General features: G+C 63.2%; 101 protein-coding genes, 2 tRNA genes and 1 pseudogene (2 of these 104 running past the window's edge). 62 read left to right on the top strand and 42 right to left on the bottom strand.

Annotated elements, in window-relative coordinates; all coding sequences use genetic code 11:
- The 8 genes from L0U81_RS01035 to L0U81_RS01000 all read left to right on the top strand — a co-directional run.
- Positions 1–268, top strand: the 3' portion of a protein-coding gene (locus L0U81_RS01035) for a YchJ family protein (protein ID WP_233799749.1). The gene continues 188 nt to the left of window position 1, outside the view; only the last 268 of its 456 coding nucleotides appear in the window; its start codon lies beyond the left edge, outside the window; the stop codon is at positions 266–268.
- A 623-nt stretch (positions 269–891) separates the two neighbouring features.
- Positions 892–2205, top strand: coding sequence for a dienelactone hydrolase family protein (locus L0U81_RS01030; protein WP_233799748.1), 1314 nt, complete (start codon positions 892–894; stop codon positions 2203–2205).
- 540 nt (positions 2206–2745) lie between these two features.
- Complete coding sequence (gene bioA / locus L0U81_RS01025; protein WP_233799747.1) at positions 2746–4107, top strand: adenosylmethionine--8-amino-7-oxononanoate transaminase; 1362 nt, start codon at positions 2746–2748, stop codon at positions 4105–4107.
- Positions 4107–5291 (top strand): 8-amino-7-oxononanoate synthase, encoded by a 1185-nt coding sequence (gene bioF, locus L0U81_RS01020; protein WP_233799746.1) that lies wholly within the window; start codon positions 4107–4109, stop codon positions 5289–5291. Before bioA ends, bioF begins: the two co-directional genes overlap by 1 nt.
- The gene (bioD, locus tag L0U81_RS01015) at positions 5288–6028 is read left to right on the top strand and encodes a dethiobiotin synthase (RefSeq protein WP_233799745.1); all 741 of its coding nucleotides are present in this window, start codon (positions 5288–5290) and stop codon (positions 6026–6028) included. Before bioF ends, bioD begins: the two co-directional genes overlap by 4 nt.
- A gap of 51 nt (positions 6029–6079) precedes the next feature.
- Entirely contained in the window at positions 6080–7174 is a 1095-nt protein-coding gene (bioB, locus tag L0U81_RS01010; protein WP_233799744.1) for a biotin synthase BioB, read from the top strand.
- Positions 7175–7435: 261 nt separating this feature from the next.
- The gene (locus L0U81_RS01005) at positions 7436–8005 is read left to right on the top strand and encodes a PAAR domain-containing protein (RefSeq protein ID WP_233799743.1); all 570 of its coding nucleotides are present in this window, start codon (positions 7436–7438) and stop codon (positions 8003–8005) included.
- The gene (locus tag L0U81_RS01000) at positions 8005–8592 is read left to right on the top strand and encodes a type VI secretion system amidase effector protein Tae4 (protein WP_233799742.1); all 588 of its coding nucleotides are present in this window, start codon (positions 8005–8007) and stop codon (positions 8590–8592) included. The genes L0U81_RS01005 and L0U81_RS01000 overlap by 1 nt, the downstream gene beginning before the upstream one ends.
- A gap of 322 nt (positions 8593–8914) precedes the next feature.
- Here the strand turns inward: L0U81_RS01000 and L0U81_RS00995 are convergent, their stop codons facing one another.
- Positions 8915–9940, bottom strand: coding sequence for a sulfate ABC transporter substrate-binding protein (locus L0U81_RS00995; protein ID WP_233799741.1), 1026 nt, complete (start codon positions 9938–9940; stop codon positions 8915–8917).
- A gap of 102 nt (positions 9941–10042) precedes the next feature.
- Complete coding sequence (locus L0U81_RS00990; RefSeq protein ID WP_233799740.1) at positions 10043–10645, bottom strand: RBBP9/YdeN family alpha/beta hydrolase; 603 nt, start codon at positions 10643–10645, stop codon at positions 10043–10045.
- 258 nt (positions 10646–10903) lie between these two features.
- On the opposite strand from L0U81_RS00990, the gene L0U81_RS00985 reads away from it, so the two are divergent.
- From L0U81_RS00985 to L0U81_RS00960, 6 genes are all read left to right on the top strand, one after another.
- The gene (locus L0U81_RS00985; protein WP_233799739.1) at positions 10904–11845 is read left to right on the top strand and encodes a 2-hydroxyacid dehydrogenase; all 942 of its coding nucleotides are present in this window, start codon (positions 10904–10906) and stop codon (positions 11843–11845) included.
- 115 nt (positions 11846–11960) lie between these two features.
- On the top strand, positions 11961–12887 hold the full coding sequence (locus tag L0U81_RS00980; protein WP_233799738.1) for a hydroxymethylglutaryl-CoA lyase: 927 nt from the start codon (positions 11961–11963) through the stop codon (positions 12885–12887).
- A gap of 34 nt (positions 12888–12921) precedes the next feature.
- A complete protein-coding gene (locus L0U81_RS00975) occupies positions 12922–13443 on the top strand; it encodes a YbaK/EbsC family protein (protein WP_233799737.1) in 522 nt (173 codons plus the stop codon).
- 5 nt (positions 13444–13448) lie between these two features.
- Positions 13449–13694, top strand: a complete 246-nt coding sequence (locus tag L0U81_RS00970) for a DUF1289 domain-containing protein (RefSeq protein WP_233799736.1) — start codon at positions 13449–13451, stop codon at positions 13692–13694.
- Entirely contained in the window at positions 13691–14164 is a 474-nt protein-coding gene (locus L0U81_RS00965) for a MaoC family dehydratase (protein ID WP_233799735.1), read from the top strand. The genes L0U81_RS00970 and L0U81_RS00965 overlap by 4 nt, the downstream gene beginning before the upstream one ends.
- A complete protein-coding gene (locus L0U81_RS00960) occupies positions 14161–15078 on the top strand; it encodes an MBL fold metallo-hydrolase (RefSeq protein WP_233799734.1) in 918 nt (305 codons plus the stop codon). The genes L0U81_RS00965 and L0U81_RS00960 overlap by 4 nt, the downstream gene beginning before the upstream one ends.
- Before the next feature lie 219 nt (positions 15079–15297).
- Here L0U81_RS00960 and L0U81_RS00955 read toward each other — a convergent pair whose 3' ends face one another.
- Positions 15298–16236: a DMT family transporter gene (locus L0U81_RS00955; RefSeq protein WP_233799733.1), complete on the bottom strand. Its 939-nt coding sequence runs from the start codon at positions 16234–16236 to the stop codon at positions 15298–15300.
- A gap of 113 nt (positions 16237–16349) precedes the next feature.
- Between L0U81_RS00955 and L0U81_RS00950 the strand changes: the two genes are divergently transcribed.
- A complete protein-coding gene (locus L0U81_RS00950; RefSeq protein WP_008920335.1) occupies positions 16350–16820 on the top strand; it encodes an Lrp/AsnC family transcriptional regulator in 471 nt (156 codons plus the stop codon).
- Between the two features lie 38 nt (positions 16821–16858).
- Here L0U81_RS00950 and L0U81_RS00945 read toward each other — a convergent pair whose 3' ends face one another.
- A complete protein-coding gene (locus L0U81_RS00945) occupies positions 16859–17749 on the bottom strand; it encodes an alpha/beta fold hydrolase (protein ID WP_233799732.1) in 891 nt (296 codons plus the stop codon).
- Between the two features lie 269 nt (positions 17750–18018).
- Here L0U81_RS00945 and L0U81_RS00940 point away from each other — a divergent pair, with 269 nt between their 5' ends.
- The gene (locus L0U81_RS00940; RefSeq protein ID WP_233799731.1) at positions 18019–18978 is read left to right on the top strand and encodes an NAD(P)H-dependent flavin oxidoreductase; all 960 of its coding nucleotides are present in this window, start codon (positions 18019–18021) and stop codon (positions 18976–18978) included.
- 36 nt (positions 18979–19014) lie between these two features.
- On the opposite strand, the gene icmF is transcribed toward L0U81_RS00940, so the two are convergent.
- The 4 genes from icmF to L0U81_RS00920 all read right to left on the bottom strand — a co-directional run bounded on the left by icmF (position 19015) and on the right by L0U81_RS00920 (position 25563).
- A complete protein-coding gene (icmF, locus tag L0U81_RS00935) occupies positions 19015–22395 on the bottom strand; it encodes a fused isobutyryl-CoA mutase/GTPase IcmF (protein ID WP_233799730.1) in 3381 nt (1126 codons plus the stop codon).
- A 110-nt stretch (positions 22396–22505) separates the two neighbouring features.
- Positions 22506–23438 carry a LysR family transcriptional regulator gene (locus L0U81_RS00930; protein WP_233799729.1) on the bottom strand — a complete coding sequence of 311 codons (933 nt, stop codon included), beginning with the start codon at positions 23436–23438 and terminating at the stop codon, positions 22506–22508.
- A 149-nt stretch (positions 23439–23587) separates the two neighbouring features.
- On the bottom strand, positions 23588–24673 hold the full coding sequence (locus L0U81_RS00925) for a porin (protein ID WP_233799728.1): 1086 nt from the start codon (positions 24671–24673) through the stop codon (positions 23588–23590).
- Between the two features lie 581 nt (positions 24674–25254).
- Positions 25255–25563, bottom strand: coding sequence for a hypothetical protein (locus tag L0U81_RS00920; RefSeq protein WP_442793376.1), 309 nt, complete (start codon positions 25561–25563; stop codon positions 25255–25257).
- A gap of 714 nt (positions 25564–26277) precedes the next feature.
- On the opposite strand from L0U81_RS00920, the gene L0U81_RS00915 reads away from it, so the two are divergent.
- The 8 genes from L0U81_RS00915 (at position 26278) to L0U81_RS00880 (ending at position 36540) form a co-directional block, all read left to right on the top strand.
- A complete protein-coding gene (locus tag L0U81_RS00915; protein ID WP_233799727.1) occupies positions 26278–27300 on the top strand; it encodes a bile acid:sodium symporter family protein in 1023 nt (340 codons plus the stop codon).
- Between the two features lie 372 nt (positions 27301–27672).
- Positions 27673–28659 (top strand): LacI family DNA-binding transcriptional regulator, encoded by a 987-nt coding sequence (locus L0U81_RS00910; protein ID WP_233799726.1) that lies wholly within the window; start codon positions 27673–27675, stop codon positions 28657–28659.
- The gene (locus L0U81_RS00905; RefSeq protein ID WP_233799725.1) at positions 28656–29957 is read left to right on the top strand and encodes an AGE family epimerase/isomerase; all 1302 of its coding nucleotides are present in this window, start codon (positions 28656–28658) and stop codon (positions 29955–29957) included. The genes L0U81_RS00910 and L0U81_RS00905 overlap by 4 nt, the downstream gene beginning before the upstream one ends.
- A complete protein-coding gene (locus L0U81_RS00900; protein ID WP_233799724.1) occupies positions 29954–30862 on the top strand; it encodes a carbohydrate kinase family protein in 909 nt (302 codons plus the stop codon). Before L0U81_RS00905 ends, L0U81_RS00900 begins: the two co-directional genes overlap by 4 nt.
- 153 nt (positions 30863–31015) lie before the next feature.
- A complete protein-coding gene (locus L0U81_RS00895) occupies positions 31016–31246 on the top strand; it encodes a hypothetical protein (RefSeq protein ID WP_233799723.1) in 231 nt (76 codons plus the stop codon).
- 76 nt (positions 31247–31322) lie between these two features.
- A complete protein-coding gene (locus L0U81_RS00890; RefSeq protein WP_233799722.1) occupies positions 31323–31568 on the top strand; it encodes a hypothetical protein in 246 nt (81 codons plus the stop codon).
- Between the two features lie 158 nt (positions 31569–31726).
- On the top strand, positions 31727–32716 hold the full coding sequence (locus L0U81_RS00885; protein ID WP_233799721.1) for an ion channel: 990 nt from the start codon (positions 31727–31729) through the stop codon (positions 32714–32716).
- A gap of 236 nt (positions 32717–32952) precedes the next feature.
- Positions 32953–36540 (top strand): indolepyruvate ferredoxin oxidoreductase family protein, encoded by a 3588-nt coding sequence (locus L0U81_RS00880; RefSeq protein WP_233799720.1) that lies wholly within the window; start codon positions 32953–32955, stop codon positions 36538–36540.
- Between the two features lie 13 nt (positions 36541–36553).
- Here the strand turns inward: L0U81_RS00880 and L0U81_RS00875 are convergent, their stop codons facing one another.
- Complete coding sequence (locus L0U81_RS00875) at positions 36554–37255, bottom strand: copper homeostasis protein CutC (protein WP_233799719.1); 702 nt, start codon at positions 37253–37255, stop codon at positions 36554–36556.
- A 35-nt stretch (positions 37256–37290) separates the two neighbouring features.
- Positions 37291–38577 carry an EAL domain-containing protein gene (locus L0U81_RS00870; RefSeq protein ID WP_233799718.1) on the bottom strand — a complete coding sequence of 429 codons (1287 nt, stop codon included), beginning with the start codon at positions 38575–38577 and terminating at the stop codon, positions 37291–37293.
- Between the two features lie 321 nt (positions 38578–38898).
- Here L0U81_RS00870 and L0U81_RS00865 point away from each other — a divergent pair, with 321 nt between their 5' ends.
- The gene (locus tag L0U81_RS00865; protein ID WP_233799717.1) at positions 38899–40554 is read left to right on the top strand and encodes a Na+/H+ antiporter; all 1656 of its coding nucleotides are present in this window, start codon (positions 38899–38901) and stop codon (positions 40552–40554) included.
- A 59-nt stretch (positions 40555–40613) separates the two neighbouring features.
- Here L0U81_RS00865 and L0U81_RS00860 read toward each other — a convergent pair whose 3' ends face one another.
- Positions 40614–41921 (bottom strand): solute carrier family 23 protein, encoded by a 1308-nt coding sequence (locus L0U81_RS00860; protein WP_233799716.1) that lies wholly within the window; start codon positions 41919–41921, stop codon positions 40614–40616.
- Between the two features lie 147 nt (positions 41922–42068).
- A complete protein-coding gene (locus L0U81_RS00855; RefSeq protein WP_233799715.1) occupies positions 42069–43571 on the bottom strand; it encodes a sensor domain-containing diguanylate cyclase in 1503 nt (500 codons plus the stop codon).
- Positions 43572–43882: 311 nt separating this feature from the next.
- On the opposite strand from L0U81_RS00855, the gene antA reads away from it, so the two are divergent.
- The 3 genes from antA to antC are packed head-to-tail and all read left to right on the top strand — an operon-like array spanning position 43883 to position 46812.
- Positions 43883–45283, top strand: coding sequence for an anthranilate 1,2-dioxygenase large subunit (gene antA, locus L0U81_RS00850; RefSeq protein WP_233799714.1), 1401 nt, complete (start codon positions 43883–43885; stop codon positions 45281–45283).
- On the top strand, positions 45280–45768 hold the full coding sequence (antB, locus tag L0U81_RS00845; protein ID WP_233799713.1) for an anthranilate 1,2-dioxygenase small subunit: 489 nt from the start codon (positions 45280–45282) through the stop codon (positions 45766–45768). Before antA ends, antB begins: the two co-directional genes overlap by 4 nt.
- 15 nt (positions 45769–45783) lie before the next feature.
- Positions 45784–46812, top strand: a complete 1029-nt coding sequence (gene antC, locus L0U81_RS00840) for an anthranilate 1,2-dioxygenase electron transfer component AntC (RefSeq protein ID WP_233799712.1) — start codon at positions 45784–45786, stop codon at positions 46810–46812.
- A gap of 16 nt (positions 46813–46828) precedes the next feature.
- On the opposite strand, the gene L0U81_RS00835 is transcribed toward antC, so the two are convergent.
- The gene (locus tag L0U81_RS00835; protein ID WP_233804164.1) at positions 46829–47752 is read right to left on the bottom strand and encodes an AraC family transcriptional regulator; all 924 of its coding nucleotides are present in this window, start codon (positions 47750–47752) and stop codon (positions 46829–46831) included.
- Between the two features lie 475 nt (positions 47753–48227).
- Here L0U81_RS00835 and L0U81_RS00830 point away from each other — a divergent pair.
- The 3 genes and pseudogenes from L0U81_RS00830 to L0U81_RS00820 all read left to right on the top strand — a co-directional run.
- A pseudogene (locus L0U81_RS00830) lies at positions 48228–48610 on the top strand (methyl-accepting chemotaxis protein); the annotation flags it as partial.
- 322 nt (positions 48611–48932) lie between these two features.
- Complete coding sequence (locus tag L0U81_RS00825; RefSeq protein ID WP_233799711.1) at positions 48933–49838, top strand: GIY-YIG nuclease family protein; 906 nt, start codon at positions 48933–48935, stop codon at positions 49836–49838.
- Positions 49839–50276: 438 nt separating this feature from the next.
- Positions 50277–51407, top strand: coding sequence for a site-specific integrase (locus L0U81_RS00820; RefSeq protein WP_233799710.1), 1131 nt, complete (start codon positions 50277–50279; stop codon positions 51405–51407).
- 74 nt (positions 51408–51481) lie between these two features.
- Here L0U81_RS00820 and L0U81_RS00815 read toward each other — a convergent pair whose 3' ends face one another.
- From L0U81_RS00815 to L0U81_RS00805, 3 genes are all read right to left on the bottom strand, one after another.
- Positions 51482–54460, bottom strand: a complete 2979-nt coding sequence (locus tag L0U81_RS00815) for an Eco57I restriction-modification methylase domain-containing protein (RefSeq protein WP_233799709.1) — start codon at positions 54458–54460, stop codon at positions 51482–51484.
- Entirely contained in the window at positions 54457–56118 is a 1662-nt protein-coding gene (locus L0U81_RS00810; RefSeq protein WP_233799708.1) for an Eco57I restriction-modification methylase domain-containing protein, read from the bottom strand. Before L0U81_RS00810 ends, L0U81_RS00815 begins: the two co-directional genes overlap by 4 nt.
- Positions 56119–56367: 249 nt before the next feature.
- Positions 56368–56940 carry a recombinase family protein gene (locus L0U81_RS00805; protein ID WP_233799707.1) on the bottom strand — a complete coding sequence of 191 codons (573 nt, stop codon included), beginning with the start codon at positions 56938–56940 and terminating at the stop codon, positions 56368–56370.
- Between the two features lie 253 nt (positions 56941–57193).
- Here L0U81_RS00805 and L0U81_RS00800 point away from each other — a divergent pair, with 253 nt between their 5' ends.
- Positions 57194–57334: a hypothetical protein gene (locus L0U81_RS00800; protein WP_181321985.1), complete on the top strand. Its 141-nt coding sequence runs from the start codon at positions 57194–57196 to the stop codon at positions 57332–57334.
- Positions 57335–57508: 174 nt separating this feature from the next.
- Here the strand turns inward: L0U81_RS00800 and L0U81_RS00795 are convergent, their stop codons facing one another.
- From L0U81_RS00795 to L0U81_RS00780, 4 genes are all read right to left on the bottom strand, one after another.
- Positions 57509–57880, bottom strand: coding sequence for a hypothetical protein (locus L0U81_RS00795; protein WP_233799706.1), 372 nt, complete (start codon positions 57878–57880; stop codon positions 57509–57511).
- 14 nt (positions 57881–57894) lie between these two features.
- Positions 57895–57967: transfer RNA gene (locus L0U81_RS00790), tRNA-Ala, on the bottom strand.
- A 144-nt stretch (positions 57968–58111) separates the two neighbouring features.
- Positions 58112–59068, bottom strand: coding sequence for a tyrosine-type recombinase/integrase (locus L0U81_RS00785; protein WP_233799705.1), 957 nt, complete (start codon positions 59066–59068; stop codon positions 58112–58114).
- Complete coding sequence (locus L0U81_RS00780) at positions 59065–59811, bottom strand: TIGR02391 family protein (protein ID WP_233799704.1); 747 nt, start codon at positions 59809–59811, stop codon at positions 59065–59067. The genes L0U81_RS00785 and L0U81_RS00780 overlap by 4 nt, the downstream gene beginning before the upstream one ends.
- A gap of 166 nt (positions 59812–59977) precedes the next feature.
- Here L0U81_RS00780 and L0U81_RS00775 point away from each other — a divergent pair, with 166 nt between their 5' ends.
- The 5 genes from L0U81_RS00775 to L0U81_RS00755 all read left to right on the top strand — a co-directional run bounded on the left by L0U81_RS00775 (position 59978) and on the right by L0U81_RS00755 (position 63946).
- Positions 59978–60856, top strand: a complete 879-nt coding sequence (locus L0U81_RS00775) for a tyrosine-type recombinase/integrase (RefSeq protein ID WP_233799703.1) — start codon at positions 59978–59980, stop codon at positions 60854–60856.
- A gap of 6 nt (positions 60857–60862) precedes the next feature.
- The gene (locus L0U81_RS00770; protein ID WP_233799702.1) at positions 60863–62056 is read left to right on the top strand and encodes an IS91 family transposase; all 1194 of its coding nucleotides are present in this window, start codon (positions 60863–60865) and stop codon (positions 62054–62056) included.
- Positions 62057–62541: 485 nt separating this feature from the next.
- On the top strand, positions 62542–62775 hold the full coding sequence (locus L0U81_RS00765) for a hypothetical protein (RefSeq protein ID WP_233799701.1): 234 nt from the start codon (positions 62542–62544) through the stop codon (positions 62773–62775).
- A gap of 38 nt (positions 62776–62813) precedes the next feature.
- Positions 62814–62990 (top strand): hypothetical protein, encoded by a 177-nt coding sequence (locus L0U81_RS00760; RefSeq protein WP_233799700.1) that lies wholly within the window; start codon positions 62814–62816, stop codon positions 62988–62990.
- 89 nt (positions 62991–63079) lie between these two features.
- Positions 63080–63946, top strand: coding sequence for a hypothetical protein (locus L0U81_RS00755; protein ID WP_233799699.1), 867 nt, complete (start codon positions 63080–63082; stop codon positions 63944–63946).
- Between the two features lie 315 nt (positions 63947–64261).
- Here the strand turns inward: L0U81_RS00755 and tnpC are convergent, their stop codons facing one another.
- From tnpC to tnpA, 3 genes are all read right to left on the bottom strand, one after another.
- Positions 64262–65836, bottom strand: coding sequence for an IS66 family transposase (tnpC, locus tag L0U81_RS00750; protein ID WP_233799698.1), 1575 nt, complete (start codon positions 65834–65836; stop codon positions 64262–64264).
- 64 nt (positions 65837–65900) lie between these two features.
- Complete coding sequence (tnpB, locus tag L0U81_RS00745; RefSeq protein WP_233799697.1) at positions 65901–66239, bottom strand: IS66 family insertion sequence element accessory protein TnpB; 339 nt, start codon at positions 66237–66239, stop codon at positions 65901–65903.
- The gene (gene tnpA, locus L0U81_RS00740) at positions 66236–66622 is read right to left on the bottom strand and encodes an IS66-like element accessory protein TnpA (RefSeq protein WP_233799696.1); all 387 of its coding nucleotides are present in this window, start codon (positions 66620–66622) and stop codon (positions 66236–66238) included. The genes tnpB and tnpA overlap by 4 nt, the downstream gene beginning before the upstream one ends.
- 57 nt (positions 66623–66679) lie before the next feature.
- Between tnpA and L0U81_RS00735 the strand changes: the two genes are divergently transcribed.
- Positions 66680–68049, top strand: a protein-coding gene (locus L0U81_RS00735) for an IS3 family transposase (protein WP_233799695.1) whose coding sequence is annotated in 2 segments (ribosomal slippage) — positions 66680–67148 and positions 67148–68049 — 1371 coding nt in all. Because the reading frame shifts where the segments join, the coding sequence is not laid out codon by codon here.
- Between the two features lie 466 nt (positions 68050–68515).
- On the opposite strand, the gene trfA is transcribed toward L0U81_RS00735, so the two are convergent.
- The 6 genes from trfA to L0U81_RS00705 form a co-directional block, all read right to left on the bottom strand.
- On the bottom strand, positions 68516–69514 hold the full coding sequence (trfA, locus tag L0U81_RS00730; RefSeq protein ID WP_233799694.1) for a plasmid replication initiator TrfA: 999 nt from the start codon (positions 69512–69514) through the stop codon (positions 68516–68518).
- Between the two features lie 553 nt (positions 69515–70067).
- A tRNA-Ala gene (locus L0U81_RS00725) sits at positions 70068–70143 on the bottom strand.
- A 62-nt stretch (positions 70144–70205) separates the two neighbouring features.
- A complete protein-coding gene (locus tag L0U81_RS00720) occupies positions 70206–70559 on the bottom strand; it encodes a c-type cytochrome (RefSeq protein ID WP_233799693.1) in 354 nt (117 codons plus the stop codon).
- Positions 70559–71350: a BON domain-containing protein gene (locus tag L0U81_RS00715; protein WP_233799692.1), complete on the bottom strand. Its 792-nt coding sequence runs from the start codon at positions 71348–71350 to the stop codon at positions 70559–70561. Before L0U81_RS00715 ends, L0U81_RS00720 begins: the two co-directional genes overlap by 1 nt.
- A 26-nt stretch (positions 71351–71376) precedes the next feature.
- Entirely contained in the window at positions 71377–71964 is a 588-nt protein-coding gene (locus tag L0U81_RS00710; RefSeq protein WP_062125567.1) for a phosphoheptose isomerase, read from the bottom strand.
- A gap of 228 nt (positions 71965–72192) precedes the next feature.
- Positions 72193–72717, bottom strand: coding sequence for a YraN family protein (locus L0U81_RS00705; RefSeq protein WP_233799691.1), 525 nt, complete (start codon positions 72715–72717; stop codon positions 72193–72195).
- On the opposite strand from L0U81_RS00705, the gene rsmI reads away from it, so the two are divergent.
- Positions 72716–73600, top strand: a complete 885-nt coding sequence (gene rsmI, locus L0U81_RS00700) for a 16S rRNA (cytidine(1402)-2'-O)-methyltransferase (protein WP_233799690.1) — start codon at positions 72716–72718, stop codon at positions 73598–73600. The two genes, L0U81_RS00705 and rsmI, sit on opposite strands and share 2 nt — an antisense overlap.
- A gap of 112 nt (positions 73601–73712) precedes the next feature.
- On the opposite strand, the gene L0U81_RS00695 is transcribed toward rsmI, so the two are convergent.
- Positions 73713–74309, bottom strand: a complete 597-nt coding sequence (locus L0U81_RS00695) for a septal ring lytic transglycosylase RlpA family protein (protein WP_233799689.1) — start codon at positions 74307–74309, stop codon at positions 73713–73715.
- A gap of 646 nt (positions 74310–74955) precedes the next feature.
- Between L0U81_RS00695 and L0U81_RS00690 the strand changes: the two genes are divergently transcribed.
- From L0U81_RS00690 to L0U81_RS00680, 3 genes are all read left to right on the top strand, one after another.
- Positions 74956–75600 (top strand): MBL fold metallo-hydrolase, encoded by a 645-nt coding sequence (locus L0U81_RS00690; protein WP_233799688.1) that lies wholly within the window; start codon positions 74956–74958, stop codon positions 75598–75600.
- A complete protein-coding gene (locus L0U81_RS00685) occupies positions 75597–76229 on the top strand; it encodes an exonuclease (protein ID WP_233799687.1) in 633 nt (210 codons plus the stop codon). The genes L0U81_RS00690 and L0U81_RS00685 overlap by 4 nt, the downstream gene beginning before the upstream one ends.
- Positions 76230–76307: 78 nt before the next feature.
- The gene (locus tag L0U81_RS00680; RefSeq protein ID WP_211193365.1) at positions 76308–76778 is read left to right on the top strand and encodes an Lrp/AsnC family transcriptional regulator; all 471 of its coding nucleotides are present in this window, start codon (positions 76308–76310) and stop codon (positions 76776–76778) included.
- Here L0U81_RS00680 and L0U81_RS00675 read toward each other — a convergent pair.
- The 3 genes from L0U81_RS00675 to L0U81_RS00665 all read right to left on the bottom strand — a co-directional run bounded on the left by L0U81_RS00675 (position 76750) and on the right by L0U81_RS00665 (position 79650).
- On the bottom strand, positions 76750–78003 hold the full coding sequence (locus tag L0U81_RS00675; protein ID WP_233799686.1) for a cation diffusion facilitator family transporter: 1254 nt from the start codon (positions 78001–78003) through the stop codon (positions 76750–76752). The genes L0U81_RS00680 and L0U81_RS00675 overlap by 29 nt on opposite strands.
- Before the next feature lie 284 nt (positions 78004–78287).
- A complete protein-coding gene (locus L0U81_RS00670; protein WP_008921239.1) occupies positions 78288–78590 on the bottom strand; it encodes an H-NS histone family protein in 303 nt (100 codons plus the stop codon).
- 397 nt (positions 78591–78987) lie between these two features.
- Positions 78988–79650, bottom strand: coding sequence for a HugZ family pyridoxamine 5'-phosphate oxidase (locus tag L0U81_RS00665; protein WP_233799685.1), 663 nt, complete (start codon positions 79648–79650; stop codon positions 78988–78990).
- Between the two features lie 233 nt (positions 79651–79883).
- Here L0U81_RS00665 and L0U81_RS00660 point away from each other — a divergent pair, with 233 nt between their 5' ends.
- Positions 79884–81098, top strand: a complete 1215-nt coding sequence (locus L0U81_RS00660; RefSeq protein ID WP_233799684.1) for an MFS transporter — start codon at positions 79884–79886, stop codon at positions 81096–81098.
- A gap of 88 nt (positions 81099–81186) precedes the next feature.
- Here the strand turns inward: L0U81_RS00660 and L0U81_RS00655 are convergent, their stop codons facing one another.
- Complete coding sequence (locus L0U81_RS00655) at positions 81187–82332, bottom strand: branched-chain amino acid ABC transporter substrate-binding protein (protein WP_233799683.1); 1146 nt, start codon at positions 82330–82332, stop codon at positions 81187–81189.
- Between the two features lie 678 nt (positions 82333–83010).
- On the opposite strand from L0U81_RS00655, the gene L0U81_RS00650 reads away from it, so the two are divergent.
- A complete protein-coding gene (locus tag L0U81_RS00650) occupies positions 83011–83709 on the top strand; it encodes a dienelactone hydrolase family protein (RefSeq protein ID WP_233799682.1) in 699 nt (232 codons plus the stop codon).
- A gap of 234 nt (positions 83710–83943) precedes the next feature.
- Positions 83944–85470, top strand: coding sequence for an amidase (locus L0U81_RS00645; RefSeq protein ID WP_233799681.1), 1527 nt, complete (start codon positions 83944–83946; stop codon positions 85468–85470).
- 36 nt (positions 85471–85506) lie between these two features.
- On the opposite strand, the gene L0U81_RS00640 is transcribed toward L0U81_RS00645, so the two are convergent.
- The 4 genes from L0U81_RS00640 to L0U81_RS00625 all read right to left on the bottom strand — a co-directional run bounded on the left by L0U81_RS00640 (position 85507) and on the right by L0U81_RS00625 (position 89977).
- Positions 85507–86799, bottom strand: coding sequence for an MFS transporter (locus L0U81_RS00640; protein ID WP_233799680.1), 1293 nt, complete (start codon positions 86797–86799; stop codon positions 85507–85509).
- A 293-nt stretch (positions 86800–87092) separates the two neighbouring features.
- Positions 87093–87404, bottom strand: coding sequence for a high-potential iron-sulfur protein (locus L0U81_RS00635; RefSeq protein ID WP_233799679.1), 312 nt, complete (start codon positions 87402–87404; stop codon positions 87093–87095).
- 134 nt (positions 87405–87538) lie between these two features.
- Complete coding sequence (locus L0U81_RS00630) at positions 87539–88645, bottom strand: NAD(P)/FAD-dependent oxidoreductase (protein WP_233799678.1); 1107 nt, start codon at positions 88643–88645, stop codon at positions 87539–87541.
- 354 nt (positions 88646–88999) lie between these two features.
- Positions 89000–89977, bottom strand: a complete 978-nt coding sequence (locus L0U81_RS00625) for an AAA family ATPase (RefSeq protein WP_233799677.1) — start codon at positions 89975–89977, stop codon at positions 89000–89002.
- Positions 89978–90283: 306 nt separating this feature from the next.
- Between L0U81_RS00625 and L0U81_RS00620 the strand changes: the two genes are divergently transcribed.
- Positions 90284–90817 carry a hypothetical protein gene (locus tag L0U81_RS00620; protein WP_233799676.1) on the top strand — a complete coding sequence of 178 codons (534 nt, stop codon included), beginning with the start codon at positions 90284–90286 and terminating at the stop codon, positions 90815–90817.
- A gap of 54 nt (positions 90818–90871) precedes the next feature.
- Complete coding sequence (locus tag L0U81_RS00615) at positions 90872–91669, top strand: endonuclease/exonuclease/phosphatase family protein (protein ID WP_233799675.1); 798 nt, start codon at positions 90872–90874, stop codon at positions 91667–91669.
- A gap of 69 nt (positions 91670–91738) precedes the next feature.
- Here L0U81_RS00615 and L0U81_RS00610 read toward each other — a convergent pair whose 3' ends face one another.
- Positions 91739–92743 carry an aldose 1-epimerase gene (locus L0U81_RS00610; RefSeq protein WP_233799674.1) on the bottom strand — a complete coding sequence of 335 codons (1005 nt, stop codon included), beginning with the start codon at positions 92741–92743 and terminating at the stop codon, positions 91739–91741.
- Positions 92744–93040: 297 nt separating this feature from the next.
- Here L0U81_RS00610 and L0U81_RS00605 point away from each other — a divergent pair, with 297 nt between their 5' ends.
- Positions 93041–94066 carry a LacI family DNA-binding transcriptional regulator gene (locus L0U81_RS00605; protein WP_233804162.1) on the top strand — a complete coding sequence of 342 codons (1026 nt, stop codon included), beginning with the start codon at positions 93041–93043 and terminating at the stop codon, positions 94064–94066.
- A 250-nt stretch (positions 94067–94316) separates the two neighbouring features.
- Here the strand turns inward: L0U81_RS00605 and L0U81_RS00600 are convergent, their stop codons facing one another.
- A complete protein-coding gene (locus tag L0U81_RS00600) occupies positions 94317–95471 on the bottom strand; it encodes a YncE family protein (RefSeq protein ID WP_442793375.1) in 1155 nt (384 codons plus the stop codon).
- A 586-nt stretch (positions 95472–96057) separates the two neighbouring features.
- On the opposite strand from L0U81_RS00600, the gene L0U81_RS00595 reads away from it, so the two are divergent.
- The 12 genes from L0U81_RS00595 to L0U81_RS00540 all read left to right on the top strand — a co-directional run bounded on the left by L0U81_RS00595 (position 96058) and on the right by L0U81_RS00540 (position 110628).
- Positions 96058–96828: a ferredoxin--NADP reductase gene (locus L0U81_RS00595; RefSeq protein WP_233799673.1), complete on the top strand. Its 771-nt coding sequence runs from the start codon at positions 96058–96060 to the stop codon at positions 96826–96828.
- A 426-nt stretch (positions 96829–97254) separates the two neighbouring features.
- The gene (locus L0U81_RS00590; protein ID WP_233799672.1) at positions 97255–98142 is read left to right on the top strand and encodes a sensor histidine kinase; all 888 of its coding nucleotides are present in this window, start codon (positions 97255–97257) and stop codon (positions 98140–98142) included.
- 10 nt (positions 98143–98152) lie between these two features.
- Entirely contained in the window at positions 98153–98809 is a 657-nt protein-coding gene (gene rqpR / locus L0U81_RS00585) for a response regulator transcription factor RqpR (protein ID WP_233799671.1), read from the top strand.
- 279 nt (positions 98810–99088) lie between these two features.
- Positions 99089–100480, top strand: coding sequence for an amino acid permease (locus L0U81_RS00580; RefSeq protein WP_233799670.1), 1392 nt, complete (start codon positions 99089–99091; stop codon positions 100478–100480).
- A 416-nt stretch (positions 100481–100896) separates the two neighbouring features.
- Positions 100897–101406 (top strand): (2Fe-2S)-binding protein, encoded by a 510-nt coding sequence (locus tag L0U81_RS00575; protein ID WP_233799669.1) that lies wholly within the window; start codon positions 100897–100899, stop codon positions 101404–101406.
- A 10-nt stretch (positions 101407–101416) separates the two neighbouring features.
- Positions 101417–103810 carry a xanthine dehydrogenase family protein molybdopterin-binding subunit gene (locus L0U81_RS00570; protein WP_233799668.1) on the top strand — a complete coding sequence of 798 codons (2394 nt, stop codon included), beginning with the start codon at positions 101417–101419 and terminating at the stop codon, positions 103808–103810.
- A 28-nt stretch (positions 103811–103838) separates the two neighbouring features.
- Positions 103839–104636, top strand: coding sequence for an FAD binding domain-containing protein (locus L0U81_RS00565; RefSeq protein ID WP_233799667.1), 798 nt, complete (start codon positions 103839–103841; stop codon positions 104634–104636).
- A 171-nt stretch (positions 104637–104807) separates the two neighbouring features.
- Positions 104808–105689, top strand: coding sequence for an AAA family ATPase (locus tag L0U81_RS00560; protein ID WP_233799666.1), 882 nt, complete (start codon positions 104808–104810; stop codon positions 105687–105689).
- Positions 105690–105700: 11 nt separating this feature from the next.
- On the top strand, positions 105701–106933 hold the full coding sequence (locus L0U81_RS00555; RefSeq protein WP_233799665.1) for a vWA domain-containing protein: 1233 nt from the start codon (positions 105701–105703) through the stop codon (positions 106931–106933).
- Positions 106924–107532, top strand: coding sequence for a CoxG family protein (locus L0U81_RS00550; RefSeq protein ID WP_233799664.1), 609 nt, complete (start codon positions 106924–106926; stop codon positions 107530–107532). Before L0U81_RS00555 ends, L0U81_RS00550 begins: the two co-directional genes overlap by 10 nt.
- Positions 107505–108527: an XdhC family protein gene (locus tag L0U81_RS00545; RefSeq protein WP_233799663.1), complete on the top strand. Its 1023-nt coding sequence runs from the start codon at positions 107505–107507 to the stop codon at positions 108525–108527. The genes L0U81_RS00550 and L0U81_RS00545 overlap by 28 nt, the downstream gene beginning before the upstream one ends.
- A gap of 202 nt (positions 108528–108729) precedes the next feature.
- Entirely contained in the window at positions 108730–110628 is a 1899-nt protein-coding gene (locus L0U81_RS00540) for a DUF3857 domain-containing transglutaminase family protein (protein WP_233799662.1), read from the top strand.
- 11 nt (positions 110629–110639) lie between these two features.
- On the opposite strand, the gene L0U81_RS00535 is transcribed toward L0U81_RS00540, so the two are convergent.
- Both L0U81_RS00535 and L0U81_RS00530 read right to left on the bottom strand, forming a co-directional pair.
- Positions 110640–111677, bottom strand: coding sequence for a serine/threonine protein kinase (locus L0U81_RS00535; protein WP_233799661.1), 1038 nt, complete (start codon positions 111675–111677; stop codon positions 110640–110642).
- A 144-nt stretch (positions 111678–111821) separates the two neighbouring features.
- Positions 111822–112034 carry a hypothetical protein gene (locus L0U81_RS00530; RefSeq protein WP_233799660.1) on the bottom strand — a complete coding sequence of 71 codons (213 nt, stop codon included), beginning with the start codon at positions 112032–112034 and terminating at the stop codon, positions 111822–111824.
- Positions 112035–112280: 246 nt separating this feature from the next.
- Between L0U81_RS00530 and L0U81_RS00525 the strand changes: the two genes are divergently transcribed.
- Together L0U81_RS00525 and L0U81_RS00520 are read left to right on the top strand one after the other, a co-directional pair.
- A complete protein-coding gene (locus L0U81_RS00525) occupies positions 112281–112439 on the top strand; it encodes a hypothetical protein (RefSeq protein WP_233799659.1) in 159 nt (52 codons plus the stop codon).
- A gap of 2 nt (positions 112440–112441) precedes the next feature.
- Positions 112442–115343: the 5' portion of an efflux RND transporter permease subunit gene (locus L0U81_RS00520; protein ID WP_233799658.1), read on the top strand. It continues 281 nt past the right edge of the window; only the first 2902 of its 3183 coding nucleotides appear in the window; the start codon lies at positions 112442–112444; its stop codon lies off the right edge, out of view.

The raw sequence follows: 115343 nt of genomic DNA, 5'->3' as shown, positions 1-115343 counted from the left end.
GCTCGGTGCAACCGACTACCTGCGCGCGACGTGGGACGCCCGCACCTGCCCCACCGATCTCGACGCCGACCCCGCCGCGCCCGGCGCACCGCGTTGGCTCGGACTACAGATCAAAGCGTTCGCCGAAAGCGATACTGATCACGCGACCGTCGAATTCATCGCCCGCTACAAAGTGGGGGGACGTGCGCATCGGATGCATGAATTGAGCCGTTTCTTGCGCGGCGAGGATGGCCACTGGCGTTATGTCGATGGCGACGTCAACGAGTGATTGACGAGTAGATAGCGATTAAATAATCGCTGCGTTACACATCGAAACTTTCTCGCGTCTTTCGCCACCTCACAGCGAAATTCATCAAAGGCCCTCGTACAGGGCCCTTTTTTTGCGTCTTCTCACGAGGGCTTTTTCTGTTGGCCTCGCGCCACAGCACTTACACGACCTTTACTCGCCGCTGCCCGCCACACGTCTGCAGCCTTTGCACCGCAAGGCTTTGAAGCCTTGTCAGCGCAGGCGGCAATTTTTTCGACGCGGGTTCTCCTTGATTGCACAAAACAAAATTGTCGTGCGACGATCAGTCCGTAGTTCATGACGTCACATTGCGAGGGCAGGTCGTACCGGCTCCGCAAATGCGCAGGAAGCTTGACCGGCCGCTGATCGAATGCGGGCCGCGCGGGCTCAGGCAGCATCGAGTGACGCTCATCCTCGGCGCGTGGGGTCGCGTCGGCCGTTGGGTTTATCCCGTGCGATCTCGATTGGCGTGCGTGCGCTTCCCGCACAACGTACGCGAGTGAGTCTTTTTGTGTCGAAAACGCGATTGAAAGCTGAATGTCAGCAGTGTTTTTCACAACCGGACAGCGCGGAGTTCAGGACAGGTCTTTCAGGCAGGTGCGTCAATGGTGTTGAGTAAGGTTCTAACGAAGTGTGCGGCGATCTGCGCCGCGGCCACGTGTGCTGTCACGATCGCGCACGCCGATCCGCTCGCCTATTCGTCTCTTACGGCACAGAACGCGACGCCGCTCAGCGACACCCAGGGACCTCTGTCGCGCGCCCGCGTGCCGCGTATTGCGCTTGACGATGACGCCTATCTGCCCACGGCGCACCTGAACGAAAAGATCATCCGCGTGCCGGCCGACGCCGCCGGCACGGTCACGCTCGAAACCACGATCTACAAGCCGGACGGTCCCGGCCCGTTCCCGATGATCGTGTTCAACCACGGCAAAATCCCGGGCGACCCGCGCACGCAGGAACGCAGCGACCCGTTGCCGTTCGCGCGCGAATTCGTGCGCCGCGGCTACGTGGTCGTCGCGCCGAACCGCCAGGGCTTCGGCCACTCCGGCGGCGTGTACGAGCAGGACGGCTGCGACGTCGAGCGCAATGGCCTCGGCCAGGCCGGCGACGTTGCCGCGACGATCGATTACATGTCGAAGCAACCTTATGTCGACGCCACGCACATCGCGGTGGCCGGCACCTCGCATGGCGGTCTCGCGACGATTGCATACGGCACCGAAGCGGCACCCGGCGTGCGCGCGCTGATCAATTTCTCGGGCGGCCTGCGTCAGGACGCCTGCGAGGACTGGCAAGGCAATCTGACGCGCGCATTCGGCGCGTATGGCGAGAAGACCAACGTGCCGTCACTGTGGCTATACGGCGATAACGATTCGGTGTGGAACGCGCCGCTCGTCGCGGGCATGTACACCGCGTATGGCGCGCACGGCGCGAGCGTGAAGATGGTCGACTTCGGCAACTACAAGAACGACGCGCATCGGCTAGTCGGCGACCGCGACGGCGTGCACGTGTGGTGGCCGGCCGTCGAAGCGTTCCTCGCGCGCGCCGGTATGCCGACGGCCGTGCAGTATCACGTCGCCGATCCGGCCGCGCCGAAGGCGACCGACTTCGCCGCGCTCGACGCGGTCGACGCGGTACCGTACCTCGACAACGAAGGCCGCAATGGCTATCGCAACTTCCTGCATCAGTATCCGAGCCGCGCGTTCGCGGTGTCGAATTCGGGCGCGTGGTCGTGGGCCGAGGGCGGCGACGATCCGATGTCGGTGGCGGTGGCGAATTGCCAGAAGCAGAGTTCCGATCCGTGCCGGCTGTATGCGGTCGATAACGCGGTCGTGTGGGGCAGCCAGAATTCGCAGACCGCGGATGCGGGTGGTGCCGATGCCGATGCCGATGGCCGGCGCGCGATTGCGAGCCGGGAGTGAAGTACGAATAGAGGCGTGAATCGCGCCTGGTTCTGATGTGCCGCAAGCCCGCCGAATCGGCGGGCTTTTTCTTGCGCGTTAAGTCTTCCATTTTTGATGTGCAAAAACTCGGCGAGGATTGATCGCCGGACCGTTCACCTACCCGCTGAGCCCAAAAGCCAGCGGTTTTTTTGTTCGCGTCGAATGAGCGCGTGAACCTGCGTTCGCGCCCCACGCCCGCAAAAACACTTCGTCACCGCAAATTCTCGCCAGTAATAGCCCATTACTTTGACGTCGCTATCTCCGTCGATTAGCGATCTTCCATCCCGAAGTCGAACGAGCTGCACCGAACAGCGCCAAACCTCGACGCCGCCGCGAAAAACGCCCGTCTCGTCGCTGATGCGCACGACGAAATAAACCGCTAATCTCGACCCCGCGCGCTCGCCGAGACTCGTCTTTCGCGACTGGAAAAAGTCTGCGGAACAGCGAAAAAGCCCTCCCAAAGAGGGTTCAAAACCGCCCTCGCGCGTGCGCGGCAAAAAAGCACCTTGGAGTACCTCTTTGGAAAAATCAGCAGCTCACCCGGTCGCCCATGAGGATTGGGTCGCCCGCAGTCTGCGCGCGGTGTGGCATCCGTGCACGCAGATGAAGCACCACGAACGTCTGCCGCTGATCCCCGTCGCGCGTGGTCAAGGCGCGTGGCTGTACGATCGCGCGGGTCATCGTTATCTCGACGCAATCAGCTCGTGGTGGGTCAATCTGTTCGGTCACGCGAACCCGCGCATCAACGCGGCGCTAAAGGATCAGCTCGATACCCTCGAACACGCGATGCTCGCCGGCTGCACCCACGAGCCCGCCGTCGAACTCGCGGAACGTCTGCACGCACTGACCGGCAACACGCTCGGCCATGCGTTCTTCGCCTCGGATGGCGCGTCCGCCGTCGAGATCGCGCTGAAGATGAGCTTTCACAGCTGGCGCAACCGGGGCTACGCCGACAAACAGGAATTCGTCTGCATTGCCAACAGCTACCACGGCGAGACGATCGGCGCGCTCGGCGTGACCGACGTCGCGCTGTTCAAGGACGCGTACGATCCGCTGATTCGTCACGCGCACGTCGTCGCCTCGCCCGATGCACGGCTCGCGCAAGCGGGCGAAACCGCCGCCGACGTGGCCCGCCGCGCGCTCGACAATGTGCGCGCGCTGTTCGATGCGCGCGCAAACCGCATCGCCGCACTGATCGTCGAGCCGCTCGTACAATGCGCGGCCGGCATGGCAATGCACGATGCGTCGTACGTCGCGGGATTGCGCGCGCTGTGCGACCAGTACGGCGTGCATCTGATCGCCGACGAAATCGCGGTCGGCTGCGGCCGCACCGGTACGTTCTTCGCGTGTGAACAGGCAGGCGTGTGGCCGGACTTCCTGTGTCTGTCGAAAGGCATCAGCGGCGGCTATCTGCCGCTGTCGATCGTGCTGTCGCGCGACGAAATCTTCGCGGCCTTCTATCACGACGACACCGCGCGCGGCTTCCTGCATTCGCACTCATACACCGGCAATCCGCTCGCATGCCGCGCGGCGCTCGCGACGCTCGATCTGTTCGCGAGCGACGACGTGCTCGCCGCCAACGCACGCAAATCGGCGACGCTCAAGGCCGCGCTCGCGCCGCTCGCCAAGCACGCGCAGGTGCGCAATCTGCGTCAGCGCGGCACGATCTTCGCCTTCGATGCAGCGATCGACGATCCTCAGCAGGCCAGAACATTCTCGCGCCGCTTCTTCGAAAACGCCCTGCAACGCGAACTCCTGCTGCGCCCGATCGGCACCACCGTGTACCTGATGCCCCCGTACATTCTCAATGACGAAGAACTCGCGCTGCTCGCCGGGCGCACACGCGACACCTTCGACGCCACGCTCGCGGAGGCCCGCTGATGCATCTGCTCGACACCCTGGCCGAAGGGCTCAAGGAACTCGACGCGCGCGGCCTGCGCCGCCGCCGCCGCACCGCGGACACGCCGTGCGCCGCGCACATGACGGTCGACGGCCGTGACATCATCGGCTTCGCGAGCAACGACTATCTGGGCCTCGCCGCGCATCCGCAACTGATCGACGCGATCGCCGAGGGCGCGCGCCTGTATGGCGCGGGCAGCGGCGGCTCGCATCTGCTCGGCGGCCATTCACGCGCACATGCGCAACTCGAAGACGATCTCGCTGAATTTGCCGGCGGCTTCGTCGGCGATGCACGCGCGTTGTATTTCAGCACCGGCTATATGGCGAATCTCGCGACGCTGACCGCACTCGCGGGCCGCGGCACGACGCTGTTCTCCGACGCGCTCAATCACGCCTCGCTGATCGACGGCGCGCGGCTGTCGCGCGCCGACGTGCAGATCTATCCGCACTGCAACATGGACGCATTGAGCGCGATGCTCGATGCGTCGGAGGCGGACGTCAAGGTGATCGTCTCCGATACGGTGTTCAGCATGGACGGCGACATCGCGCCGCTGCCGCGTCTTCTCGAACTCGCGGAGCGGCACGGCGCGTGGCTGATCGTCGACGATGCGCACGGCTTCGGCGTCCTCGGCCCGCAAGGCCGCGGCGCGATCGCGCAAGCCGCGCTGCGCTCGCCGCATCTGATCTCGATCGGCACGCTCGGCAAGGCGGCCGGCGTGTCGGGCGCGTTCGTCGTCGCGCACGCGACCGTGATCGAATGGCTCGTGCAGCGCGCGCGTCCGTATATCTTCACGACCGCGTCGGTGCCGGCGGCCGCACATGCGGTGTCGACGAGCCTGAGGATCATCGGTGGCAAGGAAGGCGATGCGCGCCGCGCGCATCTTCGGCAACTGATCGAGCGCACGCGCGCGATGCTGAAGGCGACACCGTGGCTGCCCGTCGATTCGCACACGGCCGTGCAGCCGCTCATCATCGGCGCGAACGATGCGACGCTCGACATCGCCGCATCGCTCGATCGCGCGGGGCTGTGGGTGCCCGCGATCCGTCCGCCGACCGTGCCGACCGGCACGTCGCGCCTGCGCATTTCGCTGTCGGCCGCGCACTCGGATGCGGATCTCGACCGGCTCGAAGCCGGCCTGCAAAAGGTCGGAGCGCGCGCCGCATGAGCAACATGATTAACCATGATGGCGCGCTGTCGCTGTTCGTCACCGGCACCGATACGGAAATCGGCAAGACGTTCGTGTCGTCGGCGCTATTGCGCGGCTTCGTGCGCGAAGGCCTGCAAGCGGCTGCGATGAAGCCGATCGCGGCGGGCGCTTTCGAAGTGAACGGCGTGCTGCACAACGAGGACGCGGATCAGCTCGATGCTGCGTCCAGCGTCCCGCTGCCGCCCGCCATGCGCACGCCGTATCTGCTGAAGGAACCGGCCGCGCCGCACATCGCGGCCGCGCTGGAAAACGTCTCGTTCGATCTCGGGCACATCGTTGCGTGCCACGGCCAGGCGCTGAAGCTCGCCGATGTCGTCGTCGTCGAAGGCGTCGGCGGCTTTCGCGTGCCGTTGACCGCGACACAGGACACCGCCGATCTCGCCGTCGCGCTGAAGCTGCCGGTCGTGCTGGTGGTCGGCATGCGGCTCGGCTGCATCAGCCACGCGCTGCTGACTGCCGAAGCGATCGCCGCGCGCGGTCTCACGCTCGCGGGCTGGGTCGCGAACCGCATCGATCCGGACATGACGTTCCCCGACGAAAACATCGCGTCGATTCGCGCGCATCTCGCGCACGCATACGACGCGCCGCTGCTCGGTATCGTGCCGCATATGAGTCCGCTTTCACCAGAGCTTGCGGCCGAACAGCTAGACATTCGACGGCTTCTGCAAACGCTGCGCCAATTGCGCGCGACCTAGCGCTGCCCCGCAGCGCCGAACCCATTTCATCCGTACACGAGGATCGATCACATGACACAACTGAACATCGCAGCGAGCACCGCCGAGGCGAGCGCCACCAACAGCAACCCGGCTGCTGCCGCCACTGAAGCCAAGCCGCTCGCGCGCTGGCGCGTCGCCGATATCGTCGCGTTGTACGATCTGCCGTTCAACGACCTGCTGTTTCGCGCGCAGCAAACGCATCGCGAGCATTTCGACGCGAACGCGGTGCAATTGTCGACGCTGCTGTCGATCAAGACTGGCGGCTGCGAAGAGGATTGCGCGTACTGTCCGCAGTCGGTTCATCACGACACGGGCCTCGCCGCCGACAAGCTGATGGCCGTCGACGACGTGCTCGCCGCCGCGCAGGTCGCAAAGCAGAACGGCGCGACGCGCTTCTGCATGGGCGCCGCGTGGCGCAATCCGAAGGATCGCCACCTCGAGCCGATCAAGGACATGATCCGCGGCGTGAAGGCAATGGGCCTCGAAACCTGCGTGACGCTCGGCATGCTCGAAGATCATCAGGCGAAGGCGCTCGCCGACGCGGGGCTCGATTACTACAACCATAACCTCGATACGTCGCCGGAGTTCTACGGTCAGATCATTTCGACGCGCACGTATCAGGACCGTCTCGATACGCTCGAGCGCGTGCGCGATGCCGGCATCAACGTGTGCTGCGGCGGCATCGTCGGCATGGGCGAGTCGCGCCGCGAACGCGCAGGGCTGATCGCGCAGCTCGCGAACATGGAGCCGTATCCGGAATCGGTGCCGATCAACAATCTGGTACAGGTGCAAGGCACGCCGCTGACCGGCACCGAAGCGATCGATCCATTCGAATTCGTGCGCACGATCGCGATCGCGCGCATCACGATGCCGCGCGCGATGGTGCGTCTATCGGCCGGCCGCGAGCAGATGGACGAAGCATTGCAGGCGATGTGCTTCCTCGCCGGCGCGAATTCGATCTTCTATGGCGATCAGTTGCTGACCACGAGCAACCCGCAGGCGGAAGCGGACCGCAAGCTGCTCGCGCGTCTGGGCATTCGCGCTGAAGCCGCGCAGCAGATGCCGGTTGAGCAGAGTGGGTGCGAGCATGGGTGTGGGCATGGGGATCATGCAGTGACGAACTGAGCCGACGAACCGCTCAGTCGCATGCGCTGCGCCAGCGCGAATAAAAATGGCTGCGTCGCTGCGCAGCGACTAAATTGCACCCCGAAAGTTGGACATTGATCCAATCTTCGGGGTGCTTTTATGGCGAAGCGTTGCTCACCAGTTCAAGGAACAGATTCAATTGCAAATCTCGTCAAATTCAGAATTGTCGCAATCAGTCTGATTTTAGAAATGCCCTGGCACCTGTAGGATGACTCGCCTGAGCCCGTCGGGAGAGCGTAAATGCGTAAGGCAGCGGTACGGCATGGTGACCCAACCACGACTCACGGATTCGTCATAGCCTACTCGTCGAAGATCTCCGACAAAGGCAAAAAGGTAGCCCTTAGCGGAGACGAAGCGACATGCGGCACCTGCGAGGGCGCGTTCAAGCTATTCGGCACCGGCAAGAGCATGTCCGAAAAAGGCCGGGCTGTCGTTCTCGACGGCGATCGAGTGCTATGTCCGTGTGGCAAAAACCGGGTGATCGTGGGCAGTCATCCAGGTGTCTTCATCGAAACTGATCATGGCCCGTCGGATAGCCGACGTATCGCCGCATCTACGGCGGCTACATCTACGGCGGCTACATCATCTCCGACTACGCTCGTATTTGACGAACAGGTCTGCGCAAGCGTGATGGGTGTCCAGCTTCCTGGCTACCCGTATTACATGGAAACCGCAGACGGACGCATAGAGTTCGGTCGCCTCGACGCTAGCGGTAGATTGCCACGCATCGCAAGTGGCGCAAGCGCCGCCGAGTACACCGTATATTGGGGCGACGAAGCGCTAGCAAAACAGGTGGGAGGCTCTGGCTAATGCCGAACAGAAGCACCGTAGTCAGAACCAATCCGACGCCAGGCTCCAGCAAGTCGATCCAGTTGAATGCCGTCACATTCCAGCAACTGTGGGACAACTATCCGTCACACGATCCGTACGATAATCTCGACTATCCCGACCAGTGCGCAATTCGCATGAGTGTGACTTTCCATCGTGCCGGCGTCCCGATGAAGTCGTTTTCATCAAGGCTGATCAGACCGCTTGGTGGACAGCCCAGCATTGGGCGTATCATGCTCGACGGAAAAGTAACAGCAACACGAGCCAATGAACTTGGCGAGTGGCTAAAGCTTCAGCCAATTGCCGGAATCGGAAAACCGGAGGACATTACCGGAGCCGATTGGGTTACTAAAGTCAAAGGCCGCACCGGCATCGTCATGTTTGACGGGTACTGGAGTCGGGACACCGATTCGACTGGTAGTACAAGCGGCGGTCACATCGATCTATGGAACGGCAACAAGCTGACGGGTTTCGGCACCGGACTCAGAATCAGCTGGAACATTGTCATTCCAGGTATCTGGTCGGACTTTCGAAATTCAAAAACGGTTCTGTTCTTTCCTGTGAAATGAGCCTTCCAAGGATACTCGTCGGCGTCACGCTGGGAGCAGTTAGCGGCACCCTATTGTCGTGGCTCGGGCTCTACCTGTACGGTGCTTTTCTGCTGCACGGTAAAGGAAGTCTCTTCGACACTTCTCGTACAGCAGAAAACACCTTTCTGCTTCTCTGGTCCGCGCTGGCATCCGTGAGCTCGATAGTCGGCGGCTATATCGGCTACTCGAGCAAACGCCTCTAAAAGATCTGAGGCCAGGTCCGCGGCAGGACCAGGCGGGGCATGAACAAAGTCATGCCCCCGCAACGTCACGAAGCTCCTTCCGAAGCAAAACTTCGACTCTACTTCCGGTCCACAATAATCTGATCGAACGTCCCCCCATCGGAGAAGTGCGTGTCTTGCGCCTTTTGCCAGCTACCGAACATCTCCTCGACCGTAAACGTCTTGATCGGCTTGAACTCGGCCGCGTGCTTCGCGAGCACGTTCTTGTCGCGCGGACGCAGATGATGCTGCGCGATGATCTCCTGCGCGGCCGGCGACCACAGATAGTCGAGATACGCCTGCGCTTGCTTGCGCGTGCCACGCTTGTCGACGACCTTATCGACGATCGACACCGGCGGTGCCGCGAGCAAACTCACCGATGGATAGACCGCTTCATAGCTGCCCGCGCCGACACCCGTGTTGATCAGCGACACTTCGTTCTCGAACGTGACGAGCACATCGCCGATGTCGCGCTGCGTAAACGTCGTCGTCGCGCCGCGGCCGCCGGTATCGAGCACCGGCACGTTGCGGAAGATCGCCTTCACGAAGTCGAGCGCCTGTGCATCGGTGCCGCCGTGCTGCTTCCGATAACCCCACGCGGCGAGATACGTATAGCGTCCGTTGCCCGAAGTCTTCGGATTCGCAATCACCGCCTGGATGCCGGGCTTCGCGAGATCGTCCCAGTCCTTGATGTGCTTCGGGTTGCCCTTGTGCACGAGGAACACCATCGTCGTCGTATACGGCGCGCTGTCGTCAGGCAGCCGCGCACGCCAGTTCGCGGGGACCAGGTGGCCCTTTTCGGCGAGCAGGTCGATGTCGTTCGGCTGGTTCATCGTTACCACGTCGGCCTGCAAACCCTGCAGCACCGACAGCGCCTGCGCGCTCGACGCGCCATGCGACTGCCGCACCGACACCGTCTCACCGCTCTTCTGCTGGTATGCCGCGATGAAGCTCGCGTTGATGTCCTTGTACAGTTCGCGCGTCACGTCATACGACACGTTCAGAAGCGACGTGTCCGCGTGCGCCGTCGAGACGACGCCGAACCCGAGCGAAATAACCGTGATGCAAGCCGCAAGCCAGCGCGATGTCCCCGTGTTGCCCTTCATTGTGTCCCCGCCTGTCGATGATAAAAACCTGTAGCCGCGCTTGCGCGGCGTGAAGCGGGATTCTAACGGATTGCTTACCTTGCGCGCGGCGCCGCCGGGCGCTCACACGAGCGCATGCTGCGCGGCTTCGATCGCCTCATCGCGAAAGCGCAACGGCGCCGCGCAATGCACGAGCGTATCGATGAAATATTTTGCGCGCGGCCACGGCCCGAAGCCCGCCGCCGTATTGATATGTCCCGCGTCGCCAAGATTGACGAACGCGCTGCCGAAGCGCTGCGCGAGATCGCGCGCGTCGCCGAGCGTCATCCACGGATCGGTTTCGCTGCCGATCAGGATCGACGGCACGCCCAGACGTCGCGCGTCGAACGGCCCCGCGAACGCGAACTTGCGCGGACTCGCGGGCGCGACGAACAGCACGCCGGCCACGTCGCTCGTGAGCGTGCCCTGCTGCAACGCATGCGCGGTCGCGAGGCAGCCGAAGCTATGCGCGGCCAGCACGAACGGGCCGCGTTCGCGCGCGAGCAGATCGCGCAACGACTTCGCCCATAGCGTGAGATCGGGCGCATCCCAGTTGGCCTGCTCGACTCGCAGCGAGCGCGCGAACTGCCGCTCCAGCCATGTCTGCCAATGCGCGCCTTCGCTGCCGTGCAGGCCGGGAACGGTGACGAGCCGTGGCGGCCAATTCGATCGGGTGCATGAAAGCATGTGCGTGCCTCGCTGCGAACGGAATTCGGGCAATCATTGTCCCGCTGTGTTGCGCGTCGACGAACCAAGTTTTTGTGCTTTCGTTATGGGTCAAACGAGGAAATGCGATGGTATGCGCGCGATTGGCGTCGAAAACGTAGAATGAAGCCTATCCATAACGGGAGGAGACCCGATGCCGCACGCGTCGTCCCATTGCCGTGGCGCGGTCCGGGTCCACTGCCCGCATGCTCACATCAACGCCGACGCATTCCGGATCGCATGAAAATCCTTTTCTACGCACCGCATACCGAAGCCGCCGCGTGGCTGGACGACTTCGCGCGCGCACTGCCCGCGGCCGAGCTGCGCGAATGGCAGCCCGGCGACACTGCCCCAGCCGATTTCGCGGTGGTCTGGCGTCCGCCGCCCGAGATGCTGGCCGGCCGCCATACGCTGCGCGCGATCTTCAATCTCGGCGCGGGCGTCGATGCGATTCTCGCTCTCGAACGCGCGCACCCGGGCACGTTGCCGCCCGAGGTGCCGTTGATTCGCCTCGAAGATACCGGCATGGGCGCGCAGATGACCGAGTACGTGACGCACGCGGTGCTGCGCTATCTGCGTCGCTTCGACGAATATCAGATGCTGCAAGGCGAGCGCCGCTGGAAAGTGCTCGAACCGCATCCGCGCGCGACGTTCACGGTGGGCGTGCTCGGACTCGGCGTGCTCGGCACGCAGGTCGCGCAAACGCTCGCTTCGTTCGGCTTGCCGGTGCGCGGTTACAGCCGCAGCGCGAAGCAGATCGACGGCATCGCGACGTTCGCCGGCGACGCGCAGTTCGACACGTTTCTCGACGGCGTGAAGGTGCTCGTCAATCTGCTGCCGCATACGCCCGACACCGAAAGTGTGCTGAATGCACGAGTTTTCGCGAAGCTCGCGCGCGGCGCGTATCTGATCAACGTCGCGCGCGGCGCGCATCTGGTCGAAGCGGATCTGCTCGCTGCGCTCGCGAGCGGCCAGCTCGCAGCCGCGACGCTCGACGTGTTTCGCAACGAGCCGCTGCCCGCCGATCATCCGTTCTGGCGCGAGCCGCGCATCACGATCACGCCGCATACGTCGGCGCTGACGTTGCGCGCGGATAGCGTCGCGCAGGTCGCGCGCAAGATCGAAGCGCTGATGCGCGGTGAGCAGGTGAGCGGCGCCGTGCAGCTGGAGCGCGGCTACTGAGTGAAACCCGCGCTCGCGCGCGTCGTTGGCGCGCGGGCTGAATTGAATTGCAGCAACGCGGCAGCACCCATCCTCGATGGGACAGCGATCAACCGCATGGGATCGGAGACACATCATGGCCTTACCGAAACAAGTGAAAATCGTCGAAGTCGGTCCGCGCGACGGGCTGCAGAACGAGAAGGAATTCGTGCCGACCGCGACCAAGATCGAGCTGATCAACCGTCTGGCGTCGGCCGGCTTTCAGAACGTCGAAGCGGCCTCGTTCGTCTCGCCGAAATGGGTGCCGCAGATGGCCGACGGCGCCGACGTGATGGCCGCCATCGAGCGCCGCGCGGGCACCATCTACTCAGTGCTGACGCCGAACCTGCGCGGCTTCGAAGGCGCGCTCGCCGCGCGCGCCGACGAGATCGTGATCTTCGGCGCGGCGAGCGAGGCGTTCTCGCAGAAGAACATCAACTGCAGCATCGCGGAGAGCATCGAGCGCTTTGCGCCGGTTACCGCAGCGGCGAAAGAACATGGCCTGCGGATTCGCGGCAGCGTCTCGTGCGCGCTCGGCTGCCCGTACCAGGGCGAGGTGCCGGTCGAGTCAGTCGTCGACGTCGTGAAGCGCTTCGCGGCGCTCGGCTGCGACGAGATCGACATCGCCGACACGATAGGCGTCGGCACGCCGAAGCGCACCCGCGAAGTGTTCGAGGCGGTGACCGAAGTGTTTCCGCGCGAGCATCTGTCGGGACACTTCCACGATACATACGGCCAGGCGCTCGCGAACATCTACGCGGCGCTGCTCGAAGGCGTCGAAATTTTTCATGCGTCGGTCGCGGGGCTCGGCGGCTGCCCATATGCGAAAGGCGCAACCGGCAACGTCGCGACTGAAGACGTGCTGTATCTGATGAACGGCCTCGGCATCGAGACAGGCATCGATCTCGCGCAAGTGGTCGAAATCGGCGACTTCATTTCGAGCGCGATCGGCCGGCCCAACGTGTCGCGCGCCGGCAAGGCGTTGCTCGCGAAGGCGCGCAGCGAAGCGAATACCTGCGTATAAACGCTCCATCCATTTTCATTCAGGATCCCCAACGATGAACAACCTCGCATCCTTCGACTCCGACGATCTCGCCGCGTTGCCCGACTCGGCACGCCGCGTCGCGCTGCTGCTGCGCGAACGCGGTCACGCGGGGCGAATCGTGATGCTGCCGGAAACCGGCAAGACTTCCGCCGAAGCGGCCGCCGGACTCGGCTGCTCGGTCGCGCAGATCGCGAAGTCGATCCTGTTCCGGCGCCGCGAAGACGACGCGCCAGTGCTGGTGATCGCGAGCGGAGCGAATCGCGTCGATGAAAAGAAAGTGGCCGCACAGGTCGGCGAGATCGGCCGCGCGGACGCGAAATTCGTGCGCGAAAAAACCGGCTATGCGATCGGTGGCGTGTGCCCGGTCGGACACGCCACCGAGCCGGTCACGCTGATCGATGCCGATCTGCTCGAGCTACAGAGTCTGTGGGCCGCCGCCGGTCATCCGCACGCGGTGTTCAATCTGACCGCGCAGGAACTGATCGCCCTGACGGGCGCACCGGTCGTCGATGTCGCGTTGCGCGAGCCGGCCTGAACACGATGACGAGCAGCAACGACTACGCCGACAGGAACCACGACGGTTCCGTGCCGTCACCGTGCATTAGCGTGTGCAGGATGGATGCGTCGACGGGCTGGTGCGAAGGATGCCTGCGCACGATCGACGAAATCGCCGGCTGGTCGACGTTCGACGACGACGCGAAACGCGCGGTGTGGGATGCGATCGAAGCGCGTCACGCGCAGCACATGGCGAGGCACCTAACATCGAACACGAAGGAGAACCAATGAACGCCGCGCCGCGCATCGTGACGCCCGGTGAGACGTTCCACTCGACGCTCGAGTTGTCGGTGGATTCGATCAAATCATTCGCGACGCTCGTCCACGATCAGAACCCGCTACATCACGACGAAGCGTATGCCGCGCAAAGCCGCTTTGGCGGTTTGATCGCGTCGGGCACGCAGCCCACCGCGTATTTCATGGCGCTGCTCGCGACGCATTTCTCGACCTATGCGCAGCCACTCGGCCTCGAATTCGACATCAAGCTCAAGCAGGCGGTGCAGGCGCACGACACGCTTACGATCACGTGGCGCGTGCGCGACGCTCACTGGAAGCCGAGTCTGAATGGCGATCTGACCTATCTCGAAGGCTCGGTGGTCAATCAGCGCGGCGAGCTGATGTTGACCGGCACGTCGACGATCCTCGTCATGCCGAAACCCGACGCAGTCGTGCACGCGCAAGCGAAAACGGCCACGCCATGATCGCGCTGCCCGCGTCGATCCAGGTTTTCGAGCGCGGCTGGCTGTCGTCGAACAATGTGCTGCTCGTCGACGACACGTGCGCCGCGCTCGTCGATACCGGTTATGCGACGCACGCATCGCAAACGGTCGCACTGGTACGCAATGCATTGCACACGCGGCCGCTCGATCTGATCGTCAACACGCATCTGCATTCGGATCATTGTGGCGGCAACGCGCTGTTGCAGGCCGCATGGCCGTGCCGCACCCTGATCCCCGACGCCGAAGGCGATGCCGTGCGCACCTGGGATGAAACGCGCCTCACGTTTCGCGCGACGGGTCAAACCTGCGAGCGCTTCTGCTTCACCGGCACGCTTGCGCCCGGCGCGCACTTGCGGCTAGGCGCGCTCGACTGGCAGGTACTCGGCGCGCCCGGCCACGATCCGCATTCACTGATGCTCTATTGCGCGGACGAACGCTTGCTGATCAGCGCGGACGCGCTGTGGGAAAACGGCTTTGGCGTGATCTTTCCCGAACTCGAAGGCGAAAGCGGCTTCGCCGAGCAGCAGGCCGTGCTCGACATGATCGCGACACTCGACGTGCGGGTCGTCATCCCCGGCCACGGCGCGCCGTTCACGCAGGTCGATTCGGCGCTCGAACGCGCGATGTCGCGCGTCGCCTGGTTGCGCGCCGATCCCGCGCGCAACGCAAGGAACGCGCTCAAGGTGCTAATCGTATTCAAGCTGCTCGAAGTCCGCGAGATGAATGTCGACACGCTGCAACGCATGCTCGACGACGCGGCCGTGATGCGCGCTGCCGCGTCGATGCTCAAGCCGCGCGGCGAATGGCCCGCGTTGCTGAAGGGAATGATCGGGGAGTTGGCTGCGAACGGTGGACCGCTCGAAGTGGACGGCGCGCGCATTTTCGCGCGGCGTTGAACATACAAAAAAGAAAGCCGCTCGACGAAGCGAGCGGCGCAACATCTGTGTGGACGTGATCAGCGTCGCGATCAATGATACGCGTGCGGATTTTCGCAACGCATCGGTGATTTCCCTACAGAAAATTACGTGATGTTTCGTCAAGCGGCGTTAGGCGCTTGAATGCCCACACTTTACTCTGGAATCCGTAGCAATTTCCGATCGAACGTCCCTTCGACATCACGTGGACGATAAGCACTTCTTCTGCGGCACGATCCGCCATCCGAGGTTGACGCCCGCCGCCGCCAGCAGAATCAGCGCGGCACCGAGCACCTGGATCCACGCGAGCGTCTGTCCGAACGCAATGCGATCGACGATGATCGCGACGACCGGATAGATGAACGACAGCGCGCCCGTCATCGACGTCGGCAGCTTCTGGATCGCGCCATACAGCAGCACGTACATGAGACCGGTATGGACGACGCCGAGCACGACCAGTTCGAGCCACTGCGCGCCGCTTGCCGGCAACGCGTCGAAGCGCACGAACGGCGCGAGCAACAGCACGCCGAGCGCCACCTGGATCAGCGCAAGCAGATGCGGTGGCGTGCCCTTCAATCGCTTCGTGATGATCGACGACACCGCATACATCGCCGCCGCGCCGACCGCATAGGCGACGCCGATCAGATACTGCCCCGGCACCGCAAGCACCGCCGGCTCGACCTTCACGACGAGCACGAGGCCGACGAACGCGACGACGAGCCACGCGAGCGTCGATGCGCTGATGCGCTCGCGAAACACCAGCGCGCCGAGCGCGACCAGCATGAACGGCTGCGTGTTGTAGACGGCTGTCGCCATCGAGATCGACGCACGCGAATACGCGGCGAACAGCAATACCCAGTTCGCGACGAGCGTCGCGCCGCCGAGCAGAGCGAGACCGAGCATCTTCCACGAGAACAACTTGCGGCGAAACAGGCCAAGCACGGCGCACACGAGTGCGAGCGTCGCGCCGCCGAAGATGCAGCGGAAAAACACCACGTTAAAAGGACTTTGCTGCGACGAGACGACGGGCCAGCCGATCGTGCCCGACATCAGCATTGCGATGCTCATCTCCGCCGCGCCGCGGCGGATGTCGCTCGACGTAGCGCTTGCGGTCGTTGCTGAAGCCTTGTTCGAAGCCATGATTCGATTCCGGATTGATGACTGCATGCTTGGCAGTGTAATTAATCCGCCCGCGCGAATACATGGCTAAACTTAAGCGTTACCGCGTTTTCACCTCGTAAACGAAGGCCATCATGAGCAAACGCCTTGCATCGATTGCGCCGGTCGCACTCGACGACACCGACCGCGCGCTGCTTGCCGCGCTCGCGCAGGACGCGCGCCAGCCGGTCAGCGAACTCGCGCGCGTCGTCGGTTTATCGGCGCCGAGCACGGCCGAGCGGGTGCGACGACTCGAAGCGCAGGGCGTGATCGAGCGCTTCACGGTGCAGATCGATCCTCGCGCGCTCGGCTTCACGCTGCAGGCGATCGTGCGCGTGAAGCCGCTGCCGGGCCAGCTGCATCTGGTGGAGGATGTGATCCGCCGTATTCCGGAGTTCGTCGAATGCGACAAGGTGACCGGCGACGATTGCTTCATTTGCCGCCTATACCTGCATTCGATCGAGCAGCTCGACGAGATCCTGTCGAAAGTGACCGAGCGCGCGGAGACCAGCACCGCGATCGTCAAGTCGACGCCGGTTGCGCGGCGGCTGCCGCCGCTCGGCTAGGGAAGGTCAAACGAAGGCCGCGCAAGGCGGCCCATCGTTTATTGTTCGACCGCTTCGAAAAACGACAGCATCTCGGCGACCAGCTCGTCCGGCGCTTCCTCGGGCAGATAGTGTCCGCACGACAGCGCGCGGCCGCTCACGTCGCGCGCGACGTGACGCCATTCGGCGGGCGCATCGAAGCATTTTTCGATCACGCCCTTGTCGCCCCACAGCACACGCAGCGGACAGCCGATCTTGTTGCCGCGCTCGATATCCGCGCGGTCGTACTCGAGGTCGATGCTGGCCGACGCGCGGTAGTCCTCGCACATCGCATGCACGGCGCCGGGTTGCGCGAGCGCCGCACGATAGGCGTCGAGCGCGGCGGGGTCGAACGGTGCAAGGCCCGCGTGACGCCCGCCCATCACCGCGTCGACATAGGCGGCCGGATTCGCGCCGATCAGCGTTTCGGGCAGCGGTTCGGGCTGGATCAGGAAGAACCAGTGGAAGTAATGCGTCGCGAACGTGCGGTCGGTGGCTTCGTACATCGCGAGCGTCGGCGCGATATCGAGCAGCATCAGACGCTCGACCGCGTCGGCGTGATCGAGCGCCATCCGGTGCGCGACGCGCGCGCCGCGATCGTGCGCGCAGACGAGGAAGCGCTCGAAGCCGAAGTGGCGCATCACCGCGACCTGGTCGGCGGCCATTACGCGTTTCGAATAAGGCGTGTGCGCGGCATCGCTGGGCGGTTTGCCTGATGCGCCGTAGCCGCGCAGATCGGTCGCGATCACCGTGAAGTGCTTCGCGAGCGGCGCGGCGCAGCGCTCCCAGATCAGATGCGATTGCGGATGGCCGTGCAGCAGCAGCAGAGGCGGCCCGGCGCCGCCCTTCACTCCGAAAATATCGACATCGCCCACGGCGACGCGAAAGGGCGTGAAATTCTCGAAGGCCATGACGTCTCGTTGGTCGTTTGGGGTCTGTGCATTGTAGAAGGCCGGGAGGTCCGTGCGCGGTGGGATAGCCCACGCAAGCATGGAACCTGAATACTCCTTCGAACCGTTCCAAACGGGCCTGCCAAGCGCGGGTCGCGCGCTTCGCCTATAATCGAACGATCGTTCTTAAATTTTGGAGCGGCTGCGGCGTGCCGCAAGCCGTGTGCCGCTAAACTCATTAAAGGCCGGGCGTAAGTCGCTCCGGTTGGCCCAATTTGGAGACTCGCACCATGGCACTGCCTGCCGTTCTGCAAAACCTCGCGCTGCCCGTCGTCGCTTCGCCGATGTTCATCGTCAGCTATCCCGAACTCGTGCTGGCGCAGTGCAAGGCCGGCATCGTCGGCTCGTTCCCGGCCCTCAACGCGCGCCCGGCCGAGCTGCTCGACGAGTGGCTCACGCAGATCCAGGCGCAGCTCGCCGAGCACAAGGCCGCGAACCCGGATGCAGTCATCGGGCCGATTGCGGTCAATCAGATCGTCCATCAGTCGAATGCGCGCCTCGAACACGACGTGCGCGTGTGCGTCGAGCACAAGGTGCCGATTTTCATCACGAGCCTGCGCGCGCCGGCGCGCGAGATCGTCGATGCAGTGCATAGCTATGGCGGCATCGTGCTGCACGATGTGATCAATCTGCGTCACGCGCAGAAAGCGCTGGAGGCCGGGGTCGACGGGCTGATCCTCGTCGCGTCGGGTGCAGGCGGCCATGCCGGCACCACCTCGCCGTTCGCGCTGGTCGGCGAGGTGCGGCGCATTTTCGACGGCCCGATCGTGCTGTCGGGCTCGATCGCCAACGGCGGATCGATCCTCGCGGCGCAGGCGATGGGCGCGGACCTCGCGTACATGGGCACACGCTTCATCGCGACAAAAGAAGCGCACGCGGTCGACGCCTACAAGCAGGCGATCATCAACTCGAAGTCCGCGGACATCATCTACACGAACCTCTTCACGGGCGTGCACGGCAACTACATCCGCGAGAGCATTCTGAACGCGGGGCTCGACCCGGACGCGCTGCCCGAATCGGACAAGACCAAGATGAACTTCGGCAGCGACAAAGCGAAGGCGTGGAGGGACATCTGGGGCGCGGGCCAGGGCGTCGGCCTGATGGACGACGTGCCGGACGTCGCCGAACTCGTCCAGCGTCTGAAGAAGGAGTACGACGACGCGAAGGCGCGCCTCGGCATCGGGCGTTGAGGCATCGAACGCGGCGGGCTGGCCCGCCGCCGCGTCCTACATATTGCGCCGGTACTGCCCGCCCACTTCAAAGAGCGCGTGGGTGATCTGTCCGAGCGAACACACGCGCACCACGCCCATCAGCACCGCGAAGACGTTGCCGTCGTCGATCACCGCGCGCTTCAGGCGTTCGAGCGCTTCAGGCGCCGCGTCGCGGTGGCGCGTCTGGAAGTCGCGCAGCCGCCGTAGCTGGCTCCGCTTTTCCGCATCGGTGGAGCGCGCCAGCACGATCGGCCGTGGCGCTTCATGCGGATGCGCGCTCAGGAACGTGTTCACGCCGACGATCGGATACGAGCCATCATGCTTGCGATGCTCGTACAGCATCGACTCGTCCTGGATCCGACCGCGCTGATAGCCGGTTTCCATCGCGCCGAGCACGCCGCCTCGCTCGGTCAGCCGCTCGAACTCGGCGAGCACCGCTTCCTCGACCAGATCGGTCAACTCGTCGATGACGAAGCTGCCCTGATTCGGATTCTGGTTCTTCGCGAGCCCCCATTCGCGATTGATGATCAGCTGGATTGCGACCGCGCGACGGACCGATTCCTCGGTCGGCGTCGTGATCGCTTCATCGAACGCATTGGTGTGCAGCGAGTTGCAGTTGTCGTAGATCGCGATCAGCGCCTGCAGCGTCGTGCGGATATCGTTGAAATCGATCTCCTGCGCGTGCAGGCTGCGGCCCGACGTCTGCACGTGATACTTGAGCTTCTGGCTGCGCTCGTTCGCGCCATAGCGCTCGCGCATCGCGATCGCCCAGATGCGTCGCGCGACGCGGCCAAGCACCGTGTACTCCGGGTCCATGCCGTTCGAGAAGAAGAACGACAGATTCGGCGCGAAGTCATCGATCGACATGCCGCGCGCAAGATACGCCTCCACGTACGTGAAGCCGTTCGCGAGCGTGTACGCGAGTTGCGAGATCGGGTTCGCGCCGGCCTCGGCGATGTGATAGCCGGAGATCGACACCGAATAGAAATTGCGCACGTTGTGTTCGACGAAATACGCCTGGATGTCGCCCATCACCTTCAGGCTGAATTCGGTCGAGAAGATGCAGGTGTTCTGCCCCTGGTCTTCCTTCAGGATGTCCGCCTGCACGGTACCGCGCACGTTTTCGAGCGCGGCGCGGCGCGTCGCGGCGAGTTCGGCTTCGGTCAGCGGACGGCCTTGCTCCGTTTCCTTGCGCGCTATCTGCTGGTCGATCGCGACGTTGAAGAACATCGCGAGGATCGTCGGCGCGGGGCCGTTGATCGTCATCGACACCGACGTTTCCGGCGAACACAGGTCGAAGCCGTCGTAGAGCGTCTTCATGTCGTCGAGCGTCGCGACCGACACGCCCGAATTGCCGACCTTGCCGTAGATATCCGGGCGCTCGTGCGGCTCCTCGCCGTACAGCGTCACCGAGTCGAACGCAGTGGATAGCCGCCTGGCCGGCATGCCTTCCGACAGCAGCTTGAAGCGGCGATTGGTGCGCTGCGGATCGCCCTCGCCCGCGAACATGCGCGTCGGGTCCTCGTTCTCGCGGCGAAACGGAAACACCCCGGCCGTGAATGGGAAATAGCCGGGCAAATTGTCGAGCATCAGCCAGCGCAGGATCTCGCCTTGATCGACGAATTTGGGCAGCGATACTTTGCGCACTTCGGAGCCGGACAGCGTCGTTACCGTCAGCGCGGTGCGGATTTCGCGCTCGCGGATGCGCACTACGTGTTCATCGCCGGAATAAGCTGTCACCGTTTGCGGCCACGCGTCGAGCAGCTTGCGTTCGCGCTCGCCGAGCGCGGCGCTGCGTTGGTCGATCAGCGCGTCGAGCGCCGCTGCGTCGCCGCCCGCCTCGCCGAGCATGCGGCGCGTCTCGACGAGTTGCCAGCGCTCGCGCGCGATGTGCGCCTGCGCATCGGCCCGCTCGCGATAGCCGCGCACCGTCAGCGCGATGTCGGCCAGATAGCGCACGCGCGCGGGCGGCACGATCGCATGCAGGTTGCTCGAAAAGCGCAGACCGGCGGGCGCGCTGAGCCGTGCGCTGCCCTCGCGCAGGCCGTGTGTGCGCAACGCATCGGCGATGTGCCGGTACAGCGCGGTCACGCCGTCGTCGTTGAAGCGCGACGCGATCGTGCCGAACACCGGCATCGCGCCGGGCGGTGTCGCGAAGTCCGCGCGGTTGCGCTGCACCTGCTTCGCGACATCGCGCAGCGCATCCTGCGCACCCTTGCGATCGAACTTGTTGATGGCGACGAAGCTCGCGAAGTCGAGCATGTCGATCTTCTCGAGCTGGCTCGCGGCGCCGAACTCCGGCGTCATCACGTACAGCGATTCGTCGACGAACGGCACGATCGCCGCGTCGCCTTGCCCGATCCCCGACGTCTCGACGATGATCAGATCGAAGCCCGCAACCTTGCACAGCATCAGCGCAGCGGGCAGCGCGTCGGAGATTTCGCTCGATGCCTCGCGCGTCGCCATCGAGCGCATGTAGACGCGAGCGCCGCCGCCCCAATCGCCGATCGCGTTCATGCGGATGCGGTCACCGAGCAGCGCGCCGCCGGATTTGCGGCGCGATGGATCGATCGCGAGCACGGCGATGCTCAGCGTGTCGCCGTGCTCGAGCCGGAAGCGGCGGATCAGCTCGTCGGTCAACGACGACTTGCCCGCGCCGCCGGTGCCGGTGATGCCGAGCACGGGGATCCGCGTCGCCTGCGCGAGCGTCGCTAGCTGGTCGCGGGCGGCGGCGTCGACGGTGTTCGTTTCGAACGCGCTGATCAACTGCGCGAGGCGGCGGAAGATCGGCGCGTCGGGATCGGCCGGCTGTGAACCAGGCGCCGTGCCGGCGTGCGACGCGACGGCATCACCGCGACGCGATGACGACTGCGCGGCCAGCTCGGCGAGCCATTCGCGCACCGGCGCCGGCCGCGCCGCCTCGGCCGCGCGCGCGCCTTCGACGCAGCGGGCGATCATGTCGTCGATCATGCCTTGCAGGCCGAGCCGCTGGCCGTCGTGCGGCGAGTAGATTTTTTCGACGCCATCGCGTTCGAGCGCGGCAATTTCCTCGGAGACGATCACCCCGCCGCCGCCGCCGAACACCTTGATGCGCTCGCCGCCGCGCGCACGCAGCATCTCGACGAGGTAGCGGAAGTATTCGTTGTGACCGCCCTGGTAGCTCGACACGGCGACGCCGTCAGCGTCCTCGTTGAGCGCTGCGGTCGCGACTTCGGCGACGGAGCGGTTGTGGCCGAGGTGGATCACCTCGACGCCGCTCGCCTGCAGGATGCGCCGCATGATGTTGATCGACGCATCGTGGCCGTCGAACAGCGCGGCGGCGGTGACGAAGCGCAAGCGCCGGCGCGTGGGCAGCTCGTGGCTGTCGGCACGCTGCGGCGTGGACAGATCGGTCATGTCTCCCCCAGATCATTTAACTGATGGGTGTTGACAGTCAGTATATAGAAACGGGGTAAGACGGCGGCGGCACGCGGGGCGCGCAGTTCGGGGCGGTTGCCGATGGCCCGCTACCGCACCGCCAACGCCCTGATCTCGTCCAGCGACGGCCAAAGCGATTGGTTCGCGAACCGCGCCACCAGAAAATCGACGAACGACCGCACCTTGGCCGACAGATGTCGACGGCTCGTGTAGATCACGTGGATCGGCAGCTCGCGCGGCGGCACTTCGTCGACGAGCAGCGGCACGAGCCGCCCCTCGGCGAGATCGTCGCCGATCACCTCGGTGCCCAGCATCGCGATGCCCGCGCCGTGCAGCACGACCACGCGCTGCGCCTCCAGCTGATTGACGACCAGGTTGCCCGACAGACGCACGCGCGAGGCCGCGTCGCCGGTCGCGACTTCGAGCGCCGACACGCCCGCGTACTGCAGATAGTTGTGGCGCGCGAGATCGGCGACGCTCTTCGGCGTGCCGTGCTTGCGCAGATAGGCGGGCGACGCACACAGCACCAGATGCGCGGTCGCGATCTGCCGCGCGATCAGGGAGGACGACTTGAGCCCGCCAGGCGACGCGCGAATCGCAACGTCGAAGCCCTCGTCGATCAGCTCGACGACGCGGTCGGACAGCGTCATATCGACGGTGACCTGCGGATACTGCGCGGCGTAGTCCGCGACCGCGGCCATCACGTGATTCAGGCCGAACGCCGACAGCGATGAAACCCGCAGCCGCCCGTGCGGCACGACGCTCGCCGCGCCGACCGCCTGGCCGGCTTCGTCGAGTTCCGTTAGCGCCTGACTCAGCCGCTCGTAGTATTCGCGGCCCGCCTCGGTCGGTGCGACGCGGCGCGTGGTGCGGTTCAGGAGCCGCGCGCCGAGCTGCTGCTCCAGATGCATCACGTGCTTGCTCGCCATCGCCGCCGACATCTCCATCTTCTCCGCCGCGCCGACGAAGCTGCCGGCTTCGACCACGTGGCGAAACACTTTCATGCTGACGAGGGTGTCCATCTCAGTCACTCGCTTCAGGAATCAATCGACGCCATTCTGCCGGGTTTATCAAAGGATCGGCAGCAAAGTTTGTATTCGACGGCGCCCGGAAGCGACAAAGCCCGCGTTCCGGGCAGAACGCGGGCTTTGCGGTGAGACTCGGGCGTCGCTTAGAACTTCGCGCGCAAACCCGCGCCGTACGTATTGCCGCTCGACTGTCCCGTGATGTGGTCATACAGGTAGGCGGCATAGACGTCCGTGCGTTTGGACAGCGGATAGTCGTAGCCGACCGCCGCCGTCTGGCGGGTCTGGTTCGAGCCGCCGCCGTTACGCGAATACGCATACGACGCCATCACCGAGCCCGGCCCGAACGGCACCGTGACACCGCCCTGTCCGGTGTTCACGTGCCAGCTCGTGACCTGCTGGTCGTTGTACGTGTACATGTACTGGCCGTACAGCTTCACGAACTTCAGGTCGTACGACACGCCCGCCTGCGCGACGCTCTGGCTGCGCAGACCCGGCACGCCGGAGGTCTCGAAGCTGCCAAGATCGCCCGGCACGTTGTTGAAGTTCACGTACTGATACACGGCGGTCGCCGCGAACGGGCCGTGGAAGTACAGCACCTGGCCGCTCCACTTCTTCGCGCCGTTCTGAGTCGTGTTGCCGAGCGCGTACATCGCCGTCGCCGACAAACCGTTGAAGTTCGGCGTCGCATACGACACCGCGTTGTTCCAGCCAGAGTCGCCGGTCACGCCCTGGTCGGTCGTGTAGGTCGGGAACGTGCCGAGGCCGAGGTACGTGTGATAGACCATCGGCGAGAACACGTACGAATCGATGAACGGGTTGAACAGGATCGTCGACACGAACAGCGGCGTGGTCAGACGGCCGGCGGTCACCGTGCCGTACGGCGACTCGATGCCGACGTACGCGTTGCGTGAGAACGTCGTGTCGCCGGTGAAGCGGCCGAACTCGCCGGTCTGCGCACGGAAGAAGCCTTCGACCGTGAAGATCGCCTTGTAGCCGTTGCCCAGATCCTCGGTGCCCTTGAAGCCCCAGTACGACGTCGACATGCCGCCGCCCGACACCACCACCGCGGTCTTGCCGCCCGGAAACTTCTGCGAGCCGACCCATTCGTCGACCTGTCCGTAGAGCTGCACGCTCGATTGCGCGAATGCGGACGATGCGCTCGCCAGTACAGCGGCGCATGCAGTGGCTTTGAGTGTGGTCTTCAGCGCGCTGCTGAGGCTTGTGTTCATGGATTCTCCAATCTTTGTCAAAAGGGTGCGGCTGTGCGAAAGGGGGGCGCTCGCGCGAATCGTTCTTGTTATCCGTTCGACCGTCGAGTCAATCTGGGCTCGACAATCTTTGCGGATCATTTCTATAAACAAAAATATCGCGGCTTATCGCAGGTATATCGGTCTGATTAGTTTGGTCAGATATCGGCTTGATAGGGCGCTTTGACGGGACCGCCATGGGCGGTTCCGACGCAATGCGGAATGCGGCGAACGGCGCGCCACAGCGCGCCGGACCCCGTTAAATGACAGGCCGATGACGCGACGCAGCAGAATGCCAAGATTTGACGCCGACCGGAACTTCGATGCCGAATGTTTTCAAAAAAGTGTGGCGTCGAAACGTCAGATTAGCGGTTCAGGCGCAGAGGAAGGCGCACGAAGCTGCGCGAAGGCTCGTGGGAGGGGATCTGGAGAATGGATTCCGCGAGCGCGGTTCTGGCGATGCGGTGGCTCGCGTCGAAGTGAAGCCGGCGGCGCGCTCACCCGGTCCGGTCGTGGCCAAACTGCTCCACGTGACGCGAAACGATGGGGTGAATCGCGCTCAGCTAATTTCGATACGGCGAACCTTCCGGAGGCCGCGGATCGTCGGATGGGCGTTGGATCGGGCGCGCCGCGCCGCGCTCTTCGTTGTAGCGGGCGACGTCGGCGCGGATCGAGCCGTTGCGCACCGGCATGTTGGGCGGCGGATGCGGCACCGGACGCGACTCCGTGCCGACCTGCATGATCACGCCGGGATAGCCGGACAGATCGCCGACAGGGCGCATGCCGGACTTATAGCCGCCGAAGCCATAGCCAAAATTGGCGACCGCGATATTCGGGTTTCCGCGTTGCGCGTGCGAGTCGCGACGAGCCATCGCATTACGCGAAGCGTGAGGAGCATGCACGGCGCCTGCAGCGGCACCGCCGCCATGCGGCATAGCCGGCCCTTTTGCATAGGCGAACGAACACAGCACGGCGATGACCGCGCCCCACGCCAAGCGCCTCGTTCTCGACAACCCGTCCACCTTTGTGACTCTCACGCCCGAAGACTTGCCTGAAATCCACCGTTCGAGCTTGCGATGGACCTGTTGCGGGAAGGAAGAAAAGCACCGCGTTCCGCTCGCGGCGCAGGGCATCCCTGCGGCCTTTGATCGGGTAATTTATGGTCGGCGGCAGAGGGTGTCGAGCCAAAAAGTGTTAGGTCTCGTCGGTGGATGTAACACCTTGTTACTGCGACGTTTTTCCTTGGCGCAGCCCCTGCGCGAGCGCGCCGCGAGGGCTTGCTGGCGGGCGTTTTTAACCGCGCCGTGCAAGCCCCGTCTATTGCAAGATAAACGGCGCTGGCAACGTCAATGGTTAAACGGTTTGTCGCGAACAAGCGCGCCGCCAATACTGAAACGTGCCGCGTCGCACGCAAGAGGCGATGTATGACCGGGCGAGCCAATGCGCGAACCTCATTAATCGATTCGGCAAATGAATTTGCGTTTTCAATCGACTTTCGACAACAATAGCCGCTTTCCATTACCACAGACCGCGCCCTGACTGGCGCGTCGCGTGTTCACACCGCGTTATTGAATCGAGATTCCCACATGTCCCGCCCGAAATACCTGCCCGATAACTTCACCCTGTGCCTCGTGGGCACCGTGATCCTCGCCAGCATCCTGCCCGTTCACGGGCAAGCCGCCGTGGGGTTCAACTGGGTGACGAATATCGCGGTCGGCCTGCTGTTCTTTCTGCACGGCGCCAAGCTGTCACGCGAGGCGATCATTGCGGGCGCGACGCACTGGCGCCTTCATCTCGTGGTGCTGCTGAGCACGTTCGCGCTGTTTCCGCTGCTCGGCCTCGCGCTTAAACCGGTCCTTTCGCCGCTGGTCACTCCGTCGCTCTACGCCGGCGTCCTCTTCCTCTGCACGCTGCCGTCGACGGTCCAGTCGTCGATTGCGTTCACGTCCATTGCCAAGGGCAACGTGCCGGCCGCGGTGTGCAGCGCGTCCGCGTCGAGCCTGCTCGGCATCTTCGTCACCCCAGCACTCGTCAGCGTCATCGTCACGAATCAGGCCGCGAGCGGCGGCACCTCGCCGTGGCATACGATCGGCAACATCGTGCTGCAATTGCTGGTGCCGTTCGTCGCCGGCCAGTTGCTGCGCCCGTTGATCGGCAAGTGGATCGAGAAGCACCGCGGCGTGCTGAAGTTCGTGGACCAGGGCTCGATCCTGCTCGTCGTGTACGGCGCGTTCAGCGAGGCCGTCACCGAAGGCCTGTGGCACACGATTCCGTTGTCCGCGCTCGGCGGCCTCATCGTGGTGAGCGCCGTGCTGCTCGCGCTGGCGCTGGCCGTGACGATCTTCGCCAGCAAGCGGCTCGGCTTCAATCGCGCGGACCAGATCACGATCATTTTCTGCGGCTCGAAGAAGAGCCTGGCCGCCGGCGTGCCGATGGCCAAGGTGATCTTCGCGTCGCACGCGGTCGGCGCCGTGGTGCTGCCGCTGATGCTGTTCCACCAGATCCAGCTGATGGTCTGCGCCGCGCTCGCGCAGCACTGGGGCGCCCGTGACATCAGCGGCGAGAGCGAGGCTGCGACGCGGCAACCCGCCGCCGTCGCGCGCCGTTGAAAATACGCGCAATGCAAACAGGACATTCATAACCGCCCTCCCTGAGCGTCGTTTTGATCGTGTGAAGAAAGCCGCCTGCGGGCGGCTTTTCCTTTTGGCTTTTGATTGGCCTTTATTTGTTATTTCACGCGCAAACGCTCGCGCTGTCGCCTCGGCCGGATGGCATAGGAAGATTCCTGCCATGTCTTGAGAACAGCTGCCCAGCTATTGTTTAGTTGTTTTTACTAAACAATTCAACTGCTAATAACTCCATAAAATACGGGTATTTACGGGTACGACGCGCGCGTTTTCCGGGCTGTTCTTGCGGCGTTTTACTATACAATCGCCCGACCTGAACCCGTGATGCCGCGCCTCGCGCGGCAGCTTCATTCGATGGCCACAACCATCCGCGACGTCGCCCGCGCGGCCAGCGTTTCGATCGGCACCGTATCGCGCGCGCTCAAAAATCAGCCGGGCCTTTCCGAGGCCACGCGCGAACGCGTCGTCGAGGCGGCACGCCAGCTCGGCTACGATCCGGCGCAGTTGCGTCCGCGCATCCGCCGCCTGACCTTCCTGTTGCATCGTCAGCACAATAACTTCGCCGCAAGTCCGTTCTTCTCGCACGTGTTGCACGGCGTCGAAGACGCGTGCCGCGAGCGCGGCATCGTGCCTTCGGTGCTGACCGCCGGCCCGACCGAGGACGTCATTCACCAGATGCGCCTGCACGCGCCCGACGCCGTTGCGATCGCCGGCTTCGTCGAGCCCGAAACGCTCGCCACGCTGGTCGCGATGCAGCGCCCGCTGGTGCTGATCGATCTATGGTCGCCGGGCCTGCGCTCAGTGAATCTCGACAACGCCGCCGGCGCCACGCTCGCGATGCGCCATCTGTTCGAGCAGCAGCGCAAGCGCGTCGCGTTCATCGGCGGCTCGCTCGCGCATTTCAGCATCGCCGAGCGCGCGCTCGGCTACCGGCGCGCGTTCTTCGAAGCGGGGCTGCTGTTCGACCCGTCGCTCGAAGTGAACATCGACGCCGGGCTTGATCCCGACACCGGCGCCGCGCGCGCGATGCAGCGCCTGCTCGACGCGCCGGGCCCACGCCCCGACGCCGTGTTCGCGTTCAACGACGCTGCCGCGCTCGCCGCGCTGCGCGTGTGCCTCGCGCGCGGCCTGAGCGTGCCCGACGACATCGCGATCATCGGATTCGACGACATTCCCGCCGCCGCGCACGCCACCCCGCCGCTCTCGACGATCGCGGTCGACAAGGAAGCGCTCGGCCGGCGCGGCGTCGAACTACTGCTCGAAGACTCGCCCGCCGAACTCGAAGTCCGCTTGCCCGTTCAACTCGTTGTCCGTGCCAGTACTTTGGTGAAAACGCCATGACGCTAACCGATCCGATTCACCCTTCTGCCGGCGCCGCACAGGTGCCAGTCATCGCCAGTTTCCGCAGCCGCGAGTTCCTGCTCGCGCACATCGAGGACACGCTGCGCTTCTACGCGCCGAACGTGCTCGACCCGAGCGGCGGCTTCTACCATTTCTTCCGCGACGACGGTTCGATCTACAACCGCACCACGCGCCACCTGGTCAGCAGTTGCCGCTACGTGTTCAACTACGCGATGGCGTATCGACAGTTCGGTGACCCGAAGCACCTCGAATACGCGCGCCACGGTCTGCGCTTTCTGCGCGACGCGCACTGGGACTCGCAGCACGAGGGCTATGACTGGGAAATCGAATGGCACGACGGCAAAAAGAAAATGCTCGACGCGACGCGCCACTGCTACGGCCTCGCGTTCGTGCTGCTCGCGTACTCGCATGCGGCGATGGCCGGTATCGAGGAAGCGAAGCCGATGATCGGCGCGACCTTCGAGCTGATGGAACACCGCTTCTGGGACCCCGCCGCCGGCCTCTATGCCGACGACGCCTCGCCCGACTGGCGCGTCAGCTCGTATCGCGGGCAGAACGCGAACATGCACACCACCGAGGCGCTGCTCGCCGCGCACGAGGCGACCGGCCATCTGGTCTATCTCGATCGCGCCGAGCGCGTCGCGTCGAACATCACGCTGCGCCAGGCGAAGCTGTCGCAAGGGCTCGTGTGGGAGCACTTTCACGCGGACTGGTCGGTCGACTGGCACTACAACGAGGAAGACAGCTCGAACATCTTCCGTCCGTGGGGCTTCCAGCCCGGCCATCAGACCGAGTGGGCGAAGCTGCTGCTGATTCTCGAACGCTTCCGTCCTTTGCCGTGGCTGCTGCCGCGCGCGATCGAACTGTTCGACGCCGCGATGACGCACGCGTGGGACGAAGACCACGGCGGCCTCTACTACGGCTTCGGCCCCGACGGCACCGTGTGCGATCACGACAAGTACTTCTGGGTGCAGGCCGAGACCTTCGCGACCGCGGCACTGCTCGGCAAGCGCACCGGCAACGAGCGCTTCTGGGACTGGTACGACGAGATCTGGCGCTATAGCTGGACGCATTTCGTCGACCACAAGTACGGCGCGTGGTATCGCATCCTCACCTGCGACAACCGCAAGTACAGCGACGAAAAGAGCCCGGCCGGCAAGACCGACTATCACACGATGGGCGCGTGCTACGAAGTGCTCGCCCATGCGCTCGGCGACGACGCGTCGGCTGGATCGACCGCGCCCGCCGCAGCGGTTTCAGCGGAGAAAGCACAATGAGCGCGACGACCGACCTCCCCGTTTTCGTTTCCGCCGGTGACATCCTCACCGATCTCGTGCGCACCGGCGCATCGCACTGGCTGTCGCGTCCGGGCGGCGCGGGCTGGAACGTCGCGCGCTGCGTCGCGCGGCTCGGCCTGCCGACCGCGAGCGCGGGTTCGCTCGGCATCGATAACTTCTCCGACGAGCTGTGGGACGCGAGCGTCGCCGCCGGTCTCGACATGCGTTTTCTGCAGCGCGTCGAGCGCCCGCCGCTGCTCGCGATCGTGCATCAGACGCATCCGCCCGCGTACTTCTTCATGGGTGAGAACGGCGCCGATCTCGCGTTCGATCCGGCGAAGCTGCCGGCCGGCTGGATGAACGCCGTGAAGTGGGCGCACTTCGGTTGCATCAGCCTCGTGCGTCAGCCGCTCGGCGATACGCTCGCAGCACTCGCCGCCGAATTGCGTTCGCACGGCGTGAAGATCAGCTTCGATCCGAACTATCGCAATCTGATGGAGCACGGCTACGAGCCGACGCTGCGCAAGATGGCCGCGCTCGCGGATCTGATCAAGGTATCGGACGAAGACCTGCGCATGATCTTCAAGACCCGCGACGAAGCCGCCGCGCTCGCGCAATTGCGCGCGATGAATCCGGCCGCCACCGTGCTCGTCACACGCGGCCCCGAATCGGCGACGCTGCTCGACGGCGACGCGGTGATCGAGGCGAAGCCGCCGCGCGTCGCAGTGGTGGACACCGTCGGCGCGGGCGATGCGTCGATCGGCGGCCTGCTGTTCAGCCTGATGAGCGCGCCGCAACGCGCGTGGCCCGAGCATCTCGCGTTCGCGCTCGCGGCCGGCGCGGCGGCTTGCGGCCACGCCGGCGCGCACGCGCCGACTCTCGATGAGGTGGTCGCGTTGCTGTAAAGCGCGTCGCTGTAATTCTGTTGCCCTGGAGCGCTCGTAGCGTGACGGATGTCGAGCACGTCACGCTGTGCGAAGCCGCTGCGGCGGGGAACCGATCCCGCCACGCCGTGCTACGATGAAAACATCGAAACCTTTGGGAAAAGGAGCGAGGCCATGGAGGACGTCACCTACACCAAAGGGATCTACACGGCCACTGCGTCGATAAGAGAAGTCGCCCAGGATGCCTGGCAAGGTGTCGTCACCCTCGCGCGAGACGAAGGCGAACCCAGCGAGGATCAGGAAACCACGGTCTATGAAGTCGACGCGACGTCGTCGACTCCGGGAGAAGCGCTCGAAGAAGCGAAAGCGCTCGCACATCGTATTCTCGGGGAAATCGAACTGTAGGCCGAACCAGGGGCAGCGCGCCGCGCGCCCTCGTGCATCGGCGCGCCGCTGCCGGGTCGACCGGCTGGAGGCGATCATGGCTGAGCAGCTGTTCCAATACGGCGTGTATTCGATTCACGTTCGTCCGCTCGAACTGAGCGGCGCGCGCTGGGACGCGGAGTACGAAATCCGTCATCGCGAGAAGGCCGTCAAGGCGTGGACCACGGTCGGCGGCGACGCGGGCTATGCCGATCAGAGCGAAGCGGTGGCTAGCGCGCATCGGCAGGCAGTCGACGATATCGAGCACGGCGCGGGTATTCCGAAGCCGCGCGCGTTTCCGTGACCGGTGCTGCTTGAAGCAACCCGACCCAGCCTGAAATCCGGCGCGCCTCCAAGCACTTCGACGACGAACCGCGCCGACTTCGCAGTGCGCGGAAAATCCCCCAGCGCGCGCAACGCGCCATGCTACGCTGTGGCCGTTTTCATCCTCACGAGCGCGTGATGGCAAGCGAACCGTCAGACCGTTTTTCCACGCTCGGCGATACCGACACCGATACCGATACCGACGCGAGCCCATCGAAGCGCCGCGCGCGCGGCAGCCGCGAATTGCGTCTGGACGATCGCGTGGTGATCGCGCACGGTATGCCGACGCCGCTTTGGCAGGACCTGTATCACCGGGCGCTCGGGGTGCGGTGGCCGGTGTTCTTCGTGTCGCTCGCGCTGCTGTTCCTGCTGCTCAACACCGTATTCGCCACGCTCTACATGCTCGGCGACGCGTCGATCGCGAATCAGTTTCCCAAGGGCTTCGGCGGCGCGTTCTTCTTCAGCGTCGAAACGCTCGCGACCGTCGGCTACGGCGACATGCATCCGCAAACCGTCTACGCGCACTGGATCGCCACGCTCGAAATCTTCGTCGGCATGTCGAGCATCGCGTTGGCGACCGGGCTGATCTTCGCGCGCTTTTCGCGGCCGCACGCGAAGATCATGTTTGCGCGCTACGCGGTGATCCGGCCAATCGACGGCCGCATGACGTTGATGGTGCGCGCAGCCAACGCACGTCAGAACGTAATCGCCGAGGCGCGCGCGCGGCTGCGCATCATGCGTCTGGAGACCTCGGTCGAAGGCTATACGCTGCGCAAGCTCTACGACCTCACGCTGGTGCGCGACCAGCATCCGGTGTTCAAGCTCGGCTGGACGCTGATGCACATCATCGACGAAGCGAGTCCGCTGTTCGGCGAAAACGCCGAATCGTTGAAGGGCAGCGACATGTCGCTGCTGCTCACGCTCGAAGGCATCGACGAATCAACGTCGCAAACCATGCAGGCACGCCACATGTGGAGCTGCGACCAGATCGTCTGGCAGCACCGGTTCGTAGACATCATGAGCGAGCGCGGCGGCGTGAGCCATATCGACTACGCGCACTTCGACGAGATCGTGCCGCTCGATGCCGCGCCGCTCAAACCGGACATCGCGGCAAACACGGCGCAATAGGCAAAGGCGTATTCGGCGCCCCCTCACTCCCCAGGGCATACCCGAAGCGCGCCGCCGCGTGGCAAATCCGGCTCAAAAGCCGGTCAAAACGCGCGACTCTTCGCGCCCGTTCACGCACGCCCGATTAAAGAAGAAATAATTCACTCCCACAAGCGCTAAAAAATAGAGTCTCTTTCGCTGCGCCGCATCCGTGCCCCCACCACCGCGCGCGAAACCAGAACAATGGAGACTCGCCCATGACCGCCCGCCAGCCCATCGACGACACGCCCGCCCTCGCCGACTACAAGCTGTCCGACAATCTCACCGCGACGCACGGCCGGATCTTTCTGACCGGCACCCAGGCGCTCGTGCGCCTCGCGTTGATGCAGCGCGAACTCGACAAAACCCGCGGCATGAACACGGCCGGGTTTATCAGCGGCTATCGCGGCTCGCCGCTCGGGATGGTCGATCTGCAATTGTGGAAGGCGAACAAACTGCTCGCCGCGAGCGACATCCGCTTTCTGCCCGCGATCAACGAAGAACTCGGCGGCACCGCCGTGCTCGGCACACAGCGAGTCGAAGCCGATCCGGAGCGCACCGTCGATGGCGTATTCGCGATGTGGTACGGCAAAGGCCCGGGCGTCGACCGCGCGGGCGATGCGCTGAAGCACGGCAACGCATATGGCTCATCGCCGCACGGCGGCGTGCTGGTGGTCGCGGGCGATGATCACGGCTGCGTGTCGTCGTCCATGCCGCATCAAAGCGACTTCACGATGATCGCGTGGCATATGCCGGTGGTGAATCCGTCGAACATCGCGGACATGCTCGAATTCGGCCTGTACGGCTGGGCGTTGTCGCGCTTCTCGGGCGCGTGGGTCGGCTACAAGGCCATTTCGGAGACCGTCGAATCGGGCTCGAGCGTCGATCTCGACGCGCTGCAAACCGAATGGACGCTCCCTCAGGAGTTCGAAGCACCGGCGGGTGGTCTGCACAACCGCTGGCCCGATCTGCCGAGCCTGACGATCGAAGCGCGTCTGCACGCGAAGCTCGACGCGGTGCGTCACTTCGCGCGCACGAACAGCATCGATAAATGGATCGCGCCGAGTCCGCACGCGAACGTCGGCATCGTCACGTGCGGCAAGGCGCATCTCGATCTGATGGAAGCGCTGCGCCGGCTCGACCTGACGCTCGCCGATCTCGACGCGGCCGGCGTGCGCATCTACAAGGTCGGACTGTCGTTTCCGTTGGAGATGACCCGCATTGACGCGTTCGTGTCGGGTCTGTCCGAAGTACTCGTGATCGAAGAGAAAGGTCCCGTCATCGAGCAACAGATCAAGGACTATCTGTACAACCGCACCCAGGGCACGCGGCCGGTCGTGATCGGCAAGCACGCCCAAGATGGCACGTTGCTGCTGTCGTCGCTCGGCGAATTGCGGCCGTCGCGCATCCTGCCGGTGTTCGCGAACTGGCTCGCCAGGCACAAGCCCGCGCTCGATCGGCGCGAACGCGTCGTCGATCTGGTCGCGCCGCAGATCCTGTCGAACGCGGCGGACAGCGTGAAGCGCACGCCGTACTTCTGCTCCGGCTGTCCGCACAACACGTCGACGAAAGTACCGGACGGCTCGATCGCGCAGGCGGGTATCGGCTGTCATTTCATGGCTTCCTGGATGGAGCGCGACACGACCGGGCTCATTCAGATGGGCGGCGAAGGCGTCGACTGGGCCGCGCATTCGATGTTCACGAAAACGCGCCACGTGTTCCAGAATCTCGGCGACGGCACCTACTTTCACTCCGGCATTCTCGCGATTCGCCAGGCGGTCGCCGCGAACGCGACGATCACGTACAAGATCCTCTATAACGACGCGGTCGCGATGACCGGCGGCCAGCCGGTCGACGGCAGCATCTCGGTGCCGCAGATCGCGCGCCAGGTCGAAGCCGAGGGCGTGTCGCGCTTCGTCGTGGTCAGCGACGAGCCCGAGAAATACGCTGGCCATCACAGTCAGTTTCCGCGCGGCACGACGTTTCACCACCGCAGCGAAATGGACACCGTGCAGCGCGAATTGCGCGATACCGACGGCGTGACCGTGCTGATCTACGACCAGACCTGCGCGGCCGAAAAACGCCGGCGTCGCAAGAAGGGCGAATATCCCGATCCGAACAAACGGCTCTTCATCAACGAGGAAGTCTGCGAAGGCTGCGGCGATTGTGGCGTGCAGTCGAACTGCCTGTCGGTGGAACCGGTCGAAACCGCGCTCGGTCGCAAGCGCCGCATCGATCAGTCGTCGTGCAACAAGGACTACTCGTGCGTGAATGGCTTCTGCCCGAGCTTCGTCACCGTCGAAGGCGGCACGCTGAAGAAAGCCGCGGGCGCCGCGTTCGATCCGCAGGCGCTCGCCACGCACGTCAACGCACTGCCGCTTCCCGCGACGCAACTCGATGCCGCGCCGTACGACATCCTCGTCACTGGAGTGGGCGGTACCGGCGTCGTGACGGTCGGCGCGTTGATCAGCATGGCCGCGCATCTCGAAGGCAAGAGCGCGTCGGTGCTCGACTTCATGGGCTTCGCACAGAAGGGCGGCTCGGTGCTGTCGTTCGTCCGCTTTGCCGCCCGCGACGAATGGTTGAACCAGGTGCGCATCGACACGCAGCAGGCCGACGTGCTGCTCGCCTGCGACATGGTGGTCGGCGCGAGCGCCGACGCGTTACAGACAGTGCGGCATGGCCGCACGCGCATCGTCGTCAACACGCATGCAATTCCGAACGCGAGCTTCGTGCAGAATCCGGACGCGACGCTGCATGCCGACGCGCTGATCGACAAGATGCGTCATGCGGCTGGCGTTGAGCGCATGTCGACGTGCGACGCGCAAGCCCTGGCGACGCGCTTTCTCGGTGACACGATCGGCGCGAACATTCTGATGCTCGGTTTCGCGTGGCAACTCGGTCTCGTGCCGGTGTCGTTCGCCGCGATGATGCGCGCGATCGAACTGAACAACGTCGCAGTGCAGATGAACCAGCTCGCTTTCTCGATCGGCCGCATGGCCGCCAACAATCCCGCCGCGCTCGAATCGCTATGGCAGGCACGTCACACGCAGAAGCCGGGCGTGCGCGTCGATACGCTCGACGAGCTGATCGCGCATCGCGAAGAACGTCTGCTCGCGTATGGCGGCGCGGCTTATGTGAAGCGCTATCGCGCGCTCGTCGATACGGCGCGCCGCGCGGAAACCGCCGTCGACGCGACGAGCGAGCGCGTCGCGCGCGCGGTCGCGACGACGTTCTATCGGCTGCTCGCGGTGAAGGACGAGTACGAAGTCGCGCGTCTGCATACGGATGCCGGGTTCCGCGAAGCGCTCGAAGCGCAGTTCGAGGGCGTCGCCGGCAAGGACTTCACGATCCGCTTCAACCTCGCGCCGCCGACGCTCACGCGCGCGAAGCCCGGCGCCGTGCCTGCCAAGAAAACCTATGGTCAGTGGATGTGGCCCGTACTTGGCCTGCTCGCGAAATGGCGCGGCCTGCGCGGCACGGCGCTCGATCCGTTCGGCCGCACGCTGGAGCGCAAGATGGAGCGCGAACTCGCGAGCGATTACGAAATCACGCTGCAACGTGCGCTCGCGAAACTCGACGCGAGCCATCTCGACGACGTCGCGAAACTCGCCGAACTGCCCGCGCGGGTGCGCGGTTATGGGCACGTGAAGCTTGCGAATCTGGCGGGAGTGAAGCGCGGGGAGCGTGAACTTGCTGCGCGTCTCGGCATCGACGCGGCGACGGGTGCGGCGGTGAAGAAGTCGCTGGAGGAAATGAAGGGCGCCGGGCAGTTGCGCGGCATTCCGGTGGTGGTCGCGAAGTAGTTCGTTGCGCTGCTCACCGTTGGGTCGCGTCGAGCAGCGCCCTCACCTGCGTGACTTTCGCCGGATCGATCGGCGCGAGTCCGTTGCCGTTCACGCGCACGCCGGAGCCGAAATGCACGGCCTCGACGTGCGTTCTGCTTACGAAGTCCGCAACCGCATCGACTGTCAATCCGGCACCCGCGAGCACCGTGCAATGCGAGCCTGACGCTTGCCGCACCAGTTCGCTAATCATTGCTTGCGCGTGCAGCACCGACGGCTTTCCCCCCGACGTCAGCAGATTCGTCACCGCCTCGAAACCGAGCAGCACGTCGAGCGCTTCGCGCAGATCGCGCGCTTCGTCGAACGCGCGGTGGAATGTGATCGCGAGGCCATCGGCGGCCTCGCACGCACGCGCGAGGCCTTCGCGATCGATCCGGCCCTGAGTATCGAGCATGCCGATCACGATGCCGTTCGCGCCAGCCGCCTTCACGACACGGATGTCGCGCAGCATCACCGCAAGGTCGTCGGCGTCGTAGACGAACGAGCGGCTATGCGGCCGCACGATCACTCGCACAGGGACGCCAACCGCAGAAACCACCGCCTCGATCAACCCCACACTCGGCGTCAGACCGCCCTCACCCATCGCGGTCACGAGTTCGAGACGGTCAGCGCCGGCCTGCGCGGCAACGCGCGCATCGGCGACGGTCGTGGCAATCACTTCGAGCAGCACGGACATGAGGGCAACCCGGTGTCGTTGAAAACGACATCATGTCAGATGCGCGCGTCGCGCTCCTGCTCGACCCAGTCGATATCGCCGCACAGCACGCAGATCTCGCTGCCGACCCGCGTCGCCACCGACAGCGTCACGCACGGCAACGCCTCGTTGATCGACAGATACGGCCGCGTCACGTGCACGCGCTCCGGCGCATTGATCGCGACGCTGAAGTACGGACGACGCAGCCAGTTCGCGCCCTGCGCATCGGCGAGTGGCAGAAAGCGCGTTTCGCGCGCCGCGCGATCGGCGCGCAGCACGACGTTGCGGCCCGCCTGGCGCCCTTTCGCGTCGAGCAGAAAACAGCGCGCCGCGTGATCGAGCGCGAGGAAATTCCAGCACACCTCGTCGAGCGGCTCGCCTGCGGCGAGGCGCTCCGCGGCGCGCTCGAAGGCGCGCACATAGGGCGCGAGCCGAGTCGCGCTGCGCCGCTCGCGCGCCTCGGCCTGCTCGCGATAGCGCTCGGTGACTTCGCCGATGCAGGCGGCCGCGTGGATCGCATCGGCGACACCCGGACTCGGCCGGCCGAAGAAAAAGCCCTGCACGAAGTCGGCATTGCAGGCGAGCGCCATCTGCGCTTCGTGCTCGGTTTCGACGCCTTCGATCAGCACGAGCTTGCCCGCCTCATGCAGCAGCGACACGAGCCCCGGCAGGATCGTCGCCATGTCGGCACGATGCGCGGCGTGCGACAGCATGATGCGGTCGAGCTTCACGATGTCGGGATTCAGTTGCCAGATCCGCTCGATGTTCGAATGTCCCGCGCCGAAATCGTCGAGCGCGATGAGGAAACCGCGCTCGCGAAACTCGCGCACCGCGTCGGCGAGCCGATCGAGATCTTCGGCGCGCTGCTCGAGCACTTCGAGCACGACGCGTCGCGGCGACAGATCGAGCCGCCGCAGATTCGCGAGCAGCGCCGCCGAGAGATACGGGTCGGTCAGCACGCCCGGGTGCACGTTCAGAAACAGCCACTCGCGCTCGGCACCGAGCACCTTGAAGTTCTCCAGATGCAGCGTCTGTGCGAGCCGGTCGATGTGCAGCGCGTCGCCGATCCGCGCGGCCTCACCGAATACGTCGAGCGCCGACACCGCGCAATCGAGCGCGTCGTGCGCGCGCAGCAAGCCCTCGTAGCCGACCGCGCGCATGTGCGAAAGGCTGAAAATCGGCTGAAACACGCTCGTCAGCGTCAGCTCGCCATGCTGCACCGAATAGCGTTGAAGGCCCGAGGTCACCTCGACCTCGAAGCCGTGCGGCACGCTCGCCGCCCTGTCCTGTTGCGCAATCGTCATGCAATCCTCTCACGCAAGAATCGGCCGGTCCGAACGCGGGAGCAACGCGACCGATGCCGATTCTAAAAATGTGCGTCATCGTTGCAGGTTAAGCAAGGTCTATGCGCACGGTGGCGCACATTGCGCTGTGACTCCACCGGAAGATTGCACCGGCGACAAGGTTCATGCGCCGACCGTGGGCGCGCCGCGCACCGTTGCGGTGCGCGGCTCGTTGTGAGCTTCGCCGCGAAGCTTGCGGCAAGCGCGCGGGGCCGGGCTACACTCGACGTTTGACATCTGGCCCCTCCCCAGCACACCCCCTTCATCCGCCCGGAACACACGATGGAAATTGTCTTCACCGTCCTGATCCTGCTGCTCGCCGTCGCGGCGTCCGGCGTGCTGACCCGCACGTTGCCGTTCAAGTTGCCGCTGCCGCTCGTGCAGATTGCGATCGGCGCGATGCTCGCGTGGCCGCGCCTCGAATTGCACGTCGCGTTCGATCCGGAAATCTTCATGCTGCTGTTCATTCCACCGCTGCTGTTCGCGGATGGCTGGCGCATTCCGAAGCGCGAGTTCTTCATGGCGCGCCGCGCGATCCTGATGCTCGCACTCGGTCTCGTGTTCATGACGGTGCTGGTGGTCGGCTACTTCGTCCACGCGCTGGTGCCGCAGATCTCGCTGCCGGTCGCGTTCGCACTCGCCGCGGTGCTGTCGCCGACCGACGCGGTCGCGCTATCGGGCATCGCCGGCAAGGGCAAGATTCCTGGACAACTGATGCATATCCTCGAAGGAGAGGCGCTGATGAACGACGCGTCGGGCCTCGTCGCGCTAAAGTTCGCGATCGCCGCGGCGCTGACCGGCACGTTCTCGTTGCGTGAAGCGTCGGTGAGCTTCGTGATCATCGCGGTGGGCGGCCTCGCGGTCGGCGCGGCCGTGAGCGCGGTGTTCAGCTTCGTGTCCGCGCGTTTCCTCAATGTCACCCAGGAAGGCGACCCCGCCCCCGGTGTCGTCATGACGCTGTTGATTCCGTTCGCCGCCTATCTGACCGCTGAGCGGTTCGAACTGTCGGGCATCCTCGCCGCGGTCTCCGCCGGCATGATGATGAACTACGCGAGCATCGCGGATACGTGGCAGGTCGCCTCGCGCGTGCGGGCGACGAGCACGTGGACGATGATCGAGTTCGTCTTCAACGGCATGGTGTTCATCATGCTGGGCCTGCAGTTTCCGCACATCCTCGGCCGCGCGCTACTCGACGCGCACGAAACCAGCGACGCGCAGGTCGCGCTGCTGACCGGTTACATCGTCGCGGTCGCGGCCGCGCTGTATGCGATGCGCTTCGTGTGGGTGTGGCTGCTGCGCTGGTTCGCGAGCCGCGGCGCGGCGAAGCACGGCGTCGCCAACGCGGTGCCGGGATTGCGCATGGTGTCGGTGACGACGGTGGCGGGCGTGCGCGGCGCGGTGACGCTCGCGGGCGTGTTGTCGCTGCCGCAGTTGCTGCCCAACGGTACGCCGCTGCCGGGACGCGATCTGGCGATCTTCATCGCGTCGGGCGTGATCCTGCTGTCGCTGCTGGTGGCGGTGGCCGCGTTGCCGCTGTTGCTGCGCGGCTGGCGGCGCGGCAAGGACCCGCATGCGGCCGAGGAAGCGCTCGCGCGTACGCTCGCCGCACAGGCGGCGATTCGCGCGGTCGATCATCTGCACGACAGCGTGTCCGCGGATCTCGAGGAATCGGCGCAGGCGTATGCGACTGACGTGACGGCGCGCGTGATGGACCTATACCGCCGCCGCCTCGCGACGCTCAACGAAGACCAGGCGCCGCGCGAACTGGCGCGCCGCGCCGATGCGCTCGAATTTCGCATGAAGCTCGCGGCGATGCGCGCCGAACGCAAGGCGCTGCTCGATTTGCGCAACAGCCAGCGGATCAACGACGAGACGTTGAACAAGCTGATGCGCGAGGTGGATCTGTCGGAGACGGCGCTGACCGCGCGCAACAGGTAGGGGTTCGCTGCCGCATCAACAACGGCACCGGCGGGTGAGACGCCGGTGCCGATCAACGCTCAGGCCACCGGCCCTTGCTTCGGCCTTCTGCTCAACAGCGTGTACAGGATGATCGCGCCGAACGTCGCGGTGCCGATGCCGCCGAGCCCGAAGCTGCCGAGCTTCAACGAGAAGTCGCCGGCGCCGAGCACGAGCGTGACGGCCGCCACGATCAGATTGCGGTTGTCGGAGAAGTCGACCTTGTTGACGACCCAGATGCGCGCGCCGGTTACCGCGATCAGCCCGAACACGACGATCGACACACCACCCAGTACCGGGCCCGGAATGGTCTGGATCACCGCGCCGAACTTCGGCGAGAAGCCGAGCACGATGGCGATCAGCGCGGCGATCACGAACACCAGCGTCGAATAGATTTTCGTCACTGCCATCACGCCGATGTTCTCCGCGTACGTCGTCACGCCGGTGCCGCCCGCGAAGCCGGACACGATCGTCGCGAGCGCATCGCCGATAAACGCGCGGCCGATATAGCGGTCGAGGTTCTGGCCGGTCATCGCGCTCACGGCCTTGATGTGACCGAGGTTTTCGGCGACGAGAATCACCGCGACCGGCGCGAGCAGCGTCATCGCGTGCGGGTCGAACACCGGCGACATGAACTGCGGCATGCCGAACCACGCGGCGTTCGCGACGATCGAGAAATCGATCGGCTTGCCCATGCCGAGGCCGTTCGTGACGATCGCGTAAATGACGTAGGCAAGCAGCAGGCCGACCAGGATCAGCAGACGCTGCAGCATGCCGCGCGTGAACACCGCGACCGCGCCGACGCACAGCACCGTCACGAGCGCCATCCACGAATCGAAGTTGCTGCCGCTCACGCCGTGCACGGCGATCGGCGCGAGGTTCAGGCCGATCACGCAGACGATCGCACCGGTCACGACCGGCGGCATCAGCGTCTCGATCCAGCCAGTGCCGACCGCCGACACGATCAGTCCGATTACCCCGTACGCGACACCGCACGCGATGATGCCGCCCAGCGCGACCGGAATGTTCGGATTCGCGCCGTGTCCGCCGTAGCCCGTCACCGCGATCACGAGCCCGATGAACGCGAAGCTCGACCCGAGATAGCTCGGCACGCGGCCGCCGACGAGCACGAAGAACAGCAGCGTGCCGATCCCCGACATGAAGATGCACAGGTTCGGATCAAAGCCCATCAGCAACGGCGCGAGCACGGTCGCACCGAACATCGCGACGACGTGCTGGACGCCCATCGCGAACATTTGCGGCCAACCGAGCCGTTCGTCGATGCCGACGATGCCGCCCTCGGCGGCGGCAGGCTGGCGGCGCCAGCGGGGGAAATAGGATGCGGCCATCGCGGGATTCTCCTCAGGGTCGGCGTGGTGTGTATCGATCACGCACTGCGGCGTGGGTCCGGCAAAGTTACGCGCGAGTTTACGGAGAGCAATAAGGGCTGGCAAGCGGGCTGAGAAGCGGGCCGACAAGCGCGACTGGGAAGCGCGTCAATTCGCGACGCACGTGTACGCGTCCGTGTCCGCCGTCGCGCCGTACACCATCACCCGATTGCGGCCGGCATCCTTCGCCCGGTAAAGCGCCTGGTCGGCGGCGTCGATGAGCGCGCGGCTCGTCGCGATCAGCGCGCCGTGCGCGGTCGCCGCGCCGACGCTCACCGTCAGCACGTGATGCGCACTCGCCACGTGGCGGCATTGCAGCGCCTGCACCGCCGCGCGGATCTGCTCGGCGATCCGCTGCGCACCCGCCGCGTCGGTGTCGGGCAGCAGCACCGCGAACTCCTCGCCGCCGAAGCGCGCGGCCGTGTCGCCCGGCCGCCGCGCGTTCTGCGCGATACAGCGCGCGGCGCCGATCAGCGCCTCGTCGCCGGCCGAATGGCCATACAGATCGTTGAAGCCTTTGAAGTTGTCGACGTCGATCAAAAGCAGCGACAGCGGCCGGTCGTCGCGCTGCGCGCGGCGCCATTCGTCGTTCACGTGCTCCTCGAACGCGCGGCGATTGTTCAGGCCTGTCAGCCCGTCGGTGCGCGCGAGTTCGCGCAACTCGTCCTCGGCCGCGCGGCGCAGGCGCAACTGGGACGAGAACAGGAAAGCGAGAGCGACGATTGTCACATCGAGCGCGCCGATCAGCGTGCCGATGATCCAGGCGCGCCGCCGCCATTCGACGTAGATGTCGCGCGTCGAGAGCGCGACGTCGAGAATCAGCGGATAGGTATCGATATGACGAAACGCGTACCAGCGCTCGACACCATCGATCGCCGCAGTGCCGAAGAAGTCGCCGCTCTGCTGCGTGGTGAAGCGCGAGTAGTTGGCGGTGCCCGTCAGGTTGATGCCGATTATTTTTGGATCGTAAGGACGACGCATCAACATGGTGCCGTCGCTCAGCATCAGCGCCATCGAGCCGCTCGGCCCGAGCTTCATGCCGTCGAACAGCCGACGGAAATAGGTGAGGCGCATCGTGCCGACTACCACGCCGCCGAAGCTACCGTCCGGCCGGGCGATGCGCCGGCTCAGCGCGATGCGCAGGTCCTCCTCGGTGCCGCTCGGGCTGAACGGATGGCTGATGTAGAGGCCGACGCCGGGCGAATCGCGATGCACCTTGAAGTAATCGCGGTCGGCATGATTATTCGCACGCGGCGGCCACGCGCGCGAATCGAAACGCACGTTGCCGTTTTCGTCGAGCACGAATACCGAACCCATGTCCTTCGCGCTGATCGAGCCGTCGAACAGCACCATCTGACGGATCTGCGGCGGCAACTCGAGCGCGCCCGGCTGCTTGAGTCCGTTGATCACCGCGCGCAGCGACAGGTCGTAGATCTCCAGATTGCGCGACACGTCGCGCTCAACCAGCAGGGAAATGTTGGCGACGGAGTCCTGCGCGCGCCGCAACGCGTCGTCGTGCATCTGTGCGAGCAGGAAAACAGCGATCGCGAGAATCGCGCCAGCCAGCACGACGCTGATCGCAATTACGGCATTCGGTCGGCGCGTCACCATGCGTATTTCGTTCTGACATGCGCTGAAGGACGCGCGTGAAGGAGCGGCCGCGCCTCGGTGATTACCCTCAAAACACGACCTACGAATCGGTAGCGTAGCAGACCCGGCGGCCCGGCAATCCTTCGAATAAACAGGTTTTTTCCCGTCGGCGAGTCCCACCAGCGGGCATCCGCGCCCGATTGCGACGCTCTCCAGCCGCCGCCAAATTATTCGGATAGCGAATGCAAATTGGCTGGATAGTTCGCCTCGCCCCTTGGGTATTCAATCGAGTCTGTCGCGTTCAAACGATTGGACACAAGGAGAGACACATCATGAGCGAAAAGCGCAGCGCCTCCGAATGGCGCGAATTCGTTAGCGGCTGTCTGGACTTCCGCCCGGCGGAAGGCGTGTACCGGATTGCCCGCGAAATGTTCACGGAGCCCGAGCTGTTCTTGCTCGAGATGGAGTACATCTTCGAGAAGGCCTGGATCTATGCGTGCCACGAAAGCGAAATTCCCAACAAGAACGATTTCCTGACGATGCGCGCGGGCCGCCAGCCGCTGATCATCTCGCGCGACAGCGCCGGCAACCTGAACGCGATGATCAACGCGTGCCAGCACCGCGGCGCGACGCTCACGCGCATGACCAAGGGCAACCAGTCGACCTTTACGTGCCCGTTCCACGCCTGGTGCTACAAGAACGACGGCCGCCTCGTGAAGGTGAAAGCGCCGGGCGAATACTGCGACGACTTCGACAAGTCGGTGCGCGGCCTGAAGAAAGCGCGCATTGCGAGCTACAAGGGTTTCGTGTTCGTGAGCCTCGACGTCGACGGCACCGACACGCTCGAAGACTATCTTGGCGACGCGCGCATCTTCTTCGACATGATGGTCGCCCAGTCGCCGACCGGCGAGCTCGAAGTGCTGCCGGGCAAATCCACCTACACGTTCGATGGCAACTGGAAGCTGCAGAACGAAAACGGTCTCGACGGCTATCACGTGAGCACCGTGCATTACAACTATGTGGCGACTGTGCAGCATCGCCACGAGTCGAACGCGAAGACAGGCGGGAACGGTCACAGCGCGGGCGGCACGCTCGACTACAGCAAGCTCGGCGCGGGCGACAGCGAAACCGACGACGGCTGGTTCGCGTTCAGGAACGGCCACAGCGTGCTGTTCAGCGACATGCCGAATCCGCAAGTGCGTCCCGGCTACGAGAGCGTGATGCCGCGCCTCGTCGAAGCATATGGTCAGCACAAAGCCGAATGGATGATGCACCGTCTGCGTAACCTGAACGTCTATCCGAGCCTGTTCTTCATGGACCAGATCAGCTCGCAGCTGCGCATCGTGCGCCCGGTCGCGTGGAACAAGACCGAGATCATCAGCCAGTGCATCGGCGTGAAGGGCGAGTCGGCCAAGGATCGCGAGAACCGTATTCGTCAATTCGAAGACTTCTTCAACGTGTCCGGCATGGGCACGCCCGACGACCTCGTCGAGTTCCGCGAGCAGCAGCGCGGTTTCCAGGCGCGTCTCGAACGCTGGAGCGATATCTCGCGCGGGCATCACCAGTGGGTCAGCGGCACGACCGCGAACGCCACGCTGCTCGGCATCGCGCCGAATCTGACCGGCGTCGAACTGACCCACGAAGGGCTTTACGTGAACCAGCACGGCACCTGGCGCGACACGATCCTCAAGGGTCTCGACAAATCCATCGAATCGCAGGGAGAGCAGGCATGAGCCAACTCCAACACTCCATCGAGCAGTTTCTGTATCTGAAGGCCGATCTGTGCGACAAGCAGCAATGGGACGAATACGTCGAACTGTTCGATCCGCAGAGCGTGTTTCATGTGCCGCAGTGGGATTCGGAGCACGTCTATACGACCGACCCGAAGCAGGGCATGTCGTTGATTTACTACTCGGATCGCGCCGGTCTCGAAGACCGCGTGTTCCGTCTGCGCACCGGCAAGTCGGCCGCGTCGACTCCGCTGCCGCGCACGATGCATCAGATCAGCAACGTGCGTCTGAGCGAGCGCGAGGATGCGATCGTCGAAGCGAACGTGAACTGGTCGACGCTCTACACGCGCCACGGCTCGACCGACTACTTCTACGGCCGCGCGGTGTACGACCTGCAACCGTCGGGCGATAGCTGGAAGATCAAGCGCAAGCACGTGCTGCTGCTGAACGACCACATCAACGCGGTGCTGGATTTCTACCATCTGTGAGCCGGGAGCACGACGATGAAACACAAAGTCGCGTTGAGCTTTGCCGATGGCAAGACCGCGTTCTTCGATGTAAGCCCGAACGAGCTGCTGCTCGATGCGGCATTGCGCCATGGCGTGAACATTCCGCTCGACTGCCGCGAAGGCGTGTGCGGCACCTGCCAGGGCCGCTGCGAATCGGGCGACTACACGCTCGATTACTTCGACGAGGAAACGCTCAGCGAGGAAGACCTCGCGCAGCGCAAGATCCTGTCTTGCCAGACACGCGTGAAGTCGGATGCGTCGTTCTATTTCGACTTCGACTCGACGCTGTGCGAAGGCGCTGGCACGAGCACCGTGTCCGCCAGCGTGGTCGGCGTCGAACTGGTGTCGGCGACGACCGCGATCCTGCGTGTCGATGCGAGCGCGCATACCCGTCAGCTCGATTTTCTGCCGGGCCAGTATGCGCGCGTGAAGGTGCCCGGCACCGAAGACTGGCGTTCGTACTCGTTCGCGAATCATCCGAACGAGCGCAACGAGCTGCAATTCCTGATCCGCCTGCTGCCCGACGGCGTGATGAGCAACTATCTGCGCGAGCGTTGCAAGGCCGGCGACACGGTCGAGTTCGAGGCGCCGCTCGGCGCGTTCTATCTGCGCCAGGTCGAGCGTCCGCTCGTGATGGTCGCGGGCGGCACGGGGCTCTCCGCCTTCCTCGGCATGCTCGACGACATCTCGGTGAAACGCAATGTCGCGCATCCGGTGCATCTGTATTACGGCGTCACGAATGCGGCCGATCTGTGCGAGACGGAGCGCATCAACGGCTACAAGGCGAGCATCGATGGATTCGCGGTCGAGATGGTTGTGATGAATCCGGCCCCGGAATGGCACGGCAAGACCGGGCTGATTCCCGAGCATTTCGATCGCTCGTTCCTCGAATCGAACGGCTTCGACATGTACGTGTGCGGACCGCCGCCGATGGTCGAGGCGATCAGGATCTGGCTTACCGAGCAGGGTATTCAGGACTACAGGCTGTTTTACGAGAAGTTCGGCGAGAGCAACGCTCTATAAGGCGTCCTTCGCGGTTCTATCGCCGCGCCGCGCGCTTCAGCGTCTCGGACGGCGACTCGCCGAACAATGCCTTGTATTCGGTCGAGAAACGGCCGAGATGCGACATCCCCCAACCCAGCGCCACCGACGAGATATTGCGCACCGAGCGGTCTTCGAGAATATCGCGCCGCACCGACTCGAGCCGGTAGCGTTTCAGATACGCGATCGGCGCACAGCCGAAGTATTGCCGGAATCCGTCGAACAGCTTGAAGCGCGACACACCCGACGCGCGCTCGATGTCTTCGAGCGTGATCGGCTCGCGCGCGTTGTCTTGAATGAATTGGCGCGCGCGGGTCAGATAGTGCGGCGGTGTTAGCGCCGACGCGTTGGCCAACTGCTCCGAATAGTTATGCGGCTGTGACAGCAGCAGCCCCTTGAGCAAGGTCAGTTCGAGTTCGCTGGACATGTAGAGCTGCCCGAGCGACGGCCCCGAGCGCTCGATCTCGCCGGCCACGAACTTGACCATGCGCCACCACGAGGCCTGGTCGCCGGCGGTCGCATCCATGTCGGGCTGGAACACGAGTGGGGCTTCCACTGCCCGTTGCAGCATTGTCTGCAGCACTTGTTGAAGGGCTGAGCGCGGAATTGCGACGTGGAGCTTGCGGCAATTGCCGGTGATCGCGAGATCCTGGGATTCTTGCGGACTGACGATTAAACCGCGATCCTGATCCGAGAACCATTTCTTGCCGTGCGCGGCTAGCTCTTGCTGGCCGACCATCGGTAGGCTTACGCTGTAGCAGTTCAGCGGGCTGTTCTCGCTCACCGCGACTGTGACGTCGGTGCCGTACTCGACGTAGCCGATAGTCGTCGCCATTGAACGTAGTACGGTGCCTGACTGGTGAAAACGGAGCCGCTCCGGGTGACTGACCTGGAGGCCGTGTGGGCCGCAGATGGAGGCCATCCAGTTGCGCGCGCCGTCCAGGTCGCTTAGCGCGGCATGGAGATCGCGGTTGGTGGGGTCGGATGGTGATCGCATACGCAGAAATCGAACTACTGAGGCTGCGCGCCAAAGGGCATCCATCGGGACGCAAAATGGGGGCATTGCGGGATTCCGTAAGCCTACCTCAAGCTTGCTCGCCCCGGGCGAATGAATAAAAACATTGTGCGCGGTCAAACTACCGTTGCGCTTGCTGGAGTTTTCCGCGCCAAATGAGAGCATGCAAAAACGAAACGGAGAGCCAGCGCATCTGTCATGCATTTAAATGCGCGAAAGGCTGTGCAGGCTTCTGTTTTCTTCGATCATCGCATGCACATTTGCACAGAATCAGGCAATTTGTGCTAACTCTGCCGCATTCGCGGCCCCGAGGCCGATAAGACGCGCAACCCGACGATTGCCTCGGCGTTCGCTCGAAGAAGTCACGCATGGCCACGACTGAACCAGCAAGCTGTTGAGCGCGATGCGCGCGATGAACAACGGCTCACCGCGGTCACCACGCGCGGACGTGACAGCAGCATGAGCATCGTCGGCGCGTCGCTCGAGATTGCCGCGGGCAACCTGGAGCTGAGCCAGCGCACCGAGCGGCAGGCTGCGTCGCTGCGGGAAACACCATCGAGCATGGAGCTCGCTGACGTCGATCGTCAGGCAGAACGGCGACAACGCGCAGCAGGGCAGCCCGCTTCCAGCGAACGCGTCGTCGGTTGCGCAGAAAGGAAGCGCGGTCGTCGGCTAGGTCGTCAGCACCATGCATGACATCAGCGATAGCTCTACGAAGATCGCGGACATGACGGGGACATCGAAGGAATCGCGTTCCAGACCAATAACTGGTCATCCACAAGCACGGGAAGCGTGCGGCCGTTAGCTAGGTCTAGCGGCCGCTTCGCCCCTCGCTGAAATAGACAAGTTGCCGTCCATCGGTAACAGCCGACAGTAGGTCTGCCCTCCTTCAGCTCATGCCGCAAGGCTCAGCCGGCTGATTAAGCGAGGCATCGCAAAATGCTACCGCGTGATCAAAAGCACTCTGCCTCATTAAACGACCAGCACTTCCGCAGGGGAAGACGGTGGGTCAATTGCCTCGCTACCCTAAATTGACTTATTCTGATGCACAAATTTTTCATACACTTGGGAAGTGTGGAGGAAACCAGTGCCAATCCCGTTTTCAATTACGGTCTTTGCAACGGCCGGCGATCCGCAAGGTATCCGTCACGTTGACAAGTCGAACTGGTCAGGTTCCGGCGTTGTGTTTCCGAAGGAGCTGTTCGGGCAATTGAAGCACGAACCTGGCTTTAATCAGGCCGGGCTTTACATCCTCGTCGGCAATGCCTCCGAAGAAACGATCTACATCGGCGAGGCCGACCCCGTGGGAGAACGTCTTAAAAACCACGTCGCAAACAAGGAGGGTTGGGTTTGGGGCGTCTATTTCTTCGACCGGCTCCACAAGATCGGAAAAACTGAAGTTCAATACCTCGAATATGAGCTTATTGCACGCGCCAAGCAGTTCGATCGGGCCATACTGCTAAACAAGAACATCCCCACTTCTCCGACGATGTCGCTAGTTTCTAGAGCAACGGCGCGAGCATTTCTCGAAGACATGTACCTGATCCTGCCGATGCTTGGTATCAATGCATTTACCCCTCCGAAGCTTGGGGACGCGCCGGAGGAACAGGTTCAGGCTGTTGCGAATAACTCAGTCGCCGCGGAAATCTTCGACACGATCGTCGTACCCGCGAGAGAGGAGGGATTTCAGCAGGAGTTCGTCGGCCACAACTGCTGGTTCGCAATTCGCATCAATGCGAAACACATTCCCAAGCTCAAGTACATTGCTGCTTACCGAGTCGCCCCTGTTGGAGCGATAACGCATATCGCGGAAATTGCGTCAATCGAGCCTTATGGCGAGACCGGCAAATACAAACTCAACTTTAAGGGCCCAGCAGCAACGGTCGGACCAATCCCCCGACTTGAAGATAGCGAAGTGAACATGCAATCGGCCCGTTATGCTCTGCGGGGTAAGCTCGCAAAGGCTACCAATCTCGATGAAATATGGTGCTGAAACATGGTTTCGTTCGGCATTCATTCGATGTATGGCGCATGAGAGAGGTCTCGCAATTGTGGCGTCAATTGTGACCGAACTGTTTGGTGCAATGGTTGCCCGGCACTAAGCGCAGAGGGGGTGTTTTCCTTTGCGTCCGAAAACTTGCAGCAATCATCTTGGCCGATCGATGGAATCGCAACCGTCTGACGATCGTTGCGACTACTGGTAAGGAAGTAGATTTGGATAGTTGGAAAGCGGTTACAAAGCGCACAAGAACGGAAAAGGGTTACAGGCAAATCACCTGTAATCCTTTGATTTTATCGAGAGGAGGAGGATCGAACTCCCGACCTTCGCATTGCGAATGTAAAAACCTCGCTATACAGATCAAGCTCTATAGCGTTGGTCTCGATTATTTGCCACAATCTTGCCACACTCCGCTCGAGCGAACACCCAGAAATGTCCACCATACGAAAGCGTGGCCCCTACCAGTGGGAGGCCCAAGTCCGCCGGCGCGGCTACCCACCGCAGAGCAAGACTTTCAATACAAAGGCCGAGGCGGAAGCTTGGGCCAGCATGATCGAATCGGAAATGTCGCGCGGCGTATGGGTCAGCCGCAGTGAGGCCGAAGCAACGACACTCTATGAGGCGCTGAAACGCTACGAAGTAGAAATCTCGCTTCCAAAGAAGGGGGCCGCACAGGAATTGTCCGTTCTGAAGACGTGCAAGGCAGTCGACCTTGCGAAGCGGCCACTAGCAACGATTCGCAGCGCAGACGTAGCGAAGCTTCGGGATGAATGGCTGAAGGACTATAAGCCCGCGACGGTCCTGCGTCGCTTGGCGGTGCTGTCCCATGTATTCAGCATAGCCCGCAAAGAATGGGGCATGGACAGTCTGTCGAATCCAATCGAACTGATCCGCAAGCCGCAGCCTAACAACGCTCGCACACGGCGCATTGCTGTCGATACCACGTCGGTCAGCACGGTAAGTGGGGAAGAATCCGACTCGCGTCGTGGCGCGGGTGACGGCGAGCTCGAACGGGTAGCCAAAGCGAGCGGCTCGGCGCTGCTGCCGTCCATTATCTGGCTGGCCGTGGAAACCGCGATGCGCCGGGGTGAAATCGTGTCCCTATTGTGGGTGAACGTGGACCTAAATCGCCGCATCGCGCACCTGCCGTCGACGAAAAACGGAGACGCCCGCGACGTGCCACTATCTTCGCGCGCCGTTGCTGTGCTTCGGGCGCTGAAAGACGCGCGGGATCACGCCAAGGATGACGCAATAGAAGGTGACGAAGATGACGCCGGCCGCGTGTTCCAGATCCGCAGCGACGCGGTCACGACAGCTTTCGAGCGCGCAGTAGCGCGCGCACGCAAGCTTTACGTCGATGAGTCCAAGTCTATCAAGCAAAGACCGGATGGCAAATTCCTGACGGACCTTCGCTTTCACGATCTGCGACACGAGGCAACCTCACGCTTGGCATCAATTTTCCCAATGCATGAGCTGACAAAGATAACGGGCCACAAAGACCCGCGCATGCTAATGCGTTACTACCATCCGCGAGCCGAGGATCTAGCGAAGCGACTGTTGTAAACACGAAACAGCGGTGTGCGGGAGTCAAATCCCGGACGCATTCCGCTCCGTGTAATGCGAAACTGCAGGTCACTCTATTCACCAGGCAGGCGAATCAGCTCGAGCTGGCCTGTAAAGCCCCATAAAGCCGCAAATCGCTGTTCGAGCGCGATCTCGGCCATCTGCAGTCGGCGTTGCAATTGAATCACCATGCGTCCCGTCGCGACAACAAGCTTTGACTTTAGGTCCATAATTTCTCTGACGTTCTGCACAATCGCCGCATGGGTTCCTACATCCGCCGGGTTGCCGGCCAGATCGAGCGCCGGCACAGGAACGTCTGCCAGTACTGCACTTCCGCGGCTGTAATACCCGCCCCTGAAAGGACTACCGCGCTTACGAACGAAGTACTCAATGGCGCGCTGGTTTAGCAGGCCCATGATGAACTCAAGGGAGTAGCCATCCCTTGGGTTTAGAACCATCACTTCGCCGGCCGTTCCACCTGAAGCCACGGCCACCCCCACTGTATCGAAAGCGTACTTATTTCCAGTCTGGTTCACCGAGTAGATAATCTTCGGATGGGTAAAGACGGTCTCCAGCGCTTGGTGTCGACCGAAGGCATAGAAAACCCCACTTGGCGGTGGCGGGGAGACGTCTCGTTCCTCCAGAGCAACTCGATAGTGTGAAAGGTAAGCCCACCCAAGCGGATAGCTGTCGCGCAGCGCCTTTGGGCTGAGAACCTGCGGGGCTCCGTTCGCGCCGGCCCGGTAAGGGAAGATAACCAGAGCATCGGCGGCTAGTTCACAGAATGACTTGACCTGCCCCGAGTCGTCAACGTACGGCCTAGTCAGAGTTTTCTCCACCTCCCATTTCAAGCCCTCTTTGTTGAAGACAACAGTTGTGCCGGTGTCGGTATAGTTTGAAATGACGAACACGCTGTTCTTGCTCGTCTGAACGCCATTCTTGATATCAACGAGGTCACTCAGCTTTCGGCTGTTCGCGTGCAGCATCGTGAGCACCGCCTGCTCTTCGGATGTTCCCGGAAGCACCCACGCATCCTCACCGAAACCAGTCAAAACGACCGCAGGTTGGATGTAGCCCTTCCCAGCAGGGTCCACTTCAAACTCGGCTTGCTTATGGATGTCGCGGTAGCGGAAGTCGGTGGCACCCCGCTGCAGCACTAAAATACACACGTAAGCAGACTTGCCGGCGAAGAGAGACTCATTCCCGAAGTTCAACACTTCGCGAATAGCGGTCTGATCCGCCAACAGTTTCCGAAGCTTGGCGGCCGACTCGATGGTCAGCCATTTGTTCGGTACCAGTAATCCGACCGCGCCCCCGGGCGCCAGTGCACGCAGCGCGCGCTCGATGAAGACGAAGTACTTGTCAAACTGCTTGTGGCTGCTGCTGTAATTTTTCTTGTAGTAATCGAACTCACTCCGGTTTGCCTTTCGCATGTCGTCTGTGGTCACGTAGGGCGGGTTTCCGATGACAACGTCAAACCTCGCAGGTAGACCCGCCGCCTCCCAGTCGATGGGGATGGTTTTGTCCACAACTTCCTGTGGCGCGTGAAAATCCGTACCGACGACCGTGTTGCCCCACACGACATTCCCGTTCAGGTCCGGGAGAATCCTCTTAGCAACTGGTAGCGTATCGGCAGTTTCCTCTTCCAAGAGCTTCACGATAAGGCTGAAACGTGCGACCTCAACAGCGTTGAAGTCCACGTCGATTCCGAAAAGGCACTTCTCAAGCAGCTGTCGCTTGGCTTCGAAGCGCAACCGAACTTCGTTGCCAGATACCTTGTAGACGCGCGGATCCCTAGGGTTACTCTTGAGGATGCTAATAGCCGTATTCACCAGCTTATCAAGTGCGTGGACTAAGAACCGGCCCGAACCGATTGCAACATCGAGGACTCGAACCTCGCATAGCTTCTCGAAAGTAGTCACCGGTACTACGCTGAACCGGGCGTCCACAGCACGTTGAATCACCTCCTCCACCAGCGGCTGCGGCGTAGTCACGATTTCTCGATCTTCGTACGCAGGTTTCTGGACTAGGCCGATGACCCCGCCGCTCAACAATTCGAGGCGTTTCGCGAGAAAGTGCTCGTAGACCTGCCCCAAAAAATCTGCATCCAACACAGCAAAACTGTATGGGGATGTGGGCGAGTAAACCTCCTCCACAAACTCGTGGAACAGGACTGCATTTAATTCGTATTGGTCTTGGAAGCGGTCTTCTGCGACGTCGAACAGCCCAGTGTTGTAACGGTCATCGAGCTTCTTAAACAACGTCCGCAGCTCAATGCTGCTTCGCTGCCCAGCGACTTTGCGAAGCGTTTCGCGGGCCTCAATGCCTCGGTCTTCGCACATGCGCAAGAAGATAATGCGGTTCACCACATTTTGCGCAAGGTCACTCAGTTCCTCAATGGAGAGCTGGGGGTATCGCCCGTGGAGCTCGTTTGCGAGCCGTACACGCCAACCATTGATGCGCGCCAAGAACTTCTCACTGACTGCCAAGGTGCCTGCAGTCGTACTCCCGTAAAAGTCGTCAATTGAACCGCGCGCAACATTGTCTCGACCAAAGCGTGCGCAAAGGTCAGAGAACCGAGTGGGCAGATCCGAGTAGTGGATGCTGTCCAAAAGCCCGACGTCGGCGTCATCCCCCGACTTAGGCTCAAGTCGCGTGTCGTAGATACGCAGGGTGCGAAAGTTCGTGAGAATTGACACCGGCAAGCCGACCGTATGCCCGTAGCTCCGCACCTGGAATGCTGCCGCCTTGTTGCTCGTGATGTCGACAGACGGCTTTTTTGCCTCGACGAAGAACTTCTTGGATGAGGCGATACGGAAGGTGTAGTCAGGTCGCCCGCCATCACCTTCTTGCGACTCTTCGCGCAAGATGTCTTTCAAGTTGTTCGGAAGCCCCTGGGCGTTGGCCATGTCCCAGCCCAAAAGTTCAAGCAATGGGTCGATATACTCGACCCGGACCTCTGTCTCCTGGTAGGCTGAGGCCGAGACAATCAACCTTGCCTCATCGGCCGCGAAGCGCGCCACGAGGTCTAGAAGCGGTGTAAGTACAGTCACTCGCTATCCTCCGTCGCGGCTTCACCGAGGAGGCGCTGACGTCGACTCCGAATGCGTATAAGAGCTTGACGAAGGAGTTCGCCCTCTTCTTCGCTGAGCCCAGCGGCCGTGAGAACCTTGTCGTCCTGCAATTTCAGCAATTGCAGCGGACAGGTGCCGGCCCGAACAGCTCTATCAAGCTGTGCTAGGCGGGGACGAAGCGCCGGAAGTGGCACCAGCAGCTTTTCGATCTCGCTGGGGACAAGCTCCAAAACTCCACCGCCGTAGTGTCTTCCCTCCAGTTCCGCGGTCAGAGCCGTAAGGCTGTTGATGAAGCAGTAGACCAATTTCTCTGCATTGAGGGCGCTTGATAAGGGCGTAATTCGGTACGCCGTGTCCGTCGTGTACGCGCCCAATTGGTTGAAAATCAGGCGAGGAAAGTTGTGAGATCTTTTAAGCAACCCGATTGGGGTGGAGTAGACCGACGGAACGCTGAACCACGGGGAGCGAATGCGACACTTATACCGGGTGTGTAGCTTCTGCGACTCCCCGAGTTCGATGTACTCTAGGACCCGCTTCGGTAGTCGAGAGAGATTCGCATCCTTCTCGATGCAGAAGAAATTGGTTGGTAGTCCACGCTGGCGGTTGGCTTCGTGAAGAGCCTGATCGTAGACCACACCCGGGCAGTGTTCGCTGCGACCGAACATCGGCCTCACGAATTTCTCGAGGCCGAACTTAGCGACAGTGCTGTCGTCGACCAAGAAAAATTTATTGGCGCCGGTGACGATGCCGACGTCGACCTTTGCAACGTCTCGGAACTGCTTTACGGACGGAAGACCCTTGGCCTTCTCAAACACAGCAAGCTCAGTAGGATCGAGGAGGACCTTCATCCACTTACCGTTCAAAACATCACCGCTGACGTACTTCGCATCTTGGAACAGCCGCTCTGGATCTCCGTTCAAGAACGAGTTGTCGGGGGCCGCGTGAATGGCTACGCCCTCTGAGGCCTCCGCTGGGTTGCCTTTCTTCTCCACCATTAGGAGCACGGTCCCCTGCAGCGTCGCTTCGAAAAGCAGCTCATTCGGATCTACCATCAGCACTCGCTTCGAGTGCTGGAGCAGAAACTTCCGTAGCGAACCTGCGTGCAGTACGTGCATCAGCTCAGATGGGATAACCATTGCCAGACGCCCGCCGGGTGAAAGCAGCGCCATGCAAGCAATCACGAATGGCACCCAGGCGTTGGTGTGTTTCGTGAATGCCAGCGAAAAGCGGTCGAACAACTGCTCGGAGAGCTGCTGATCCTCTTCGTCTAAGTACTGGTAGCGGATGTACGGTGGATTGCCGGTGACCGCGTCGAAAGATGTCCCGGCGTCGAGCGTCTCTTGGGCCCATCGGAGAAAGTCTGCCTTCACGACCCGCGCTGTCCGTACGCCCAGATTTGTTGCTGCCTTTCGTGCCTTCGCAGCTTCGCCCCCAAGCCTCTCAACTCCGGTAACGGTGAGGCTTGAGATGGCTAAACCGTCGAGAGCACGGATGAACGCTCCGTCTCCGCAACTCGGCTCGAGAAGGCTTTGCGGCTCGGCGCAGAGCACCCACCGCGATAGGAATCGGGCAATTGCGGGCGGGGTGTAGTACCCGCCTCGGAGCTTATCTTCGGTCTCGTTCTCTTTGAAATTCATACGTGCTGACTAAAAACTAAATTGCGGAGGGGTGTGTTCCAGCTTGCGGGCATCAGTTCACCGCGCTTGCAATGAGCGGCCACGCCACCTATGGCTACGTTTCAACAAGGCTGTAGTCCGAGCCTCTCCAAATGTCCCGTCAAACTTGATCCATCGGCAAATACAGCGTCAGTGCCTCACCGGCTTGGCACGACGAAAGCTGAATCCCTCATAGAAGGCGGGCATCCAAGCATTCGTAGCATCCACTGGCTATTGATGGCGTGGTTGCACCACGCCACAACGCTTGTAAATCGTTGTGCGGGATACGCCATAGCGGCGAGCGACTTCAGCCACCTGAATGTCAGGATCGCTTAACAGAGCTTTGATCTCGCGCACCTGTTGATCATCTAACTTAGGCTTGCGGCCACCCGCGCGACCACGGGCCCGAGCTGCAGCCAGTCCCGCCTGCGTACGCTCCCGAAGCAAGCCTCGTTCAAACTCCGCGAGTGCCGCGAACACATGGAAGACCATTTTGCCCGCTGCGCTGCTCGTCTCAATCCTCTCCGCCAAACTCTCAAAACCGACGCCACGCTGCTCAAGGTCAGCCATGATCTGCATCAGCTCGGACATACTGCGGCCGAGCCGATCCAGCCGCCAAACTACAAGCGTATTTCCAGCCCGCAACGCCTTCCAGCACTGCTCAAGCTCTGGACGGGCGGCATTCTTAACACTGGCGGGTTCCTCGTAAATCGCCCCGCAACCGGCCCGCGTGAGTGCGTCGCGTTGCAGGTCTAAATGCGGGTCATCGGTCGATACGCGAGCGTATCCAATGCGTTGATTCATTGACGCGATCAGAACATTGAAAAATTGACGGGTATATTAACATCGTGGCCGACTTCGGTGACGTGAGAAAGGACCACCAAAAACTGTTCAGAAAAGCACTGCCTTCTTGACTAGCGGTCGACACATTTGCATGAAAGCACCCCAAGCTCGTCCCCCGTTCCAAGCAGCCACGATTCCCTTGAATAAATCCATCGTTGCTCCTGCGATGATTTTGCCCTAATTAATGAGGGCACTACTAACAAATGAGGTGACCATGGCAACAGGAAAGAAAGCCGCGTCCGACGCTGGCAAGCAACTGCGCGATCCGAAATCGACCAAGAGGGAGAAGGAGGTCGCCGCGTCGGATCTCGCGCAACGTAAGGGCGCGACGCCAAGCAAGCCCAAGAAGAAGTAGATTCGATGAGGCACGGCGCACCCGTTTTTCGGAGCCGGTGTGCCTCGCATTCTCGCTGCAAGAGCTATCGATAAACAGGGCGTGGCTGATGCATCGCCTATGCAGACCTTGACGGATCGATTGTAAGCCGTGTTTCCGGGGTTGCCAGTGACCACCAATAGGAAATAGACAAGCTCAAGTGTTTGCTGCCGCACGCGTGCTCAATTCGTCCGGACCTGCCGGCGTGCACTCACTAGCTTGCTGCGCTTTGCGTATCTTCCGGTCCAGCCGCCGGGCCTCCTTCTCCAGCGCGTCAATTTGCTTAAGGAACGGGTGTATCTCATCCAGAAGGTGGGCCTCCCGCTCCTGAAGTTTCGGGACCACGTACTTGTAATCCCACTCGTATCGTTTCAGGGCAAGCCGCGTATCGGACCACGCGCGATCGATTGGGCGCAGCTTGGCCCGCAGCTCGCGCAGCTCCTGCCAGATGGCTTTCTGCCGTCGTTGGTCGGCCTTGATCAGGGCCATCCGCCGCAGTTCTTGTGCCAATTCGGGGCTTATGGTCATGAGCCGTGTCTCTCGTGGAGGAAGGAGTGTCGAGCTCCCGAGTTCGGCGTTGCGAACGCCGTAGTCTCCCATCTGAGCTATCCCCCATCACCCTATCGGAGGCGCGCTGTTTATCGTTGTACTCGCCATGCTGATGCTCGTCATCGTAGTCGCCCGCCTCTCGGACTGCGCCACTCCAAATCGTCGTGACTAGGGCGCGCCGTCAGCTGAGCAGAGAAGCACAGCCAATTGCTATAAGCGGATCCGCTCCACCTCGTCCAGGCTGACGTCGTCGCGGTGCCGGTCATAGAGCTGCGTAGTACGCGTCGACGCGTGATTGGCCATCGCCGCGGCGTTCTCGAGCGTGCCGCCGTTTTTCAGGTAGGCGGTGATGCCGGTCGCGCGGAACGTGTGGTTGCCGATCGCCGTCGCGATGCCCGCAGCCGCCGCGCGCCGGCGCACCATGGCGTAGGCGTTCGCCTGCGGCAGCGGCCTCGTGCTGAGCCGCCCGGTGCCGCGCGCGACCGTCCGGAACAGCGGCCCCTTGGGATCGCCGGCGATGCCGGTGCCGTCGAGGTACGCATGCAGGTACGCCTCCAGCGTGTGGTGACACGGCATCGCGTGGCGCTTGCCGCCTTTTTCGCGCAGGCGTACCCACAGGCGCCGGTTCTGCACGTACACGTCCTCCACGCGCATCGCGAGCGCCGCGCCCACCCGCGCGAACGAAAACACCATCAACGCGATCAGCGCGCGGTCCCGTAGCCCGATCGGCGTGCTCACGTCGACGCTGTCGAGCAGCAGGCGCGCCTCGGTCACATCTAGCACTGGCGTCGTTCCTTTCTTGGCGGTGTGGGATGGACCCCGTACCGACGCGGCCGGATTGTGCGGCACGATCTGGCCGGTGACGAGCCAGTCGAACAGGTGGCGGATCGCGGCCAGGTACTGCCTGGCGGTCGGCGCCGACAGCGTTTGCGTCTGCCGTTCGATCCAGGTGGCCACGTGCAGCGGCTGCACCGCCGTGATCGACGTCACGCCAGCACTGGCGCACCAGGTCAGGAAGTCGCCGGCCGCGCGCGCATATGCGCGGCGCGTGTGCGGGTTGCGGATCGCCGACGCAAAAAATTCGAGGAAGCGGATGCCGGCACGTTCGCCGGCCGCCGTGACGAGTACAGGCGTTGTGATGCCATTGAGCGTGACGAGTTCACTCATGGCGCAACCTGCCTCGCTGCAGCCCGCGCGTCGACGATGCCAAGCAGATGGCTTGCAAGCATGATCATTTCAATCGCTTCGCGCGGGGTGTCGATCGCCACGTTGCGGTGCGAGTGCGGATTCTTGTACGAACCGATCGCCCCGGCAAACAGGGCGCAGAGCGCATCGCGCTCGCCTTCATCTGCATCCATGTCGGTCAACGGCCCGGTCGTGATGTGGAACGCCTTCCGGACCATTCGCACGCCGATCTCCGATTGCGGCAACCCGGCTGCCTCCCGAACGGCAATCTCGACGGGCCGCATTGCCTCGAATACAGCCGTTGGATAGGCGCCGCGCATGAACGACAGCCACACGTCGTTAGCGATCGCAGGATGCAGGAGCGCTTTGGGCAGCAGACGGGCGGTCTGGTAGTCAACGAAGGCCTGCGGATTCTCGAAACGCTGCGCACGTCGGCTCAGATGCCGGAATCCGTTGCTCCCGTTTGTACCTTCGGCCGGCACAACCAGCCCCTGTGCTTCGAGCCACGCAAATGCCTCGGCTACGGCAAGGTCGACGTCAACGAGTCTGTTTCGAGGATAGGCCGATTCGCGTGCACCCATCTCCAGCCCCATCCGAAGATTGCCAAAATGAATCAGGCGTTCCTGTCGTCTGCGCAACAGGAACAGGATCTTGGCAGCCAGCTCTTCGGGCTCAAGCGCAAGCAACACTTCAGCGTCTGGAATCTCGGTCAGAAGCTCCCGCATGCCCCTTCCATATATATTTGATAAAGGACATTGAACTAACCCGCTGACGCGGGAGGAGGCGGTCGGTCAGCGACTTCGACTCCGGGATCATCCGTAGGGCGCATCCGTTCGAGTGGGACGATGGCAGTGCAGTTTGCTGTCATGACCATTCAGAGCGGAGTCCATCATGACACCCCTACGTCGACGCATGATCGAGGATATGCGCGTGCGCAACCTCGCGGCCAATACGCAACGCGCGTATCTCCAGCAGGTGAACAACTTTGCCAGGCACTTCGGGTGTTCCCCTGAACTGCTGGGCCCGGAGGAGGTGCGCGCCTGGCAGGTGCACCTGATCGAAGTCCAGCGGCGCTCATCCAGCACCCTGGTGGTGGCGACTGCGGCGCTGCGCTTCCTGTATCACATCACGCTCAAACGCGAGTGGGCGGTCGAAGAACTCCCGATAGCGCGGACGCCGCGCAAACTCCCGGTGATCCTCAGTCAGGACGAGATCACCCGGTTCCTTGAAGCGATCCGTAGCGTCAAGCATCGGACCGTACTGATCGCCGCCTACGCCGCCGGCCTTCGCATTTCGGAAGCCACCCGGCTGAAGGTCGGCGATATCGACAGCCACCGCATGATGTTGCGTGTCGAGCAGGGCAAGGGGCGCGCCGACCGCTACGTGATGCTCTCGCCACGGCTGCTGGATATTCTGCGCAGCTACTGGTGTATCGGCCGGCCCCAGTACTGGCTGTTTCCTGGCCGCTTCCCGGATCAACCTGTGGGTGCCGACGTGGTGCGACAGGCGTGCCATGACGCACGTCGCCGTGCCGGTATCACCAAACCAATCACGCCGCACTCCTTGCGCCATGCGTTTGCGACGCACCTGCTCGAATCCGGCGCGGACGTGCGCCTGATCCAGTTGCTGATGGGCCATCGCAGCCTGGCCACGACGGCGCGCTACCTGAAGGTCGCGACCAGCACGATCTGCGCGACGACCAGCCCGTTCGACCGGTTGCCGTCAATGTCACCGCAGGCTTCACCCGAACCACAGGTTGACCACCTCTGAACCGCCATGAAGGCCCCGTTGGAGCTGGCGGACGTCCTGCGCCGCCACGGCCCGGCATACCGGCATCTGCACGCCGACTCGCTCGACCGCGAGCAGCGTCGCGTCATGCGCGCCATTGAACAGTGCCGCACGGCGGCCCTGGGCGGACACGTCGAGCAGCGCGACACCTGCGGCCATCAGCGCATCGCCTACAACTCGTGTGGCAACCGGCACTGCCCGAAGTGCCAGTCGCTCGCCCGGGCGCAATGGCTCGAGCGCCGTCAGGCGGATCTGCTGCCCGTGCCGTACTTCCACGTGGTCTTCACCGTTCCGCAGGAGATCGCGGCCATCGCATTCCAGAACAAGCGAATCGTGTATGACATCCTGTTCCAGGCCACCGCCGAAACGCTGCAGACGATCGCGGCAGACCCACGGCACCTCGGCGCCACGATCGGCTTCATCGCGCTGCTGCATACCTGGGGGCAGAATCTGGTCCACCATCAGCATCTGCACTGTGTCATCCCGGGCGGCGGCCTGGCTGCCGACGGCACGCGCTGGGTGGCTTGCCGACCCGGCTTCTTCCTGCCGGTGCGGGTTCTCTCGCGCCTGTTCCGCCGGCTGTTTCTCGAGCGGTTGCAGCAGGCCTTCGATACCGGGGCACTCCGCTTCTTCCCGTCACTCGCTCACCTGTCTGAGCCGGGCCAATTTGCCCGCTATCTGTCCGGTCTGCGTCGAACCGAGTGGGTCGTCTATGCCAAGGAGCCATTCGGTGGCCCCCAACAGGTGCTCAACTATCTCGGCCGCTACACCCACCGCGTCGCAATCTCCAACAACCGCCTCATCAGTCAGACCGATCGGCACGTCACGTTTCGCTGGAAGGACTATCGCCATCCTGGCAGACCACGCGTGATGAGTCTCGACTCCCACGAGTTCCTGCGCCGCTTCCTGCTGCACGTGTTGCCGCACGGACTACAACGGATCCGCCACTACGGACTACTCAGCAACCGGCTTCGCGAATCCAGCCTCACCGCATGTCGCCGACTGCTTGGTGCCCCGTCCAACGAAACCCCTGAGACATCCAGGCCTGACTACCGCGACCACTATGCGCACCTGACTGGCCGGTCACTGCGCGACTGTCCCGTCTGCAAACACGGTCACATGGTCTGCGTCGAATACCTCCTGCCTGGCGCGCCGGCGCGGGCACCACCATGCCAGCAATGAGGCACGAACGCATGTCTTCCCCGGCACCGAACCCGGCACATCCTGCGCGTCCGCGTGGCACATACGTCCAATGCGCTCTGAGCAGGCCTTGCTCACGCGATCGAAGTCGGCTGCTCTTCGTCATGGCCGGGCGCGGCTGCCATACCGTGGCCCCAGATCCTTTCCAGCCCTCGCTTTCCTTCCCGCATCCGGCGGTCACAACCGCTGCGGCACCCGATTCAATTCCCATAGCCACCGGCAGCGGAGCGGCTTAGCTCAAAGAATTTTTAGCAGGGCGGAAACGGCTCGTTCGCCACGCCCTTGTCCCGCTCATTGCGCCGTTTCCGCCCTGCTAAAAATCCTCTGGATTATCACATATATAGAACGTACCAAAAAGAACGGGCTCAATTTCTAAAAAAGTCATATAGGTTTTTTTATAAAAAAAACATGTTGCTTTTTTTACACCGAGGATCCAGAATTCATCCACGCCAATCAACGGTGAGGGAATGATGGTCTCGGTACCTGACAAGGATCTGCGCAAGCTGCTGGCGCGTTATCAGCAGTTCGAGGTGACACGCACCAAACGCCATCTCCGTATCCGTCATCGCGGCACGGGCGACTTCGTGATTGCTCCGACCACCGGCTCGGACCGGCGCGGTCTGCGCAACCTCGAGCGCGATCTGCGCCATCTAAGTGCCGGTATGGGCTACAACCAGCGCGTAGCAATGCGCCACATCTAAGCAGGCTTCCGCCTGATGACAACGCAAGGAGAAGTGACATGAGTTTTCTGGGTACGCTTGAAAACCTGGCCAAGGGCGCCGCAACGGGTGTGCTTGTAGTGACCGCACTGCCGGTATTTGGAGCGGCGGGTGCCATCACGGCGGTCGGCGTCGCTGTTGGCTCAGCGGTGGGTGCAGCAGCAGCCCTGCTCGATGATCTGAAGAAGGATGACTAGAGGTTTGGTGCAGAGGGCCGCAGCCGGTATCCTGCCGGCTGCCCGGGCTGGCCAGCCTTCACGATCGCATCAATTGGGAGATTGCACATATGAACCACGAGTTCGCTCCGATCCGGAAAGTCATCGACGGGATCAGCATCAATACGGACACGGCGCATCACTTCCACACCGATACGAAGGTGGTGAGCGAACTTGTCGACAGGACCGTCGTTCATCGGTACATGGCGCAGGGCCTGTATCAGGTTCTGCCTGACGGCCCCTACTTTCTGGCGTTCTGGAACAGGCTGCAGTGGGACAGCGGCGCCATGAAGTTCACATACGTTGACGACGCAAGCCTGATCGACGTAGAGCAGGCCAAGCAGTGGATCAGAGGATATTGCCCACAACGATACGACGAGTTCGTCCAAAACATGGGGCAGGCAGGCAAGGCTCCCAGCGCGGTTGCAGTCAACCTGCGCATGCCATCGGATTTACGTGCCCACTTGATGATGCGCGCGGATGTAACGGGCAGTTCCTTCAACAAGATCTGCATGAACATGATCACCGCTGGACTGAACCATTTTCAGCTGTTCGCGCCGTCATCGTTCGTTACGCTGACGATGCCAAGCGGGGTACCTGCGTTAAACGAGCTGCAGCGTGCAAACAGTTTTAACGACGCTGATGACCAAGCGCTCGCCAACGACGCGGAGCAGCTCTATGGCTTTTGCCGGCTCAATCAGAACCAGTTTCTCCCGTTCGCGTTGTCGGCCCTGTACCGACATTTCATGACCAATCGCGATGAAAAACGTGGTGTCTGTTTCGCACTCTGGCTTGCACAGTTCCACCGGCCGTCTTGGCAAGACCAACAGGAGTTTCGCCAGCGCCGTCCGGGCCCGGTGGAATACGGCGCATGGCGTTGGGTCAAGAACGATCCGCCTTTCGACAAGGACCCGGAACTCGGTTCACGGTTTTCATAGAGCCCGACGATCGGTGAGCCGGTATGGCGACCGCCGTTTTCACCCTTTAGCTCTTCGCATTGACATAACGCCTGTCCTGCCTGCCCTGTCCCCAGGCTATGGCGCGGTACCCGAGCACGCTGGGGTGTCCGATGGAAAGGTCAGCCGTTATCTCGGCTGCTGAGCGGTCCATCGTAAGTCAGCCGAAGTACAGAATCACAGAGTTCAAGCTATGAGCCAACCGACGTACAACGACGGATTTGTTGTCGCTGATTGGTATGGTCACGCGCCGGCGGGTCGTAAGCGACCGGCGAACCCGCGTTGACGAATGGTGAGTTAGGCGGCAGCTGTAAGAGGCTGCCAGTTATGTGGCAGCAATGCGGCGATGTCGCTTGCCCGGTGGGTTGGCAGTCGCGCGAGGATGTCCCTCAGATAGGCGTGCGGGTCGAGCCCGTTGAGTTGAGCGGAGCGTATCAGGCTCATGATTGCGGCCGCACGTTGGCCAGCGCGCAGCGACCCGGCGAACAACCAGTTGGACCTGCCGATGGCCCATGGACGGATCTGGTTTTCGACCCAATTGTTGTCTATGGGCACGTGCCCGTCATCGAGATAGCGCGTGAGCGCCTCCCAGCGTTTGAGGCTATAGTCCAGCGCTTTCGCGATCGCCGAACCTGCCGATACCAGCTTGCGTTGCGCCACCATCCATTCATAAAGGGCGTCGCACACCGGCTTGGCGCGGCTCTGCCGAAGCCGGTGTCGCGCTTCGATATCAAGCGCCGCGGCATCGCGTTCGATGTTGTAGAGCTCGGTGAAGAACGGCAGCGCCTGCTCAGCGAGCTGACTGCTGTGATTGGCATGCAGTTCGAAGAACTTGCGCCTCGCGTGCGCTGCGCAGCCGATTTCGGTGATGCCCTGGAGGAATGAGGCCTTATAGCCGCCGTAGTCGTCACACACCAGCTTGCCGTGCCAGCCGTCCAGGAACGTGCGGGCATGCTCCCCGGCTCGACTGTTGGCGAAGTCGTAGACTACCGCACGCAGGTTGCTGAATTGCGTTGGCGTATACGCCCACAAATAAGCCCGATGTGTCTTTCCCTTGCCGGGACTGAGCATTTGCACGGGGGTTTCGTCCGCGTGCAAGACACCTTGCTGCAGGATCTCTTGATGAAGGGCGTCGACCAATGGCTGCAACTGCGCGCCACACGTGCCCACCCAGGCGCCTAACGTGGACCTCGGTATTGCCAGTCCCGCGCGCGCATAGATCTGCTCCTGACGATACAGCGGCAAGTGATCTGCAAATTTGCTGACCAGTACCGAAGCGAGAAGTCCGGTGGTCGGGATGCCCTTGTCGATGACGTGCGCCGGCACCGGTGCCTGAATAAGCGTCTCGCAGTTGCGACACACCCATTTACCTCGAATGTGCCGCTGCACCGAGAAGACGCCCGGTGCGTAGTCCAGCTTCTCGCTGATGTCTTCGCCGATACGCACGCGCTCGCAGCCGCACTGGCAGAGCGTGCTGTCCGGTTCGTGGTGGATGTCGATACGCGGCAGTTGTTGCGGCAATGGGGCGCGTTTCGGCTGCTCGAGTTGCCGCTTCCGTGTGGGCTCGAGTTGCTCGAGTTCTATCTCGATGGCGGCCAGGTCGGCGTCAATCGCCTCGTCAAGCAGACTCATCTGTTCGTTGTTGAACTGCTCGCTGCGCCGGCCAAACTGCTGACGCCGGAGGACGGAGACCTCATGCGTCAGTTGGTCGATCCGGCTTTGCCGGTAATGCAGTTCCCGTTGCAGGTCACCCACTTCTCGCCGCTTCGCGGCAACCTCCGCATCCTTCGCGTTGACCTCGGCGATCAATTGGGCCGCAAGAGCACGCAACTGCTCCGGGCTGAGCGCATCAAGGTCGGTAGGCGGGTTCATGCGGACCAGTCTGCCAGAACGGCGTACCCCTGGAAAGCAGAACTGTTTACGTCCCGTCGGTGCGTCAGATGATGCGTATGACGCCGTCCTGACCGATGCGCTGCCACGGTAGTCCCAACACCAGACCGGCTAGCTGTTCATGCGTGAGTGCGTGCTGCTTCGGTTCGCTGCCAACGTGCGGCCAGACGAACTGCCCCTGATTCAGCCGCCGCGCTGCCAGCCAGATGCCGATGCCGTCGTGGACGAGAACCTTCAGGCGGTTGGCGCGGCGGTTGGTAAAGAGATAGGCGTGGTGCGGATGTGCGGCGCCGAACACATTCACGACGCGCGCCAGCGCCGTGTCGAAGCCGGCTCGCATGTCCAGCGGATCGACGGCCAGCCAGATCTCATCGACGCGGATCACCGCAGCCACTCGCGCAGCCACACCGCGCACTGCGCGGCTTCGGAGACCGGCCAGCTTACCGTTATCGACTGATCTCCCCGACGCACTTCGACACGGATCGCAGTCGAGTGCGCATCCTTCGCTTCGATAGCAACGGGGACGAACGCTGGCAGTGGCGCTGATTCAACATCGGCCGGACGCCTCGGCAACCGCTTTGGAAGTCTCCCTTCTGCCTGATCAAGCCAGCGGCGCAACAGATTCGCGTTAAGCCGATGTTCCAGCGCGACTGCTGCGACTGATACGCCGGTTACCTGGCAAGCGGCAACAACCCGCGCCTTGAATTCCTCGCTGTAGCGCCGACGACGCCGACGTGCCGGCAGCGCTTGTTCTTCGATAGTGTTCACGTGTCCGCTTATTCGTGAACTGACCCCCAGAAGTTGGACACTTCTGCAAGGGGTCTTGTGGGCAAGTATTCGGAAGAGACGAAGCTCGCGGTCGTCAAGGATTATTGTTCGGGAACGGCGGGGCTTAAAGTCGTTGCTCGCCGTCATGACGTGGATGTTACGTCGCTACGCAAATGGGTGGCGGGTTATCGTTCGCATGGTGCTGCAGGCGTGAGGCAAAAGGCGCGGGCTACCTATAGCTTAAAATTCAAGCTGTCGGTGTTGCGACGCATGCGTGACGAGGGCCTCTCCTATCGGCAAGCCGCCGCGCTGTTTGATATTCGCAACTTCAATATTATCGCCACGTGGGAGCGCAACTACGATCAAGGCGGACTGGAGGCCTTGACTCCGCACGCTTCCTCACGCCGCAAGAAGATGACAAAGCATCAGACCACAGAATCTCCGAGATCATCAAAGGGCGACGTTAGACCCACTCGCGACGAATTGATGAAGGAACTGGACAACCTCCGCATGGAGAACGCCTATCTAAAAAAGCTCAATGCCTTGGTTCAAACGACCGCGCAGCAAGCGCAGCGCAAAAAGCGCAGATCGTGATCGAGCTAAGGCACCGATATCCTCTTGCCGGTCTGCTCAAGCTAGCAGGCTTGGCGCGCAGCACTTTCTATTATCAACAGAAGGCGCTGCAGATAGTCGACAAATATGCTGACCTCAAGGCTCGGATCAAGGCTATCTTCGACAGGCATAAAGGGCGATACGGCTACCGCCGAATCACCGCTACGATTCGGCAAGAGGGCTTCGCCGTCAACCACAAGACGATCCAGCGTCTAATGGCTGATCTGCGACTGAAGTCCTGCGTGCGGATCAAGAAATATCGCGCCTACAAGGGCGAGGCTGGCAAGATCGCGCCAAATATTCTTGAACGCCAGTTTGACGCGGAGTTGCCTAACCAGAAGTGGGTCACAGACGTGACCGAATTCAACGTTCGGGGAGAGAAGCTCTATCTTTCACCCGTGCTTGACCTGTATAACGGCGAGATCATTGCGTACCAGATGGCCCGGCGTCCTTTGTTTGACATGGTAGGCACGATGCTGAAGAAAGCGTTTGGTCGGCTCAAGCAGAGCGACAAAGTTATCTTACATTCCGACCAGGGCTGGCAATACCAGATGGGGGTGTACCGGCGCCTTCTTGAGGCCCGCTCGATTACACAAAGCATGTCCCGCAAGGGCAACTGCTACGACAATGCCGCCATGGAGAGCTTCTTCGGAACGCTCAAGGCGGAGTTCTTTCACTTGAACAAGTTCGACAATCTTGACGAGCTGGAGGCCGGCATAAAGGACTATATACGGTACTACAACCATGACCGTATCAAGCTAAAATTGCGGGGCATGAGCCCCGTCAAATATCGGGCTCGATTCGGTCAGGCGTAGTCATTTAACCGTCCAACTTCTGGGGGTCAGTTCAATCGTTAGGTGGACACGATACTCCCAAGCGCTTCAACGGAACTCAAGGTGAGATGCCCAGCCGCTTACGGCGGGTCACGTTCCAGGTTGGGTGGTCAATTGCCGAAACGAAGCCGTACCGGTAGACCATGCCCCTTCTGTTCGATCCAATGGTGCTGACAAAAGGCAACCGGCGTATATACGGCAGCGCAGCCGTGCGCATGCTCGGGATGCAATTCGCCGCAGCATGATTAGATAAAGATTAAAACCAGATTAGGCGTTGCAAGTCGAATGCCGCAACTCCGCGCCGCTGTTGAGTTTGTGAGGCATTCGGCTTGTGGACAACTTAGGCGCTGGAACGGCAAGCGCTAGGCGCCGGAACGGCAGAGCGTAGGTGAAAGAACCGCATACCGTAGGTGCTGGAACGGCATCTAGAGTAGGCGCAAGAACGGCATCAGAGGCACCGTTTCCTTTGTCCACCCGCCTTCTTGGCCAGGTGTCGGCGTTGCGAGTCGCTGGGCTTCTTATCGACATGTACTGGGTCGCCTCGAATGTCGTAGCTGAACGGCTGACGGTGGGCCTCGCTCGCGTCGGCCAAGGCGTCAAGGGCCTTGCGCAGAGTCTGTCGCCCGCTGCTCGGACTCTCGTCCTCGCTACCGGCAAGCCTTAGCAGTGTGTCCATGCGCATCGGGTAGGGCTTTGCAGGACTGGCGTAGAAGCCGTGCAGCCATTGAGCTAGCGACTTTCCGACCAGCGCGCGACGGACATTCCAGTCGATTTGCGTGAATTGGTCCGCTGCGAACAAGGTGTGAAGCTTAGGGCTGACTACGATCACCCATTCCCGAGTTTCGTTGTCCTTGTAGGCCTCATCGATAAGGCCCCCGATGTATGGCCCTCCGTCCTGCTTGATCTCTACTGCGTTGGCTCTTAGACGGGTGATGCGCGTGTGCAGCACCCTACGGTTCTTGCCCGTGTCCGTCTTGCCCATAAGCTTTAGCAGCGCGTAGGACGTTAAACGGCATGTCACCCCCAGCGCCTGAATGCGCACGACGTGGAGAACGCTTTCCCACACATCGAGGTCGCCTTGGTCAAGGCGTTCGCCAGTGTAAAGAATTGTCAGACCGTCGAGCGTCGTCACCTGCTCGCCCGACAGGTAGCGGCGCGGTCCCTTGGCGATAGCGCCGAACAGGGCTGACCGCAGGAAGCCGTTCGGCACGCCCCGCACAAAGTCCGGCCAATACGGCAACTGAACTAGGTCTTGCGGAAGCGGTCCGCCGGGCAGGTTGTTGCGCTTTTCACGGGCGACCCGCTCTCGGTGCTTCCTCTGCAATTCCGCGACGCGTGCGACCAGTGCATCAACCGAGTGGCGCTCCGACTCGCCGCCTGCGCCTGTTGTGCCTCGCCCAAGCACGGGTTCGCGGCCAGTGCTGCCCCTCAAATCGTCAAGCGACATGACTCACCACTTGACGTCGCCGTGCGCGCGCTTTGCTACCGATTCGGCTTTGGTTGGGCGCCCCCGCCGGCGCTTTTCAGGTGACGCCAGTTCCGTCACGCTGGGAGAGTCGGCGCCGGCGACGTGGAGGCCAATCCATCTCTCTACATCTTCGGCACGCCAAAGAAGGCGCTTCGTGTTGGGAAGGCGGCAGATCGGCGGAAGGGACTGGGGATTGCGCGTCGCATCGCTACGGATGCTGGCGACAGATTTCTGTAGATGCTCAGCGAGCTGATCGACCGTGAGTAACGCTTGCATGGACATTGGCCCTTATTTGCGCCATGTCACATTTGTGCACACAGCGGCGTTTGTTAGCTGATGTATGCAAGGTTGACTCTTAGGGTCACTGAAATCTCGGTAGAGACATGAAGTGTTTTCTACCAATGAGGTGCGCGATCTCGAACTACTGCGCGGCGCCACAAATTTGCCACACCTCATGTACAAAAACCTGCGCCGGAATGCAAAACAACGCACTACATCGCAAGACGTAGTGCGTTGTTTTTAAAGAAATTTCTGGTGGAGAGGAAGGGGATCGAACCCTCGACCTTCGCATTGCGAACGCGACGCTCTCCCAGCTGAGCTACCCCCCCAACGAAAATAATTCTAGCACAGCCATTTTCCCTTTTGCCAAGCCTCCAGCCTCGGGAAAACCTCATCTGGACGGCGCGCCCGCGAGCACCCAATCGACCACCGAGCGGATGTCCGCATCGCTCATCGATTGATGCGCCGGCATCGGAATCACGCCCCATACACCGGAGCCACCGTCCTTCACCTTGCGCGCGAGTTTGGCCGGCGCCTGCGCGTCGCCCTTGTACTTCGCGGCGATCTGCTGGAATGACGGACCGACCAGTTTACGATCCACCGCGTGACAGCCCATGCACGCATTCGCGGCGGCGACCTGCTGGCCGCGAGGCGTCTCGGCCGCGCGAGCGGCCGAAGTCATCGTGCCCGCCAGCGCGCCGATCGCCACCGTGAACACAACACTCACACGCGCCACACCGCGCATCAGGGCACCGCCTTCGGATTGCCTGGCCGCACCGACGTCGACGAGTTGACCGGCGCGGGCGCCTGTTGATCGAGCGGCCGCGCACTCACCGACGAATCGGGAATCGCGCCGACCGTCGGCTCGCTGGCCTCGGGCTGCGAGGCGGCCACCGGCGCCGTCGCAGCGGCGGCGGAGGCGGCCTCGGCTTCCTGCGGCTGGATGTACTGGAACACCTTGACGACCTGCACGACGCCCGGCACACGACTCGTGACGTCGGCACCGACATTGCCTTCATTCATCGTGACAAGGCCCATCAGATAGACATTGCCGCGCTCGGCCACGACCTTGAAGTTATTCGCAGAAATGTTCTTCTCGGCGATCAGCGCAGTCTTCACGCGCGTTTCGAGGTAGGTGTCGTTGGTGCGCGAGGAGAACGAGCTCGCCGGCATGATCGCCAGTTCGTTGACGATCGTATTCACGTTGTTCATGCTCCGCACGATGCTCTCGGCGCGCTGCTTCGACGCATCGCCCGCGACCTCGCCGGTCAGCAGCACGCGGCGGTTGAACACTGTGACGTTGACGTGTGCGGAGTCCGGCAGATTCTGGCTGATCTGCGACAGCGCCTTCACCTGAATCTCGCGGTCCTCGGTCTGCGCGCCGAGCGTACGGCGGTCGGTCGCCACCAGCGCGCCGCCGCCCGCCGCGGCCCCGACGGCGAGAAAGCAACCTTGCAGCGTGGCCGACAACCCCGCCGCGAACCCGACCACGAGCACGGTTCTCACCAGTGTCTTCTTGACGCGGAATACGCTCATCAACTAGCTCTCCTTCGGAATCAGTCTCAGTCTTCGCCGAGCAACATGGCATCGATGCCGTCGCATAGGCAATGGATGGTCAGCAGGTGCACTTCCTGGATGCGCGCGGTGCGATCGGACGGCACGCACACATGGATGTCGGTGTCGCTAAGCACTTCCTGCGCGCGTCCGCCGCCCTTGCCGGTCAGCGCGACGACGATCATTTCGCGCTCGTGCGCGGCTTCGATCGCGGCGAGCACGTTCGCAGAATTGCCGGACGTCGTGATCGCGAGCAGCACGTCGCCGGGCTGCCCGAGCGCCCAGACCTGCTTCGCGTAAATCTGTTCGAACGAATAGTCGTTGGCAATTGCGGTGAGCACGGATGTGTCGGTGCTGAGCGCGATGGCCGGCAGGCCCGGCCGTTCACGCTCAAAGCGGCCGATCAGCTCGGCGGCGAAATGCTGCGCGTCGGCGGCCGAGCCGCCGTTGCCGCACGCGAGGATGCGATTGCCGTTGGCGAGCGCGGCGAACATCGTGTCGATCGCGGCGGCGATCGGCATCGACAGGGTTTCGAGGGCTTCGAGTTTGACTGCCGCGCTGTCGCGGAAGTGTTGTTGAATGCGTTCGACTGACATCGAGTCTCTATCTTCTACCGCGAATGGACCGCACTGCGCGGCCGTGTTGTGAAGTGATATTGCCAGGCTGTGCCCCGCCGAGGAGCCGCGCGGCGCACGCCGCGCGCGGGGGCGAAAATCACACAATCGTTGTGAAACATGTTGCTTGCCGTGCGCTCGGCGAGCGCTTTCGAGCGCGGCACGCGAGCGCAAGTTTATCGCACTCACACTGGTTGTCAGCGCCAGCTGTCAGACTTCGTCGGCGCGAAACGCGTCGCGCAGCCATACGAGCCGGCCGCTCTCGAACGCGATCACGTCGAAACGGCACGCAGGCTCGTCGCGCGGGCCGCGGTTTCTCGCGGCGCGCGTCGCGAGATAGTGCCGCGCCGCTCGTACGATGCGCTGCCTCTTTTGCCAACCGATGCTGGCGGCCGCACCGCCGTATTGCCGCTGCGCACGCGCGCGAACTTCGACGAACACCAGCGCGCCGTCGCGATCGCTCATCACGAGATCGATCTCGCCGCCCCGACATGACACGTTGCGCGCGACGAAGCGCAGACGCTGGCGCTGCAAAAATTCTTGTGCGCGTGCTTCGAAAGCCGCGCCGACGGATTTGGACTGGTGGGGGGCGGAAAAGTTGTAAGTGGTTTTCGGGGTGATCTTTGCGGGCGATTTTTGCGTAGTCTTCGGCGCGATCTGCTCATCGATCGGCGCATGCAACCCCACATGGCACAATGTCGGCCTCGTTCCGTCTGTTTGCGTCTTCCGTGTCATGACTCCTCTCTCCGAACTCGCGCAAGGGCAGCAGTACCCCGCCGCCGCGCTGTATGTGGTGGCCACGCCGATCGGCAACATCGCCGACATCACGCTGCGCGCGCTGCATGTGCTCGGACTCGCGGACCGCGTTGCCGCCGAGGACACCCGCAACACCGGTCAGTTGCTCGCGCGCTACGGCATCTCGAAGCCGCTCGTCGCCGTCCATCAGCACAACGAACGCGCGGCGGCGCAGCGCGTGATCGAGTATCTGCAGGCCGGCGAGCGCGTGGCCTATGTTTCCGACGCGGGTACGCCGGGCATCTCGGACCCGGGCGCCAAGCTCGTCGACGCCGTGCGCGAGGCCGGCTTCACGGTGATCCCGCTGCCCGGCGCGAGCGCACTTGCAACCGCGCTGAGCGCGACCGGCGACTGGGTCACGACGTTCTCGTTCCTCGGCTTCCTGCCACCCAAGCCGAAGGCGCGCGCCTCCGCTTTGCAGGCGCTCGCGGAGCATCGTCACGCGATGGTGTTCTACGAAGCGCCACACCGGATCGTCGAGACCGTGCAGGCGCTCGCCGATGCGTTCGGCGGCACGCGCCGTCTGCTGATCGCGCGGGAACTGACGAAGTTACACGAAACGCTGCACCAGGGCACCCTGGCCGAAGGGCCAACGTGGCTCGCCGCCGATGCGAACCGGCAGCGCGGCGAATTCGTGCTGGTGGTCGAAGGCGCGTCGGCCGACGCGGCCAGCGAGCACGATCACGACGCACTGCTCGGCATCCTGCTGGAAGAATTGACGGTGAGCAGCGCGGCGAAGATCGCGGCGACGCTCACGGGCGCATCGCGCAACGCGTTGTACACGCGCGCGTTGGCGCTGAAGGAAGGCAAGCCCGACGCCTGAGAGCCGAGTCGGTTGGGCAAAAAGCAAGGGCCGCAAGCTGAAGTTGCGGCCCTTCGATTTTCTACAGACGGTTTGTACAGCCGACGCAGCATCACCGCCGCGTCACGTCACATCACTTGCTCGAGACCGAGGTCGACGCCAGCGTCTCGTTCAACGCGGCGCGTGCTTCCTGCTGTGTGAGCCCTTCGATCTTGACCCGCGCGGTGCCGCTGTGGCGCATGTCGAGCATGGCGGCGGCCGCCATCGACAGGTCGATCACACGGCCGCGCGCGTATGGGCCGCGGTCGTTGATCCGCACAATCACCGAACGCGAATTGGCCGGATTGGTCACGCGCACGTACGAGCCGAGCGGCAACGTACGATGCGCGGCCGTCAGCGCGTGCATGTCGTAACGCTCGCCGTTCGCGGTGCGGTGACCGTGGAAGAAGCGTCCGTACCACGACGCGCGTCCAATCTGATGGAAGTCCGATGCGTCGACACCGTCTTCGGTGAGCGGCTGCGCGTCGGCCAGCGGCGATGCCGGCGCGCTCGGGCTCGAGGCCGGCGCGTTACCGAACGATTGTGGTCCGAACGAGCTCAGATGCATGTTCTTTGTACGTTGCGGCGTGTCGTTCGCGGACGTGTCGCTCGCTCCCGGAGGCGTGGCGCAGCCGGCCAGTACAAAAAAGGCAAAAAGAGTCCCCAGACCACGGTTTAGCCGAGTTTTCATAGGACGTGCAATCACATTGTCGAGTCGCGTCACCCGCAAAACTGGGCGTGTTGCCTGCGACTCCGGCGGTAGGGACGACAACGCGCCGCGCGAAAAAGCGCAGTACGTCAAAGCCCGCATGCGGCTCACTGAGCCGCTACCGCACGGTTAATTTTCACGTCTGGCGCAACCTGTCCCCGGCAGCCTGACCAGACCCCACACGCCGCCAACTGAACGTGGCAAAGACACGTTCTTGCGCGCGCAACTCAGCGCACAGGAACGGCGGCGTAGGCCCCACCCAGCGTCACGGAGGTTAATTCCGTAGCAAGCGCGCGGCGCCTGGCTGGGCAAGACGTGTGCATCGAACGCATCGATACATGATGGCCGTCGGCACTCCGACAGCCCTTACTTGAACGGCGAGCGGCATCCCCTTTTTGTGGGGATACATCGCCTTGTGGCAGCACAACTCATGTGCATGGGGCCCATTATACCCAAAACTTTTTTTCGGGATGGCGGGCGACTCAAAAACTTGATCAATCTTCACATTTATCGCAAAAATGGGGCGTGGGAAGATCGCGGCATCGTCCTCCGCACGCCTTGTCGCGTAGGCGACGGAGACTGTCGCGAGGCCGGTACAATCAACGTTTTCCCAGTGCGCCGTCCTGCCATGAAAGTCACCCTGATCCCCGTCACGCCGTTCCAGCAGAACTGCTCGCTGCTCGTTTGCGAGGCCACCGGGCGCGCGGCCGTCGTCGATCCGGGTGGCGACCTCGACCTCATCCAGCGCGAGATCACAAAGCAGAACGTGAGCATCGAGAAAGTCTTGCTGACCCACGGCCACATCGATCACTGCGCCGGCGCGAAGACGCTTGCCACCCACTACGGCGCGCCGATCGAAGGCCCGCATCCCGACGAACGCTTCTGGCTCGACAAGCTGCCGGACCAGAGCACGCGCTTCGGCTTCCCGGCCGCCGACGCCTTCGAGCCGGACCGCTGGCTACAAGACGGCGATACCGTGCAATTCGGCGACGAAACCATCGAGGTCTATCACTGCCCCGGCCATACGCCTGGCCACGTGGTGTTCTTCAGCCGCGCGCACCGGCTCGCGCTGGTTGGCGACGTGCTGTTCGCCGGCTCAATCGGCCGCACGGATTTCCCGCGCGGCAACCATGCGGACCTGATCCGCTCGATCCGCGACAAGCTCTGGCCGCTCGGCGACGACGTCACGTTCGTGCCAGGCCACGGCCCGACCTCGACGTTCGGTGCCGAGCGCCGCACGAATCCGTACGTTGCCGACGGGGTGGGCGCATGAGCAGCGAAATCTATGTGAGTACCGACGTCGAAGCGGACGGCCCGATCCCCGGCCCGCATTCGATGCTGAGCTTCGCATCCGCCGCATACACCGAAGACAAACAGCTGATCGCGACTTTCTCGGCAAATCTCGAATTGCTCGAAGGCGCCTCGCCGCATCCGGTGCAGGAGGCGTGGTGGAAGACCCAGCCGGAAGCGTGGGCGGCTTGCCGCCAGGACTTGCAGAAGCCCGAGGCGGCATTGATCGCCTATGTCGAATGGGTCGAGGCGCTGCCCGGCAAGCCGGTGTTCGTCGCGATGCCGGCCGGCTTCGACTTCACCTATATGTTCTGGTACATGATGCGCTTCGTCGGCCGCTGCCCGTTCTCGTGGTCGGCGCTCGACATCAAGACGCTCGCGTTCGCGATGACCGGCCTGCCGTACCGCAAGAACATCAAGCCGCGCTTTCCTAAACACTGGTTCGACGAGCATCCTCATACGCACGTCGCGCTCGACGACGCAATCGAGCAAGGCGCCCTCTTTTGCAACATGCTGAAGGAGTTGCGGGCGCGTCAGCCGGCCCTGTCGGCGGAGGGCAAAGATGATGGGGACGGCTCAGGGCAAAACGCCGCTCCGGACCCGGTAAATTAGGCAATCTCGCTCGCGGGAGCCGTTTTACATTGCGTTTCGTTTTCGCGCCCTCTACCATGCGTTGATACGGCGACGCTAATGGAGGCGCAGTTGACACTCGATACGTTCTCACAGAAGATCCTGCGCCTGCTCCAGCTCGACGCACGCCGTTCCGTGCAGGAAATCTCCGATCAGGTCGGGCTGTCGAGCACGCCGTGCTGGCGGCGCATCAAGGACATGGAACAGTCGGGCGTGATCCAGCGCTACACGGCGCTGCTCGATCGCGAAAAGCTCGGCCTGCACGTGTGCGCGCTCGCGCATATCCATCTGACGCGTCACACCGAGGGTGGGGTCGAGCAGTTCGAACGGGAAATCGCCACTTGCCCCGAAGTCACCGAGTGCTACAGCACGACCGGTGAATCCGACTACATCCTGAAGATCGTCGCGCCCGACATCAAGGCGTACGACAGCTTCCTTCACGAACGCATTTTCAAGATTCCGGCCGTCGCGCAGGTGCGCACGAGCGTCGTGCTGCGCGAAATCAAGTTCGATACCCAGTTGCCGCTGTGACAGGTGGCGCCGCCGAATTGCCCTGAGCGACGGATATGTCCCGTTGCAGCAGCACGTCGAGCTTGCGCGCGCCGAGACGGCGCTTGAGCGCCTCCAGGTCGACGCGACCGAGCGATTGTGCCTCGTTGTCCAGCAGACCAGCAGCCTCGGCCGCGCCTGCTGCACTGCGTCCATCAGATGACACCGCCGGCAGCACCACCTCCACATCGAGCCCGGTGCTCAGGTAGTGCAGATTCACCGCCGCAGCCTGCAAGCCGCCAGCAGCCAGCGCCGCGTTGACCTCGCCGACCACCCGCTCGCGCGGCGGCAGATCAACGGGCGGATGCGCGAGCGCATCGTTTTCCGGATCGACGTGGATCAGCGCGTCGAGCACGCGCTTATCGCTCAGCGCGCGCAAACGCGCCGACTCCGCGATGTAGTGCCCCTCCGACACCGAAATCAACGGATCGACCAGGATGTGAGCGTCGACAAGCGCGAAATCGCCCATCTTGCGCGTACGCATTTCGTGCACGTCGCGCACGCCGGGGGTGGCCATCAGCAATGCGCGCACGTCGGCGGCAGCGGTTTCGTCGAGGGCGCGGTCCGACAGATCCTGCAGCGCGTCCCAGCCAAAGGTCCAGCCCATGCGCGCGACCATGAAGCCGACGATCGCCGCCGCGATCGGGTCGAGTAGCCGCACACCGGCGAGACTGCCGATCACACCGATCCCCACCACCAACGACGACGCCGCGTCCGAGCGTGCGTGCCATGCGTTCGCGATCAGCATCGCGGAACGCACGCGCTTCGCTTCGCGCAGCATGTAGCGAAACAGCGCTTCCTTGCTGACGAGCACAAGCACCGCGACTACGAGTGCGCTGATGTGCAGGGCGGGAATATTTTGCAGATCGGCGAGCCGAGTACCGGCGCGCCACAACATGCCGACACCGACCGAGATCAGCAGCGCGCCGAGAAATAACGACGCCACCGTCTCATAACGGCTATGTCCATAATTGTGATTCGCGTCGGGCTCCGTCCCGCTATGCCGATTGGCAATCAGCACGACAAAATCGGAAATAAGATCGGCAAGGGAATGGACACCGTCGGCAACGAGTGCCTGCGAGTGCGCGATCGTGCCGACGACGATTTGCAGCGTCATCAACACGGTATTGACCGCTATGCTTGCAAAGGTACTTTTGCGAGCAACGCGTTGTTTCTCGGCGGTTTGGGTGATCGCGGCGGACTGCATGCTGAAAAGAAGGAAAGTTCAATTTTTCTTATTGTACCCGCCACGAATCGAACGCGCTGGGAAAGCACCTAAAAATCCTTTTAAATCAGTCGCTTATCTAAACGAAAAGCATTCGCGTTCCAGTTACTTGAAGTGCATGTGACAAAAAACCGGCGCCTCAAATGCAAAAAAGCCGCGACCTGATCGGTACACGGCTTTCTGAGAATCTGCAGCAGGCTATCCACACTGTGGGTTGCCGGTAATCGGATTACCCGCCGGCAACCTTTACACCCGCCGGTTCGGCATTACTTCTGGATCAGAAACTTTTCGCGATCCAGACCCGCGATCCAGCGCGGCGGCTTGCCGCGGCCGGACCAAGTGCTGCCGCTTTCCGGATCGCGGTATTTAGGCGCGACACCTGCGCGCGGGCGGCTCGCTTTAGCGCCCTTCGGTGCGCGGCCGCCGCCGAGTTCGCTCAGCGAGATGCCGTAGTCCGCCATTTTCTGCTTGATCTCATTCAAGACTTCCGCGTATTCGCGCGACTTCGCTTCTTCAATCTGCTTTTCGAGCTTCTCGCGCTGCGCGAGCAGTTCCTTGTAAGAAGACATAGTTTCCCTTGTGGTATGGATAAATGACTGCCGGTCTTATGCCGACTTGGCCTTTGAACGTTTCACGCCTCGGAATTTGAAGGCGAGATTAACACAAAATAGAAAGACTGCAAAACCACCGGCAGAAAATTAATTTAAATTCCGTTTCAAAAAGTTTCCGCCCACCGCTCTGTCCGGCTACGGACTTTCAATTAGGCGATTTCGCATGCCACTGAAAAAATCCTGCCGACATGCTTATTTAAACGATTTAACTATCAGGAAATGAGATTTGAGATAGCTATCGCACATCAAACCTCTCACCGCATGAAATCTTTGGTCGCCATAAGCGCGCACTATTGAGACAGGAGCCAGCGCGTTGCGACTAGTGCATGCGTCTTTTCCCAATAAACAATAATGCTTAATTCGCACGCCGCTCCATGCAAACTTCGAGCGCCGCATGCAATGTCTCGGTATCGGATCGCGCGCTGTCGAAGGCGCAACGCTCGCGCACGCCGTTATATTTCAGATCGACGCCATAACGGTCGACGCCAAGCAATTCGACGCTACCTGCGCCGCCCGGTCGGCGACTGAATTCCGCGATCAGCTCATCCTCCTCGCTAGCCGCCAGCGGTGGCAGCGGATCAAGTTCGGCGCCGTCGAGCCATCCCATCGCACCAAAGCCGCCGATGTAGCGCAGCCGTTCGAGCTTCATGATCCAGAACGTGAAATCGCCGAGCACGAGGTAGCGCTCTGCCTCCGGGTGGTAGCGCAGATAGCGCCGCACGAGTTCCGGGCTCGGGTCGACCGGCTCGAAGCGGCCGAGCAGCGTGACGCGCTGGCCGCCCAGCACGTCGCCGTCGGGCGCGTCGACGGCCAGAAAGCCGGCGCGCGGATCGGCGTGCAGGTTGTGCGTGTGCTCCGCGAGCCGGCTCACGAGGATCGTCGGACGATGCCGCGCGTCCGGCGCGAATGGCAGCACCGAAGGATAAGGAAAGCCCTCGGGCTGGCGCGCGTGCGTGGCGAGCGTGCCGACGGCGGCCGTGTGCAGCAGATGCAGCGGAGCGTGAGCGGGAATGTTCAACTGAGCGTACCTCGGGTGAATTAGAGATGGGCTGCGAGCGGTGAGTGGTGTCCGGCAGTGCAAAACGGCGCCGCCCCCAAAGCATGACATCCGGCAACACCGCTTCGTCGCACCCGTCGCCGTTCAATCGTATGCGTCCGATCCGACGGCTCCAAGCATAAGCCAGCACGCTTCGATAGAATCGAAGGTCCGCTTTCAATGCGCTTTCTCGCGCCCTCCGCCTCGAGACCTCCGTGCCCGATCACCAAGCCTCCGAATTCGCCGCCCTGCCCGCCGCGCACCGTGACCTGCCCGTCACCGAGCGGCAACGCGCACGCATCGCCACGATGGCGCTGTTCTTCATTGCCGGCATGATGTACGCGTCGTGGGGCGTACACGTGCCGACGGTGCGCGACCGCTTCCATCTGAATCCGGCGATGCTGTCGTTCGCGCTGTTCGCGGTGGCCGGCGGCTCGATCGGCGCGATGGTGACCAACGCGTCATGGATCGCGCGGGTCGGCACCCGCCGCGCATGCCTCGCCGGCGGTCTCGCGATGGCCGCCTGCGCGGCGCTGATCCTCGTCGTCCCGGCGTACTGGATGCTGCTGGTGGTGCTGGCCGTGTTCGGCGCCGGCATGGCAACGCTCGACGTCGCGATGAACGCCGAAGCGAGTGCGGTCGAAAAGGCGCTCGGCAAGCCGATCATGTCGTCGCTACACGGGATGTTCAGTCTTGGCGGCATGTTCGGCGCTGCGGTCGGCGGGGCGCTGCTGTCGCGCGGGATGGCGCCGGCGCTGCATCTCGCGCTCGCCGCGACGGTCAGCGCGCTCGTGCTGGTGTTCGCGTGCCCGTCGGTGCTGCCGCACGTCCCGCACGCCGAGCATCCCGACGCGGCGACGCCGCGTGCGAGCCGCTGGCGCTCGCCGGCGCTGTGGGCACTTGGCACGATGGCGCTGGTCGCACTGATCGCCGAAGGCGCGATGTACGACTGGGCCACGGTCTATATGCGCGATGTCGTGCTCTCGACGCCCGCGCTCGCGAGCGCCGCCTACGCGGCGTTTTCCGGCGGCATGGCGGCCGCGCGTTTTGCCGGCGACGCGGTGCGCGCCCGGTTCGGCGCACCGCAGCTCGTGATGATCAGCGCGGCGCTCGCCTGCGCCGGGATGGTCGATGCGTTGCTGCTGCCGAATCCGGTGGCCGCGCTCGCCGGCTTCGCGCTGATCGGCCTGGGCCTCGCGAACATGATGCCGGTGCTGTTCGCGGCGGCGGCGAGCGTGAAGGGCATCCACGCGGCTGAGGGGCTCGCGCACGTCGCGGGGCTCGCCTATTTCGGGTTGCTGCTCGGACCGGTGATCATCGGCGCGGTCGCTCAGGTGACCAATCTGACGATCGGTCTGTCGGTTGTTGCCGTGTGCGCCGCGATCATCGCGCTCGTCGGGCCAAGGGTGCTGCGGCGTTTGAAGATCTGAAAAAAAAAGCACGCAAGCCTCACGGCCCACGTGCCTCTTGAGCGGCGAATCGAAGTGCGGCGCGACGCCGCCTTCGATCACACCGAAATTACATCTTCACGACGTCGAGTAGCGTCTTCTTGCCTTGCTTGTAGTTGTACAGCGAGATCACGCCGTGCTGAAGGTCGCCCTTCGAGTCGAACGTCGTTTCGCCGATCACGCCCTTGTAGTCCGTCGTCGGCATCGCTGCCAGGATCTTCGCCGGATCGGTCGAGTTCGCGCGCTTCATCGCGTCGACGATGATGTAAACCGCGTCATACGTGAACGGCGCGTAGATCTGGATCGGCTGGCCGAAGCGCTTCTCGTACTTCGTTTCAAACGCCTTGCCGCCCGCCATCTTTTCGAGCGCCATACCGGCTTCCGAGCAGACGATGTTGTCGGTAGCGTCGCCGGCCAGATCCGACAGCTTGTCGGTACACACGCCGTCGCCTGCCAGCACCTTCGCGCGCAGGCCGAGCTGCTTCGCCTGCTTCGCGAACGGGCCGCCGGTTGCGTCCATGCCGCCGTACATGATCGCGTCAGGGTTTTCGCCCTTGATCTTCGTCAGAATCGCGCGGAAATCGACCGCTTTGTCGTTCGTCGCGTCGTGCGACACGACGTTCAGACCGAGCGCCTTGGCGGTCTTCTCGAACTCGTTCGCGAGACCCTGGCCGTAAGCGGTCGAGTCGTCGACGATCGCGACGCTCTTCACCTTCATGCCCTTCGCCGCGTAGTTCGCGAGTGCCGGGCCTTGCTGCGCGTCGGTCGCGACGACGCGGTAGGTCGTCTTGAAGCCTTGCTGCGTGTAGGCCGGGTTGGTTGCCGACGGCGAGATCTGCACGATGCCCGCATCGCTATAGATCTTCGAAGCCGGGATCGAGGTGCCCGAGTTCAGGTGGCCGACCACGGCGACGACCTTGTCGTCGACGAGCTTCTGAGCAACCTGCGTGGCCGTGCGGGGGTCAGCCGCGTCGTCCTGCGCGTCGAGTTGCAGCGTGACCTTCTGGCCACCGATCGTGAGACCCTTCGCGTTGATTTCCTCGACGGCGAGGCGCGCGCCGTTTTCGTTGTCCTTACCCAGGTGAGCGATACCGCCCGTCAACGGCGCAACGTGGCCGATCTTGATGACCGTGTCGGCCGCGGCCGAAGTTGCCAACGTCGCGAACAGCATCGCGGCAGCGCTGATCGGCAACAGCGTTTGAATCTTGATGTTCATGTAAGTCTCCAGTTTCGGTCAAAACAACGTAATCGCCCTGTGCCCCGCTTCCCCTACACGTGTCGCTCAGTCCCGTGGACGACCACGCCGGTTGCATCGTTCATGCACTTGGCCAGTACGTTTACCGGACTGTTTGTGACAGTTGGCAAACCGTACTTGCGCGCAAGTGTAGGCCATCAAATTAATTTGGGGGAATTTTTTGAGACAGTGGGAACAACACTAATAGCGTATTTACCATGGGAGCCGCTCGCGGCTTGGGGGCCGGGGCGGAAAGCCCCAGCCAATGCGGGTTTCCGCTAAGTGAGGCATTTTTCCGCAGGCGCGGACTTACGCTCTTTCTAACTTCTTTCGGGCGTGATTCGAAGGTTTTTTCAATTCAAAAACGTGGCGCACCGAACAGGATTGTGAGCATGCCAAAGAGTCTGATTCGGGCTTAAATCGGTTAACCCATCAATGCATGAACGCGGCGATCCGCACGGTGGCCAGCCGCCATTCCCGCTAGAGCTGAGCCACCCACTCGGCCGCACCACGCCGCATCCGCCGCGAGGCCCCGTCCCGCCTCGCTGCAAGCCGTTTCTTTTGATGGCAAACTAACCGCCCGTTGCAGGGCCGGGCGGCCCTGAGCGTTTCGTACACACCGACCTCGCGCGGCGTTCGCGCAAGGCAATGGAGAACAACATGAGCACGACTTCCCGATGGATCGACATCCCCGCCGGCAACGACAGTTTCGGCGGCTACCTCGCGCTGCCGAAGGGCGGCAAGGGACCGGCCGTCATCATCATTCAGGAAATCTTCGGCGTGAACGGCCATATCCGCTCGGTCGCGGATCAGTACGCGCAGGACGGCTATGTCGCGCTCGCCCCGGACGTGTTCTGGCGCGTACAGCCGCGCGTCGAATTGACGTATGACGGCAAGGATCGTGAAAAAGGCATCGAACTGATGCAGAAGACCAAACTCGACGACGCGGTCGCCGACATCGGCGCCGCTGCCGCCGCCTTGCGCGCGCTGCCGGAAGTGACCGGCAAGGTCGCGGCGATCGGCTACTGCTTCGGCGGCCGTCTCGCGTATCTGGCTGCCGCGTCCGGTTCGGTCGACGCCGCGGTCGCCTACTACGGCGGCGGCATCCACAACCATCTGGACAAAGCCGCGAACGTCAAAGTGCCGATGCAGTTCCACTATGGCGAGCTCGACGCGCACATTGCGCTGTCGGACATCGGTCAGATTCAGGAGCGCTTCGTGGGTCGCGCCGACGTGCAGTTCAACATCTACCCGAACGCCGATCACGGCTTCAACTGCTCGGAGCGTGCGTCCTATAACCAGCACGCGTCGGCATTGGCGCATGGCCGCACGCTGACGTTCCTCGGCGAGCGGATGTAATTCGCGGGTCCGGCATTCGTCGATACCCGCCGCGTCGCTCACGTGATCGCAAGTTCGGGCATTTGAAGTGCGCGTTCGAATTCACGTAGGTCACGTCGGCGCGTAACTCGGGTACTCTCTGAAAGACGGCGTGTCGGCCGACACGCCGTCTTTTTTCATGTGCGACGCTCGCACGTGCATGACAAGCCACGAATTCGACGCAGCCTGCCAATCGACCGCGAGGGCTCAACCGACGTGCACTCAGACTATCTCGCTCATGACGCCATCGGCCTCGCCGAACTCGTGCGCACGCGCCAGGTCAGCGCGCGCGAATTGATCGACGACGCAATCTCGCGCACCGAGGCCGTCAATCCCGCGATCAACGCGGTCGTTCTGAAGGACTACGATGCGGCACGCAAGCGCGCGTCGCGCGACGACGCGAATCGCGCCAATACCGTCAACAGCGTCAACGGGACGGACAACTCCACCGCCCACGCCGCGCTCGCCGGCGTGCCGTTCCTGATCAAGGATCTCGGCGCCCCCGTTGCGGGACTGCGCATGTCAATGGGCAGCCGCCACTACCGCTACTTCATTCCGACGCAGGACGCACCGGTCGTCGCCCTCGCGAAAGCGGCGGGTCTGAACATCTTCGCGAAGACCAGCACGTCCGAGCTCGGCCAGATGCCTTATACGGAGCCCGAACTATTTGGCGCGTGCCGTAATCCGTGGAATCTCGATCACACGCCGGGCGGTTCGAGCGGCGGTGCCGCGGCGGCGGTCGCCGCGGGCATCGTACCGCTCGCGCATGCATCGGATGGCGGCGGCTCGATCCGCATTCCGGCATCGTGTTGCGGACTATTCGGCCTGAAACCCTCGCGCGGTCGCGTGCCCCGCGCAGCGCCGCCCGGCGCCGGCGAGCTCGGCATCGATCACGCCGTGTCGCGCAGCGTGCGTGACAGCGCGTTGCTGCTCGATCTGCTGGCGGGCAACGCCGAGCGGCCCGCCGGTGCACCCGGCACTTTTCTCGGCGCGACGCGCGAGCCATGCAAGCCGCTCACAATCGCGTACGTGACCGAACCGATGCTCGCCCCGTCGTTATCGGCTGATGCACGCGCCGCGCTCGACGACGCCGCGCAACTCGCGAGCTCGCTCGGCCATCGTCTGGAGCCGGTATCGCTCGGCGTCGATTTCGCGGCGGTCCGTCATGCGTTCCTGACGCTGTGGTCGGTGACTGCCGAGGATATGGTGCTGAACGCGGAGCGCATCACCGGCCACAAGCCCGAGCGCCGCGAGTTCGAAATTTCGACGTGGGCGATGGCGCTTGTCGGCCGCAAGATCGGCGAGCAGGGCTTGCCAGCCGCGCTCGACGAACAGCGCCGCATCACCGGGCGCCTCACCGACTTGCTGAACCGCTACGACGTGCTGCTGTGCGCGACGCTCGCGGCCGCGCCGATCAAGATCGGCGAGATGCGGCCGAGCTCCGTCGAACGCATGCAGATGCGCGCGATCACCACGATGCCGCTCGAACGGTTTATGAAGAAACTGCTGCTCGAAGCGTCGAACAAGGCATTCGCCTGGGCCGGCTGCACGGAGCTGTTCAACCTGAGCGGACAGCCGGCGATGTCGGTGCCCTTGTACTGGAACGCGCGCGGGCTGCCGATCGGCGTACAGTTCGCGGCGCGCATCGGCGGCGAAACGACGTTGCTCAGACTCGCCGCGCAGCTCGAAGCGGCACGGCCCTGGTTCGACAGACGCCCGCCGTTGATGAATGCCCGACGCTAGAAACGCAGCGGCGCGCTGCAATGAAGCTCTGAAGGTCTAAGCCGGCTTGCGCTGCGCATCGAGATCGACGTGCCGCTGCCCCCGGATGCACGCGAGCGCGACAATCGACAGCGCGAGCCCCGCCATCACATACCAGGTCGGCGCGAGCGGCGAGCCGGTCGCGTTGATCAGCCACGTGACGACAAACGGTCCGAAACCGCCGAACACCATCACCGCAACGTTATACGCGAGCGCAAGACCGACCGAGCGCACGTTCGCCGGAAACAGCTCGGCGATCAGCGCACCGAACGGACCGTAGTAGCCCGCTAGCGTGATCGATAGCAGGGCCTGCACGAGCACGAGCTTTGACACGCTCGGCTCGCCCGCGAGCCATGCGAACAACGGATAGATCAGCACGAACGTGAGCGCGAGCGACCACAGCGACAAAGCCTTGCGCCCGATCCTGTCGGACCATGCGCCGGTCAACGGCGACAGCGCAGCCAGCAACAGATTGCCGACGATCACCGCATAAAACGACTGCGCATACGGCAGCTTCAGTTGCGTGACCGCGAAGGTGGGCAGATAACTGATCAGCACGTAGGTCGTGACACTCAGCGCGATCACCAAGCCGAGCCCGCAAAGCACACTGCCGCTATGGCGAGTGAACACTTCGCGCAAGGTCGCGCGCGGCGCATTCTTTTGCGCGAACAGAAACGCTTCGGAATCGGCGAGATGACGGCGGATATAAAAGCCGATCGGCCCGATGATCAAGCCAATGATGAACGGTACGCGCCAGCCCCACGACTTCAGCGCGTCGGGCGACAACCCATGCGTGATCAGCGCACCGACCACAGCGCCGAGCAGCAGCGCCGCCGCCTGACCCGACATTTGCCAGCTGCCGTAGAAGCCGCGCTTCGAGAACGGTGCCGCTTCGATCAGCAACGCCGTCGCGCTGCCGAATTCTCCGCCGGCGGAAAAACCCTGCAACAGACGCCCGAGCACGACCATGACCGGCGCGGCGATGCCGATTGCCGAATACGGAGGCGCAATCGCGAGCAGCAGGATGCCGAGCGTCATGAGCGCGATCACGAGCGACAAAGCCGCCTTGCGTCCCGCGCGATCCGCGTAGAGTCCGAGCACGATGCCGCCGACGGGCCGCATCACGAAGGCGACGCCGAAGGTCGCGGTAGTCAGGAGGATCGACGAGTAGTCGTTGGCGGCAGGAAAGAACAACGGGGTGATCACCACCGTCAGGAAGCCGAACGCGGCGAAGTCGTACCATTCGAGCGCGTTGCCGATCACGGCCGCGACGACTGCGCGCGTATGAAGGCTCCTCGACGCGGGTGCCATTCGAACTCTCCAGCTTGCGAAAAAAAATCCCCCGAGGTCAGCCGTTTCAAAACGCGCGTTTCGACGCAAACGCACACGCGTCGAACGCCGCTGGCCATCGTCATGCGCGAGCAATGTCGCGCTGGTGCAAGCAATCGCTTTCGAGTGTAAAGAGCGGTCAAACGGTTTTCAAGGACGAGCAAAGCGTCCGCCGCACGCGACGGCGGACGCCCGGATGTGCGCAGTTCGAAGACATGCCGCGATGTTGCGGCGCGTCTCGCACGAGCCTGCAATCACATCAAACGCAGGCTTTATCAGGCCTTCTTGTTATATGCGCTGCACCACCCGCCGGCCGCGACCTGCTTGCCGGCGAACATCGGACAGGGGCCGAAGGCGTCGCCCGCCTTGCCCTGGAAGAAGCTGCAGTTGCTGCATTGCTGGCCAGGCGCGAATTTGGCGAATTTCGCCTTGTCGACCTTGCTCGCGTCCGCCTTGTACCCCAGTGCCTGCGCGGTAGGATCGGATTCGGAAACTTTCGGCGCATCGGCGAACGCCTGGCGCGACAGCGCGAGCGTGGATGCCACACCGATGCTGGTGATCAAAAACGTACGACGGGACGATCTCATGGGGACTCACTCCATATTTATATTGGAATCAACGCCGTTCTGGTGACAGCGTTCGCCAAGCATAACAACGAAGCAGACGGCCGTGATGTTCCAAATGACAGAGATAAACGGATCGGTACGGTACAAACGCGACTTTACCCTCGCCCGGCCAGCTCGCAGATCCGCTGCGCGATCGCAAGCGATGACGTCAGCCCCGGCGACTCGATGCCGAACAGGTTGACGAGCCCGCGCACGCCATGCGCGGCCGGCCCCTGGATCACGAAGTCCGCGGCGGGCTCGCCTGGACCGGACAACTTCGGCCGAATGCCAGCGTAGGCTGGCTGTAACGCGCCATCGGGCAGCGCCGGCCAGTAGGCGCGAATCGCCGCATAAAAAGACTCCGCGCGACGCGGATCGACGTCGTAATTGATCGTGTCGACCCATTCGACGTCGGGACCGAAGCGCGCCTGGCCGCCGAGATCGATCGTCAGATGCACGCCGAGGCCAGCCTCGTTCGGCATCGGATAAATCAGGCGGCTGAACGGCGCGCGTCCCGAGATGCTGAAGTAATTGCCGCGCGCCAGGTAAAGCGGCGGCACGTGGCGCGCGTCGAGTCCACGAATCCTGCGCGCGAGCGCGTTCGCATGCAGTCCCGCGCTGTTGATCACGCAGGCTGCGCTGATCGTGGTCGGCGCCGCGCCGCCGACCGTGATGGTGAAGCGGCCGTTGCGCGCTTCGATCGCCTCGACCGGCGCATGGAACGCGAACACCGCGCCGTCGCGCTCGGCATCGCCTTGCAGCGCGAGCATGTACTGATGACTATCGACGATCCCCGTCTGCGGAGAAAACACCGCCTCCACGCATTCGAGCGCCGGTTCGAGCGCCTGTGCCTGGTCGCCGGTGATTCGCATCAGGTCGAGCACGCCGTTGTCGCGCCCTTTGGCCATGATGCTTTGGAGCTGCGGAATCTGGTTGCGCGACGTCGCGACGAGCAGCTTGCCGCAGCGCGAATGCGGCACGTTGCGCTCGGCGCAATAGTCGTACAGCATTTCGCGGCCGCGCACGCACAGCGTGGCCTTCAGCGATCCGCGCGGATAGTAGATGCCCGCGTGAATCACTTCGCTATTGCGCGAACTCGTACCCACGCCAATCGCGTCGGCGGCCTCCAACACGATCACCTCGCGCCCGCGCGCCGCCAGGGCGCGCGCCGTCGCAAGGCCGATCACGCCGGCGCCGATCACTACACATTCGATCTGATCCATATCCGTTGACGCGGCCCGTTGCGCCGCGCGCTGCCTCGTTCAGCCGATGGAAGGAAGACAGGAGCGGCACCTCGCCGCCGCGTTCCGTTCATTGTCGAACGCATCTGTCCGTTGCGTCTGCTTATGTCTTTTTATCACCGCGAAGGAAAATTGTACGACGTGGTACAGACAGAAGTGACAAACCGACGCGCGCGCCAGTCAGGCGAAGGGGCCGCAAATGGGCGTGACAGCGCGATCCACCTCAAAAAAGAAATAATTGCTGTCGCATTTATCGCACGCGCCGTATGAATTACCGCCCCAAATCACGCCGACCACAGAAAACAGGGGTTTTGTACAAGAAAAAGGCCAAAAACCTCAAAAACCGATCGGTTTTCGGCGGTTTCCGTAATCGAGGCGGATATCGGCGGGTTCGATCCGGTCGCGTCCTGCGATGCGCGCCGCGCCGAAGCCGTTCAGGATCGCGCGGCGCATTTCGCGCGGCGACGCACGCTTGAGCGCATCGAGCGTCGCGTCGCCGAGTGTCTCCGGAAAACGCAGCCCCCAGTTGTGCGCGCCGCGGATCTCGTCGTAGATCGACTGAGCGATGCGCCGCGCGCCCGCGTGGTCCGGAGGCGGGATCTCGTAGACGTTCATGCGGTTGAGGATCGGTTCCGGGATCGCGCGTTCATCGTTGGCGGTCGCGATCCAGATCACGTTGCCCGCGTTGATCGGGATCTCGGCGAACTCGTCGATGAAGCTTTCAGCGGTGTCGTGCTCCAGCAGCGCATAAAGCGCACCGAGCGGATCGTATTGCGAGTCGCCAGTCGCCTTGTCGATTTCGTCGACGGCGATCACCGGGTTCGCGTAGCTGCCGTTCACGAGCGCATCGAATACCTTGCCCGGCTTCGCGTTCTTCCATTGCGACGACGCGCCCGACAGAATCCAGCCCGCCGTCAGCGAGCTCATCGCGACGTATTGGTACGCGGTGCCGAGCAGGCGCGCCAACTGCTTCGCGAAATGCGTCTTGCCGATGCCTGGGTCGCCGAGCAGCAGGATCGGCATCAGCTCGAGCCGGTCCTCGGTTTCGAGGCACAGCGCGACCTGCTTGCGGATGTCGTCGAGCGGCGTGGAAAAATTGGGCAGCGCACCGATCAGATCGTCGATCGACGGCATCCGGTTAGGCTTCACGCAGAAACGCAGATTGCCGGTTTTCAGCATCTTTTCGTAGGTCGCACGCAGTGCCTCGTTTGCGCCCTCACCGAGACCGTTCAGCGCGGTTTCGACCTCGTCAAGGTCGTACACGCGGCTAAATGACGCTACGGCGATTTCCTGTTTGACCATTGCTGTCGTCATGGCTCACCCCGTCTGTCTGGTTGCTGCGGCGGCGCCTTGTGAGCACCGGTTCAAGTCCAGTGTAGCGACGACATAAACGCGTGCAAGCCAGCACTCGTGGGGCTCTGCTGCTAATCAGCGCGGGCTCCGGGAGACGCCCGCAGGACGCGCCCTCGTGGCATTCCCATCCATAACTGGAATGGATTGTTGCTGAACCGGCCCTCGCTGGCCGTGTCAGAAATCGTTGCGGTCATCGGGGGTAAGATGGCTCTCTCATTGCTGCGACGAGGCAACCGCGCAAACCGACGCGCGAGCGGAGATCCTTCTATGTGGAAAACCAGTATCGTGGCCATGCTGCTTGGCGCTTCGTTGCTCGCCCACGCGCAACAACGGCCAGCGCAGCAGGTCGTGCAATGGCAGTTGCAGGTGGTGAAAGATGGTCAGCAGATCGACTCGTTCAACGGCACCACTACCGTGGGCCAGGCGCGCACGGATACGCATCACCAGGTCGTGCAGCATAACGTCGGCTGCAAGGACCAGCCGGGCGGCAGCATCGATCTGTCGCGCACGATCACGGTATCGCCGCTGCGCGTCGATCCGGAGGGCGTGATGTTTTCCATCGACACCCAGGAAACGCTCGAGGACACCAACGCGGGGCGCACCGACATCGGCTGCAAGCTGCCGCCGCAGCCGCGCGAGGTCAGCGCGAGCCACCCGGGTCTCGTGGTGCCGCCCGATCAATGGGCGAGCTGGACGATCATCGATCACGATCCGAACCTCGTGTACCGCGTGTATGCGAACGTCGTGGCTGGCGGTACGAACGGCAATGGCGCCATGAACGGCGCCAGCAATCCGAACTGACGGGCGCAGCGCGCCTGACCGACGCACTCAAACAGAACACGTGGATAACGCGGCATGCGAAACCCCGAAGAATTGATCCGAGAGAACCTCGCACCGAACGATTTCATCGCGGTGAGCTGGAACCTGCACAAGGGCCGCACGCCACTCGGTTTTCAGGCCTGGCAGGCGATGCAGCGCTGGGTTCAATCGACACACGCGGACGCGTACTTCCTGCAGGAAGCAATGGCGCGGCGCATGCCGTCGCCGGTATTGGCCACCAGCTTCGGCGCGCCGATGGGTGATCCGCTGACCGACGTGTGGCACTGTCAGGCGACGGAGATCGCTCGCGCGCTCGAACTCGAAGTCGCTCTCGGCCCGAATGTGTTCAAGCCGTCGTGGCGGCACGGCAACGCGATCCTGTCGCCGCATCCGCTCGATCTCGGCGGCCGCTGGGACATCTCCGCGCACCGCTTCGAAAAGCGCGGCCTGCTGGTCGCGCGCGCGACGTTCGGCGGACGGCTCGTCACGCTGCTCTGCGCCCATCTCGCGCTGACGCGCACGGCGCGGTTGCGGCAGATGCACTGGATCGCGCACTGGATCGCGAAGGAAGCACCCGACGGGCCGCTCGTGCTGGCCGGCGATTTCAACGATTGGCGCAACGACTCGGTGCCGCTTTTTCGCGAGCACGGCTTGCAGGAAGTCGCAACGCTGCTCGGTGAACCGGCGCGCACGTTCCCGGCGTTCTCGCCGGCGCTGTCGCTCGACAAGATGTTCGTGCGCGGCATGCAGCCCGTCGAGTGGATTCAGCCGACGCAGGAGACCGCATGGCTGTCGGATCATTTGCCTTATGTGGCGAGGTTGCGGCTGGAGTAAGTGCTTCTGTCTCGCGCGCTTTCTTTCGTCCACGGCAAGCGCGTACACGCTCTCAACCGGACAACGCCCTCAGTCCCGATGCGGCGTCCAGCTCAACCCCGCTTCGATCTCCTCTCCCGGCTGCAGCACGCATCCCCCGACCTGCTCGCGCACGCCGACCACGTTGAAGCTATCCGTCGTATTCGTGACCGGCTCCACGCACAGTTGCGGATCGTTGGCCGGCGCGAACACGACCATGTGATTGAACGGCGCGTCGGCGCGCATCGTCAGGCTGCGGTGCTCGTCGGGCCACGCGATCGTCGCCACGCGCGACCAGTTCGCGAAGTTGTTGTCGAGATCGAACGCATCGGGCGACATGCCCGCGCGCAATGCATCGACGGCCGGATGTGGGCCGAGATGCGTCGGCAGCACGTCGGCGTCGGCGTGCCACATCGCCCGCACGTCGGCATGGATGCGCGTCGCGGCGGTGCGCGGATAGTACGGGTGATGGCCCATGCCGAACGGCATGGGCCGGCCTGCGAGATTCTGCGCGAACAGCGTGATGCGCAACGCGCCATCACGCAACTCGATGCGCTGCCGCGCGCGATAGCGAAACGGCCAGTCCCCGGTCACGCGCGGATCCGGCTCATGCTCGAAGTGCAAGTCCACCGAGTTGTCGCTGCGCGCGCCGACGCGCCATGGATGCCGCCACGCGTTGCCGTGCAGCGCGTGGGCGAAACGCGGGTCGTTGCCGCCGAGATCGATCGTCGTGCCGTCGAACTCGAAGCGCGCATCGCGAATCCGGTTGCAGTAGGGGAACAGCGGGAAGCTCGCCATGCGCAGCGGATCGCTCGCTTCGAACGCCTGTGCCACCGCCGGCCGCAGCCAGTGCAACGGGCCGTCCGGTGTGACTTCGTAGAACGCCGCAAGCGCGCCGCCGACATCGGGCGCGAGCACCGCGCGCAACGCACCGGCCGACAACGTGACGAGGCGCGCGGCGATCGCGGGATCGTCGAGCCACGGGAGTTGCGTCGCTGAGTGAGTAGCGGGTTGTGCCTCGCGCGGCCGAACCGGATTCAGGGAAGCGTCGCGCATGGTCAGATGTTTCTCCTTTAGCGTGCCGCGCACCGCGCGGCGGGCGGACTACCTCAGTCCGACCGAGCGAGAATCGCACGACGGCGCGCTGCCGGTCAATATTATTAGTAATAAACTCGTTCGAAAGAGAACGTAACGCACCCCAAACCCCATTCCCCAATGGCGGATTCGCGCACGTTGCCGCGCGGATATTATTAGTGGTACCGTCGGCAGTACGGTGCCTCCGGCATTCCCCTGCTTCAGCGCCGCCTCGCCTCGGCCCGCACAATGAAACAATCGACTCAACGCCGCCCGACCATGACCGACATCGCCAAACTCACCGGCGTGTCGCAATCCACCGTTTCGCTCGTGCTCAACAACGCGGCTGGCGCGAAATTCTCCGAGTCCACCCGCGAAAAGGTGTTGAAGGCCGCGCACGACCTCGGCTACCGGCTGTCGTTGCGTGTGCCGGTTGCGACATCGAGCGACGAGCGCAATCTGATCGTCTATCTGGCCGACGAAATCTCCACGAGTCCGCACCCGGTCGTCAACATCGACGGCGCACGCGACGCCGCGTACGCGAGCGGCAAGATGCTCGCGGTCTACTCGACGCACGGCAACGCCGACATCGAAAGACAGGTGCTCGACACGGTCCTCACCAATCCGCACGTGTTCGGCGTGATCTATGCGACCGTCTACACGCGCAAGGTGACGCCGCCGGTCGCGCTCTCGAAGGTGCCGACCGTGCTGCTGAACTGCTACACCGGCGACGGCACGTTTTCGTCAGTGGTGCCGGCCGAGGTCGCGGGCGGCCATCTGGCGACCGGGTACCTGCTGCAGGCCGGCCACCGGCGCATCGGCTACATCAACGGCGAGCCGTGGCAGGACGCCGCGAAGGACCGTCTGAAGGGCTACCGCACCGCGCTCGCGACCGCCGACCTGCCGTTCGCGCCCGAACTCGTGCGCGACGGCGACTGGAGTTCGGGCCTCGGCTTCGAGCTGACACTCTCGCTGATGCGCGAGGCCGATCCGCCCACCGCGATCTTCTGCGCGAACGACCTGACCGCGATCGGCGCGATCGAGGCACTCAAGCAGCTCGGCCTGCGCGTGCCCGAGGACGTCGCGGTGCTCGGCTATGACGACCAGGAAATCGCGCGCCACACGCATCCGCCGCTGTCGACCGTGGTGCTGCCGAACTACGAACTCGGCCGATGGGCCGTCGAGACGCTCCTTCAGGAGGAGCACAACCGCGCGGCCGGCGCACCGGTGCGGCATCGCATGGTCAAGCTGGACGGACCGCTGGTCGAACGCGCGTCGGTCAGTGTAGTTACCGAGGCAAAATAACCGACAGTTAATGTTATTAGCGATAGATCAATAATAATTTCAGGTGAAATAATCGACACGTCGGGTCGGGAAGATGCGGGTGGCCGTCGCGCGCGCGAGCGGCACCCGCGAGTTGGGCGTCACCAAATCCGTCAGACAAGTGGTCCTTGTCTGACCGAGGCTTGGCCCGACTATCGCCGCTCCAGACCCACATCTGTGTACCGATAGACTCGCCGTGTCACGGCGTGTCAGATCGTTGTTCTGTGTTCGCTCATTGACTGTCTGTGCGCAACGTCCAGACTGTCGCCGAATTCGTGTTGTCGTCTACCGCGGCAAACTGCTGGTGGCCCTTGCTATTGAGACCGAAGGCCAGGCCAAACGCTGAACCCGACGCAGCATCGACCCGCAATTGCGCAACGAATTGTCCGCCCACGGTGAACTCGACGATTTCGCTCGGATGTTGCGGGTCGGGGTTGACCGCATCGCCGTTTGCAGTAACGAGATGCCCATTGGGGGCGAGTGCCAGCGCAAGCGGACCGTGCAGGTGCTTGTTGTCCTGGTAAATCATCCGACCGATCCCTCCATCATGATTCGCGTTGGCAGCGCCGTAGATCGCGAACACCGCGTTATCACCTGTCGAGGCGACGTAAAGCACATCATGCGCTGGGTCGTAGGCCAGCCCTGTCGGACCGACCACGAGTGCCGCAGGATCGGTGCGGTGCATATAGCCTGACGCGATGATGGTCGAACTCGGCTTCACCTCAACGCCATCCTCCTCGATCTCAAGATCGATCCGCGCGACCTTGCCGCTCAACACATCCGAGACGAAGACCCTGACGAATTTCCCCCCGTCGATCACGGTCAGGTCCCAGGGGCCATCCAGCAGTTTGGGATCTATCAGTTGCTTGACGAGACCGCCCTGCGGATTGATGACGAGCAGCGAGCCCGGCGCGACGACGTTCTTGCCATCCGTGGTCGGCACATTGCCCACCAGCACGAAGCCGTTTCTTAGCACGGCGAGTGCCGTCGTGAGACCGAGATTTTGTCCCTGGAAGAACGTCACCGGGTTGCTATTGGGCACGAGCTTGACGATCGTCGTACCGGTTCCCTGCAGATTCGAGCTCGCATTGAAATTCGACACCACCACATCGCCGGGTTTGAGCGTACTCCAGGACGGCACGCCGGCCGGCACGAACGCAATGCCGTACGGATTGACATCGCCATTGGTCGGAATGGTCGAAGAGGTCACCGAATTGGGCGGCAGGATCACCTCCTCCGCCCAGGCCCCGACAGTCCCCAACGATAAAGCCAGCAACCCGGCTCCACAAATCGCACGACGCATGAAGCGCGATGCGCGTGCCCGTTTCATCAATCCGTTGAAGCCAGTATTTGAACCGCATGTAGACATCGCACGAGAAGCTTCCATTTGACACCTCCTACTCGCAGGGACGGACGGAGCCGCCAGGACGAGTCGTGCAGCCACCACACAGCATTGCTTCGCGCGACTCGCGTCCTGCGTAAACGACGAAACGCCCCGCGTATTCCCCAAAAAATCACCCCGCGCGAACGATGTCTAACGCCACACGATCGCGATGGCGCCGGGAGGGTTCCGCCCCATTTGCCAGTTTTATCAGCAGGGTCAATGCTGCGGTGCACGCCGCCTTTCGGTATCATCCTGAAATTGTTGCCCGCGCGGCGCGGCGCTTTTGCGCACGCCGGACAGCCAATGACAGCCGCCCTGCGCGGCATTCGCCGAATCGCCGTATCCCGCTGAAGCAGGGCCGCACTCACGCCAACGTACTTCGCGGCGCCAGCAGACCGGCGCCGCCGCTTCCAGGTCCGGCAACCCGCTTCACCACGCACGACCGCCGCACCACGCCCCCGCCCCCGCGGGCACGGTAAAATAGCGGATTGCGCGTGAGTCCCGACCACGGGTCAGCGCAGCCTCGCCCTTGCCGTGCCGGCCGGCTCAGACGACTGGCCGCCTTTGTTTTCGCACTATCCAAGAAGCCATGAGCAACCTGAATTCACAAACCGTCCTGAGCGTCCATCACTGGACCGATACGCTTTTCAGCTTCACCTGCACGCGCGATCCGTCGTTCCGCTTTGAAAACGGCCAGTTCACGATGGTGGGCCTGCAGGTCGAGGGCAAGCCGCTGCTGCGCGCCTACAGCCTCGCCAGTGCGAACTACGAAGAACATCTCGAATTCCTGAGCATCAAGGTGCAGGACGGCCCGCTCACGTCGCGTCTGCAGCACCTGAAGGTCGGCGACGAAGTGCTGATCGGCAAGAAGCCGGTCGGCACGCTGGTGGCCGACAACCTGCTGCCGGGCAAGACGTTGTGGCTGCTGTCCACCGGCACGGGCCTCGCGCCGTTCATGTCGATCATCAAGGATCCGGACATTTACGACCGCTACGAGCGCGTGGTCCTCACGCACACCTGCCGTTTCGTCGATGAACTCGCGTACAAGGAATACATCACCGAGCACCTGCCGGCGCATGAACACCTCGGCGAGCTCGTGAAGGAAAAGCTGCTGTACTACCCGACCGTCACGCGCGAAGCGTTCCAGAACCGCGGCCGCATCACCGAGCTGATCGAAACCGAAAAGCTGTTCGCCGACCTCGGTGTGCCGGGCTTCTCGCTCGAGAACGACCGCGTCATGCTGTGCGGCAGCCCGCATATGCTGCGCGACACGCGCAAGCTGCTCGAAGACGCGGGCTTCAAGGAAGGCAGCAACAACGAGCCGGGTCATTACGTGGTCGAAAAGGCCTTCGTCGGCTAAGCCGCCATCCCCAGTTCGCGGCCCGCGCGCCGCGAATTCCACGAAAAGGAGCCTCCGGGCTCCTTTTTTGTTGTCCGTTACAAATTGGAACCCGTTACATCACCTTCGCTGTCGGAATTCCTCTGACAGGACAAGCATGCACAGCACATCAAGTAATCTATGAAAACTCTGCGCTAACCCTTGGTACGACTGCATTTTTCTTTTTTTTAAGATATCATCGCGCCGCGAGATCAGACGAATTCAAGCCCCCAATGTGGTCGGCCTGATTTGTTACTGAATGTAAATTTCGTTACGTCAGGCCGTCGTGTTTCGCCCGTCGCGCAGGTTGCCCGATGGCGAGGTGCGATGCCTCGTGATTCGCAAGCTTTTTGTGCCGCCTGAGTGCGCCCGCTTCGCTGTCCGCTCCACTTCCTGAGAGGGAAATTTATGGATACGTCGACTGCCGTCCCGTTCAACGCTCCGCCGGCCTCGTCAGCGCAGCGTGATGGCGTCGACATGCCGTCGCTCGCCGCGCGCGAGATCGAACGGTTGCGTGCGCGGGTGCGCGAGCTGTCGGCCGAACTGGTCGACGCACAGGAGAGCGTGCGCCGTCACGTCGCGCGCGAGCTGCACGACGGCGTCGGCGCCGAGCTGACCGCGACGCGCTTCGCGCTCGCCGGCATCGAAACCTGGCTGCCCGCCGACGCGCCGCCGCAATGCGCAGCCGCGCTCGCGGTCGCGAACCGTTCGCTCGACGCCGTGTGCGCAGCGAGCCGCGAAGCCGTCGCGCAGCTGCACGCGCCGTCGTTCGAGAGCGGCGTCGCCGGGGCGCTGCAAGGCTGGATCCGCGACTTCGCCGCGCGCACCGACTTGCGCACCACCTTCACCTGCTCCGACGACGCGCGGCTCGCGCGTCTGCCCGCCGATGCGGCGCTCGCCTTGTTCCGCGTCGCGCAGGAAGCGCTCAACAACGTCGCGAAGCATGCCCATGCGACGTGCGCCGACGTGCGCCTCGAAACCGGAGCGCGTCATCTGAAGCTCTTCGTCAGCGACGACGGTATCGGCCTGCCACGCGGCGCGCGCGAACTCGGTGGCGAGAATCAGGCAAATGGCCATTTCGGCCTCACCGGCATGCAGGCGCGCTGCACCGCGTTCGACGGCGCGCTGCGGGTCAGCGCGAGACGCGCGGGCATCGGACATGGCGAGGGCAGCAGCGATGGCAGCACCGGCGCCATTGCCCCGCGCGGCACCCTGATCCAGGCCCGCTTCGCCTGGCACGCGCTGCTCGCCGACACCGCCGCGCCGCGCACCGCCCGGCGCGCACTGCAATCGTGAGCCCGCGACCATGAGCCTGCGCATCCTGATCGTCGAAGATCACGCGGTGGTCCGCCAGGGCGTTCGCCAACTGCTGCTCGATCGCGGTATCGCGCGCGAAGTCGCCGAGGCGCAAAGCGGTTCCGCAGCGCTCGACGCGGTCGTCCATCAGAGCTTCGACGTGGTGCTTCTCGACATCTCGCTGCCCGACATGAACGGGGTCGAGGTGCTCAAGCGCCTGAAGCGCAAGGCGCCGCGCGTCGCGGTACTGATGTTCTCGATGTACCGCGAGGATCAGTACGCGGTGCGTGCGCTGAAAGCCGGCGCGTCCGGCTATCTGTCGAAGACGGTCGACGCCGCGCAGATGATCGGTGCGATCCAGCAGGTCGCGGCGGGCCGCAAGTACGTGAGCCCCGAGATGGCCGAGGCGCTCGCCGACTACGTCTCGTTCGACGGCGAACAACTGCCGCACGAAAAGCTGTCCGATCGCGAATACCAGACGCTGTGCATGCTCGCGTCGGGCAAACGGCTCACCGATATCGCGGCGACGCTGTCGCTGTCGGTGAAGACGGTCAGCGTGTACCGCACGCGGCTGCTCGACAAGATGAAGCTGCGCAACAACGCTGAACTCACGTTCTATGTGATGAGCAACCGCCTCGTCGATCTGAATCCCGCGATGGCGGGCTAGGCAAGCAGGCGCCGCACGCGCGGCGTTGCGCCACGCGGCAACGGCGCAAACAGAGAAAGTCCCTCCGCATATATTGCTTATCCAGCAAAAGCTTCACCACAACTCTGCTCCCGATACCGCAAGACCACCCCGAAACCGCCTCCTGGCGGGAGTTTCCGCCCGTCGCCCATGCCAAAAAAACGGCGCAGCGAACCGGGTCGCCCGCATGCATCCGCTAGAATTACGGGTTTTCCCGACATTCGGCGCGCAACACGCGTGCACTACTGGAGACCCACGCCAATGTCCCTATTTCGCAAAAAGAGCGTCGAGCACATGCTCGCAGCGAGCGCTCAGACTGCCGGCCTGAAAAAGGCGCTCGGCGCACTCGACCTCACTTTCCTCGGCGTCGGCGCCATCATCGGCACCGGCATCTTCGTGCTGACCGGCACGGGCGCCGTGCAGGCAGGCCCCGCACTGATGGTCTCGTTCGTGATCGCGGCGATCGCCTGCGGCTTCGCCGCGCTCGCCTACGCGGAATTCGCGTCGACGATTCCGGTCGCCGGTTCGATCTACACGTACTCGTACGCGACGCTCGGCGAACTGGCCGCGTGGATCATCGGCTGGGACCTGATGCTCGAGTACGGACTCGCGACCTCGGCAGTGTCGGTCGGCTGGTCCGGCTATTTGCAGTCGCTGCTGTCGGGCTTCGGCGTGTCGCTGCCGATCGCGCTGAGCGCGGCCCCCGGCGCGATCCCCGGACAGGAAACGCTGTTCAACCTGCCCGCTTTCCTCGTGATGATGGCGATCACCGCGCTGCTGTCGTTCGGCGTGCGCGAGTCCGCCCGGATCAACAACATCATGGTCGCGATCAAGGTGGTCGTCGTGCTGCTGGTGATCGCTGTCGGCGTGTTTCACGTCACCCCGGCCAACTGGCACCCGTTCATGCCGCACGGCTGGAGCGGCGTGTTCGGCGCAGCCGCGGTGATGTTCTTCGCGTTCATCGGCTTCGACTCGGTATCGTCGGCTGCGGAAGAAGTGAAGAATCCGAAGCGCGATCTGCCGATCGGCATCATCGCGTCGCTCGGCGTGTGCGCGGTGCTGTATGTGGCAGTGGCCGCGGTCGTCACCGGCATCGTGCCGTCGGAGAAGTTCATGGGTATTTCGCACCCGGTGTCGTACGCGCTGCAGCTCGCGGGGCAGAACTGGGTCGCGGGCTTCATCGATCTCGGCGCCGTGCTCGGCATGCTGACCGTGATTCTCGTCATGGCCTACGGGCAGACCCGTGTGATCTTCGCGATGTCGCGCGACGGCCTGCTGCCCGCGAAGCTGTCGAAAGTGCATCCGCGCTTCGCGACACCGTTCTTCACGACGTGGCTCGTCGGTATCTTCTTCGGTCTGATCGGCGCGCTGGTGCCGCTCAATGTGTTGGCTGAACTGATCAATATCGGCACGCTCGCGGCGTTCTCGATGGTGTCGATCGCGGTGCTCGTGCTGCGCAAGACGCACCCCGAGCTGCCGCGCGCATTCCGTTGCCCGGGCGTGCCGGTCGTGCCGGTGCTCGCGGTTGCATCGTGCCTGTTCCTGATGCTGAACCTGCAAGGCATCACGTGGGCCGCATTCGTGATCTGGCTGCTGATCGGCATGGTCATCTATTTCGGCTACTCGCGCCGTCATTCGAAACTGGCAAAGTAATGCGCCGATTCAACGAGGCCAACCCGCCGCGCTGAATGCTCGCGAGCCAGGCCTCGCTTTCCGCTGATCTATCGATGCGCTCCGTCATGCCCTGCAGACGGGGCGCATGTCCTTCCGGCGTTCCCTTCCGTGGCCGCCCTGTTCCGGTTGGTGCGCTCGCACGCGCCGAACACACTTCCCCTCATAGCGCGCCCGCGCGATTTGTGCTTTACTTTTCGGCAGATCTGTAAAACCCGCAGCACCCTCATCGGACCTCGCGAATCGCAGTCAGAACGCAGTCGAAGCAAAGCAGGGGCAACAAAAATCACAGGTCCGGTCTCACCCACAGCAACTATCTTGCATGGGATCGTGGTCTGCGCCGAGGCGGGGATCGATACGCCGAAGCGCTGAACCCGACCGACAAAGGAGACAGCTTCATGGCGATCAGCATTAGTCTGACGGTCAATGGCGCACCCGTGAGCGCCACAGTCGACCCTGGCACCCTGCTTGTCCAGTTCCTGCGCGATCAACTCCGTCTGACCGGCACCCACGTCGGCTGCGATACGGCGCAATGCGGTGCCTGCACCGTGCAGCTGAACGGCCGCGCGATCAAGTCCTGCAACATCCTCGCCGTGCAAGCCGATGGCGCGGACGTCACGACTATCGAAGGGCTCACGCACAACGGCGCGCTGCATCCGATGCAGGCCGCGTTCAAGCACTGCCACGGTCTGCAATGCGGCTTCTGCACGCCGGGCATGGTGATGAGCGCGGTGGCGCTGGTACAGCGTCAACCCGATCTGACCGGCGACGACGTGCGCGAACAGCTCGACGGCAATCTGTGCCGCTGTACGGGCTATCACAACATCGTCAAGGCCGTGCTCGAAGGCGCCGCGGGCATGAAGTCGTCCGCTGCATCAAGCGCAACTGCCGGCGCGAATGCCGCCTGAGGAGCCGACGATGAACGCACCCGATACCCCGAGCCTGATCGGCGCCGCTGTCGAACGCAAGGAAGACTATCGCTTCCTGACCGGCAAAGGCCAGTACACCGACGACATCGTGCTGCCGCAGCAAACCTACGCGGTGTTCCTGCGCTCGCCGTATGCGCACGCGAAGATCAAGAGCATCGACACGAGCGCGGCCAAACAGTCGCCAGGCGTCGTCGCGATCTTCACCGGCGCGGATCTCGCCGCCGAGAACGTCGGCGGACTGCCGTGCGGCTGGCTGATCCACAGCATCGACGGCAAGCCGATGAACGAACCGCCGCATCCCGTGATCGCGCATACGAAAGCGCGGCACGTGGGCGACCAGGTCGCGCTCGTGATCGCCGAATCGATCAACGCCGCGAAAGATGCGGCCGAACTGATCAACGTTGATTACGACGTACTGCCGGCCGTCGTCGATACCGCGCATGCGGCCGATCCGGGTCAGGCGGCCGTGCACGACGAAGTGCCCGACAACGTCTGCTACAACTGGGGCCACGGCGACAAGGCCGCGACCGATGCCGCGTTCGCGAAAGCCGCACACGTGACCACGCTCGACATCGTCAACAACCGCCTCGTGCCGAATGCGATCGAACCGCGCGCGGTCAATGCGAGCTTTTCGGCGCAGGACGACAGCTACACGCTGTATGTCGCGAATCAGAATCCGCATGTAGAGCGGCTGCTGATGGCCGCGTTCGTGCTGTCGCTGCCGGAATCGAAGCTGCGCGTGATCGCGCCGGACGTCGGCGGCGGCTTCGGCTCGAAAATCTTTCTGTACGCGGAAGACGTTGCGCTCACGTGGGCATCGAAGAAGATCGGCCGGCCGGTCAAGTGGACGGCCGAGCGCTCCGAAGCATTTCTCTCCGACGCGCACGGCCGCGACCACGTGACGAAAGCCGAACTCGCGATGGATGCCGACGGCAAGTTCCTCGCGATGCGCGTGCATACGATCGCGAACATGGGCGCGTATCTGTCGACGTTCGCGTCGAGCGTGCCGACGATCCTGTACGCGACGCTGCTCGCCGGGCAATACGCGACGCCCGCGATCTACGCAGAAGTGAAAGCGGTCTTCACCAACACCGTTCCCGTTGATGCGTATCGCGGTGCGGGCCGGCCGGAAGCGACGTTCGTCGTCGAGCGTCTGGTCGAAACCGCGGCGCGCGAAATGAAGCTCGACCCCGCGGAAATCCGCCGCCGCAACTTCATCACCCAGTTCCCGTACGCGACGCCGGTCGGCCTCACCTATGACACCGGTGACTACAACACGATCCTGTCACGCGCACTCGACATCGCGGACGTCGCAGGTTTCGCCGCGCGCCGGCAGGAGTCCGAACGAAACGGCAAGCGACGCGGCCTCGGCTACTCGTGCTACATCGAGGCATGCGGTCTCGCGCCGTCGAACATCGCGGGCGCGCTCGGCGCGCGCGCGGGCCTGTTCGAAGTCGGCCAGATCCGCGTGCATCCGACCGGTTCGGTCACCGTGTTCACGGGCTCGCATAGTCACGGCCAGGGACATGAGACGACCTTCGCGCAGGTCGTCGCGGACCGGCTCGGCATTCCGCTTGAAAGCGTCGAGGTCGTGCATGGCGACACCGGCCGTATCGCGTTCGGCATGGGCACGTATGGCTCGCGTTCGATTGCGGTCGGCGGCTCGGCCATCTCGAAGGCGCTCGACAAGATCGAAGCAAAGGCGAAGAAAATCGCCGCGCATCTGCTGGAAGCGTCGGCTGAAGATATCGAGTTCAAGAACGGCGTGTTCCGCGTTGCGGGGACCGATCGCACCAAGGCGTTCGCGGAAATCTCGCTCGCCGCATACGTGCCGCACAACTATCCGCTCGATGTGCTCGAACCGGGACTCGAAGAAAGCGCGTTCTACGATCCGACCAACTTCACCTATCCGTCGGGCGCGTATATCTGCGAGATCGAAGTCGATCCCGACACCGGCGTGTCCCGCATCCAGAAGTTCACCGCAGTCGACGATTTCGGCAACGTGATCAATCCGATGATCGTCGAAGGTCAGGTACATGGCGGGCTCGCGCAAGGCATCGGCCAGGCGATACTCGAGCGCTGCGTGTACGACAACGACAGTGGCCAACTGCTGTCCGGCTCCTACATGGACTACGCGATGCCGCATGCGTCCGATCTGCCCGACTTCACGGTCGAAACCGTGAAGGGCACGCCGTGCACGCACAATCCGCTCGGCGTCAAAGGCTGCGGCGAGGCGGGCGCGATCGGCTCACCGCCGGCCGTGATCAACGCGATCATCGACGCGCTGGCCCCGCTTGGCGTGACCGATCTGCAGATGCCGGCCACGCCGCATCGCGTGTGGTCCGCGATTCAAGCCGCGAAACAGGCCGCGAAGCAAGCCTGACCCAACGATCCTGAGCGGAGCATTCGACATGTATTCATTCGAGTATCAACGCGCGACGGATCCGCAAGCGGCCGCCGCAGCCCTCACCGCCGACAGCGACGCGAAGTTCCTCGCCGGCGGCCAGAGCCTTCTGCCGACGATGCGCCTGCGTCTCGCGCAACCGTCGCAGCTGATCGACGTGACGCGCATTCCCGCGCTGAAGTCGATCACCGTCGACGCGAGCACGGTGACGATCGGCGCGGCCGTGTGCCATGCGGACGTCGCCGAGCACGCGGACGTGCGGCGCGTCTTGCCCGCGCTCGCGGACCTCGCCGGGAATATCGGCGATCGCCAGGTGCGCGCGCTCGGCACGATCGGCGGCTCGCTCGCGAACAACGACCCGGCCGCGTGCTATCCAGCCGCGGCCATGGGCCTCGATGCGACGATCGTCACGGACCGGCGGCGCATCACGTCGGGCGATTTCTTTGTCGGCATGTACGAGACCGCGCTCGCGCCCGACGAGCTGATCGTCGCCGTCGAGTTTCCGGTGCCCGAGCGCGCCGCGTACGAGAAATTCAACAATCCGGCCTCGCACTTCGCGCTGGTCGGCGTGTTCATCGCGAAGTTCGCGAGCGGGGTGCGGGTCGCGGTGACGGGCGCGGCGTCATCGGTATTTCGCGAGCCCGGGCTCGAAAGCGCGCTGTCGGCGAACTTCACGCCCGAGGCGGCACGCGCGGTGAGCGTGTCGCCCGACGAGCTGAACGAAGACATGCACGCGAGCGCCGCGTATCGCGCGCATCTGATTCCGGTGCTCGCCGCGCGTGCGGTCACGAAGGCGAATACTTAGCGATCCTTGGCAGATCGTCCGGTCTGCCGCGCGCTTACGCCACGGCGCGCGCAGTCCGGCTTGGCTCGTTTCGCGAGCTGGCGCGAGCGATTGACGTCGACCTCGCGCCCGTTCCATTCTTCCCTCGCGCCAGGCTTTCGCCACGGCCTGTCGCGCAGATTCAGGACCACCATGCAGCCGGCTTCGATCGACGACACCCTTGCCCAACTCGCCGCCCAGCGCTATTTCGCAAGCCGCGAACTCGCGACCGCGCTGTATCTCGCGCTGCGCATGGAGCGGCCGCTGTTCGTCGAAGGCGAGCCGGGCGTCGGCAAGACCGAGCTCGCGAAAGCCGCGGCGGGCATGCTTGGCACCACGCTGCTGCGACTGCAATGCTATGAGGGCCTCGACACCGCGAGTGCGCTCTATGAATGGGACTACCCGCGTCAGATCATGGCGCTGCGGCTTGCCGAAGCGAGCGGCGAGCGCCCCGACAACGACACGCTGTATCGCGGCGAATTCCTGCTCAAGCGTCCGCTGCTGCAGGCGCTCATGCCCGACGAACACCATCCCGGCGCGCGGCGCGTGCTGCTGATCGACGAGATCGACCGCGCCGACGAACCGTTCGAGGCATTCCTGCTGGAACTGCTTTCGGACTTCCAGGTATCGATTCCCGAATACGGCACCGTGCGCGCGACGCAGCCGCCGCTCGTCATCATGACGTCGAACCGCACGCGCGAAGTGCATGACGCGTTGAAGCGCCGCTGTCTGTATCAATGGATCGGCTATCCGGATCGCGAGCGCGAACTCGAGATCGTCGCCGCGCGCGCGCCACTTACGTCGGCGCAATTGCAGCGGCGCGCGGTCGACTTCGTGCATCGGCTGCGCGGCATGGATCTGTTCAAGGCGCCCGGCATCGCCGAAACGATCGACTGGTGCCGCGCGCTCGAAGCGCTGTCGGTCACCGAGCTCGATCCGCAATCCGTGCAGAACACGCTCGGTGTGCTGCTCAAGTATCAGGACGATCTCGCGCGCGTGGACGCCACGCAGATCGCGCAGTGTCTGTCCCGGTGAGGATCGTCGGCATGACGAACCAGCACACCGCGCCCATGCTCGCGCGCAACGTCGTCCATTTCGTACGCGTGCTGCGCGGCGCTGGCCTGCCGATGTCGCCCGCGCAGGCGGTCGACGCGCTCGCCGCGCTGCAATGGATCGACCTCGGCCACCGCGATGACGTCCGTGCCGCGCTTGCCGCGCTGCTCGTCACCGCGCCCGACGAACGCGAGCTCTTCAATGCCGCATTCGATCTGTTCTGGCGCGATCCTGATTGGGAAGGCAAGCTGCGCGCGCTGCTGCTGCCCAAAGTGCGCGACGGGTTGCCGCCGCCCAAGCGCAACAACCGTCTCGCCGATGCGCTTGCGGTGCGCATGCCGCCGTCGCCGAATCTGAATGTGCCGCAGGAAACCGCACAGCACGAGCTTCACGCGCAGCTCACGTTCAGCGCGGAGGAGCGGCTACGTCATCGCGATTTCGACACGCTGAGCGCCGACGAATGGCGCACGTTGCGGCATCTGATCCGGGGCCAGCGGCTGCCGCTCGCAACCGAGCCGACACGGCGCCTGAAGGCCGCGTCACACGGCACGCATGCGGATCTGCGCGCGAGCGCGCGGCACGCGGTGCGCGCGGGCGGCGACTGGACCGTGTGGAAGTATCGCGCGACGGTCGAGCGCAAGCCGCCGCTCGTGCTGCTGCTCGACATCTCCGGCTCGATGAGCAACTACTCGCGCGCGGTGCTCTACTTCTGCCACGCGCTGCTGCAGTCGCGCGAACGTCTGCAGGTGTTTCTGTTCGGCACGCGGCTCACGAACGCGACGCGCGCATTGCGCGAGCGCGACCCGGATGTCGCGATCGCCACGCTCAGCGATCAGGTGGTCGACTGGTCGGGCGGCACGCGCATCGGCGCGGCGCTCGCCGAGTTCAACCGGCGCTGGGCGCGGCGCGTCCTCACAGGTCGCGCGACGGTGCTGCTCGTCACCGACGGGCTCGATCACGAAGCGATCGATGTGCTCGACACCGAAATGGCGCGCCTCGCGCGCTTCGCGCATCGCGTCGTGTGGCTCAATCCGCTGCTGCGTTTCAGCGGCTTCACGCCGAAAGCACGCGGCGTGCAGGCGATCCTGCCGCATGTCGACGCGCATCGTCCGGTTCATAATCTAGACAGTCTCGCAGCGTTCGGCCGCGATCTCGCGCAACTGACGCGCGCGCCTCGCCGCACCGTCGACGCGACGACACTCGCAGGAGCAACGTCATGGAATTGACCGAAACTCATACGCTGCCGGTCGCGCAGCAGCAAACGTGGGACGCGTTGAACGACACCGAGATTCTGCGCGGCTGCATCCCCGGCTGCGAAAGCATCGACCCCGACGGTGAAAACGCGTACCTGGTCGCGCTGAGCGCAGCGGTCGGTCCAGTCAAGGCACGCTTCAAGGGGCGTATGCAATTGACCGACATCGATGCGCCGAACACCTACACGATCGTCTTCGAAGGCCAGGGCGGCGCCGCCGGCTTTGCGAAGGGCAACGCGCAAGTCACGCTCGAAGCCGACGGCGAGGCCGCGACGAAGCTTTCCTACACCGCCAACGCACAGGTCGGCGGCAAGCTCGCGCAGATCGGCTCGCGGCTCGTCGACGGCGCGGCACGCAAGATTGCCGGGGAATTTTTCAGGCGCTTTACCGCCCAGCTCTCGGGCGACAGTAGCGCGGATCAGGCAGCGGACGGTGACGCATCGGTGGATGCCGAGGCGGAAGCCGAAGCCGCGTCTGCGCAAACGGAATCGAACGAGGCCGCGGACGGCGAGTCCAGCGGCGCAGCAAAGAAAGGGAAGAAATCATGGACAGCGTGGATCTCGAAGTTCTGAAAACCAGCGCCCGCTGGCTGGAGGACGGACATCGCGCGCTCCTCGTGACGGTCGTGAAGACGTGGGGCTCGTCGCCGCGTCCCGAGGGCGCGATGCTCTCGGTGCGCGACGACGGCCTCGTGGTGGGCTCGGTGTCCGGGGGCTGCATCGAAGACGATCTGATTGATCGCGTGCGGCAACGAGGCATCGAGCAGACCCTTCCGGAAGCGGTGAAGTACGGCATTACAGCAGAGGAAGCGCATCGCTTCGGGCTGCCTTGCGGTGGCACGATCCAGCTCGTGCTCGAACCGTTGACACGACAAAGCGGCATCGCCGAGCTGTGTCACGCGGTGGAAAGCGGGCAGCTCGTCGCACGCGAGCTCGACATGACGACGGGCGCGGTGCAGCTCGAAAACGCGCAGGCGACCGACGGCGTGCATTTCGACGGCCAGCGTCTGTTGACGATCCACGGTCCGCGCTACCGGATGCTCGTGATCGGCGCCGGGCAGCTGTCGCGCTACCTGTGCCATATCGCGGTGGGGCTCGACTATCAGGTGACGGTGTGCGATCCGCGCGAGGAATACACCGAGGAATGGGACGTGCCCGGCACGAAGATCGTACGCACGATGCCGGACGATACCGTGATCGACATGAAGCTCGACGAGCGCTGCGCGGTGATCGCGCTCACGCACGATCCGAAGCTCGACGATCTCGCGCTGATGGAAGCGCTGAAGACGCCGGCGTTCTATGTCGGCGCGCTGGGCTCACGCAGGAACAATCACGCGCGGCGCGAGCGCCTGAAGGAGTTCGATCTGAACGAAGCCGAACTGGCCCGTTTGCATGGACCGGTCGGTATTTATATCGGCAGCAGGACGCCGCCTGAGATCGCGGTGTCGATTCTCGCGGAAGTGACGGCGGCGAAGAATGGCGTGTCGCTGCCGACGCTTTTGCAGGTCGAAGGCGCGAAGGCCGCGCGGGAAATCGCGGCGTCGGGGGGCGCCGCTTGCAGCGTGTAGCCTGCCGCGCCCAGTTGTGAATCGCCGGCATGACGCAATCAAGCGGCTTGCTCAATGCCGACACGCTGGGCGCGCGCCGTGCATCCGGGCCGGGCAATCTTTGGATCGCTTCCAAATGCGCGCCAGCCGCTTGACATCGTCGCGACACGAACCGACGCTAGCTGGCAATCCCGCCAACGTCGTCGTCCGGATACCACCCGTCATGCGACTCTCCCTCGTGGTTCTTGTCTCCGCCGGCTGGCTGGCCGGCATTCTCGCCGCGAGCGCGAGCGTGCCGTCCAAACTGGACGACCCCTACACCAACGAGGGCGAGACGCAGACCTTCACCGTCAATGCGGACGGCTCGTATGCGAAGCTCGATTCGATGACGCTGCGCGTGAACAACGAAGCCGGCGTCGAGCGGGTCGCGCAGCAATACGTCTGGTTCAACCGCAACATGGCCGAGGTACAGATTCTGGAGGCCTACACGGTCAGCGCCGACGGCAAGCGTCACGACGTGCAGCCGGAGCAGATCCGCAACGTGCAGGAGGCCCGTTCGTTCAACGCGCCGATGTTCCAGGACATCCAGGAAAAGGTCATCGTGTTCCCCGCGGTCGAACCCGGTGCACGCGTGCATCTGACGTACCGCAAGACGCAGCGTCAGCCGATCGTGCCGGGAGAATTCAGCGACTTCACGCCGCCCGACCTCGCACCGACGCGCAACTTCCGCCTGATCTACGACCTGCCCGCCGACAAGCCGCTTTACGCCGACGCGCGCGGCTTCAACGCGGTGACGCCGGTCACGAGCGCCGGCCGCACACGCTACGAATTCCGCTATGACAAGGCGCATTTCGACCGGCTCGAACGCGGCTCGGTCGCGTACGTGTCATACGGCGATCGGTTGATGGTGTCGACCTTCCCGAGCTATGCGGCGTTCGCCGCGTCCTATCGCACCTCCGCGGCGGACCCGGACCCTCACGACGCCGCGATCACCGAGCTCGCGCTGCAACTGACCGCACACGATCACACGCCGCACGACAAAGCCAAAACGCTGTACGACTGGGTTCGCCGCAATATCCGCTACGTCGCGATCTACGTCGGACGCGGCTCCGTCGTGCCGCACGGCGCGAGCGCGATCCTCGCGAACCGCTATGGCGATTGCAAGGACCACGTCGCGCTCTACGGCGCGCTGCTCGACGCGGTCGGCGTGCGCAACGAACCGGCGCTGATCAGTAGCGGCACGATCTACACGCTGCCTAGCGTCCCCGGCTACGGCGTCATCAATCACGCCATCACGTGGCTGCCCGACTTGCAGATGTACGCGGATTCGACTGCGTCGAACGTCGAATTCGGTTTTCTGCCTTCGTCCGACATGAACCGGCCGACCGTGCTGACCGGCGCCGGCGTACTCGCGCAAACACCCGCCACCACGCAGATGTCGCGCAGCACCGACCTCGCGATCAAGATCGAACCGGATGGCTCGGCGAGCTTCACGTATCGGCTTCAGGATGCGGGGCCGTACGCCGAGCAGGCACGCGCGCGGCTACGCACGCAAACTCCCGCGCAACGAGAGGAATCGATTCAGGCCGAACTTCGCAACGCGAATCTGCGCGGCACCGCGACGCTGACAACGAGCGACCTCAGCGCGGCCGACGGCCCGCTCACGATGACGATGAAAGGCACGCTCGAAAGTCTCGTGGTGACCGGCATGACGGCCTCGATTCCGGCGCTGACGAGCCTCGGCGGCGGCGTCGCGGCCGACACGCGTTACTGGCTCGGCGAGCGCAAGCGCACGCAGCCGTTCGTGTGCCACAACCTCTCGATCCACGAACGCGCGCGCATCGAGTTGCCCGCCAATTTCCGCGTGCTCGACATGCCGGAGGCGCAGCGCACCCAGGACCGCTTCGTCGATTTCGTGTCGCAATACGCGTTCGATCCGCACAGCAACGTGGTCACGATGACGCGCGACGGCGCCACGCATTTCGACAGCGACGTCTGCACGCCCGAGGATTTCACGCGCATGCGTCCCGCGATCGAAGCGATCGGGCGGGACGTGCGTGCGGAGGTGATCGTCAGATCGACGCTGGTGGAGACGTCGAATGTGGCGTCGCAAGCGCCTTGAATGTCAACGCGTCAAACCGGCCACAACGGCCCTTCCTGCATCGCGCCGATCTGCTCGCGCATCTCGAGGATGCGATCCTCCCAGTAGCGCTGCGTGTTGAACCACGGAAACGCGGCTGGGAACGCCGGGTCGTTCCAGCGCCGCGCGAGCCACGCCTGATAGTGAATCAGCCGCAATGTGCGCAGCGCTTCGATCAGATACAGTTCGCGCGGCTCGAACTCGCAGAAATCCTCGTAGCCGGCGAGCAGATCGGAGAGCGAGCGCGACGCCTCCGCACGGTCGCCCGGCAGCAGCAGCCACAGATCCTGAATCGCTGGACCCATGCGGCTGTCGTCGAAATCGACGAAATGCGGACCCGCGTCGGTCCACAGCACGTTGCTCGGATGACAGTCGCCGTGCACACGCAGCGTGCGAATTTCGCCGGCCCGCTCGAACGCACGGGCGACGCCTTCGAGCGCGAGGTTCACCACGGTTTCCCACGCGGTGCGCAGGTCGTCGGGCACGAAACGGTGCGCGAGCAGAAAGTCGCGCGGCTCATAGCCGAACGTGTCGATGTTAAGCGTGGGACGTTGCGCGTAATCGTGCGTCTGCCCGATCGCATGAATGCGTCCGATGAAGCGCCCCAGCCATTCGAGCGTGTCGCGCCGGTCGAGATCCGGCGCGCGGCCACCGCGTCGCTCGAAAACCGAAAAACGGAAACCACCGAACGTATGCAGCGTACGGCCATCGAGCACGCGCGCGGGCACCGCCGGAATCTCGCGCGCGGCGAGTTCAGCGACGAACGCGTGCTCTTCGAGAATCGCCGCGTCGCTCCAGCGCTCGGGACGATAGAACTTCGCGACCACCGGTGGACCGTCTTCGACGCCGACCTGATACACGCGATTTTCGTAGCTGTTGAGCGGCAGCAGACGGCCGTCGGTACGCACGCCGGTCGTCGCGAGCACGCCGTCGAGCGCATCGAGCACGGTTTCCGGCGTGAGCCGCGCGAACGGCACGGCGCCATCGGCGCCGGCCTGGGGATGGGAATTGTCGGGAATGGTGTCGTTCATGCCCGGCATTGTGCGCCGCGCCGCGGGGAAAGACGAGGGCGACGACCCACAGCGATGCCGGCAAGCCAACCGCACCTTACAGCATCACTACAGCCCGCACCTGTGTGTCACACAACGGCAATGCGCGAAGGCTAAGCCTTTCGTTCAATGCGTCTGCGTGCCGGACGGACGTATCAGGTCGCCGGTATCGATCAGATCTTCGAGGAAAAAGGGTTCGGTATTGAGTTGCTGCGAGGCGCCGGGCTCGCCGGCGTACCACGCCACCATCGCCATGTCGCCAAGAATGCGCATGACGATTCCGCGCGCACCTTGCGGCACGGCGATATGTACCGATCGGACAATGGAACCGACTTCCATGATATTTCCCCGCTTCACTTTGCCGGCTTTATGGATTCACGCCGGTCGAGGTGATGATGAAAACGCCGCTTCGCATTGGACGTTGCGTGCGCACTTAATCTGCCGCGCGCGTGGCGCGTGAGAGCTTCGAGTCATTGTTCCCGTTTTACGGGGCTTTGGGAAGCGCGAAGAAAGGCTTTCACCCGTCGTTTCGCCCTATTCCAATTACGCGGCACAAAGCCGATGATCTCGGCGTTAAACGTCGTAATGAAGACCATCATAAACCCTGCGGAGGGAGACATCAAAAACGTGCTTCGCCGGAACGATCCGTTTGATACAGGTGCCGCGCAGCTTCGCGCCGACATGCGCGCCTGTTTTGCCGCAACGTGCGGCGCAGCGGCCGCTCATTTCATTCGTTTGCGCTAGCCATGTGGATCGTTCGTCTCGCGCTACGGCGCCCCTATACGTTCGTCGTGCTGGCGCTGCTGTTGCTGATCGTCGGACCGTTGACGATTCTGCGCACCCCCACCGACATCTTTCCGAACATCGATATACCGGTGCTCTCGGTGATCTGGTCGTACAACGGCCTGCCCGCCGACGAAATGGAACGGCGCATCACGCTGAACTACGAGCGCGGCCTGTCGGTGGCGGTCAACGATATCGAGCACACGGAGTCGACGTCGCTGAACGGCATCGCGGTGGTCAAGATCTTTTTCCAGCCGGGCGCGAATATCGACGAAGCGCTCGCGCAGGTCACCGCGCTGTCGCAATCACAATTGCGCTCGCTGCCGCCCGGCATCACGCCGCCGTTCATCCTGCGCTACAACGCGTCGACGGTGCCGATTCTGCGGCTCGCGTTGTCGTCCGCGTCGCTGACCGAGCAAGAACTCTACGACTTCGGCAATAACTTCCTGAAGACGCAGCTCGCCACCGTGCCCGGCGCATCCGCGCCGCTGCCGTATGGCGGCAAGCAGCGGCAGATCATGGTCGATATCGACTCGCGCAAGCTGCAGGAGCGCAATCTGTCGCCGATGGACGTGGTCAACGCCGTCTCCGCGCAGAACCTGATCCTGCCTTCGGGCACCGCGAAAATCGGCTCGACCGAGTACTCGGTGGAAATGAACGGCAGCCCCGATTCGCTCGCGGGCCTGAACAACATTCCGATCCGCACCACCGCGAACGGCACCATCTATATCCGCGACGTTGCGCACGTGCGCGACGGCTACCAGCCGCAGACCAACATCGTGCGCGTGAACGGCCAGCGCGCCGCGCTGCTGACGATCAACAAAAGCGGCAACGCGTCCACGCTCGATATCGTCGAGCGCATCAAAACGATGATGCCGACGCTGCGCAATCTGGTGCCACCGTCACTGAGTATCGACCCTGTCGCCGACCAGTCGCTGTTCGTGCGCGCATCGGTGCAGGCCGTGCTGCGTGAAGCACTGATCGCCGCGTGCCTGACGGGCCTGATGATTCTGCTGTTCCTCGGCAACTGGCGCGCGACGCTGATCATCGCGGTATCGATTCCGTTGTCGATGATTACGTCGATCATCGCGCTGTCCGCGCTCGGTCAAACCATCAACATCATGACGCTCGGCGGGCTCGCTTTAGCGGTCGGGATTCTCGTCGACGACGCGACCGTCGCGATCGAAAACATCAGCCATCAGCTCGAGCAGGGCAAGACGCTCGAACAGGCGATTCTCGACGGCGCGCATCAGATCGCGATTCCGACGTTCGTGTCGACGCTGTCGATCTGTATCGTGTTCGTGCCGATGTTTTTTCTGACCGGTGTCGCGCACTACCTGTTCATTCCGCTCGCCGAAGCGGTGGTGTTCGCGATGCTTGCGTCATACTTCTTCTCGCGCACACTCGTGCCGACGCTCGCGAAGTATCTGCTGCGCCACCACCACAAGCCTGCGGATTCGCCTCACGCGCCCTCGCCGACGCGCAATCCGTTCATGCGTGTGCACTACGCGTTCGAGCGCGGTTTTTTGCGTTTGCGCGAGCGTTATCGGGTGTTTCTCGAGGCGCGGGTCGCGCGGCCGGGTCTGTTCGTCACGCTGTTTCTCGCGTGCTGTTGCGCGTCGCTGCTGTTGCTGCCATTTATCGGGCGTGACTTTTTCCCCGCCGTCGATGCCGGCACGATCGCGCTACACATGCGCGCGAAAACCGGCATGCGGGTCGAGGAAACCGCGGTGTTGACCGATCGCGTCGATACGCGCATCCGTCAGCTGATTCCAGCCGGCGAATTGCATTCGATCATCGACAACATCGGCCTGCCGGTGTCGGGCATCAATCTGTCATACAGCAACACGGGCACGATCGGCACCTCGGACTCGGACATCCTGATCACGCTGAACCCCGATCATCATCCGAGCGCCGACTATGTGCGCACGTTGCGACGTACGCTCAGCGACGAATTCCCCGGCGTGCAGTTCGCGTTTCTGCCCGCCGATATCGTCAGTCAGACGCTCAATTTCGGCATGCCGTCGCCGATCGATATCCAGATCGTCGGCCGTGAAGTGGCCGCCAATCGTGCGTTTGCCGCGAAGCTGCTGAACCGCCTGCGCACGGTGCCGGGTCTCGCCGATGCGCGCATCCAGCAGCCGGCCGATCTGCCTCGGATCTTCATCGACGTCGATCGCACGCGCGCGCAGCAGGCCGGCTTTTCGCAGCGCGATATCGCGAGCGATCTGCTGATCACGCTGTCGGGCAGCCAGCAGACCACGCCGACGTTCTGGCTCAATCCGCACAATGGCGTCAGCTACAACGTCATCACGGAAGCGCCGCAATACACGATCGATTCGCTGCAATCGCTCGCGAACATTCCGCTCAACGCCAACGGCCGCAGCAACATTCTCGGCTCGCTCGCGACGATGCGCCGCGAAGCCGCCAACGCGGTGCTCACGCATTACAACGCGCAGACCACGATCGACATCTACGGTACGGCCGACGGCCGCGATCTCGGCGGCGTATCCGACGACATCCGCAGGATCATCGACGCATCGAAAGCCGAGTTGCCGAAGAGCTCGACGATCGAACTGCGCGGCCAGGTGCAGACGATGAACGAATCGTTCTCGGGCCTCGTCGCCGGTCTGCTGTTCGCAGTGCTGCTCGTGTATCTGCTGATCGTCGTCAATTTCCAGTCGTGGCTCGATCCGTTCATCATCATCACGGCGCTGCCGGGCGCGCTCGCGGGCATCGTGTGGATGCTGTTTCTCACGCACACCACGCTGTCGATTCCCGCGCTGACCGGCGCGATCATGTGTATCGGCATCGCGACCGCGAACTCGATCCTCGTGATCAGCTTCGCGCGCGAACAGTTGCTGC

Origin of the sequence: Paraburkholderia sp. HP33-1, assembly GCF_021390595.1 — a bacterium.
Lineage (GTDB): Bacteria > Pseudomonadota > Gammaproteobacteria > Burkholderiales > Burkholderiaceae > Paraburkholderia.
This window is presented reverse-complemented; position numbering and strand designations above follow the sequence as displayed.

What these genes read in the sequence shown, in the direction of transcription:
- L0U81_RS00635 (WP_233799679.1), bottom strand. Translation starts at nt 87,404, where the DNA reads ATGAGATCGTCCCGTCGTACGTTTTTGATCACCAGCATCGGTGTGGCA.
- antA (WP_233799714.1), top strand. Translation starts at nt 43,883, where the DNA reads ATGAGCGAAAAGCGCAGCGCCTCCGAATGGCGCGAATTCGTTAGCGGC.
- L0U81_RS00940 (WP_233799731.1), top strand. Translation starts at nt 18,019, where the DNA reads ATGGCACTGCCTGCCGTTCTGCAAAACCTCGCGCTGCCCGTCGTCGCT.
- L0U81_RS00920 (WP_442793376.1), bottom strand. Translation starts at nt 25,563, where the DNA reads ATGGCTCGTCGCGACTCGCACGCGCAACGCGGAAACCCGAATATCGCG.
- L0U81_RS00595 (WP_233799673.1), top strand. Translation starts at nt 96,058, where the DNA reads ATGAGCAACCTGAATTCACAAACCGTCCTGAGCGTCCATCACTGGACC.
- L0U81_RS00810 (WP_233799708.1), bottom strand. Translation starts at nt 56,118, where the DNA reads ATGAATTTCAAAGAGAACGAGACCGAAGATAAGCTCCGAGGCGGGTAC.
- L0U81_RS00775 (WP_233799703.1), top strand. Translation starts at nt 59,978, where the DNA reads ATGACACCCCTACGTCGACGCATGATCGAGGATATGCGCGTGCGCAAC.
- L0U81_RS00855 (WP_233799715.1), bottom strand. Translation starts at nt 43,571, where the DNA reads ATGGTGACGCGCCGACCGAATGCCGTAATTGCGATCAGCGTCGTGCTG.
- L0U81_RS00880 (WP_233799720.1), top strand. Translation starts at nt 32,953, where the DNA reads ATGACCGCCCGCCAGCCCATCGACGACACGCCCGCCCTCGCCGACTAC.
- L0U81_RS00575 (WP_233799669.1), top strand. Translation starts at nt 100,897, where the DNA reads ATGGCGATCAGCATTAGTCTGACGGTCAATGGCGCACCCGTGAGCGCC.
- L0U81_RS00640 (WP_233799680.1), bottom strand. Translation starts at nt 86,799, where the DNA reads ATGGCACCCGCGTCGAGGAGCCTTCATACGCGCGCAGTCGTCGCGGCC.
- L0U81_RS00525 (WP_233799659.1), top strand. Translation starts at nt 112,281, where the DNA reads ATGAAGACCATCATAAACCCTGCGGAGGGAGACATCAAAAACGTGCTT.
- bioF (WP_233799746.1), top strand. Translation starts at nt 4,107, where the DNA reads ATGCATCTGCTCGACACCCTGGCCGAAGGGCTCAAGGAACTCGACGCG.
- L0U81_RS00800 (WP_181321985.1), top strand. Translation starts at nt 57,194, where the DNA reads ATGGCAACAGGAAAGAAAGCCGCGTCCGACGCTGGCAAGCAACTGCGC.
- L0U81_RS00785 (WP_233799705.1), bottom strand. Translation starts at nt 59,068, where the DNA reads ATGAGTGAACTCGTCACGCTCAATGGCATCACAACGCCTGTACTCGTC.
- L0U81_RS00610 (WP_233799674.1), bottom strand. Translation starts at nt 92,743, where the DNA reads ATGCGCGACGCTTCCCTGAATCCGGTTCGGCCGCGCGAGGCACAACCC.
- L0U81_RS00530 (WP_233799660.1), bottom strand. Translation starts at nt 112,034, where the DNA reads ATGGAAGTCGGTTCCATTGTCCGATCGGTACATATCGCCGTGCCGCAA.
- L0U81_RS00795 (WP_233799706.1), bottom strand. Translation starts at nt 57,880, where the DNA reads ATGACCATAAGCCCCGAATTGGCACAAGAACTGCGGCGGATGGCCCTG.
- antC (WP_233799712.1), top strand. Translation starts at nt 45,784, where the DNA reads ATGAAACACAAAGTCGCGTTGAGCTTTGCCGATGGCAAGACCGCGTTC.
- L0U81_RS00910 (WP_233799726.1), top strand. Translation starts at nt 27,673, where the DNA reads ATGGCCACAACCATCCGCGACGTCGCCCGCGCGGCCAGCGTTTCGATC.
- rqpR (WP_233799671.1), top strand. Translation starts at nt 98,153, where the DNA reads ATGAGCCTGCGCATCCTGATCGTCGAAGATCACGCGGTGGTCCGCCAG.
- L0U81_RS00555 (WP_233799665.1), top strand. Translation starts at nt 105,701, where the DNA reads ATGACGAACCAGCACACCGCGCCCATGCTCGCGCGCAACGTCGTCCAT.
- L0U81_RS00905 (WP_233799725.1), top strand. Translation starts at nt 28,656, where the DNA reads ATGACGCTAACCGATCCGATTCACCCTTCTGCCGGCGCCGCACAGGTG.
- rsmI (WP_233799690.1), top strand. Translation starts at nt 72,716, where the DNA reads ATGACTCCTCTCTCCGAACTCGCGCAAGGGCAGCAGTACCCCGCCGCC.
- L0U81_RS01005 (WP_233799743.1), top strand. Translation starts at nt 7,436, where the DNA reads ATGCGTAAGGCAGCGGTACGGCATGGTGACCCAACCACGACTCACGGA.
- icmF (WP_233799730.1), bottom strand. Translation starts at nt 22,395, where the DNA reads ATGACCGATCTGTCCACGCCGCAGCGTGCCGACAGCCACGAGCTGCCC.
- L0U81_RS00980 (WP_233799738.1), top strand. Translation starts at nt 11,961, where the DNA reads ATGGCCTTACCGAAACAAGTGAAAATCGTCGAAGTCGGTCCGCGCGAC.
- L0U81_RS00685 (WP_233799687.1), top strand. Translation starts at nt 75,597, where the DNA reads ATGAGCAGCGAAATCTATGTGAGTACCGACGTCGAAGCGGACGGCCCG.
- L0U81_RS00600 (WP_442793375.1), bottom strand. Translation starts at nt 95,471, where the DNA reads ATGGAAGCTTCTCGTGCGATGTCTACATGCGGTTCAAATACTGGCTTC.
- L0U81_RS00675 (WP_233799686.1), bottom strand. Translation starts at nt 78,003, where the DNA reads ATGCAGTCCGCCGCGATCACCCAAACCGCCGAGAAACAACGCGTTGCT.
- L0U81_RS00755 (WP_233799699.1), top strand. Translation starts at nt 63,080, where the DNA reads ATGAACCACGAGTTCGCTCCGATCCGGAAAGTCATCGACGGGATCAGC.
- L0U81_RS00895 (WP_233799723.1), top strand. Translation starts at nt 31,016, where the DNA reads ATGGAGGACGTCACCTACACCAAAGGGATCTACACGGCCACTGCGTCG.
- L0U81_RS00545 (WP_233799663.1), top strand. Translation starts at nt 107,505, where the DNA reads ATGGACAGCGTGGATCTCGAAGTTCTGAAAACCAGCGCCCGCTGGCTG.
- L0U81_RS00970 (WP_233799736.1), top strand. Translation starts at nt 13,449, where the DNA reads ATGACGAGCAGCAACGACTACGCCGACAGGAACCACGACGGTTCCGTG.
- L0U81_RS00945 (WP_233799732.1), bottom strand. Translation starts at nt 17,749, where the DNA reads ATGGCCTTCGAGAATTTCACGCCCTTTCGCGTCGCCGTGGGCGATGTC.
- L0U81_RS00950 (WP_008920335.1), top strand. Translation starts at nt 16,350, where the DNA reads ATGAGCAAACGCCTTGCATCGATTGCGCCGGTCGCACTCGACGACACC.
- L0U81_RS00770 (WP_233799702.1), top strand. Translation starts at nt 60,863, where the DNA reads ATGAAGGCCCCGTTGGAGCTGGCGGACGTCCTGCGCCGCCACGGCCCG.
- L0U81_RS00620 (WP_233799676.1), top strand. Translation starts at nt 90,284, where the DNA reads ATGTGGAAAACCAGTATCGTGGCCATGCTGCTTGGCGCTTCGTTGCTC.
- L0U81_RS00915 (WP_233799727.1), top strand. Translation starts at nt 26,278, where the DNA reads ATGTCCCGCCCGAAATACCTGCCCGATAACTTCACCCTGTGCCTCGTG.
- L0U81_RS00580 (WP_233799670.1), top strand. Translation starts at nt 99,089, where the DNA reads ATGTCCCTATTTCGCAAAAAGAGCGTCGAGCACATGCTCGCAGCGAGC.
- antB (WP_233799713.1), top strand. Translation starts at nt 45,280, where the DNA reads ATGAGCCAACTCCAACACTCCATCGAGCAGTTTCTGTATCTGAAGGCC.
- L0U81_RS00965 (WP_233799735.1), top strand. Translation starts at nt 13,691, where the DNA reads ATGAACGCCGCGCCGCGCATCGTGACGCCCGGTGAGACGTTCCACTCG.
- L0U81_RS00615 (WP_233799675.1), top strand. Translation starts at nt 90,872, where the DNA reads ATGCGAAACCCCGAAGAATTGATCCGAGAGAACCTCGCACCGAACGAT.
- tnpC (WP_233799698.1), bottom strand. Translation starts at nt 65,836, where the DNA reads ATGAACCCGCCTACCGACCTTGATGCGCTCAGCCCGGAGCAGTTGCGT.
- L0U81_RS00680 (WP_211193365.1), top strand. Translation starts at nt 76,308, where the DNA reads ATGGAGGCGCAGTTGACACTCGATACGTTCTCACAGAAGATCCTGCGC.
- L0U81_RS00695 (WP_233799689.1), bottom strand. Translation starts at nt 74,309, where the DNA reads ATGAAAACTCGGCTAAACCGTGGTCTGGGGACTCTTTTTGCCTTTTTT.
- L0U81_RS00925 (WP_233799728.1), bottom strand. Translation starts at nt 24,673, where the DNA reads ATGAACACAAGCCTCAGCAGCGCGCTGAAGACCACACTCAAAGCCACT.
- L0U81_RS00995 (WP_233799741.1), bottom strand. Translation starts at nt 9,940, where the DNA reads ATGAAGGGCAACACGGGGACATCGCGCTGGCTTGCGGCTTGCATCACG.
- L0U81_RS00710 (WP_062125567.1), bottom strand. Translation starts at nt 71,964, where the DNA reads ATGTCAGTCGAACGCATTCAACAACACTTCCGCGACAGCGCGGCAGTC.
- L0U81_RS00975 (WP_233799737.1), top strand. Translation starts at nt 12,922, where the DNA reads ATGAACAACCTCGCATCCTTCGACTCCGACGATCTCGCCGCGTTGCCC.
- L0U81_RS01000 (WP_233799742.1), top strand. Translation starts at nt 8,005, where the DNA reads ATGCCGAACAGAAGCACCGTAGTCAGAACCAATCCGACGCCAGGCTCC.
- L0U81_RS00875 (WP_233799719.1), bottom strand. Translation starts at nt 37,255, where the DNA reads ATGTCCGTGCTGCTCGAAGTGATTGCCACGACCGTCGCCGATGCGCGC.
- L0U81_RS00535 (WP_233799661.1), bottom strand. Translation starts at nt 111,677, where the DNA reads ATGAACGACACCATTCCCGACAATTCCCATCCCCAGGCCGGCGCCGAT.
- L0U81_RS00960 (WP_233799734.1), top strand. Translation starts at nt 14,161, where the DNA reads ATGATCGCGCTGCCCGCGTCGATCCAGGTTTTCGAGCGCGGCTGGCTG.
- L0U81_RS00930 (WP_233799729.1), bottom strand. Translation starts at nt 23,438, where the DNA reads ATGGACACCCTCGTCAGCATGAAAGTGTTTCGCCACGTGGTCGAAGCC.
- L0U81_RS00540 (WP_233799662.1), top strand. Translation starts at nt 108,730, where the DNA reads ATGCGACTCTCCCTCGTGGTTCTTGTCTCCGCCGGCTGGCTGGCCGGC.
- L0U81_RS00835 (WP_233804164.1), bottom strand. Translation starts at nt 47,752, where the DNA reads ATGGCCTCCATCTGCGGCCCACACGGCCTCCAGGTCAGTCACCCGGAG.
- L0U81_RS00900 (WP_233799724.1), top strand. Translation starts at nt 29,954, where the DNA reads ATGAGCGCGACGACCGACCTCCCCGTTTTCGTTTCCGCCGGTGACATC.
- L0U81_RS00705 (WP_233799691.1), bottom strand. Translation starts at nt 72,717, where the DNA reads ATGACACGGAAGACGCAAACAGACGGAACGAGGCCGACATTGTGCCAT.
- L0U81_RS00605 (WP_233804162.1), top strand. Translation starts at nt 93,041, where the DNA reads ATGACCGACATCGCCAAACTCACCGGCGTGTCGCAATCCACCGTTTCG.
- L0U81_RS00565 (WP_233799667.1), top strand. Translation starts at nt 103,839, where the DNA reads ATGTATTCATTCGAGTATCAACGCGCGACGGATCCGCAAGCGGCCGCC.
- L0U81_RS00670 (WP_008921239.1), bottom strand. Translation starts at nt 78,590, where the DNA reads ATGTCTTCTTACAAGGAACTGCTCGCGCAGCGCGAGAAGCTCGAAAAG.
- L0U81_RS00590 (WP_233799672.1), top strand. Translation starts at nt 97,255, where the DNA reads ATGGATACGTCGACTGCCGTCCCGTTCAACGCTCCGCCGGCCTCGTCA.
- L0U81_RS00870 (WP_233799718.1), bottom strand. Translation starts at nt 38,577, where the DNA reads ATGACGATTGCGCAACAGGACAGGGCGGCGAGCGTGCCGCACGGCTTC.
- L0U81_RS00985 (WP_233799739.1), top strand. Translation starts at nt 10,904, where the DNA reads ATGAAAATCCTTTTCTACGCACCGCATACCGAAGCCGCCGCGTGGCTG.
- L0U81_RS00890 (WP_233799722.1), top strand. Translation starts at nt 31,323, where the DNA reads ATGGCTGAGCAGCTGTTCCAATACGGCGTGTATTCGATTCACGTTCGT.
- L0U81_RS00690 (WP_233799688.1), top strand. Translation starts at nt 74,956, where the DNA reads ATGAAAGTCACCCTGATCCCCGTCACGCCGTTCCAGCAGAACTGCTCG.
- L0U81_RS00715 (WP_233799692.1), bottom strand. Translation starts at nt 71,350, where the DNA reads ATGAGCGTATTCCGCGTCAAGAAGACACTGGTGAGAACCGTGCTCGTG.
- L0U81_RS00720 (WP_233799693.1), bottom strand. Translation starts at nt 70,559, where the DNA reads ATGCGCGGTGTGGCGCGTGTGAGTGTTGTGTTCACGGTGGCGATCGGC.
- L0U81_RS00885 (WP_233799721.1), top strand. Translation starts at nt 31,727, where the DNA reads ATGGCAAGCGAACCGTCAGACCGTTTTTCCACGCTCGGCGATACCGAC.
- L0U81_RS00805 (WP_233799707.1), bottom strand. Translation starts at nt 56,940, where the DNA reads ATGAATCAACGCATTGGATACGCTCGCGTATCGACCGATGACCCGCAT.
- L0U81_RS00990 (WP_233799740.1), bottom strand. Translation starts at nt 10,645, where the DNA reads ATGCTTTCATGCACCCGATCGAATTGGCCGCCACGGCTCGTCACCGTT.
- L0U81_RS00865 (WP_233799717.1), top strand. Translation starts at nt 38,899, where the DNA reads ATGGAAATTGTCTTCACCGTCCTGATCCTGCTGCTCGCCGTCGCGGCG.
- L0U81_RS00550 (WP_233799664.1), top strand. Translation starts at nt 106,924, where the DNA reads ATGGAATTGACCGAAACTCATACGCTGCCGGTCGCGCAGCAGCAAACG.
- L0U81_RS00560 (WP_233799666.1), top strand. Translation starts at nt 104,808, where the DNA reads ATGCAGCCGGCTTCGATCGACGACACCCTTGCCCAACTCGCCGCCCAG.
- L0U81_RS00650 (WP_233799682.1), top strand. Translation starts at nt 83,011, where the DNA reads ATGAGCACGACTTCCCGATGGATCGACATCCCCGCCGGCAACGACAGT.
- L0U81_RS00820 (WP_233799710.1), top strand. Translation starts at nt 50,277, where the DNA reads ATGTCCACCATACGAAAGCGTGGCCCCTACCAGTGGGAGGCCCAAGTC.
- L0U81_RS01030 (WP_233799748.1), top strand. Translation starts at nt 892, where the DNA reads ATGGTGTTGAGTAAGGTTCTAACGAAGTGTGCGGCGATCTGCGCCGCG.
- L0U81_RS00765 (WP_233799701.1), top strand. Translation starts at nt 62,542, where the DNA reads ATGATGGTCTCGGTACCTGACAAGGATCTGCGCAAGCTGCTGGCGCGT.
- L0U81_RS00780 (WP_233799704.1), bottom strand. Translation starts at nt 59,811, where the DNA reads ATGCGGGAGCTTCTGACCGAGATTCCAGACGCTGAAGTGTTGCTTGCG.
- bioB (WP_233799744.1), top strand. Translation starts at nt 6,080, where the DNA reads ATGACACAACTGAACATCGCAGCGAGCACCGCCGAGGCGAGCGCCACC.
- L0U81_RS00760 (WP_233799700.1), top strand. Translation starts at nt 62,814, where the DNA reads ATGAGTTTTCTGGGTACGCTTGAAAACCTGGCCAAGGGCGCCGCAACG.
- L0U81_RS00630 (WP_233799678.1), bottom strand. Translation starts at nt 88,645, where the DNA reads ATGGATCAGATCGAATGTGTAGTGATCGGCGCCGGCGTGATCGGCCTT.
- bioD (WP_233799745.1), top strand. Translation starts at nt 5,288, where the DNA reads ATGAGCAACATGATTAACCATGATGGCGCGCTGTCGCTGTTCGTCACC.
- L0U81_RS00860 (WP_233799716.1), bottom strand. Translation starts at nt 41,921, where the DNA reads ATGGCCGCATCCTATTTCCCCCGCTGGCGCCGCCAGCCTGCCGCCGCC.
- trfA (WP_233799694.1), bottom strand. Translation starts at nt 69,514, where the DNA reads ATGTCGCTTGACGATTTGAGGGGCAGCACTGGCCGCGAACCCGTGCTT.
- L0U81_RS00570 (WP_233799668.1), top strand. Translation starts at nt 101,417, where the DNA reads ATGAACGCACCCGATACCCCGAGCCTGATCGGCGCCGCTGTCGAACGC.
- L0U81_RS00655 (WP_233799683.1), bottom strand. Translation starts at nt 82,332, where the DNA reads ATGAACATCAAGATTCAAACGCTGTTGCCGATCAGCGCTGCCGCGATG.
- L0U81_RS00625 (WP_233799677.1), bottom strand. Translation starts at nt 89,977, where the DNA reads ATGACGACAGCAATGGTCAAACAGGAAATCGCCGTAGCGTCATTTAGC.
- L0U81_RS00955 (WP_233799733.1), bottom strand. Translation starts at nt 16,236, where the DNA reads ATGGCTTCGAACAAGGCTTCAGCAACGACCGCAAGCGCTACGTCGAGC.